We start from the raw sequence: 115,343 nt of genomic DNA on the forward strand, positions 1-115,343 counted from the left end.
GTATGCTGTCTTCCATTTCATTCGTCTGCTGCAAACGGGCGGGACGCTTGCGGGCCAGCAGATTCGGGAAGTAGCGCGGAACGGGCTGCGCATGATCAACCATTGGGACAATATGGACGGATCGGTTGAGCGCGGCTATGCAGGCGGGAGTATTTTCTACAAAGATGGAAGATTCATAGAAGATAAGAGCCGCATTCGGGATTATGCCCGCTTGCTTGCTTCTGCGGCGATCAATGCGATCTCGATCAATAACGTCAATGTGCACAGGCAGGAGTCGAAGCTCATTACCGACGAGTTTCTGCCGGATGTCGCCGAGGTTGCTGGGATCTTCCGCGAGTATGGAATTCGCCTTTATTTGAGTGTGAACTATGCGAGTACGATTGAGATTGGCGGGCTGGATACAGCGGATCCGCTTGATCCAGTTATTGCTGCATGGTGGAAGGATGCGGCTGCGAAGATATATAGGTACATCCCGGATTTCGGCGGTTTTGTCGTGAAGGCGGATTCGGAGTTCCGCCCAGGTCCGTTCACGTATGGCCGGAATCATGCGGATGGCGCTAATATGCTGGCAGATGCGATTGCACCGTTTGGTGGAGCGGTCATCTGGCGCTGCTTCGTCTACAACTGCTTACAGGATTGGCGCGATCGGAAGACGGACCGTGCCCGCGCGGCGTATGATCATTTCATTCCGCTGGACGGTGAGTTCCGGGACAATGTGATGCTGCAGATCAAGAATGGACCGATGGACTTCCAAGTTCGCGAGCCAGTGTCGCCGTTGTTCGGCGGCTTGACGAAGACGAATCAATTGCTAGAGCTGCAAATCGCTCAGGAGTACACTGGGCAGCAGCGGCATGTCTGCTACCTGATTCCGCAGTGGAAAGAAGTGTATGACTTTGACACGTATGCATGCGGAGAGAAATCTACTGTGGCGGAGATCGCCAGTGGCAGATTGTTTGGTCGTGCGCGCGGCGGCATCGCGGCTGTCTCGAACGTTGGCGATGACCTGAACTGGTGTGGTCATGTGCTGGCGCAGGCGAATTGGTACGGCTATGCACGGCTTGCGTGGAATCCGGATTTGAGCGCGGAGCAGATCGCTTCGGAGTGGATTCGGATGACTTTTGGACTGGATGAGGAATTGGAGCGCGTCGTGCTGGATATGCTGCTTGGCTCATACAACATCTACGAATCGTACACAGCGCCGCTTGGGGTAGGCTGGATGGTGAATCCGAATCATCACTATGGACCGAACGTTGACGGCTATGAATATTCCAAGTGGGGGACCTACCATTACGCTGACCGCCAAGGTATGGGCGTTGACCGTACGGTGCTTTCGGGCACAGGCTACGCAGGTCAATATCATGCGCCGGTTGCGGAACGCTATGAGTCGCTGGATGAGTGCCTGGATGAGATGCTGCTGTTCTTCCACCATGTCCCTTATTTGCACGTATTGCATAGTGGCAAAACGATCATTCAGCATATTTATGATACACATTTCAGTGGCGCGGAGCAGGCAGCCGAGCTGCTCGAGAAGTGGGATTTACTCGCTTCTAGAGTGGATAGCGGGCGATTCGAGCACGTGCGCGAACGTTTAGCTCATCAGGCGGAGCATGCGTGCGAGTGGCGCGATATGATTAACACGTACTTTTACAGAAAATCCGGTATTGCTGACGAGCAGGGCCGCGTTATCTATTAAGCTCGGGATCGGGCAGAAAGGTGGGGAAATGATATGCGTATGGTGTTTCGCTGGTATGGAACGGGCAATGATACGGTAACTTTGAGGCAGATCAAGCAAATTCCGGGCGTGGAAGGTATCGTCTGGGCGCTGCACGACATGCCGGCTGGTGAAGAGTGGCCGATGGATAAGATTCAGGCGTACAAGGAAGATGCTGATCGTTACGGCCTGCATCTAGAGGTCGTCGAGAGTGTAAACGTGCACGAGGACATTAAGCTTGGCTTACCTTCGCGTGATGTATATATCGAGAACTATAAGCGGACGATTGCGAAGCTGGCGACTGTCGGGGTTAAGACGATCTGCTACAATTTCATGCCCGTGTTCGACTGGGTTCGTACGGACTTGTTCAAGGAGATGGCGGACGGCTCTACGGCGTTGTTCTATGAGAAAGCGAAGGTCGATCAGATGGATCCGGTTGAGCTTGTGAACCGGATTGCGAATGATGTCGATGTGACGATGCCTGGCTGGGAGCCGGAGCGGCTGGGGCAGCTGGCTCCACTATTCGAGAAGTACAAGTCTGTCTCGGAGGAGGACTTGTGGGGGAATCTGCAATATTTTCTCGAGCAGATCATTCCCGTCGCGGAGCAGCATGACATACGGATGGCGATTCATCCGGACGATCCGCCGTGGCCGATCTTTGGGCTGCCGCGCATCATGACGGGGCAGGCGAGCATCCGCAGGCTGCTTTCCTTGGTGGACAGTCCGTACAACGGTGTGACACTGTGCAGCGGCTCGCTCGGTGCGAACCCGGACAATGACATCGTCGCGATGGTGCATGAGTTTAAAGGGCGTATCCCATTCGCGCATATTCGCAATGTTCGCGTGTACGACAATGGCGATTTCATCGAGACATCGCATCGCACGGAGGATGGTACGGTTAACATCGCGGGCATCGTGCGTGCCTACTACGAGAGTGGCTTCACCGGCTATGCGCGTCCGGATCATGGACGACATATTTGGGATGAGCAGTGCCGTCCAGGCTACGGGTTGTATGACCGGGCGCTCGGCATTATGTATCTGTGGGGTGTCTGGGATTCAATGCGTGCAGGTGAAAGGAGCGGGAGTGGGGTATGACGGGGATGACAGGTTCAGTGGCAGGGTTGAAAAATATTCCAGTTCATGACAACTTGCGGGGTAAGGTTGCTGTCGTTACCGGAGGGAGCGGCGTGCTCTGCTCTGCGATGGCTGTCGAGCTCGGATGCCAAGGAATGAAGGTGGCGATTCTAAACCGCACGGAGGAGAAGGGGCGTGCAGTTGCGGAAGCAATTCGCGCTGCGGGCGGCACGGCGATTGCTGTTGTGTGCGACGTCTTAGACGCTGCAAGTGTAGAGGCTGCGGCTGCAAGGGTGAAAGAGGAGCTTGGCGATTGCCATCTATTGATTAATGGTGCCGGCGGCAACCACGCGGAGGGGACAACGACGAATGAGACGTTCAAGCCAGAGGACCTCGGCCAGCCAGACATTCGGACGTTTTTTGACCTGACGCAGGCTGGCTTCGGCTACGTGTTTGATTTGAACTTCCGTGGCACGCTGCTGCCGACGCAAGTGTTCGCCAAGCAGATGCTGGGCAAGGAAGGCGCGTCAGTTATTAATATTTCATCGATGAGCGCTCCGAGTCCGATGACGAAGGTGCCAGCTTACAGCGCTGCGAAGGCGGCGATTGACAACTTCACACAGTGGCTCGCGGTGCATATGGCGGAAGCGGGCATTCGCGTGAATGCGATCGCGCCGGGCTTCTTTTTGACCGAGCAGAACCGGAAGCTGCTCATCCGTGAGGACGGCGCTTTAACCGAGCGTTCTAACAAAATCATCACGCATACGCCGATGCGCCGCTTCGGCCAGCCGAACGATTTGCTCGGAACGCTCGTATGGCTCGCGGATGACGCGGTGTCCGGGTTTGTCACCGGCATTACGGTGCCTGTCGACGGCGGGTTTATGGCTTATGCCGGTGTGTAAAATGGAATACGGCGGGACGTTTGGATATCTAGTCATTCGCATTGAAGTTGGACTGGATTGCGGAGGGCAACGATGACGGCAATTGTACGCATTCGGGATGTAATCGATGCGTTGGGTGGTCCTGTGGGCACTGACGCCTTGTGCTTCGGAGAGCCTGAGGAGATCGTGACAGGCATCGCAGTTGCGTTCACGGCATCGCAGCAAGTGTTGGAGCAGGCGCAACAGAACGGCTTGAACTTGATTATTTCGCATGAAGGGCTGTTCTATAGCCATCATCATCAGTCGTATGCGAAGCTGATCGAGGTCAAGGACCCTGTTTACGAGGCCAAGCTGCGCACAATAGCCGAGCATCGTTTGGCGGTCTACTGCTATCACGATGGCTTGCATCGGCAGAAGGTCGACGGCATTATGGAAGGGCTCTTGGCGGAGCTGGGCTGGGACGCTTATGTGCAAGAGCACGAGCGGGCAGCTTCAGTCGTCGAGCTACCGACTTGTACCGTAGGCGAGCTAGCAGAAGAGTTGAAACGCAAGCTCGGCATCAGACTCGTACGTGCTGCCGGCGACTTGACGATGACCTGCCGGCGGGTCGGCGTTCTAGTCGGATTTCGCGGAGGCGGCGAGGTGGCTATTCCACTATTCGAGCGACACCAGCTCGATGCCATCGTGTATGGCGAAGGGCAGGAGTGGGAGACACCAGAGTACGTGCGCGATGCGTACTATGGGGGCAGGAAGAAGGCGCTGCTAGTGCTGGGCCATCTCGAGAGCGAGCAGCCGGGCATGAAGCTGCTTGCCGACCGGCTCAGCGTTAGATTCCCGGATGTGCCGGTGCATTATATGCCGGTGGATTCGTTGTTTACTGTTTTGTAGTGAAAGACTGTCTAGCAAGTCACAAGGTGTGGCTTGCTAGACAGTTTTTTGTGTTGAGAGTCGGATATTCCGACTCTCGTGCAGTAATCAGGAGGAAGCTGTTGCTGAGAGTCGGATATTCGTACTCTCGTGTTTGAAATCGTGAGTTTTTACGGTTGAGAGTCGTATTTATCGATTCTCAGTTTCAAAACGCGCCGAAAGTTGGCTGAGAGAACACATATGTGCTCTTCCCGCCGCCGCCCAACAAACTAACCAACAATCTGTAGCTGAGTGAACACATATGTGCTCTCAGCAACCAAAACGCACCGGAAGTTGGCTGAGAGAACGCATATGTGCTCTTCCCGCCGCCGCCCAACAAACTAACCAACAATCTGTAGCTGAGTGAACACATATGTGCTCTCAGCAACCAAAACGCGCCGGAAATTGGCTGAGAGAACACACCATGTGCTCTCATCACGAGAAAGTAGCGCCTCACGCCGCCGATATTGGCAGCTTCCTTATCTGAGAGTGCTGAATCTGCACGCTCGGAGCAACAATCGGCCGATTTTCATGCTGAGAGTACGTATTAGGCTCTCTCAGCTCCGCCAAGTTGCCGATATCGGCAGTTTCTTTATCTGAGAGTGCGTATTCCGCACGCTCGGAGCAACAATCGGCCGATTTTCATGCTGAGAGTACGTATTAAGCTCTCTCAGCTCCGCCAAGTTGTCGATATCAACAGTTTCTTTATCTGAGAGTACTGATTCAGCACGCTCGGAGCAGCAATCGGCCAATTTTCATGCTGAGAGTACGTATTCCGCACTCTCAGCTCAATCATGCCGTCGATATCAACAGTTTCTTTATCTGAGAGTACGTATCCCGCACGCTCAGAGCAATAATCGTCTGATTTTCGCGCTGAGAGTACGTATTAGGCTCTCTCAGCTCAGCCAAGCCGCCGACATAGGCAGTTACTTTATCTGAGAGTACGTATTCCGCACTCTCAGAGCAACAATCGGCTGGTTTTCGCGCTGAGAGCTCATATACGCTCTCTCGCGAACTCCAGAACACAAAGAACCAACCGCATGCGGTTGGTTCTTTGTGTTTACTCTAGGATTTATAGCTTCCACATGCGGTACAGCATGACCGCCGCTTCGGCACGGGTGAGCGAATCGTTCGGCGAGAGCTTGCCACTATTGCCGATAACGATTCCTGCTTTCACCAAAGCTGCTGCGCTGTCTTTGGCATAAGCAGATACGCTCGATGCGTCAGAGTAAGCGTCCAGGCTTCCACTTGCCGCGACCTTCTTGCCTGCTGCCGCCAGTGCGCGTGCTGCAAGCACCATCATATCTTGACGGGTGATTGTGCTGTCAGGCTTAAATGTATTGTCTCCAAAACCGGTGGCAATTCCGAGCTCCTTCGCAATGCTCAGCTCTTTGAAGTAATAAGCGCTCTGCGAGACATCGCTGAATGCCGTCCCATCTTTGCCCGTACCTTTCAATTCAAGTGCTCTTATAAGCAGCGCGATGAAGTCTGCACGTTTAATGGAAGCTGCGGGAGAGAAGCTGTCTGCAGACGTTCCTTTGATAACATCGCGTGCTGCCATCGCTTCAATCGCTTGCATCGCCCAAGGTACGCTCGCCAGGTCACCGAAGGATTTCACCACAGAGGCTACCGCATAAGTACTAAAATGGGTCGTTTGGAACACGATCGTTCCAGTTACTGCATCATATCGGCCATTCGGTATCGCAGTTACGCTGCCATCGCCAGCAATGTACCAAACAACGAGTGAATCCGGATTGCCGAGCTCTTCCGCTGTTGGTGTGTATGGAACTGAGATCGTTACCGGTGCATCCGGGTTGTTCCATGCAATTACTTGGTCGCCTGCTGCGATACTCAGATCGATAACAGGACGGTTTCCGATCTGCTCGCGAGTAGTTGAATCCAACTTTTCCACATCAGCTTTAGCTACGCGGAAGCTTACTTGATCCGTATTTCCTGTCACATTAGACAACATGTTGCTCGGAATTTGAATAGTCGCTGTGTCCGTTTTCAATGAAAGCTCAAAGGATTCTTGACCTTTCAGGCTCTGCGAAGGCAATTGCACTTCGTAAGATGTCGCATTTGCTTGCGCAGGCACATCGATTACAATTTGTTTCTTGCCGTTTGCTGCTGGTACAGCCTGCTCGATTGCCTTTTTCAAACTATCGTCGGAAACTACGCTTGTTACTCGTCCTGCCTCACTCTTGACGGTAGGCTTAATTGTAACAACGCCGTCTTCGTTATTCATGCTTCCTGTCGAGGAAGTAGATCCGCTACCTGACCCTGATCCCGAGCCTGATCCCGACCCTGATCCCGAGCCTGATCCCGAACCGCTACCCGACCCTGACCCGGATCCCGAACCGCTACCCGACCCCGAACCCGATCCATTATCTCCGTCACCCGATCCGTCACCCGAATCCGTTTCTTTCGTAAGGTTCAGCACACCGTAAACGGAAGTGTCCATATATCCGGTACCCGTTGTATCGTTCCATGCCGCAACACTTTGACGGCTGCCGTCTTTCGCGTCATTGATCTGTACGTCAAAACCTAGCTTCGTCTTGTCGGCAGGTGTGATCGCACTGAGCGGAATCTTCACTTCAATCGTGTAGTTCGTACCGGAAACATCAGTCGCGGATTCGAAGCCCGTCGCGATGCTATCCGGATTAAAGGATGCTTGGTTATCAAAGTTAATCCGGTATTGTCCGTCGTCATCCTGATAGGAGGATGTCTTGCCATTGTTTTGATCCAAGAAAATTTCGACGGAATCCTGTTCGTACTTGTTTTCGCTCGTTTTGTCGAGCTGAGCGTCGTTAACTTGAACCAAAATGTACAGGTTCTGATCATCCCAGAGTGCTTTGGCTACTCCTGTTGCTCCTTGCCATGCCATCTGGTATTGGTTAATCGGGAGCGCAGTCGTCTCACTCCAAACGGAATCAACCGTGCCATCAATGACTGGTGTAGCGTAATGAGCAGATGCTTCCTTTGCTTCCTTCACTACAGGCTCATGTGCTGAGATGAAAGTATCTGGGTCTATAACGCCATAGTATGCTGGTTTGGCTTGCAAATCCTTGTCAAACAATAGCGGATTGGTAGAAGCCCGCCAGCTCGTGTTATCATCCATTCCCCAGAAAGTCACACGTTCAATATCGGCTGCGTGATCTTTGAAAATATTCATCAGCTGTGCGTACAAATAACCTTGAGCATTAGCAACAGAATCGGCCAGCTGATAGTTGCTTCCCGCCTGAATGTCCATCTCGGTAACGCTGACCGTGACACCTAGGGAAATAAACTTCTCCAGGGACAGCTCAACATTTTCCGGATTCGTGTTTACATTATAGTGTGCCTGCATGCCTACGCCGTCGATAAGAAGTTTACCAGGGTGCGTCTCGGCATAATTGTCATTCAATTCTTTGACCATGTTGTAAATGGCCTGTGCTTTATTCTGGTTATCCTCATTGTAATCGTTGTAATAGAGCTTAATATTCCAATCCGGATGGGCGTCCAGCACTTCTCTTGCCGCTAAGAACGCTTGTTCAATGTAGTCGGAGCCAATGGCATTATACCAAGGCGTCTGACGAAGCGAAGCTTTCCAATCTGCCGGGTTCGACGGGTTATCGTTCATCGCTTCATTAACGACATCCCAAGAGATGACCTTGTCTGCAAAATGCGTCATAACCGTCTCGATATGAGTTTTCAAGTTAACGAGCGCTTCTTCCCGGCTGAGAGGGCTGCCGCCAGAAGTATTCATCCAAGTAGGCGTCTGCTGATGCCAGACCAGTACGTGTCCATGCATTTGCAAGCCAGCATCAACCACTTTAGTAACGAGAGCATCAGCCGCCGCGAAAGTAAAGGTGCCCTTCGTAGGCTGCAATGCGTCAGGCTTCATGGCGTTGCCAGCTGTAGCGATGTTAAAATGCTTCTTCAGAAGTTCCAGTCGAACGCCATCCAAATCCTCAGCAGATATCGCGTTGCCGATGAGGAAGTCGCTTTGATAAGCATCTTTTATTGGAGTCAGGTCATTCTGAATGGTAATCGGGCCAGAGCCGGATTTCACAAAGTTAATATCGTCGATATAGTAAGAGGCTGTTTTGTTACTGGAGCTTTCTACATAGATAGTCAAATATTCGCTGCTCACATTGTTGTAACGATAGGTCCCTTGGAACTGAACCCATCCGTCGGTTGCATTAATGGTTTTCGCCGAGAGGGTCACATAGTTGGCGCTGCTTCCGCTGCCGACCTGCGTAGACAGCTGGAGCTGCGAGCTTGCAGGAGAGATCAGCTTGACCCACGCCGTTACTTGATACTCATAGCCCTTGTCTACGTTTTTCTCCACACGCAGAGTCGGACCGTGCCAAGAATCTGTTCTGCCTTCCACTTTCAACGCGTAAGAGCCGCCTTCGGTATGATTATCTGCATTGGTAACCGTCAGCGTTTCCGTGCCTGCTCGACCTACAAAACCGCTTGCTGCTTGGTTCTCAAAGGTTATAGGTGTGAAAGGAATAGCAGGGTCCCGAGTTGGTTCTACAACTGGACCTGGATCTTCGCCGCCGCCTGAGGTCGCCTGTTCGGTGATCAGAATATCTCCAATGTAGAACGGAACCGGAGCACCTTCGCCGTTGGAGGATACACGCAATCTAGTGTTGCCGCCGCTTGTGTCAACCGTATACTCCTTCGTCAACGTGAAAGCATGACCAGCCGCGAAGCTTGTAAAGAAGAGATCTGTATAGTTCTCTGCGGTTTTAAGGCCTGCTTTTGCCCCCGAAGGTATTTGTACATCTGAGTCCACATAACCCGTGACTGTAACCGTATAGGTCTTGCCGTTTTCCAAACCGATTTTGCTAAATTCGAAGTCGGCTCCATCCCAGTTGTTCGCTCTATTGGCGACATACAAAGCTTTACCGTCGGAATTGCCGTCGAAGGATTTATCGACTGCCGACAGGTTGGCTCCGCCGGATTGTACAGACAAGCCTTTACCGTCTGCAAAAGTTTCATGATAAACCGTGACCGTCGTATCTGCAGCCTTCGCGACCTGCGCGAACAAGCTTGAAGGGATGAGTAAAGCAGCTGCGAGTAAGAACGAGATGACTTTTTTTAGAGTTCTGCTCATGTAACATATTCCCCCTAAATAATTTTCTTATAATAATTAAGCGCTTACAAAACACTTTATCAGTGGTCCTCCTCTTCATGATTAATTGTATCTTGTATCCAGAAATGCTTTTACCCGAGGAACTATAGAATCTACTGTAATAACTTAATATGGATTTGTAAGTTTTGCTTGGACAAGCTCCGAATGCCAAAAAAAAAGCTAGCAGGCTACCACGCCCACTAGCGAATTACATTACCCAATCATCTCCATAAACCTCACTGCTGCACTAGACACCGGCATGCTGCGCATCGTCATGATCCCGACCTGTGAAGGCGGCAGCTGCACGTCGAGCTTAATTTCGAACAGCGATCCGTCCTCAAGCTCTTTGGACACGAACTCCCTTGTCACATAGGAGATGCCGAGTCCTTTACGCGCCAGTTCGATGAGCAGATCGACGCTGCCGACTTCTATCTCTGGCTTTATCGTATGTCCGTAGCTCTGGAACAGCTCCGATATCGCCATCCGCGCCCGGCTGTTGCGTGAGAACAGAATAACCGGATACTGCTGCAGCTTCTCTAGCGACAGCGATACATTCCTCAGCTCTGCATAATGCGGTCCAGCAACGAAACAGTCCTGCAGCTGCAAGCTCTCCCGCACCTCAAGCTGCGGATCCGTAATCGGCATTCGCACGACCCCGAGATCAATACGTCCTTCTTTCAGGAATGAAATAACCTCCGGAGTCGTCCCATGGTTCAGGTGAAGCCGAACACCAGGGTACTTCCGATGATAATCTTCTAAGTACGGGAGGATATAATGCTTGAAGAGGGAGTCGCTTCCGCCGATTCGCAGCTCGCCGCTGTCGAGATTTTTGAGCGCGGCCATTTTCTCTTCTGCGAGTGAAATGAGAATTTGCGATTGTTCGATATAAGAATATAGAACAGCTCCTTCTTGCGTCAGCGTCACACCTTTGGGATTGCGGTAAAATAACGCGATGCCGAAGCTGTCCTCCAGCTGCTTAATCGCGTGGCTAACGCTTGGCTGCGTAATGTATAACGCTTTGGCTGCTTGCGTGAGGCTTCCCGTCTTCGCTGCCCAGTAGAATACTTTGTACAGCTCGTAGTTTATGTTCATAGACATGGTCTATAGCTCCTGTGAAATATATTAATTACATGTATATGTGTTAATCGTATTATAGTGGAATTAACGAAGAGAAGCTAGCGGCAACGAGCGGCCAGGCGATCAGCAAAAGCAAGCCGCCCTGACAGTGCTGCATGGCAAGGAAGGAGAACGATTACTTATGGAGTCAATGACGCTTATTCTGTTCGGTGCCACAGGAGATTTAGCCAAACGCAAAATCTACCCGGCACTCTACAACCTATATATCGACGGCAAGCTGCCGTCGTCTTTTTCCGTATTCGGGCTTGGCAGAAGAGAGCTCACGAATGAAACGTTCCAGGCGAATGTAGAGCAATCGCTACGGACGTTCTCCAGACGAGAACCAGGCGACGAGGCAGTGGTGAAAAACTTCTCGAACGCGTTCCGCTACAGCGTGCTTAACATCGGCCATGAGGAAGATTACGTGAAGCTGCTTCGCCTTGTTGAGGAGCGGGAGGCAGCACTCGGAGCGGTGCCGAATCGGATGTTCTACCTGTCCGTCGGACCGGAGTTTTTCGAGCCAATCGCAGCGAATATCCAGTCCAGCGGGCTTGGCGGTGCTGACGGCTGGAAGCGTCTGATCATTGAGAAGCCGTTCGGTCACGATCTGCAATCGGCGAGAGAGCTGAATGAGAAGCTGAGCGGTGCTTTTGCCGAGCAGGAGATTTTCCGCATCGATCATTATTTGGGTAAGCCAATGGTTCAGAAATTAGAATATTTGCAGCGCTCGAACCCTGTCATTCAGGCACTTTGGACGAACCGCCACATTGCGAATGTGCAAATTACCGCGAATGAGACGGTCGGCGTTGAAGAGCGCGCGGGCTATTACGATCATTCTGGCGCAGTCAGAGATATGTTCCAGAACCATATGCTGCAGCTTCTCATGATGCTGGCAATTCATATTCCAAGTAACGGCACCTCTGAGGTTGTGCGGTTGCGGAAGAAACAAGTGATGGAGGCGTTGGTGCCGCTGCAGAGCGACAACATCCAATCCTCAATCGTTCGCGGTCAATATGCTGCGGGAAACATGCAAGGCAAGCCGGTTAGCGGTTATACATCCGAGCAGGGAATCCCGGAATCGTCGATGAACGATACGTTCATTGCAGCAAAGCTTGAGATTGATGATTATTTCTGGCGTGGCGTTCCGTTCTATATTCGTACCGGCAAAAGAATGCAGGAGAAATCCACGCGTATCGTAGTCGAATTCAAGGAACCGCTGAAGCAGCAAGGAACACAGCAGTCGGAGCAGCTGGAGCCGAATTTGCTGGTCATTGATATTGGTCCCCAAGAAGGCATCACACTGCAACTGAATATGAAGGACTCGCGGGAAAAGGATGCTTTTGAACCGATGAATATCGAATTCCATACGAGCTCGCAAGACGTGCCGGAAGCCTATGAGAATTTGATTCACGATGCGATGCTCGGTGATCCGACGTTCTTCGCGCATTGGGATGAGGTGGAGCTGTCCTGGCAATGGGTACAGCCGATCCTCGATGCTTATCAGGCAAACCGCATTCCGCTGCTTCCCTATCAAGCGGGATCTTATGGACCGCGCGCATCTGAGGAGTTACTCGCCAGAGATGGTCACCGCTGGTGGTTAGATAAAGAATTGGAGCATGAGCAAGAACAAATAAATGAGGTCAAAGAAGGAGAAGGAACAAATTATGCCTACAACACAAACGATTGATCAATTAGCGATTGATACGATCCGGACATTGTCCATCGACGCGATTAACAGCGCGAATTCAGGACATCCGGGATTGCCGATGGGAGCTGCGCCAATGGCGTACACGCTCTTCGCCAATCATCTTAGCCACAATCCGGCGCATGCCAAATGGTTCAACCGCGACCGTTTCGTTCTATCCGCGGGCCACGGCTCGGCTTTGCTATACAGCCTGCTGCATCTGACTGGCTATCAAGTCAGCATTGAAGATCTGAAGCAGTTCCGCAAGCTGAACAGCAAGACGCCGGGTCATCCCGAGTTCGGACATACAGACGGTGTAGATGCGACAACTGGACCGCTCGGTCAAGGTGTTGCGAATGCAGTCGGCATGGCGATGGCAGAAGCGCATCTTGCTTCGAAGTACAACCAAGAGGGTTTCCCAGTTGTTGATCATTATACTTTTGCTCTGGTCGGAGACGGCTGCTTGATGGAGGGAATCTCCTACGAAGCGATGTCGATGGCGGGCCATATGAAGCTCGGCAAGCTGGTCGTGCTGTATGATTCGAATGATATTTCGCTTGATGGCGACTTGAGCCTCTCGTTCGGCGAGCAGATGCAGAACCGCGCAGCGTCCGCGAATTGGCAGTACCTGCGTGTTGAAGACGGCAACGACATTGAACAGATTGGCGCAGCGATTGCAGCAGCGAAGCAGCATGATTCGCAGCCGACATTGATTGAAGTTCGTACCGTTATCGGCTACGGCAGTAAAAATGCAGGTACGCACAAGGTGCACGGTAATCCACTTGGCAAAGAAGAAGCTGTCGCGACAAAAGCGGTATACGGCTGGAAGTATGAAGAAGAGTTCGCGGTTCCAGCTGAAGTGCGCTCGCATTTCAGTGGGCTGAAGGAGCAAGGCGCGGCGAAGGAAGCGGCATGGAATAGCTTGGTGTCGGAATATACAGCTCAGCATCCGTCGCTGGGTAAGGAGCTTGCAGCGGTCATTGATGGATCGGTTACGATCAACGCAGCGGATATCCTGACATTTGACCCATCGAAGACGGTCTCAACTCGTGTTGCAAGCGGCAATGCGATTAACCATTATGTGAAGCTCGTGCCTTCGATCTTCGGCGGAAGCGCGGATCTGTCGCACTCGACGATGACAGATATTAACGGCGAGAAGAAGTTTGCAGTGGAATCTTATGCAGGACGTAATATTTACTTCGGCGTTCGTGAGCATGCGATGGGAGCGGCAGGTAACGGTATGGCGCTGCACGGCGGCGTGAAGCCTTTTGTCAGCACGTTCTTCGTATTCAGCGATTACTTGCGTCCGTCGATTCGTCTGGCAGCTTTGCAGAAGCTTCCGGTCACGTATGTGTTCACACATGACTCCATCGCGGTTGGCGAAGACGGTCCGACGCATGAGCCGGTTGAGCATCTTGCAGCACTGCGGACGATCCCAGGCCTGACGGTTTTCCGTCCAACGGATGCGAATGAAACGGCAAGCGCATGGGCATATTCACTGCAGCAGCAAGAAGGACCAGTCGCTCTTGTACTGAGCAGACAGAACCTGCCTATATATGAAGCGACGAGCGGGAACATCGACAGCTTGTCCAAAGGCGCATACGTGCTGACGGAAACAAACGATCAACCAGATGTAATCCTGATCGGAACAGGCTCTGAAGTATCGCTGGCGGTAAATGCGAAGGCTGAGCTAGAGAAGTCGGGCGTCTCTGTACGCGTCGTTGCGATGCCGAGCCGTGAGCTGTTCGAGCGTCAGGCTGCGAGCTATAAAGAATCGGTGCTTCCTGCAGCTGTGACGAAGCGTGTTGCGATTGAAGCGGGCATTTCGCTCGGTTGGGATCGCTATGTAGGACCAAGCGGCACTGTTCTGTCGGTTGATACATTCGGCGCTTCCGGTCCAAGCGGGGAAGTTTTGGAGTACTTCGGCTTCTCGGTAGACAATGTGGTTCGATTGGCAAAAGAATTGCTAGGTTAAAAATATAATCGTAATGGAGGCAAGAATTGCGATGAAATTTTTTATAGATACTGCGAATTTGGAAGATATTAAGAAGGCTTATAGAGTCGGGGTGCTCTCCGGCGTAACGACGAATCCGTCCCTGGTTGCAAAGGAAGGCGTAAAGTTTGAGGATCGGATCGCGGAGATTTTGCAGGAAGTGCCTGAGGTTGAATCGGTGTCGGCTGAAGTAACGCCTGACGCACTGACGGCGGAAGAGATGATCGCACAAGCGAATGAGCTGATCAAGATCAACGACTACGATAAGAACATCACGATTAAGGTGCCGATGACGCTTGCCGGTCTTGAGGCTTGTCGTTACCTGAGCAAAAAAGGCGTCAAAACGAATGTCACGCTCATCTTCACCGTGAACCAAGCGTTGCTCGCGGCTCGCGCCGGTGCGACTTACGTCTCACCGTTCCTTGGACGACTTGACGACATTTCGGAAGATGGCGTTCAGCTGGTAGCAAAAGTAGCAGAGTTGTTCCGCATTCACAACCTGGATGCTCAAATCATCGCAGCATCCGTTCGCCACCCTGACCACGTCACTCGCGTAGCGATGGCTGGCGCGCATATTGCGACGATTCCGTTCTCGGTCATCGAGCAAATATCTAAGCACCCGTTGACGGAGCAAGGTATGGAGAAGTTTGCGGCGGATTGGAAGAAGGCTGTTTTGTAAGTTTTGAGGTGAGGTGGCGGTGAGCCAGTTGAGCTTGGGGGAACCCGGTAACCTTCGGGGCACCTCGGCGGCAAACCCCGGTAAACCCCGGTTAGACTTTTTTTGTGGTCATTTCGACGCCAATAAGCGTTGTATGTTCCGTTAGAAGATCAGCATCTTTTATAAGGACCTCCTGAATGCAGATTCAGGAGGTCTTTTATTTGTGCTTAGTTAGTGAAGGGAGTGTGTTTGGAGCAGCTGCTTACCTCGTTACTCCGAAACTTTCACTTTAGTTGTTAAACTAACTAGTCACTTTGCCTCGGTTCGCAGCTTGCCGTGAAAGAGGTCCAGCAGACCAGCTTCATTCTCCAATAGTTACTCAAAAACGCCGAAGAGGTCCACCAGACCAGCTACATTCGCTGAAATTTACTCAAAACCATCGAAGAGGTCCACCAGACCAGCTACATTCACTGAAAGTTACTCAAAAACGCCGAAGAAGTCCAGCAGACAAGCTACATTCACTGAAAGTTACTCAAAACCATCGAAGAGGTCCACCAGACCAGCTGCATTCACTGAAAGTTACTCAAAAACGCCGAAGAGGTCCAGCAGACAAGCTACATTCACTGAAAGTTACTCAAAACCATCGAAGAGGTCCACCAGACCAGCTACATTCACTGAAAGTTACTCAAAAACGCCGAAGAGGTCCAGCAGACCAGCTACATTCACTGAAAGTTACTCAAAACCATCGAAGAGGTCCACCAGACCAGTTACATTCACTGAAAGTTACTCAAAAACACCGAAGAGGTCCAGCAGACCAGCTACATTCACTGAAAGTTACTCAAAAACGTCGAAGAAGTCCACCAGTCCAGCTACATTCGTATGTTCTGGCGAAGTGTGGGGGTTAGACCTAAGGGGGGATGTGGACACCAAATTGGCGGAGAACGGGAGGTTTGGCGATCAAGAAGGGTATTGAGACCCTCCATTGGCGAAGAACAGTTGCATAGCACGAGCTACCACAAAGAGAGGTGCCCAGTCGCTACCTCTCTTTCCCCTATTAACCTAAGCTTCGCTGTCGAGACGCAACAGCCGCGCTTCCGTCTCCGCCTGCTTGAAATGGTTCGCCCAGCCCGCCGGAGTAGAGTTGTACCGGCGGTCACGCTTGCCGAGGTCGGCGCCGCGGCTATGCAGGAGCTCCACCAGTGCGACGTTGCCCGACGCTGCTGCCCAGTGGAGCGCAGCTCCGCCGGTTTCGTCGAAGCCGCGCGGGATCGCGTTCACGTCCGCGCCGCGGTCAAGCATGAAAGCAGCGGCCCCCACTCTGCCGCCGATACAGGCGTAAATGAGCGCCTGCTGCAGCAGCTCATTCGCTACAGGCTCGCCGGTAATCGGCGTATTGACCGGCTCCCGGTGTACGCCGGCGCTATTAAGCAGCTGGCCGTCTTCACCGAAGAAGCCCGGCAGCAGCTCAGTCCGCCCCACAGCGGCAGCTAGCTCAAGATCAAGCGCTGCGCCTCGAGCAAGCAGCAGATCCCGCACCTGCGTGCAGCCATACCAGATCGCCTGAGCCAGCGGCCGGCGGTCGTCGTTCAATCCATTAACGGATGCGCCTGCATCCAGCAGCAGCGCAGCCATTTGCACGTCATCGTTGCTGGCAGCCCACTGCAGGCCGGTCTCGCCGCGATCTAGATCAATTGCGCGCGCATTCACATCTGCGCCTGCCGCAAGCAAAGCTTGTCCAATCTCAAGCTGGCGTGGATAATGGCCGGGCCAGTCGCAGAGATGATGCAGCAGCGTACGCCCCTGCATGGAGCGCGCCTCTGCAAGCGCGGGAAACCCCCATAGCAGCTCCGCCAAACGCTCGACTGCGCCTGATTTTACCGCACGACATGCCTCACGGAACACTTCGGCTAAATCTATGTCCCGCGCCTCGAAATCAATCTCATTGCTATAGCTCATGCAGCGAACAGCTCCATCCCTCGAAATGTCAAAACAAGCAGCTTTATCCTCACTCTATCATGAATTGGCTCCGGCGAAAATACGATGTAATAAGCACCCATAGTGAAGCAGCTCTCTGTCTTTAGCCGAAGAGGGAGGAGCGTACAAGATGGATTTTCAGCTTACGGATGAACAGCTCATGATTCGCGAAATGGCGGCCCGGTTTGCAGAAAATGAAATTGCGCGTGCAGCAAACAGTTTGGATGAAGCGGAATTGTTCGATCGGAGTTCGTTTCAAGCAATGGCGGAGCTCGGTTTCACCGGCTTGCCCTGGCCCGAAGCTGCCGGCGGAGCAGGTGGCGGCTTCGTAAGCTTCGTGCTTGTGCTGGAGGAGCTGTCCCGTGTCAGCGCATCGCTCGGAGCGGCTCTGTGGGCACATGTTTATTTGGCGGCTTGGCCGCTTTATACGTACGGCAGCGGCGAGACGAAGCGGAACTACCTGAAGGCACTCATTGACGGTAATCGCATTGGTTCAGGCGTTCTTCCGGGAACGGTGTCTGGCAGCACCTCGCTGCGCGTTGGCGTTGTCGCAAGGGTGGAAGAGGAGGCGGAAGAGGAAGGCTATGTGCTCGACGGTGTGCAAAAATATGTCCTTGGCGGCTCGACCGCCGACTTCTTCATTATCTATGCGGAAACAGGGCTGAGCAAGGCGGGCAGAAGGAAGCGCTATAGTGCGTTCATCGTGGAGCGTGATTGCCCCGGCCTCGTTATCCAGCCGGTCATGAAGAAGCTCGGGCTGCGCTCGGCGGGTATGGCGCATCTCAAATTTACGCAGAGCCGCATCCCGAAGCGGCAGCGGATCGGGCGCGAAGGGCAAGGCGGGCCGATTGCAAGACTTGCGGCGGCAAGCGTTCGCTATGGACTTGCGGCAGTAGCTGCGGGCATCGCGCAAGGGGCGGCGGATGCGGCGCTCGCTTATGCGATGGAGCGGACTCAGTTCGGCAAGCCGATTGCAAAGCATCAGGCGATAGCTTTTATGCTTGCGGATATGCGGACGGCGGCGGACGCCTCGAGGCTGCTCGTTTATCAGGCGGCAGATCGAGAAGACACCGAGGGAGTTGCTGACGACAAAAAGTCGGAGCTGGCGCTTGCTTTTGCAGCGGATGCGGCTGTGAGGTCGACTACCCAGGCCGTGCAAGTATTCGGCGGCTACGGGTATATGAAGGAGTTTGCGGTAGAGCGGTATATGCGAGACGCCAAAGCCGTGCAAATCTGCAAAGGACTTGAGCTTGCCGTGCCGAAGCTGCCGCGCAGAAAGGGGGGACGCCATCGCCATGTCCATGGCTGAGCTTGTAATTGCCGGAGGGGCGCGTACCGCCTTTGGCAAGTTTGGCGGTGCATTGAAAGGAATGAGAGCGGTCCAGCTTGGAGGCATCGCAATCCAAGGGGCGCTGCAGAAGAGCGGGGTCCAGCCGCATACGGTGGACGAAGTGATGATGGGTATGGCCGTTCAAGCGGGAGCGGGGCAGAATCCGGCGCGGCAAGCGGCGGATTATGGCGGTATTCCGCCTGCGGTGCCTGCGGAGACCATTAACAAGGTGTGCGCTTCCGGCATGCGCAGCCTGACGCTCGCTTCGCAGATCATTACAGCAGGAGATGCGGAGCTAATCGTAGCCGGCGGCATGGAAAGCATGAGCAGCGTGCCATACTCGTTGCCGGATGCACGCTTCGGTCTCCGCATGGGTGACAGCAAAGTGTTGGATTTGCTGCAGCGGGACGGCCTGCGCTGCGCCTTCGCCGATATGCACATGGGTGATTATGCAGATACCATCGCTGCTGATTACGGCATTTCAAGGCTCGAGCAGGACGAGTGGGCATTGCGCAGCCATGAACGCGCGGTGCAGGCGAGCATGCAAGGGGTGTTCCTATCGGAAATTATTCCGGTCCCGCTATCAGCTGGCACACCTGCTCAGATGAAGAGCCACGTGTTCGCCATCGATACCGACGAAGCGCCGCGCGGGGATACAAGCGCGCAGAGGCTTGCCGCACTCTCCCCTGTGTTCAAGGGCGGCAGCTCCGGCACGATAACCGCCGGCAATGCCCCCGGGCTGAACGACGGCGCGGCTGCGCTCGTCGTCGCTTCGAAAGAGAGAGCGCTGCGTGACGGCTTATCCGTGCATGCGGAGCTGCTCGGGCATGCAGCGGTCAGCGTGGAGCCGCGCAATTATCCGATTGCACCGGCTTTCGCGGTGCAGAAGCTGCTCGCGAAGCAGGGGCTGACGCTAGGCGCAATTGACCTCTTCGAGATTAACGAAGCTTTTGCGGTCGTAGTGCTGGCATGCAGTAAGCTGCTTAGCTTGGAAGCGGACAAAGTGAACGTGCATGGCGGTGCTATCGCGCTCGGGCACCCAATTGGCGCGAGCGGTGCGCGCATCGTGCTTACGCTCATTAACAGCCTGGAGCGGCGCGGCGGCGGCCTCGGCATCGCAGCGATCTGCAGCGGCGGTGGTCAGGGAGACGCAGTGCTGGTACGAGTAGGAGGCAGGGTTTGAGCAGCCAAGCAGCAGCTGATTAACTATTCTGCAGCTGCGGCTTTAGTCGGTGCAGTAGTTGTTGCAGTAGCCGTGACTTCACATGTGGCAGCGAGAACTCGGCGGGATTAGGCGTTCTTCCCAGCTACGCGCCTTTCGGAGGTGAACGAGTCAGGTGATCATAAACCAAGTTGCCGTTATTGGCGCAGGGCAGATGGGCAGCGGAATTGCCCAAGTTGCAGCGCAGGCGGGGTGCCAGGTGCGGCTGTACGATGCCGAAGCGGGGCGGGTAAGCCGCGCGCTTGCAGGCATCGAGAAGCAGCTTTCCGGCGGAACCGCTAAGGGCAAATGGACGCAAGAGCAGGCGGAGCAAGCACGCAGTCGAATCGCAGCAGCTGGCAATCTACAAGAAGCTGCTGAAGGCGCCGACCTCGTCATAGAGGCGATCATCGAGAGCATGCCCGCGAAGAAGGCGCTGCTTGCGCAGCTGGATGGTCTTTGCGACGAGCACACCATTCTCGCGAGCAATACGTCCTCGCTGCCAGTTACGGAACTGGCTTCGGTGACGAGGCGGCCGGAGCGGGTCATCGGAATGCATTTTATGAACCCGGTGCCTGTCATGAAGCTGATCGAAGTCATTCGCGGCCTGCGCACCTCGGATGAGGTTTACGCCTCAGTAGCGGAGCTCGCGGAGCGGATGGGCAAGACAGCGCTTGAAGTGCGCGATTTTCCCGGCTTTGTGTCCAACCGAATTCTAATGCCAATGATTAACGAGGCGGTCTACACGCTGTACGAAGGCGTTGCGTCCGCCCTTGCAATCGACGGTGTCATGCGGCTCGGAATGAATCATCCGATGGGGCCGCTGGCGCTTGCGGATCTGATCGGACTCGATACATGCCTCGCGATTATGGAGACGCTGCATGACGGCTTTGGCGACTCCAAGTACCGACCGTGCCCGCTGCTTCGCAGCTATGTGCATGCCGGATGGCTTGGCCGCAAAAGCGGACGGGGATTTTATACGTATGAAGGGGGCTGACTTCTTCTTGTGAAGCTGAAATTTACGAAGGAGCAGGAGCTGCTGCGGAGCAGTGTGAGGACGTTTGCGGCAAGCGCTGTCACCGCGGCGGTTCCTGCAATGGAAGAGAACGATACGTTTCCGAGGCCGCTCGTCGATGAGATGGGACGCCTTGGATTTATGGGCATACCGATTGCGAAGGAGTACGGTGGCCGCGGCCTTACGCTAACCTCTTATATTTTGGCGATTGAGGAGCTGTCTCGGGTAAGCGCGGCAGTTGGAGTCATTCTGTCCGTGCATACGTCAGTCGGGACGCTGCCGATTGTATATCATGGCACCGATGAGCAGAAGCAGACGTATTTGCCGAAGCTTGCTAGCGGTCAGTGGCTCGGCGCATTTGCGTTAACGGAGCCGCACGCGGGCTCGGATGCATCTACAATCCGGACGGCCGCCGTCCGGGATTCCGATACGTATGTGCTGTCCGGTTCAAAGCTGTTCATTACGAATGGCGGCGAAGCGGACAATTACATTTTGTTCGCTGCGGTGCAGGACGGCTACACGGGCAATCGCGGAGGGATTACCGCGTTTCTGGTGGATAAGAATACGCCGGGCTTCCGCGTCGGGAAGAAAGAGAAGAAGATGGGGCTCCACGGCTCCAACACATGCGAGCTCATTCTTGAAGAAGCGATCGTGCCAGCGGATCGGCGGCTCGGGCAGGAGGGGCAAGGCTTCGCCATTGCCAAGTCCGCTTTGAACGGCGGGCGAATTGGCATCGGCGCGCAGGCGCTCGGCATTGCGAGAGGCGCGCTTGAGCTTGCCGAGCAGCAGGCGACGGCGATGCCGCAGCGGCAGCGGAGCAGGGCGGCGTCGGAGCTTCGCGAGATGGCTGCTCAAGTCGAGGCGGCAGCGCTGCTCGTATATCGCGCGGCGGATATGCACGAGCGTGGCATCCGCTGCACGAAGGAGGCATCGATGGCGAAGATGTTCGCGAGCGACACCGCGATGAGCATTGCTACGAAGACGCTGCAATGGTGCGGTGCAGGCGGTCTTGCCGATGAGCTGCCTGCGGAGCGGTTCTTCCGCGATGCGAAGGTGACGCAAATCTACGAAGGAACGAACGAGATTCATCGGATGGTCATATCAGGCGAGCTGCTGCGGGGCTAAGGCCGGGACAGAGGCTTTCAAGTTGAAGCTACGATGAGCAGCTCGCCCCTCGAAAGGAGTAAAGCCGGCTATGAGCATGACGAACATGAATCGAAGCTCGCCGGGTCGCCGGTTCCGCGAGGCGCTGCAGCAGGAGAAGCCGTTGCAAATCGCTGGCGCTATTAACGCTTATTCGGCGATGCTCGCGCAATCGGCCGGGTTTCGCGCGCTCTATGTATCGGGGGCGGGGGTGGCGAACGCCTCCTTCGGCCTGCCCGATCTTGGCATCACGACGCAGGGCGACGTGCTGGAGGATGTGCGGCGCATTAGTGGCGCCGTAGAACTGCCGCTGCTCGTTGATGCGGACACTGGCTTCGGCTCGGCATTCAATATCGCACGGACGGTGCGGGAGATGATTCGCGCCGGAGCAGCGGGCATCCATATTGAAGATCAGGTTTCCGCCAAGCGCTGCGGGCATCGACCGAACAAAGCGATCGTGAGCACGGCTGAGATGGCGGATCGTATAAGGGCTGCGGCGGATGCGAAGAGCGACGCGGATTTTGTGCTGATGGCGCGCACGGATGCGCTAGCTTCGGAAGGGTTGGAAGGCGCTGTCGCAAGAGCGCTCGCTTATGTGGAGGCGGGGGCGGATATGATTTTTCTCGAGGCGGCGGGGAGTTTGGTAGATTATGCGGCGTTCACCTCGCAAGTGAATGTACCGGTGTTAGCGAACATTACGGAGTTCGGGCGGACGCCGCTGTTCACCGTGGAAGAGCTTGCCGGTGCAGGCGTGTCGATGGTGCTCTATCCGCTCTCGGCGTTCCGAGCGATGAATGCGGCAGCGCTGAAGGTCTACACCGCGCTTCGCTCGCAAGGGACGCAGGCAAGTGTGCTAGGCGACATGCAGACGAGGGAGGAACTGTACCGTTACTTAGGCTACTACGAGTATGAGCGCAAGCTGGATGCGCTGTTCGCACAAGTTGACGAGCCGGATGAGGGGGAGTGAACGATGGCTGTGAAGAAGCCCGGAGGCTTGGCCGGTATTGAGGCCGGTTCCACAGCAATCAGTACAGTTGGAAAAGATGGCCGAGGTCTAACATACCGAGGCTACTCCATTGAAGATTTGGCGGATCATGGAAGCTTTGAGGAAACGGCGTATTTGCTCATTCATGGCAAGCTGCCGAATGTTGATGAGCTTACGAGCTACCGGCGTAAGCTGGCGGGCGCGAGCGTCTTGCCGGAGACGCTGATGCGCATACTGGAGCTGCTTCCAGCGGATGCCCATCCGATGGAGGTGCTGCAGGTTGGCTGCACCGCACTCGGCACCATGGAGCCGGAGACCGAGGCACGGTCGGCCGCCGATCTCGCGGACCGGCTCATTGCGCTGACAGGTCCGATGCTGCTGCATTGGTATCACTATCATCGCGACGCGGAGAGCGGCAACGCTGCTCCAGCCGCCCCTCCTCCCTCAGCCGATGCCGCTGAAGCAGACGCGTTGCCTTCGGCTCTCGTCATTACCGCAGATACCGCCGAGGATGATCCGCAAGTTTGGCCGCAGCATCCGCCAATAGGCGAATCCGCATCGGCAGCTGCCGCATCAGATCCGCAAGAGTACGACTTCAACAATTACAGCGTTGCCGGTCATTTCCTCTATCTGCTTCACGGGCGTCACGCTGAGCGAGCGGCGATTCGCGTCTTCGATGTATCGCTCGTTCTCTACGCCGAGCATGAGTTCAATGCATCGACATTCGCAGCACGCGTGACCGCTTCGACACTGTCGAACTACCATTCGTGCATCGCCACGGGCATCGGTACGCTGCGCGGCAACCTGCACGGAGGCGCGAACGAAGCGGTGATGGAGCTCATAACATCCTTCGAGACACCGGAGGAAGCAGAGGCAGGCACCCGCGCGCGGCTCGCGGCGAAGCAGCTCATTATGGGCTTCGGCCACCGCGTGTACACCGTGTCTGATCCGCGCTCTGACATCATTAAGAAATGGTCGGAGACGCTCTCGCTCTGGGCGCAGGATGGCCAGCTATACGCGATTTCCGAGACAATTGAAGGCGTGATGCGGCAAGAGAAGGGGCTGTTCCCGAACCTTGATTTCTACAGTGCTTCCGCGTATCACTTTATGGGGGTCCCGACGCCGATGTTTACGCCGATCTTCGTCATCTCCCGCATCACGGGCTGGACCGCCCATATTATGGAGCAGCGGCTTAATAACCGCCTCATCCGTCCGTCAGCGGCTTATATCGGTCCTGACAACCAGCCGTGGGCCGATGTGCATGCACGATTTTAGATTTAGATAGGGGATCGAGGTGCTCTTCGTGGGAAACGGACAAGGAACCGGTCATAGCCAAGACAACAAAAGACCAGAGCCGGACCAAGTGCTCGTCGATATGGCTGATTATGTAACCAGCTCTGTTATTGACAGTGACCTCGCATACGAGACGGCTCGGTATTGCCTGATGGATACGCTCGGCTGCGGCATTCTAGCTTTAAAATATCCCGCCTGCACCAAGCTGCTAGGTCCTCTTGTTCCCGGCGCAGAGCTGACTGGCGGCGTACCTGTTCCAGGCACAAGCTACCGGCTCGATCCGGTAACGGCGGCATTCAACATCGGCTGCATGATCCGCTGGCTCGATTATAACGATACATGGCTCGCGGCGGAGTGGGGTCATCCTTCCGATAATCTTGGGGCCATACTGGCTGCGGCTGATTATACGAGCAGGCTTCGCCTTGCTGCTGGGGAACCGGCGCTTACGATGCGCGATGTGTTGACGGCGATGATTAAGGCGCATGAGCTTCAAGGCGTGATGGCGCTTGAGAACAGCTTCAACCGCGTCGGCCTCGATCACGTTGTCCTTGTCAAAGTCGCATCGACGGCAGTTGCCACTGGACTTCTCGGAGGAGGCAAGACCGACATCATCAATGCGCTTTCGCACGCTTGGCTTGACGGTCAGGCGCTGCGCACATATCGACATGCGCCGAATACCGGCTCTCGCAAGTCCTGGGCTGCGGGCGATGCGACAAGCCGCGCGCTGCGGCTTGCGCTCATTGTGCTGCGGGGGGAGATGGGGTATCCGTCGGCGTTATCGGCGAAGGGATGGGGATTCTACGATGTATCTTTCAAAAGCCAGCCGTTCAAACTTAGCCGTACATACGGCGCCTACGTCATGGAGAATGTACTATTCAAAATCTCCTTCCCTGCCGAGTTCCACGCTCAAACGGCGGTGGAGAGCGCGATCAGTCTGCATCCGGAGGTCGCAGGCCGATTAGACGATATCGCGAGCATCCGCATTCGGACGCATGAGTCTGCAATTCGCATCATCGACAAGAAGGGGCCGCTGCATAACCCGGCTGACCGCGATCATTGCCTGCAATATATGACGGCCATCGGCCTGCTCCACGGGGCGCTTACTGCCGACCATTACGAGGATGAAGCGGCTGCAGATCCGCGCATCGACGAGCTTCGCAGCTTGATGGAAGTGACGGAGCATGGACCGTATTCGGTCGATTACCTCGATCCGGAGAAACGCTCGATCGCGAGCAGTGTGCAGGTGCTCTTCAAGGACGGCAGCGCGACAGCGGAGGTTGCGACGGAATATCCAATCGGGCATAGGCGTCGCAGAAGCGAAGGCATTCCGCTTTTGATTCAGAAGTTCGAGTCGAATCTAGCGACGAGGTATTCCGTTGATCAAGAGCAACGTATTGCCGAAGTGTGCAAAAACCGTGAGATGCTGGAGGCGATGACGGTGCCTGCCTTTATGGATATGCTTGCGCTTGATGAATAACCTGCTGCGTCAACCTGCAACCTCGCCAATTAAGTGGATATTTGCATTTGTTCGAAGTCAACACAGCAGCTGACAAGCTCGCTGGTTGCCTCAACACGAAGAAAGCCGCCCCACATCAGGGCGGCTTTCACTCGATTTATTTATGCAAACGGTATGGCACCGTCGCAATTACGACGTCTTTCTGCGTGAACAGATACGCTCTTAGCAGCAAGCTGGATTGGTTGTGCAGAATATTATGCCACCAATGCTTCGTGATGAACTGAGGAATCAAGACTGTAATATGGTCAGTCTCTTGCGTCTTCCATTCCACCGTCTCGATGAAGCGGACTAGCGGACGGATAATGCTGCGGTAGCTGGAGCGCAGGACGATCAGGCGAACGCCCGGGTCCCATTCTTCCCATTTGCGCTCGAGGCGCTCGATCTCTTCTTCGTCAAAGCCGACATAGACGGCTACAACGTTGTCAGTCAGCGATTTGGCATAGCTGATCGACTGGAGAACGACTTTCGTAATGCCGGCAACTGGCACGACGATGGTGCTGCCCTTAATCGCTGGCTTCTCTTTATCAATGTTCACTCGCAGCTCGTCGGCTGTGTTTTGGTAGTGACGGTTGATTTTGAAGAAGCCCATGATAACGATCGGCAGGAAGATGAAGACCATCCAAATCTGACTAAACTTCGTGAAAATAAAGATCAGTGTAATGATTAGAGTTGTCAGCATCCCGATCGTGTTGACGCACAGGCCGACACCCCATCTAGCAGGCTTCAGTCTAATCCACCGAACCATCATGCCAAGCTGAGACAACGTGAACGGAATGAATACGCCGACTGCATAAAGCGGAATTAGGTTCTCCGTGTCACCGTGGAACAGCACGACAAGCAGTGCCGAGAAAACACCTAGAAAAATAATGCCGTTCGAGAAGCCAAGACGGTCGCCGCGCACTTTGAAGGCGTTCGGCATGTATTTGTCATTCGCCAGCATGAAGGCAAGCAGCGGGAACGCGGAGTAAGCCGTGTTTGCTGCCAGGAACAGGATGAGAGCCGTAATCGCTTGAATCGCGTAATAGATCATGCCGCGTCCGAAAGTCGCATTGGCGATTTGGGAAACGACAGTTTCCTTCTCGTTCGGCACAATGCCGTACCAGTAAGCGAGCAAGCTGATGCCGATAAACATCGCGCCGAGAATCGTACCCATCATAACGAGCGTTATGGCTGCGTTGCGTTCTTCCGGCTTCTTGAAGTTCGGAATGGCATTCGACACGGCCTCGACACCGGTGAGCGCCGAACAGCCGGAGCTGAATGCCTTTAGCAGCATGAATAGGCTTATGTTCGACACGGCTGCACCCATCTCCGGTATGTCGCTATGAACACCGTACACAATGACTTTAAAGACGCCTGCGATAATGAGGACGAAGACGGCGATGACAAACAGGTAAACGGGATAGGCGAGCACGGAAGCCGATTCCCCGATCCCCCGCAGATTCATGATCGTGAGGAATATAATCATAATCAGCGCGATGAACACCCGATGATCATGCAGTGACGGGAATGCAGACGTGATCGCATCCGTTCCTGCCGAAGAGCTTACGGCAACCGTCAGGATGTAGTCGACGAGCAGGGAGCCCCCTGCGAGCAGTCCAGTCGAGACGCCCAAATTATCCTTGGCGACGATATAAGCGCCGCCACCCTTCGGGTAGGCGTAGATCGTTTGGCGGTACGATATGATAAGTACGAGCAGCAGCCCGAGAACCGCGATTGAGATTGGAATGGAGTACCAGACGGCAGCGAAGCCTGCTGCAATCAAGACGAGCAGAATTTGCTCGGTACCGTACGCAACTGACGACAAGGCGTCAGACGACAGCACGGCGAGTGCCTTCAGCTTGCTAAGCCGTTCTCCTTCCAATTCTGCGCTCTTCATCGGACGCCCGATTAAAAACCGTTTAAATCGGCTGATCATGGAGTATTTCTCATCCTCTTTTCTTCACCGTATAAGGTAAAAGTTCACTTTCATCTCAAGGATTGTATTAGAATATCCGAAATGAACAAATTTCATTATATCAAAAATATGGTTGGTTGAAAGATACAGTTTCGTGAAGGCGCAAACATTTAGTTGAAGGCGCATAACACGGTGGTATACTTGGGGTAACAAAGGTTTACCACAATAAAGGTAATGGATAGGAGAAAAAGACGATGCCGCCGATCAAATGGGATGGACACACGCACACGAAATTTTGTTATCACGGTAATGATGCTGAAGAAGAGCAGTATGTCGATCGAGCGATCGAGCTTGGTTTCGAGCGCTATTCCATTACGGAGCATCCACCGCTGCCGCTACACTGGGTATCGGATGAGAAGTTGATGCGGGAGCTTGCGATGCCAAGCGAAGAGCTGCCGTTGTACATGGACTATGCCAAATCCATCAAGCAGAAATACGAAGGCCGTATCGACATTGGAGTCGGGCTAGAGCTTGATTATCTGCATGGCAATCTATCGTTTACGGAAGCGATCGTAGACCGCTATGAGAAGGAATTGGAGGATGTCGTCTACTCCGTTCACTATTTGCAGGGCAAGGGCGGCGGTATGAAGTGCGTCGACTTCACTGCGGATGATTTTGCCGAGAATTTGCTTTCCTATTACGGTTCGATGGAGAAGGTCGTCGACGAATATTATAACCATGTGGAGCTAGCGATTGATTTCGCATCGAAGCTGCCCATGCGCAAACGAATCGGCCACATAAATTTAATTGAGAAGTTCTCGCTGAAGCTGTCGCCTATTGACGAGGCACAGATCAAGAGCAGACTAACGGCTATTCTGCCAAAGCTAGAGCAAGGCGGAGTTGGCATTGACGTGAATACCGCTGGGCTGCGCGTGCCGACATGTGGCAAGCCTTATGTGCCGGGATGGTTCATGGCCGAATGTGCGACGCGCGGCATTGCCCTCGTGTATGGCTCGGATTCACATCGTCCCGACCATGTCGGCCTCGGCTATGAGTGGTTCGAGGCTAATTTGCTTAAGTGAATGACGCCAATCTAGTTAAAAAGGATTGATGTAACATGGCACAAACCGTCACGCAGGTGTTTGATCCGAGTATATGGCATATTAGCAATATGGAATTGACGCTTCGGCTCGTGCTCGCGCTCGTGCTTGGCGGGCTGATCGGGCTTGAACGCGAGTTCGGCGGCCATTCTGCGGGATTTCGGACTCATATTCTTGTTTGCGTAGGCTCAGCAGCAATTGTATTGCTCTCTATGTATGGCTTTTCGGAGTTCGCTGCCGATCCTAATGTGCGTCTGGACCCTTCACGCCTTGCGGCACAAGTCGTTAGCGGTATCGGCTTCCTCGGTGCAGGCACGATTTTGCGAACGGGGATCACGGTGTCAGGGCTTACGACGGCGGCTTCGCTCTGGGTTGTGGCGGCAATTGGTTTGACGGTCGGTGCAGGATTTTATTATGGTTCGGCTGTGCTTACTTTTCTCGTTGTCGTCAGTTTATTCGTGCTTAATAAGTTTGAGAAGAAGTTCTCGCGGGCGAAGAGCAAGCGGGATATTGTTCTGAAAATAACGAAGGATTCGGCTAGCCTCAGCAACGTCGTTACGAAGCTTCATCACTTCGGAATTCAGATTAGCAAAATCATCGTTGAGAACGAGGAAGCGGCCGCCGGTGACATTGCGGAAATGCTGATCGTTAGGCTGCAAGTTAAGCTGAACTATAAGAGGCGGTTCGAGGAAGTTATCGTATCGCTGACAACAATTGAGGGCGTCGTCGGCATCGAATCCGGCGGTGAATCGCTCTAGCGCACGTATCAAGGGCAGGTCATGGGGGATGATTTGGGGATGACAGAGTTGAATCAATCATTGCATTACCGCGAGGACGGCACGTTCACAATTGTACAATTTACAGACTTGCACTGGCAGAACGGGGAACCTGCCGATGTGCTGACGAAGCTGCTGATGGAGCTTGTGCTGGATCAGACGTCTCCCGATCTTGTTGTATTTACCGGCGATATTATTTATAGCAAAGATTGTACCGATCCGAAGCAGTCGCTGCGCGATGCGGTTAGTCCGGCAGAGGTGCGGGGCATCCCTTGGGCGGCGGTATACGGCAACCATGATACGGAGCATCTCGTGACGCGGGATGAGCTTATGCAGGTGCAGCTGGAGCATAAGCATTGTCTTAGCAGCGCCGGGCCAGAGGGGATACATGGTGTCGGCAATTATGTATTGCAGCTAAAGGCGCATGGCAGTGATAAGCCTGAACATGCGTTCTACATGTTCGACAGCGGCAGCTACTCCACACTGCCTCATCTGGAGGGCTATGAATGGATTCACCGTGACCAGATCGAATGGTATGTGTCGCAGTCTACGGCACTTCGCGCTGCGAACGGTGGGGAACCGCTTCCAGCGCTCGCTTTCTTCCATATTCCGCTTCCGGAATATGATGAGGTGTGGGAGAAGGAGCTGTGCTTTGGCAGTAAGTATGAAGGTGTTGCCAGTCCGCGCATCAATTCCGGGTTATTCGCGGCGATGATGGAGATGGGCGATGTGAACGGCACCTTCTGCGGGCATGATCATGTGAATGATTATTGGGGCGCACTGCATGACATCCGGCTCTGCTACGGCAGGGCGACCGGTTATCAGACGTATGGACGCGAGGGCTTCCCGCGCGGCGCACGCATCATCCGGTTGAAGCAAGGCGAGCGGGGCTTTGTGTCCGAGCTTCGTCTGGACGACGGTAGTGTCGTTCTGGAGCTGGAGGAGCATTACCCGAAGGGGATCGAGCTGTAGGATGTTGGAGTGAAGTAGAGGGGAGGGCACCATGATTTCTGCTGGACTTACGCAGGAGGCGCGGTGCCCTTTTTTCTGTGTAATCAAGGCACAAATGCTGTATTTTCGCTTGGCGTATGCTACCCTTAACTGTATCGTCTATGTAGGAGTTCGAAGTGTGATGAAAACAATATTAGTCAGTGGTTATCGGGCAACGGAGCTGGGCATTTTCTCTGCTAAGCATCCCGGCATCGCCATTATTAAGAAGGCGCTAACGAAGCAGATTTCGGCACTCGTCGAGGACGGACTCGAATGGGTCATCATCAGCGGCGGATGGGGAGTCGAGCTGTGGGCTGCGGAAGTGACAATCGAGCTGAAGAAGAGCTATGAGAGCTTGCGGCTTGCGATAATAACGCCTTTTCTCGAGCAAGAAGAGAATTGGAATGAGCAGAAAAAGACAACGTACAGCGAGATTCTCTCCGGAGCGGATTATGTGAACAGCGTCTCCAAGCAGAAGTATGCGGGACCATGGCAGTTCAAGGCGAGAGATCGCTTTTTGCTCGACAACTCCGATGGGCTGCTGCTCATCTACGATGAGGAACAGGACGGCTCGCCGCGTTACTTGCTGGAGCTTGCGCGTGCTCATGCCGAAGTGACGCCAGACTATGGGATTATTACGATCTCAGGCCATGATTTGCAAAATATCGCCGAAGAAGAGCAGTTCTACGATTATGAATAGTTGGGGATGGGGGCAAGTGTGATGCCGCAATTGACGGTTCGAGGAGTAGATAGTGAAACGCTAGCCCAGGTAAGCAGGGCGCTGATTGAGGAGCTGGCGCAAATTTGCGAGTGCGGGACAGACAACTTCACGCTGGACTGTCTGCCGGTCGTATCGGTGTTCGGCGGAGAGGTCGTGCAGACGTACCCGTTCGTTGAGGTTGCATGGTTCGACCGCGGACAGCTTGTGCAGGACAAGCTCGCCGCAGCGCTGACGCGCCATCTGCAGCAAGCAGGCGTCGCTGAGGTGGAAGTCGCGTTCAAGGTGTACAAGGATACGGCGTACTACATCAATGGCCGTCCGTGTTCGGCGGCAGAGTAGTAGGAGGGCCGATTTGCTGCTGAGAGTGCAGAATTGGCACTCTCAGCGTTGCGATCGGCTCGTCTTGAGCCGAAATCGCGTGTGAGAGATCAAACACGGATCTCTTACGCCGAGAAATCGGCGAATTCGAAGCTGGAAACGAGCTATTTTCAGTGCTGAGAGAACGTATTCGTTCTCTCGTACTCGAAAAGCAGTAAATTCCGAGCTGAGAGAGCGTATCTGTGCTCTCGGAGCAGCTGAGAACCAGAAACTAGTGATTTTTAAGGCCGAGAGAACCTATTTGTTCTCTCGTGCGCAAAAAGCAATGAAACTGAAGCTGAGAGAACGTATTTGTTCTCTCAGCTTTTATATTGGTTACAGGGTTGAACAAGTGCTTGTTGTTCTGAACTTGGTTTCAATGTGAGGTTTGATCCGAACCGTGATTCGATGTCTGTCTGCTCGTCTCCAATTCATACAAACATACAGCCGAAACGTGCAATTACACGCCGAATCGTTCGTTGTACAATATGGGTAATCAAGCACGCAGCATTCATTTTCGAGGAGGATTTGAACGTCATATGAGCGTATTTCCTGTTTTGTCTCAGCAAAAGCTGCTACAGCGTTTAGCCCATCCGCAGCGCAAAATTCGTATGGTACTGGATACGGACACGTACAACGAAATTGACGACCAATTCGCCGTTATTTATGCGATGAAATCGCCAGAGAGCATGACGGTGGTAGCGTTCTACGCAGCGCCATTCTTTAACGACTTGTCTACAGGCCCGAAGGATGGCATGGAAAAGAGCTACAACGAGCTGAAACGCATCGCTTCCATCCTGCCTGAAATGGAAGGCATACCGGTCTACCGCGGGTCGGAGAGCTACCTGCTTGAAGCGGGTGCACCTGTCGAGAGCGAAGCGGCAAGAAACCTTGTTGAGCGCGCGATGGCGGCGCCTGATGATGATCCGCTCTATGTAGTCGCAATCGGCGCGATTACGAACGTAGCTTCGGCCATTCTGATGGAGCCGCGCATCATCGAGAAGATTGTCGTCGTCTGGCTCGGCGGCCATGCGCTGCACTGGCGAGATACGACCGAGTTCAATCTTGCGCAAGATTTGCACGCGTCACGTACTGTACTTGACAGCGGCGTGCCGCTCGTACTTATTCCGTGCGGCGGCGTTGCTTCACATCTAGCTACAACGCTATCCGAGATCAACGATTACGTGCGCGATAAAGGCCCAATCGGCGAGTACTTGTACGAAACCTTCAAGAATTGTCACCCTGACCATTTCGGTTATTCGCGTGTCATCTGGGATATCTCGACGATCGCATTCCTGAACAACGAGGAATGGACGCCGAGCACACTCGTGCACAGCCCGGTGCTGTCCTCCGACTTCCGCTGGAGCGTCGACCGCAATCGCCATTTCATCCGCTGCGTCGAACATATCCACCGCGACAGCGTGTTTAAAGATCTGTTCAGCAAGCTGGATAGCAACAATAAATAAGTGCCGCTCCACATCAAAAAAGCTAACCGCCTCTCTGCCGCGAGCAGTGGAGTTGGTTAGCTTTTTCGTTTACCTCTGTCGAAGCAGCAGCGCGGCTAGCTTGTACTTCAATTAAAACCTCTGCCGAAGCAGCAGGCGCGGCTAGCTTGTATCTCAATTAAAACTTCGCCAGAAACTGCTCCAGCGTCTCATTGTCTTTCTTGACCTGCCCAGCTACGACCACGCCGACATATCGGATATGCCAAGGCTCGTACATGTAGCCGGTCAGACCCTCTTTACCCTTCTCATAACGGATGATGAAGCCGTAATCCGCAGCGTGCTCCGCCAACCATTTGCCTTCCTTGGACTCGCCGAAGCTCTCGTCAAGATTATAGTTCACGCTCGCGCTGGAGACGTCCATCGCAAGTCCAGTCTGATGCTCGCTCTGTCCAGGGTGAGCGCTGAACGTATTCGCTTCATCTTCGCCGTTCTCGCGGGCATAGTTGTCGAATATCGATTTCTGCGCCACATACGACCGATACCCGGATACTGCAGCCAGCTCAATATCCTCCTTCTTCGCGCCAGCGAACAATTTCTCCAGCGCTTGTGCAGCAATCGCGCGGAGCTGCTGCTTCGGGCTGGTACCTGAGAAGGAGAAGGTCACCTTCGCTACGACGAGATCGTTAGGCGAATAAGTCGAGGCAAGCTCGCGTTTCTTATTGACGAGGACGAGCGGGCTGTTCATATTCGTCACGATATCCTTACCACCGGCGTTCTTCGTTACCGTCAGCGCAGGTGAATTCTCGTGCATAAATGCCTGAAAAGCAGCCTGGCTGCTCGTCATCGTTGCAGATGCGGCGGCCACTTCTTTGTCATCCGTCTGTCCCGCTGTATCATTGCCCTTCGAGTCTGTTGCTTTCGTGGAGGTAGAGCTATCTTGATTCTGTTGACTGCTGCCAACGGAAGCTGGAGCTTTATTATCCAACCGGTTGAACAGATCGCCAAAGATTGTAGTTTGTGACGATAAAATAACGACTGCGGCAGCAACACCGAGTACGGCCGAGCTAATTGCAATTGATTTTTTCAAAGGCCTTGCCTCCTACATATTACGCTTCTTCTACAACAATTATAGACGCTTGACACCCTTTTACAACTGGGGACAGCTGCCAAAGAACGTCAATCGCTTGTCCTGTATAAGTGAAGACGATTAACTGACACATTTTGTTGCAATGCGCTGTCATATCGCGTGAAAAGGTGGATATTCAGTAAAATCCTGCTAAAAAATGTCTTTCCTACTCGCTGTCAATTGGTGTAAAATTTCTGCTGTAGCTGTATACCTAAAAAGAGATCATCATGGAGGAACGAGAGAGTGAAGACCAACAGTAGCACGCTGACTTTCGCAAGAAAACTAGTACTCGCAATGGTTACCATTATTATCGCTTTTACAACATTCCACACGTATGAAGCACATGCAATGAACGTATGGGGAATCTACAAGGAAGCGGTAGCGCTCGAGCAAAAAGGCAAATATGCCGAAGCGATTGCCAAGTATAAGCTAATTATTCCGGAGTTTGTGAAGAATAAGGAGTACGGTAATTCCGCGAATATGTACCGCTATGTCGGCAACGACTATGCAAAGCTGAAGCAGTACGACGATGCTGTGGCAGCCTGGGATAAGGAAGCGGAATACTCCGGCAAAGCAAATCAGACTCAGATTAGCATTGCCGCGAAGCGCAAAGCCGATATGCTGCGCAGCTCCGCGAAGCTGTTCGTAGAGACCAAAGCAGCTGATGTCGGCACATCGTATACGCATGGCGCAAAGTTTGAGCCGAAGAACGGCGCTTACATTGGCGCTTATGCAGAGCGCGATCCGGCGGTTCATAATGCAGCGACGTCGAAACCGTTCTACACAGAGAAGTTTCCTGAGCTGACTGGCAAGAAGCACGCCGCGTATTTGTTCTATTTTACATACGGTCAACCGCTGTCCTCGATTAAGAGTCACCTCGACCACGCGCGCGCTGCAGGTACGGCGATTGAGCTTGGTGTTCAGCCGCTCAAAGGGCTCAGCGAAGTGCAGGACAACGAATATTTGCACCAGCTGGCACGTGATATCGAAGATGCCGGCGTGAAGGTCTTCCTACGTTTTGCAAACGAAATGAACGGCGATTGGGTGCCATGGCACGAAGATCCGAAGGTCTACATCGAGAAGTTCAGACTCGTTGCTAAGGTGTTCCATCAGGAAGCTCCTAATAATGTTGCAATGGTATGGGCGCCGGATCGTCAGCCAGAGTACAGCATCGAGAGCTACTACCCAGGCGATGATGCAGTCGATTGGGTCGGCGTAAGCTTGTACTCGATCTTTAACCCGACGCTTGACCCGCTCAAACAAGGCCAGGACCGCTCGAGTCACCTCGAGAAGTTCGATTTTATTTATAAGAAATACTCTGCACGCAAGCCTGTCTTCATCTCAGAAGGCGGTGTTGCATACATGTATCCAGAGAAGCAGCAGGATAAGACCGATTGGGCGGTTTACAAAATGAAAGAGTTCTACTCGACCTTGCCAATGCTCTATCCTAAGGTGAAGGCGGCATTCTGGTTCGACAGCAACCACGATCAGACTGCAGCCTCGACACGGATGAAATATTATATGCTTTCGGCGAATGAGAAGCTATTAAACGCATACAAGAAGTCTGTAGCTAATCCGTTCTACCTCAGCAACGTTGGCGATGAATCTCCGGTTGCATACAAGCCAGTGAATACCGTTTCAGCTGTAGCTGCAGGAACGCAGAAGATTTCCGCTTATATGAAGACATGGTCGCCGACGCTTGCCAAGGTGACATATGAAATCGGCGGTAAGCTCGTTGCCACAGCAACCGATTCGCCATGGACAGCAAGCATCAACTTCGCGCCGTACAAAGGCAAGAAGATTGACGTTGTGCTGAAGGCTTACAGCAACAACACGCTTATTACGACGCAGAAGGTCGCTGTCAGCGTGAAATAAGCTCGTTTGAAGGAACCCGGGGCGCCTTGCTTAAGGCGCCCCGGGTTTTATTTTGCAGACGATTCGCGTTACAATAGAGCTAGTCGAGTGTAAGGCATGGGAGGGTAAGCCAAGGTGGATGATATCATAACACTTCAGGGAAAGCTGCAGCTGGCGAATGCGGAGATCGAAGCGCTGCGGAAGGACAAGCTGCGGCTTACGCAGGAGCTCGCGAAGGTGCGCGGCATGCTGCGTGCAGGCGGTGCGGACAACATGTCCACGAAGCTGAAGGATGCGCTGCGGGAATAGTTATTTTACAGGAGAAATTTACCGCCCGGGCTACTGGAAAGAAAGCGGAAAAAGAGCTACAATACAACTAGTACACACTAACGAGGTGATCTTAATGTCCGAGAACGAGACGACGCCGGAAGTGCAGGAGCCGAAGAAGGTTTCCCTTGCAGAAGCAGTGAAGCAGAAGCTGGCTCAGAAGAAGCAGGAGCAGGCGAATGGTGCAGGTAAACAGAAGCATGGTCCAGGCGGCAACCAACAAACAATGAGAAGCCAAAATCATAAAAAAGTGAACAACCAGCGCAAGAAGATGGGCGTGTAGTTCAAACAAGAAACTGAAGGTGATTATGCCTTCAGTTTTTTTGATATTAAAGGAGCGTATTGGGATTGGAAAAGCAGGGGATCGGCGCTTCAGAGCGTCATGCGAATATAATTCTGGACAGCTATCATCGGCTAATTGGCAGGCCGCTCGTGGAAAGGGAAGCAACTCATGAATCGGCGGCTGCGCTGCTGTTCGAAGCTCCAATTGTGGTGCTCTCGCACGGGACGCAGGCGGACCCCGTGCTGAACTACGGCAATCGTGCGGCACTTGGTCTGTGGGAGATGGACTGGGATGCGTTCACGAATATAGAGTCGCGGCATACGGCGGAGCCGATGATTCAAGCTGAGCGGCAGCGGTTCCTCGAAGCGGTCGCGAGCCAAGGCTACATAGACGACTACAACGGCATCCGCATCTCGAGCAGCGGACGGAGATTTCGTATCGAGCAAGCGATTGTCTGGAACCTCTATGATGAGGATGGCGTTTATTATGGACAAGCTGCGACTTTTGAAAACTATACTTTTGTGCAGGAAGGGGAATACTAGCAAATGGAAGCGTTAATCGGACACTGCTTGTCCAAGGCAGGCGCTATTAAGGAATTTCCGTTTGGCCCAGATCCGCTCGTTATGAAGGCCGGGGGCAAAATGTTCGCGCTCATTCCTGGCGATGGATCGAGCATTTCGCTCAAATGCGATCCTGTCATCGCGGAAAATTTGCGCCAGCAGTACGAGGCGATAACTCCGGGGTATCATCTGAACAAGAAGCATTGGAACTCAATTACGTTGGATGGGTCTGTTCCTGAGCAGGAGCTGCATGATATGATTGATCATTCTTATGAGCTGGTGCTGAAAGGAATGACCAAGGCGGAGCGTGCCTGTATTGCGGAAGCTGCGGCAGAGGTCTAAGCAGGTCTAAGCGCTATAAAAATCGAAACACCGAAGCATCGAAGCACGAAGCCGCCGTGATTGGCGGCTTCGCTTATTTTTGCGGACACCAGCCCGGCGGATCGGAACAGACAGCAGCTGTGAAGCCCGGGGCATCCTGCGCCAGATCGTTGAAATAGCTGCTGATGACATGGTTGCCCCCGATTGATCCGTACCGAAAGCTGCGTTTAACCTCTTCTTTGACATGTAAGTAATAGTAGCTCTTATCGGTTTTCGGTGATTGGTACACAAGCGGTGGAAGATGAGGCACGACATCGAATTCGTTCTGAATCCGGAAAGAGATGGGGACTGCTGCATTATAGGCACGGACGAATGCGGGGTCGCCCGTCCTCGGTGATCCGAACGTATACGTAATGATTGTGTCCGGTTTCCGGTTAACAGCGATATCAAGCGAAGCCAGTGTCGCAAGCGCTCCGCCCAAGCTGTGGCCTGTGACGAAGAGCGGCTTATCGCTCGGCACTTGGTCAAGCAGCCGGAAGATTTGGTCGCGAGCGGACATGTACACCTCTGTGAAGCCGCGGTGCGTCATAACGCTTTTCTTACTGAGCGGCTTGAACGTCGTTTGTTGCGCGATCATGTCCGTCACCCAATCCGTTGGAGAGCTTGTGCCGCGGAAGGCTAGAATTACCGCTTGCGGCGATTCGATGACGAAGCCGAAAGGCTCTTCATTGCCAGTGAACGAAGACGCATTAAATGGGCCAATGACGCGATAGGAATCCGGCACGAGGAAGTAGCCGTTATTGTTGTATTGCATATAGGTTTGACCACAGACTGCAGCCAAAAAGATGGCTGTGCGAATATCAACCGTACTGCCGCTGCTCATGATTGCACCCACTCTCCTTGCTCCCATTGTATGAACCGATAGGCCAATGTGCTTTAGGCCGTTGCCCTCGCCCGTGACGATTCAAACGATTGAAGTAGGGGTAACGATTAACATAGAGAAGTAGATAAGAAAAAGACAAGCTAGGGAGATGGAAAATGCGAATTGCCGTCGTTGACGATAATCCGATGAACATAACGGTGGTCAGAGAAATTTTGAAGCGTGCGGGCTACACCGACATTGAGTCGGCGGGATCGGCAGGAGAGATGTTCTTGCTCCTTGGGCTTACGATGCAAGGCGAAGAGCCGGCTGATGGGCCGGGGGATGACGGGCACGGCGTTGATCTGATTTTGCTCGATATGATGATGCCTGGCATAGATGGGATAACAGCTTGCGCGATGCTGCAGCGATCTGTGCGGCTTAAAGATATTCCGGTAATTATGGTGACGGCGATCGGCGATTCCAAGAAGCTCGCGGAGGCGCTTGACGCTGGGGCGATCGACTATGTGACGAAGCCGATTAATCGCATCGAGCTGCTTGCTCGCATTCGCGTGGCGCTGCGGCTGAAGGTGGAGAAGGATTGGCATAAGGAGCGAGACCGACGGGTGCGCGAGGAGCTGCAGCTGGCGAGGGAAGTACAGCTAGCGGCACTGCCGCATAAGCTCGATGTCGAGGGTGTCGCGATAGATGCCATCTTCCGCCCGTCCGAGGAGCTGTCCGGCGACTTGTACGCGTGGAACAGAATCGACGATCACCGTTATGGCATCGCCGTGATGGATGCGATGGGGCATGGGATCTCGTCCTCGCTTGCCTGCATGTTCATCGCCTCGGTGCTGAAAGAAGCGATGTCGAAGCAGGTGGAGCCGAAGCGGGTCATCCGGGAGCTGAACCGCCGCTCACTGCAGCTGCAGTTTGCGGATCAGCTGATTCAGTATTATTTTACGGGACTGTATATCGTCGTTGATCTCATTGAAGGCGTCGTCGAATATGTCAATGCAGGCCATCCGCCGGGCATGATTATCCGCCAAGGCGGCGAGGTGGAGACGTTTGCACAAGGCGGCGTGGCAATTGGGATGTTCGGCGATATTGTCGTCGAGAAGCATACGCTGCCGATCAGCTCAGGCGACCGGATCGTGCTGCTGACTGACGGCATCTACGATCTCGTCGGCAGCGATAGCGAGGAAGACCGGCCGGCGAGCCTTACCGCACTGCTGCAGCCGTACGGCAGCAAGACCTCGCTCGCAGAGCTCGAAGCGGCGTTATTCCATGCCGGTCAGCGAGCGGAAGAGCTTCAGTCGGACGACCGCTGTTTGGTCGTTGTGGATATTAAGTGAGAATGGGGAGCCTCTGCTATGGCGGGGCTCTTTTGTTTTGCGTGGACAACAAAAAAACCGAGACAGGAGGAGGGGCAAACAGCCCCTACCTCAATTCTCGGTTTACATCAAATCAACCTATCGACTCGACCGTGATGGCAGCGGCGCGTCTTTCTCGTCGCGGCTGGTCTCGCCGTTGCCGCTCGCGCTGCTTGCGCCTTGCGCACCACGTACGCGGTTACTGCGGCTTGGCAACGGGCGTGGCAAGTCGCCGCTAGCTGCAACGGCATCGATGCCCGTGCCGGGGCCGACGATTTCGCCTCGGTGACGGCCGTTCAGCAGATCGCCGGTCCAGCCTTTGTGCCAGAGCCACCAATAGATCAGCATGGTGACGATGACGATGATGGAGCAGACAGCAACGAAGCCCCACGGCTCGCCTGCCCAAGGAATACGCTTGAAATTCATGCCCCATACCGCACCGATAACCGTTGCAGGCATGAAAAGGGCGGTGAAGATCGTCAGCGTCTTCATAATATCGTTGCCACGGAAGTTCGAGATGGCGTCATCCATCATGAGGAGTGTATCGATCTCCATCGCATAATGGCTGAGCAGCGCTTCGATTCGCTCGAGCTTGAGCTCCATCCGTTTGTACTCTTCCTGATCAAGCAGCGTGTCCATGAATGCTTCCTTAGCTGCGCCTTGAATTTCCTTAATCGGAATGAACAAGTGGCTCCAATGCAGCAGCTCATATCGCCGTTCGAAGATGGTGTTCATCAGTCCGGTACGGTTCTGCTTGCGCATCTTATGCTCCAAGTCGCCAAGCCTCGTCTCGAAACGGTCGAGCCCAATGTGGAACGTCTCCAGAATGGACCCGAGAACGACGAAGAAGCCCTCTGGTGCGCTCTGGCAGCGGTTCAGCTTGTCCTGCCACGGGTCGACCTGCAGCCGAACGGATAAGCGCATGTCGCCGGCAAGCGTCACGAGGCGAGACCTCGTGACGCGGAAATGCAGCGGCAGCACATCGGTCTCGTCCTCTGACAATTGAAACATAAGCGTCCCCTGCAGCACAGATTCGCCGCCGGCTAGCTCGCTGACGATAATTTGGTTGTGAGTGTTGCCTTCCATATCGCTTAGCCAGCCGGCAAGCTCAGGATAAGCATGCTTCAAGGCAGCGGCGCTTGCCTGCTTCACTTCAGCCTGCTCCTCGGCATGTTCTGCGAGCGCGGCTACGACAGAACCGCCGCCGGCAGCTCGAGTGCTACTGCGGCTGAGGCCGGATGATTCTGGCCGCTGCTCGTTAAGCACGAGCCATTCCCATTTGGAAGGAAACTGCAGCAAACGATGCATCATGGTTTAGAGCCTCCTGCCGTGTCCGTTCATACGTGTTACTACCATCATAACGCGAACAATACACCGAGTACAACTCTAGCGCCGACAATTTTATCCAAAAGGGTTCCAGATAACGAAGGAAGCGCGCCATCCGCGGTTCACAGTGTTCGTGCCGCAAGGATAGCGCGCTTCTAATCATCAAGCTCTTCTTGTTCGCTTAACAGCTTCTTCAGCTTGAGCGTTGCCCTCCGTTGAATGCGGGAGATACTCATCTGCGAGATGCCGAGCATGTCGGCGATTTGCCGTTGCGGCAGTCCATCCTGATAGGCGAGCAGCAGCACGCGCTGCTCCGCAGGTTCAAGCTGCGCCATGGCGGCTTCCAGATCGAGCCGCTTATCAACGTTCTCGAAATCATCGAGCGGCGATCCGAGTAGATCGCCGAGCGTCGAGGTGCTGTCCTCCTCGGATATTGGCGTATCGAGGGAGACATAATGATACAGCTCGCGTCCGGCAAGAATTTCGGTCGTTTCTTCGACGGATAGCTCCATACGCTCCGCGATCTCATCCATTCTCGGTGAGCGTTCGAGCTTGACGGTTAATTCGTCGATCGTATGCTGAAGAGCAATGCCTTTCTCCTTAATGCGGCGGGGAACCTGGACATACCACGACTTGTCGCGCAGGAAGTTCTTCATATGGCCGATGATGCTCTTCATCGCATAAGGCTCGAATTGCACCCCAAGGGTGCTATCGAATTGGCTGAACAGGCGAAGAAGCGCCATCTGGCCGATTTGAATCAAATCCTCGTACAGGTCGGGACGGTTACGTGATATTTTACCGGCAGCCATTCGAACCATAGGCTCATAATGGACGATCAGAAGCTCAGCGGTCTCATTATTCGGGTTTTTCTGATAGGCCGTAATGAGTTCGATGCCGCCGGCGCTCCGATGATTAGCCGGTTGCGTGCTCATTAGAGATCACCGCTTCGGAGGAGCCGCTTGGTCAGCACGACCTCGGTTCCCATCTCGCTGCTCACGATCACATCATCCATTAACGCTTGCATCAAGTAGAGTCCGAGACCGCCGGCCTGCAGCTCATCAATCGTTTGCCCGTCCACAGGCTGAGCCAACTTCGCTGCCGCCGCAGCATCGAAGCTGGATCCCTCGTCCTTCACAATGATGGAGAGGGCGTCGTACTTCTTCACGAAACGCACTTCAATCTGAGGCACGCTAGCCCCTGTCAGGACCGCACGGCTCCGCATGTCGCCATATGCATGAAGCACTGCATTGTTGCATGCCTCCGATACCGCAACTTTCATATCTTCGATTTCCTCGTAGGAGAAACCGATTTTGGCAGCGAGGCCATAGAGCGTCAGCCGTACCAAGTCAATATATTCCGCCGCTGCTGGCACTTTGAGCGTGATTAAGTCTTCATTATCGTTCATAGTTGTGAATTCCTTTCTGAAGGCTGGCCCTACCTATCGCCTTTAGGCCTATTTCAGTAAAAATGGTGTAATGCCTGTCATATCAAACAGCTTACGAATGTGCGGAGGTACAGCGGTTACGGTGAATAGCGCTTCCTTCGCATGGCGGGCTTTCAGTACCGAGACAAGAATCCCGATACCCGTACTGTCGACGTAGCGCAGCTCCTGCAAGTTCAGAACCAATTCACGATCAGTCAGCTCGATGAGCGGGGTCATTGCCGCACGCATCTGCACTGCTGATTCCAGGTCAAGCTCACCGCAGACATAGACGGTGCACTTGCCCTCCTGATTTTCCGTTCGCAGCACTAATTTATCGGTGTGTTTCATCGCGCAACGCTCCCAAATCGAATAATTTCTATAAGCATATTACCCACGGAGACTTCTTTTGAATCAAATTTGAATTCCAAGTTATGTAAAATAATCCGGTGTCGCTGTCGTTCCACCTACGACAAGCCGAGGCGGCAGCACGATCTTCTTACGTTCCTGATCCGGGTTCTCGGCGAGTGAGAGGAGCAGCTTCGTCGCTTGTATCCCTATCTCTTCCTCTTGCTGAAGAATGCATGACGGACGTTTCGCCCAGCGATAGGAATGCTCCAGATCATCGAAGAAAATAACGGACAACTGCTCAGGGATCGAGAATTCCAGTCGTTCCGCCGCCAACATCACTTTCAGGCCGAGCGAGGAGTTAAGCGCGAAGATGGCAGTTACATCGGTGCTCTCACGCAGGAACCTCTCGATCTGTAAGGGATCCGTATTCGTGAAAACGAGTCTGGGGTCGCTAGAAATTCCGTGATCGGACAGTGCTCTGCGGTACCCTTCAAGCCGGTCCTCCATGCTCGATGTACCTTTGGCTGGAGCGGTCAGGAAAGCGATTCGCGTGTGGCCGGATTGAATGAGATGGTTCGTCGCTTCATAAGCACCACCGAAGTGATCAGAGCAGACGCAGTTCGTCTCAAGCCCTTTCAAATAACGATCGATGACGACGATCGGATAGCCGCGCAGCGACATTCGCAGGATATCTTCGTTATAGCTTTCTCCTTCTACGGGGTAAACAATTACACCGTCCACGCCAAATTCGTCAGCTTCTGCCAGAAGCGTGCACTCGGTATCTACAGACTCATGCGTGAGGGACACGATAACCCGGTAGCCTCCCAGCGCAGCTTCCTTCTCGACGCCTTGCACGAGATGGACCATATAGGAGGTCTTGAGACTCGGAATCATCAGGGAGATCAGCTTCATCTTGCGCGGCTTCACGAGAGCAGCAGATGCTGAGGCTGATGTGGAGGCAGGCGGGTAAAGGACCGGCTCCCTGCTCTGCGGTCCATCGGCGACATAGGAGCCTCTCCCTTGAATACGGTAGACAGCCCCTTCTTCTACGAGGGTGGACAGTGCGCCTTTTACCGTAATGCGGCTGACGCCAAAATGCTCGGCTAGCTCGTTCTCTGAGGGCAGACGCTCTCCAGGCTTTAATTTGCCTTGTGTGATTTGATCAACGATGTATGTGCGAATCTGCGTATATAAAGGCACTCGCTTCATTGGAACGGACATCGGTCTCCTACTCTCTAGCTTGATATGATATAAGGACGGAGTCAGCCGGTTTCACTTGATATATTGAATATACAACTATTTACAGTGCATTCAAATCTTTTTCTTTACAGCATAGAGGGATCGGAGTATGATGCAATTAATTGAATATTGTTAACAATACCGTTGAGCAATAGTTGTATATTTGTTATAAGCAGCTTGTTCATGTTCGTACCTTCAATGTCTTAACCCTCAGCGTTCATCTTCTTTAGCTATTTTAGCTATTTATGCACGATCCACCTCACAGAGCAATTGACTCCACGAGCAGTTTCTATTGCTAGCACGCCACTTACAACAACCACAACAAACAATCACAAGCACTAGAAACAACCACAACCACAACAAACAATCACAACAAACAATCACAAGCACAACAAACAACCGAACATCTAATCCAACAATTTAAAAATGTAAGCGCTCTATTTACGTGTCTGTCTCCATGATCAGCACGGCTTGTTTGCCGATTCCACATGAATCACATGCGAATTAGTCAGGGGGAGTAATGATGGTAATGGATGTAAAGATGCAATCAAGGCCGCAGACCTATTTCCTGCAGGAGGCGATTGAACGAGGCTTCAGTGCGATAGCGAACCGGCTGGACAGAGAACAGAATTACCGGCCGTACTTCCTGCTTCGTCTGAAGCCAGAGCCAAAGCTGGAGCATCATATTTGGGATCTTGGTGATATGTGCAGCCGGTTCACGGATGCGTATTTGCTAGGCCGTTCGGTGACGGGATCATCCGACTACAAGGAAGAAGAAGAGGCGCTTCGCGCGATGCTGGACACTTGCGATCCGTTCCTCAACCCATTCATGGCCGGCAGAATGCTGCTCGCGTATGTCGATTTGTATCTCGATGCTCCGAGCGAGGAGCGACGGGAAACCGTGGAGCGGTTAGCCGCCTCGATCCGTGACAATGTGAAGCATGAAGGAGACTATAGCTATTGGTTCAAGCACGCTGACGGCTGGAACACGATGGAGCATGCGGTATTCGGCGATTTCAACGGCTACCCGACATTCCCGCTCGGCGGAATTATGCTGGCGCTGGCTCGCTTCACGGAGAGCGTCAACGATGCACCGGATTGTGAGGATCTGCTCGATAGAATGTCCCGTTTCGTGCTGAATGTGAGCGGTACCTTTGAAGCTGACGGCCGCTATCAAGGGCATACGCACTCCGGCGGCATTCTAACTGCAGCTGTAGCCATCATGCGGCGAGCGCTGCGGACGAATGATACGGCAGTTGTACAGCAGATGAAGAGCGTGTTCGACTGGACACTTCGCTTCTCAAGCAAGTGGGGCTGGGTGCCGGACGGCGTAGGTCCAGATGATGCCTCCTGCGAATCGTGCACGATTACGGATGCCATTCACCTTGGCTTGCTCATTGCTCGCCATATCGATGAGAGCTATTACGCCATTCTGGAGCGCTTCACACGCAATCAGCTGCTTGAGAACCAATTCGTACATACGGATCCGATGCTGCCTCAAGGCGATTTCCCCGAGAAGCCGATCCTTGAGCGCGCGCTCTATGGCAGCTGGGCTTCCTGGTCGAAGCCAGGCTCGCTCGACAATTGCATCGAGAGCGTCGAAGGCTGCTGCTTGGGCGCAGGCATTCGCGCTTGCTACCTCGTCTGGGACGACATCGTGACGAAGAGGGATGGCGTCGTCAGTGTGAACATGGCGCTCAGCCGGAACAGCGAGTGGGTAGAGGTCATTAGCTATCAGCCATATGAAGGCAAGCTTGCGTTACTCATACATGACGCCCAAGCGCTACGAGTGAGAATCCCAGATTGGATCGCTCAGGAGGATGCTGTGCTTTCCGTTGATGGAGAGGCGTTGCCGATTACTGCCGACGAGAGCAGTTATATCTGCCTCGAGGGCTTGCAGCAAGGACAGCTTATCGAGCTGCTTTACCCACTGACAACGATTGAGACGATTGAACGCGTATCCGGTCACGATTACAACGTCCGCTGGCGCGGTGATACCGTATTGTCGGTGACGCCGTCCGGTCAAATTTATCCGCTCTACCAACGGAAATGGATGGAGCAAGATAACACCCCGATGACTGGGGGCATCCCTTATGCGGATCAGCGCGGAGGGAATGTGCATTGGTAGATTTGACGTAAGGGGGAGTGGAACTCGGTTCAATTGATTTGGGATGAGGGCTTGCGACTGGAACGGACAGGGCTTGGCGGGGTAGCTTCAAACTTCAAACTGATGTTTGCATGAACAACCTATCACATATTCAGGGGGAATAACTTGTGAGAATCCGTCAGAATGTAGGTATTTTGCTTACAGCAGCTTTAACGGTAGGTTTGGTCGGATGCGGCGGCAACAATGGCAACAATACGGGCAACAGCAGCAACGGTAACTCATCCAGCAATGCAACGAATTCCACGAATACAACGAACTCCACGAATACGTCCAATTCAACGAACAGCTCGAATAACGCAAACACATCCAACTCGTCGAATTCATCCACTGGGGAAGTCGGCACCGTCGATAACCTGAAGATTACCGCGTTCAACTGGGGCTGGGATAACCCTGACCCGGCGAAGGACATCGTCTTACCGGAGCTGCAGAAGCGTCTTGGTCTGACAGACCTGACGTATGACGTTATCAAGACAGGCGGCTACGACGACGTCGTACAGAAGCTGCAGCTGTGGGCATCCACCGGCGGCTCCGACTGGCCGGATATCGTTACAACCGGCGCGGATTCCAGAACGAAGCTGATCTTGAACAACTTAGGCGAGAGCGGCAAGCTCGAAGACTTAACGCCATGGCTGGAGAAATATCCGAATGTGAAGAACGCAGTAGAGAAGCTGCTCCCATTCACTTCAGATCCGCATGACGGCAAAATCTACAGCATTGCGCAAAACTTCTCCAACATGCAGGCGTACGCCATCGACCAGCCAACGATCTGGATTCGCAAGGATTGGCTCGACAAGCTGAACCTGCCGCTGCCGAAGACGGTCGACGATCTATACAACGATCTAAAGGCATTCAAGGAGCAAATTAAAGACGTGAACGGCCAGCCAGTCATTCCGTATGCGGCATTCGGCGAGAACTTCCGCAATATGATCAAGCTGTTCTTCCCACCGGACCAGAACGACGGAACAGGCGTATGGTACACCGATGCGGACGGCAAGCCGGCTCGTTCCGATGTTAGTCAGTCAGAGAACTTGATCCGCGCGCTTACGTTCTACAACAAGCTGTATAACGAAGGCTTGATCGAGAAAGAAGCGTTCACGCTCAAGCAAGGCCAGATCGACGAGAAAGGCAACCAAGGCCGCTATGGCGCTGTGCACGGCGCTTATTGGGAGCAAGCGAATCCGTTCACGGACAGCATGAAGAAGACGGATCCGAAGGCGGAGTTCGTCGGCGTTCAGCTGTATGATCCTACAATCGCTTCCGGCCCAAGCCTGCCGAAGTTCAGACTGGAAGCATGGAGCCTCTGGGCGGTGAAAGCCGGCCTGCCGAAGGAAGAAGTCAATACGTTCTTCAAGACGCTGGACTATGTCCTCTCTGAGGAAGGCACGATTCTAACGAAGTACGGCATCGAAGGTGCGCAGTGGGAGCGCAATGCAGACGGCAAGGTCGTTGATACGAAGTCGTTCTTCGACGAAACGCAAGGCGACTGGAACAAGCGCGCACACTTCGGTATCGACGTGTACTCCTTCATTCCTAATTATGATGCGCTCATTAAGAACCAAGCGCCAACCGGCTATGAGATGCGTGAAGATATGATTGAGACGTGGAAGAACCTTGGCTCCAAGTTCCCAACCGAATACATTACAGATCCGCAGCGTTATGTAGAGCCAGGCGATGTGGAGAACAAAGCGACTGTCGGTCAGAGCGAGCGCTACAAGCAACTGGTTGCGAAGGCGGTAACGGCGAAAAATCCGGACGGCATCAAGAAGCTCGTTGAGGATTGGGGCAAGAACGTCAAAGCGCTTGGCTATGACAAAATCGTTGCAGAGCGCGAAGAAGCGGCGAAGTCGATCCACCTGGAGAATTTGAAGTAAACGTTGCAACGGGGGGAGCGCTATTAAGGCGCTCTCCTTGAATCATTCCTTGGCAAGAAGGAGGGTCACTTACCGATGACAACTCTCGTAGAAAGCCAGACGAACTCCGCAGCGGAACCAAGGCGCAAGGCAATGACGAAGCGGATCTTGCGCAAAATGTGGGACCAGCGCTGGCTTTACATTTTCACCATACCGGGCATTATCTTCTTCCTCTTGTTCTCGTATTATCCGATGGTCGGCATCATTATCGCTTTCCAGGACTACAATCCGGTCAAAGGCTATTCCGGCAGTGAGTTCGTTGGACTCGATAACTTCAAGACGATCTTTAATCTGCCTGATTTCACGAATGCGCTTCGCAATACGATTATTATTAGCGGGCTCAAGCTGCTGATCGGCTTTCCAGTTACCATTCTGTTCGCGCTCCTCATTAACGAGATTCACCAGACTGTATTTAAGCGCTTCGTGCAGACGATCAGCTACTTGCCGTACTTCATCTCCTGGGTCATCGCTGCAGGATTGTGGTACAAGATGCTATCCCCGGATGGCGGACTCATTAACGATATGCTGACGCGCATCGGCTTCCTGAACGAACCGTTCTACTTCATGGGCAGTACGCAAGCTTTTCTGCCGATCGTCATCTTCACGGAACTATGGAAAAACATCGGCTTCAACGCCATTATCTATTTGGCTGCGCTGTCAGGTATCGATCCGCATCTGTACGAAGTGTCCAGCATCGACGGGGCAAGCCGTATTCGCCAAATTTGGCATATTGCGCTGCCGGGCATCCGCGGCACGATGGTGCTGCTGTTCATCCTGAGCGCCTCCGGCCTAATGAGTGCAGGCTTCGACCAATTGTGGACGATGGGGAATCTGCAAGTGCAGGAGGTCGGCCAAATTCTCGATACGCTCATCTTGAGCTATCTGCGCAACTCGGGCGGTTTCATGGGCCTCTCGCTCGGCGCAACAATGGGTGTGTTCCAAGCGACAGTCGGACTTATTCTGTTCCTCGTCTGTAACTTTGTTGCCAAGTTAATCAAGCAAGAGTCACTCATATAGGGAGGCGTGCCGGCATGCAGAGATCACGGGGAGAAAAATGGTTCAACGCCGTCAATATGCTGTTCATGCTCGCTTTTTCGTTTCTGTGCTTATATCCGTTTATTTATATTCTAGCCATCTCCTTCAACGACGCGATGGATGCGCAGAAGGGCGGCATCTATATCTGGCCCCGCATGTTCAGCTTGAAGAACTACGGCGTCATCTTTAGCGACCAAAATATTTTCATCGCTTACGGTGTAACGATAGCTCGGGTTGTCGTCGGCGTTATTACGCAGGTGCTGCTTGTGGCGATGTTTGCGTATGTGCTGACGAAGAAGAATTTTCCGCTGCGCAAGTTTCTGAACTGGTGGATTGTCATCCCGATGTTCCTCAGTGGCGGACTCATCCCGTTCTATATCACGCTGCAGCAGCTCCATCTGCTCAATAGCTTCTGGACGTACATCATTCCTGGCTTGTACGGCGCATTCAACATCATGCTCGTGCGCACATTCATGACCGAACTGCCGGAAGCGCTGGAGGAGTCGGCGAAGATAGACGGAGCGTCGGACGCTCGAATCTTTTTCAGCATTATTTTCCCGCTGTCGAAGCCAGTGCTTGCGACCATTGCGCTGTTCGTCGGCGTTAGCCATTGGAATGACTGGTTCACGGGCTTCACCTTCATCTCGAACACGAAGCTATGGACGGCGCAGAACCTGCTGCTCTTCCTCATTCAGTCGAACGAGGCGTCCAACCTTGCGGTGTTGAGCAAGATGCATCAAGGGGCGGTGACCGTCACTGCGGAATCGATCAAGATGGCGATGTTGATTGTCACGACAGCGCCGATTCTATGCATCTATCCGTTCTTGCAGAAGTATTTTGTTAAAGGCATCATGCTAGGCTCACTGAAAGGATGATCGTAGATGGAACACGGCAAACTTAGCAAGTTAGGCAAGGCGCTTGATTATCGGGAGTTGGCGGCACTTGCCATCAATCATTACGAGCAGATGCTCGATCCGGACTATCATTACTTACCGTACTTCTTCGCGAAGATTGGCAGTGACGAGTCGTTCGCATGGCATAGCGAATGGGATTTCGGCGATGCGGTGGGACGATTCTTAGACGCTTCGATTCTGTGCGGCGAGATCATCGGGAAGCGGATCGGACGCGAGGCAGAGGAGCATATGAAAGAGGCGCTCCGCTGGATGCAGAGCGAGTCCGACGGGCTGTTCTACCGGATGAGCAACGAATGGGGTGTGCCTGCGGGAGCGAATATGTTCGACCAGCGCAGCGTCTTCCTCGGACTGCTCAGCTGGCATAAGTTCGATCAGGACGTGGAAGCGCTGGTGCGTATCGAACGCATGCTGAAGGGGATGCGGAATATTGCGGTGGAGCGGGACGATTACATTTGCTATCCATTCGAGACCTATGTGCCGGGCATGGTGGTGCCGGCGGAGATCTATACCGAGCATGGCTTTATCGTGGAGCCGACCCATTACGGGGGCGGTGTGTTCATTCTGCCACTAGCGATCTATTACGAGCGCACAGGCGATCCGTTAGCTGCGGAAATGCTGGAGAAGTTGACGAATTTCGTCGTGTACCATTCGAAGGTGTTCGCTGAGGACGGCAGCTTCTGGTCGCAGGGGCGATATCCGGATGACGGTCATTTCCATTCGAAAATGGGCGCTGTCGCAGGCATTCTCCGCTATGCGACATTGAAGCAGGACCGTACGCTGATCGATTGGTGTCAGAAGGTGTATGACTGGGCTTGCTCGATGGGCAGTACATACGGCTGGTTCCCGGAAGGTACAGGCTTAAATGGCCAAGAGCCGGTTGATGAGCACTACCGGTGGCTTCCGGGTGTCATTCAACATAGCGAAACCTGCTGCACGACGGATATGATTCATACGGCCATTTATCTTGCGAAGAATGGCAATGCTGCCTGCTGGGACGATGCGGATCGGTTCGCCAATACGCTTGTCGCCTCGCAGGTACGGGACATTTCGTGGGCGAAGACGGTGACAGACAAAGAAGAGACGACGACAAGAACGTACCGTGACGTGCCTGCGCGGTACAGGGGCGGCTTCACGGGACGGATGAATCCGAACGACTTCTCGAACGAAGGCAAAGTCGATACGATGGCTTGCTGCTGTGCGGCAGGAGGACGGGGACTGCATCTGGTCTGGGATCATGCGACGACATGGGATGCGAACCAACAGCGGCTGTACGTCAACATTTGGCTGAATAAGGTGAACGAGGATGTGCGAATCGAGTATGGCGTGCCGGAGGAAGGCGTGCTCTGCGTAACGCCGATGCGCGCTGGTGATGTTTATATTCGATTGCCGGAGTGGCTGAAGGCGGATGAAGTGAAGTGCCGAGCGCCTCGCGGGCTTGCTGGTGTGATGTCGGATGAGGGGCGTTATCTCGTTGTGCTGGGCCTCCGAGCCGGCGAAACCGTGGCGCTTACGTTCGAGCCGAAGCTTGTGTCGCGTACCGAAGTAGTAGCAGGTAAGCCATATGAGGGAGCTTGGATAGGCAATCGCCTGTTCGATGTGAAGCCGCATGGCGTGATGCCGATGTACAATGCGCTCGTAATGGAGATAGAGGAGGGGGAGTAAACGGTGAGTCTGACATTGAATGAGCAAGTCGCGCAGTTTGAGCGCGATGGCTATTTGGTTGTGAAGCAAGCGCTGAGCAAGGAGCAGGTCGCGCATCTGGTTGAGCGTGTAATCAGCATATCCGAAGGGTTCACAACACGCGAAATTCCCGACATTATCGACCGGGATGAAGCGTTCGTTCCGCTGCTTGTCCATCCTCCGGTCTTTAACGTGATGCGCGCGCTGATGGGGCCGAAGCTGCAGATGGAGAGCGTCAATGCGACGCGGATTAAACCGGACAAAGGGATGCCGGTCGGCTGGCATATGGACTCGCATGTGTTTCCAGAGCCGCTGCCGCCGTATTGGTATTTTCCGATCTCGATCAATTGCGCGTATTATCTCGATGCTATTACAAGGGAGAAAGGTCCGCTTGTCGTCGTGCCAGGCTCGCATAAGAGCGGGAAGAATCCGCCGGAAGGCCTTGATCACATCGAAGGCCAAGTGGAGGTGCTCGTGGACGCTGGCGATGCGGTCATCTTTCACGGCGCACTCTGGCATGCGGCTCTGCCGAACGAGCATCCGACGGAGGAGCGCCGAGCCTTGTACTACAACCACTTGCAGTCGTTCTGCAAATACCGCGTTGACAATTTCAAGGGTGAGCGTTCGCAGCAGCTGCGCGAGAGCGGTCCTTTCTACATCCAGCAAATGCTCGGCAAATTCGATGGTTGGCATGAGATTCCTGCGGATGCTGAGGAGCAACTAGCGAACCTGTAGGTTCGAAGTGAGGAGCTGTCGCTTGCATGGAGGAACTATTGAAAATTAGAGACGTCCGCGTCATTCTGACCGCGCCAGATGGCGTTAATCTGGTCATTGTGAAAATCGAAACGAATGAGCCCGGTCTTTACGGCCTTGGCTGTGCAACGTTTACGCAGCGCCACCTCGCTGTGGCGACTGCGGTGGAGCAGTACTTGAAGCCTTTTCTAATCGGCAAGGACCCGCGCCGCATCGAAGATATTTGGCAGACGGCCATGGTTAGCGGCTATTGGCGCAATGGTCCCGTGCTGAACAACGCCGTCTCCGGCATCGATATGGCGCTATGGGACATCAAGGGAAAAATGTCGAATCAGCCTGTGTATGAAATGTTCGGCGGCAAGCTTCGTGAAGCGGCGGCGATCTACCGCCATGCGGACGGACGCGATCCTGCGGAGGTCGAAGACAATGTTCGTGCCTTCATGGAGCAAGGCTGCCGCTATGTGCGCTGCCAGCTTGGCGGCTACGGCGGTCAAGGACATAAGCTGCACCAGCCGGACCATGTGCTGCCCGGTGCTTATTTCGACCCCGATGCCTATGTCCGCAGCGTGCCGCGCATGTTCGACCATTTACGCGGTGCGCTCGGCTATGAGGTCGAACTGCTGCACGATATCCATGAGCGAATCGTGCCGATCGAAGCGGTGCGGCTCGCGAAGCAGCTCGAGGAGCATCGGCTCTTCTTCCTCGAGGATGCGCTGCCGCCGGAGCAGATCGACTGGTTCCGCCATATCCGCGGACAATGTGCGACGCCGCTTGCGATGGGCGAGCTGTTCGTCCATTCCGCGGAATGGCTGCCCCTTGTGACCGAGCGGCTGATCGACTTCATCCGCTGCCATATTAGCGCCATCGGCGGACTGACGCCTGCGAAGAAGCTTGGCACCGTCTGCGAAGCGTTCGGAATTCGCACCGCTTGGCATGGTCCGCCGGACCTGTCGCCTGTCGGTCAGGCGGCGAACCTTCACCTGGATCTATCGAGCCCGAACTTCGGCGTTCAGGAATGGAGCGCGCTGTCGGAGCGGATGCACGAGGTGTTCCCAGGCAGTCCGACAATCCGTGATGGCTATGCGTATGTGAACGACAAGCCAGGGCTTGGCGTCGACATCGACGAGCAGAAGGCAGCGCTGTATCCGTGCCATAATGTGCTGCCCGGCTGGACGTTATCGCGCATTCCGGATGGCTCGCCGTCGCGGCCTTAAAGTAATAACCAGCCGAAATCGGCAGCTTGGCGAAGCTGAGAGGGCGTAATACGTACTCTCAGCGCGAGAATCGACCGACTGAAGCTCTGAGCGTGCAGATTCAGCACTCTCAGATAAAGAAACAGCCGAAATCGGCAGCTGGCGGAGCTGAGAGAGCGTAATACGTACTCTCAGCGCGAAAATCTGCCGATTGAAGCTCTGAGCGTGCAGATTCAGCACTCTCAGATAAGGAAACAACCGAAATCGGCAGCTTGGCGAAGCTGAGAGAGCGAAATACGTACTCTCAGCGCGAGAATCGACCGATTGAAGCTCTGAGCGTGCAGATTCAGCACTCTCAGATAAGGAAACAGCCGAAATCGACAGCTTGGCGAAGCTGCCGGTTATTTCCTCCGTAAACAGGGCATACCAAGGGTGGTATAGTTTAGTGGTATGCGGAGGCGAATGAATTGACTTACAGAATAGGGATTTTTAACACGGAGAATGAAGCGATTGAAGCGGTGAATGCACTTGAGAAGGCAGGTTTTACGCGGAATGAGCTGAGGGTGATCGCGAAGGATCGGGACCATTCGAGGCGTATTGAATCGGAGACTGATGTCCATGCCGATGAGATGACGGACCTCATGCTGACCCGCGCCGCTGCTGATGATCACGACAATAACGATCTTGGCATCGCTGCTCCGGTTCCAGTCAGCGGCATGAATATGGGCGTCTTCGGCGGCGTGGCGTTCCCGAGCAACGGGATATTGGCAGCAGCAGCTGCATATGACAGTGACAGCACGCTCGAGAGTGCGCTTGTCGACATCGGCTTTGATGCAGGTGATGTCGGCGCATGCCGTGATGCGCTTGCGCGCGGAGCGATTTTGGTCGCTGCCGACATGGGCGATAACCAGCTCGCTGACGGGCCGGATTTATCGGTTGGCGGTACAGCGGAAGCGGTATTCCGCGATTGCGGAGCTGCGCGGATTTTATAATATTTTGCGGCATTTACAAGGGCATTCCTTTCCGCAAATTCGTATTCGACCAATCAAATGTCGACTTTGAAGTGACGGGTATCTCCTAGGTAATAGGCGAGTTATGGCGATTCTATTCGGTAAAGCAGGTGTTCCTGTGAAAGCGGGAGCGTCGCTTCGTGACAAGCTGATAGCAGATGAACGCATTAGGCACCAGTGGAAGGTTAAGCTAATGATCAACCGGGCGGTACGGATTGCGCTGCCCGGTTGATTTTTTTTGTGCGTAAAAATTTTTTCAAACGATGTGCTATGATTCACCCATACCCAGCGTCTTACTCTATGAAGGAGGCGAGAGCATGCCAAACGATCAGATGCCGGCCCGATATCAACAGTTATTTCGGGAGCATTATCCATCCGTGCTGCGCAAGATAATCGGTCTCATCGGAGACCGCGCGGCGGCGGAGGACTTGGCGCAGGAAGTGTTTATCAAACTGTACCGCAACCCGCCGGAAGATCTGGCGAGAACGGGACCTTGGCTGCACCGCGTATTGACGCGTATCGTATATGACCATTACCGCAAGGCGGGAAGGCTGAATGACTTGAATGAAAAGCAGCAGCATGAAGCGCTCGCAGGGGAACAGACTTATCCGTCCAATGAGGCGGTTGTCATTCAGAGCTGGGAGCGGGACGTTGTGCGCGGCGTGCTGAATAAGCTGTCAGAGCGGGACAGGCAGGCGCTGCTCTTGAAGGAGCAGGGCTACAGCCATGCTGAGATTGCTGAGGCGCTTCAAGTGAATCCGAAGATTGTCGGAACGCTGCTCATGCGAGCGGCCAGCCGATTTAAGAAAAATATGTTGTCCGAGGAGGTTATGGAGCAATGAAACAACAACCGAAACGCCTGGATGAAGAGAATCAAGGGCTGAACATAACGGAAGACGATGTAGAGCTGGCGCTGAGCCGATTGTTCATGTCCGTGAAAGAGGAAGAGGTTGCGCCCGTTTGGCTGAAAGAGGAGCAGATGCCAGCTGCAGCGCAACGTGAAGAACAAACAGACGAAGCAAAGGATGCTTTGCAAAATCAGGCTCAAGTTCCGGCTCAAGCTCCTGCTCAAGAGCTTGCAGCGACACCAGTACATTTCAATCCTATTAATGAAGAGAAAAGTTCACATAAGCCTTCGAGCCGCAAACGTTACGAGCGGAGATTGGTATCTCTCGTATCGGCAGCTGCGGTTGCCGGAGTGCTCATGTTCTCGTCTTGGGGCCAGGATGTTATGGCGTCAGTGATGAATACGTTCCGCGTGCAGCATTTCCAGACGGTTGCGATCAGTCAGTCTGATATGGACAGCTTCCGAGCTGCTTTGCAGGATGGTACGGACGGAACACGCCAGCTGAACCTGAAGCGTTACGGTGAAATCGAGCAGACAGGCGGTGGACAGGATCGTGTCGTGAGTGGAGCGGAGGCGGCTGCGCTTGCTGGAGATCGTTCATTGAAAGAGCTCCCGGTCAAAGGGAATGCGGTTATTCACTACATGCCGGAGCAGCAAATTACGTTCAAGCTGCATCCGAAGGCGATCAATCAGATGATTGCACTGCTAGGCGGCAAGACAGAGTTCCCGAAATCTGTTGATGGGTCGCCAATCAAGCTCGTTATTCCGGGCACTTTCGTCACACTAAGTACAGACGATTCTTCGTCGAAGCGGCTTACTCAGCTGCCTAACCCATCGCTTGATGTGTCAGAGGAAGTAGATGTCGAGCAGATTCGTCAAGCGGTGCTAGATCTGCCGATGCTTCCGGACGATATGCGATCGAAGCTTGCCGGCATTGGCGATTGGCGCCATACGCTGCCTGTGCCTTCGTTCTCGACGGATAGCACCCACACGACGAAGATTGAAGGCAATGAAGCCATTGTGACAGACTCAGGCACTAGCCGTTCGATTATCTGGCTGCAAGATGATTGGGTTTATCAGCTAAGCGGCTCGGTGGCGGACTATCCGACGGAAGAATCCATTATTAATGAAGCTCGAGGAATGATGAAATGATGATTTTGCAAACAGATCGTCTGTCCAAAACCTACTCATCCGGCACAGGCTGCTCGAATATCTCGCTGAGCATCAAGCAAGGGCAAATTTTCGGACTGCTCGGGCCGAACGGGGCAGGCAAGAGTACGTTTGTGAAGATGGTCGTCGGCCTCCTTCGCCCGGACAGCGGCAGTGGCACGCTGTTCGGCAAGCCAATCGGCGACCCTGAATCGCGGGTGAAGCTCGGGTATTTGCCCGAGCTGTTCCGCTTTCAGGATTGGCTGACCGGAGCGGAGGTGCTCCGGTACCATGCAGGTCTGTGCGGCATGACGAACGCACAGACGAAGTCGGCTTCCTTCGCCGCGCGGATGAAGGAAGTATTCCGCATCTGCGGCCTGAATGAACGCGGCAATGACCGGGTTCGGCAATATTCCAAAGGCATGCAGCAGCGGCTTGGACTAGCATGTGCGCTGCTTATGGACCCGGATTTCATCATTCTGGATGAGCCGTCATCGGCGCTTGATCCAATCGGTCGATATGAAGTGAGGCAGCTTCTTGAGCAGCTGCGCTCGGCAGGGAAGACGGTCTTCCTGAACACCCATTTGCTTGAAGACGTGGAGGCGGTATGCGACGAAGTCGCGTTCTTGCATAAGGGACAGCTTCGTGCCAGCGGTTCGATGCGCGACATGCTGCGAAGCGACCTCAGCTGGGAGCTTACGGTGAGCGGATGGCTGCCAGAATTGCAGGAGGAGCTGAGTGAACAGCTGCTGCCTGGGATGGCCCTCGAGATCGCGAAGCAGGCTGCGGATGGCAGCGCCGTCCTGAAGGTGTCTGCACAGGACCGCGAGCAAATCGGCTATCTGATCCGCTTATTCGTTGAGGAAGGCATAACCGTCTATGAAGTGGTGCCGGTCCGAAGCAGCTTGGAAGCTTGGTTCTTATCCATGTCAGGCGGGCAAGCGGCTGGAGGTGCGCGCACATGAGTTGGATCGTTTTTGCCGGTAAGGAGCTGCTGCGCAAACGGATTTTACCGGTGACGTTCGTGCTCTCGCTGCTTTTCGCCTCGCTCTTCACCTTCGGCGTCTATAAAATATCGACCAATTTCGAGGGACATGTCGTGACTCTCACCGGGAACGTCGCCGACAGCATCATGCTGATGACACTCGGACTGCTATTCTCCCAAATGATTATTGCGTTCTTCATCCTCTTCACGACGATGGGCGCGATCTCCGGGGAGATCGAGAATGGACTGATGCTGGCTGTACTGTCGCGGCCAATCGCAAGGTGGCGCGTATACCTTGGCAAGTATGTCGGATATGCATTCTGGCTGGTACTGTATTCGGGCATCATGTTTTTTGCGATATTGCTGCCGGTCCATTATTTGTTGCATTTTCCGATTATGCCGGTGACGTTACTTAAGACTTTCCTGCTGTTTATATGGATTCCAATGCTGCTGCTTGGCGTATCGATGCTCGGCTCAACGTATTTGCCCATGCTCGGTAATGGCGTTGCCTGCGCGATGCTGTACGGGCTGAGCATGTTTAGTGGTTTCGCCGAAAATATATTCAACCATAGCGGCGAGAATGAGCTGGCGAGCCGGTTTGCATTCCTGCTTAAGCTATTGATGCCATCCAATGCGCTGCTGAATCGGATTACGTTTGAGCTGCTGGATGGACTGGAGCTGCCGCTGCCGACGCAGGCGGTGGAGAACATGGGGCCGTTCGCTGTGTTTAACGTGCCAAGCGGTGCCTTTGCCTTGTATACATTATTTTATCTTATCGTCATTCTTGCGCTTGGCTGTCGTGCTTTTCGTAAGAAAGACATCGCTTAAAGGGGAGTTTGACAATAATGAACGATGTAATTCTGCAGGTCCGCGGACTTTGCAAGCATTATAAAGGGGTCAATGCGGTAGACGGCATTGATATGGCTTTGCAGAGAGGCGATATCTACGGCTTTCTCGGACAGAATGGCGCGGGCAAGACGACGACAATCCGCATGATGATGGGGCTCATTCAGCCGACAACCGGCTCTGTGGAGCTGTTCGGCGAGAAGATTGGGCGAGGCAAGAATCCGGTGCTGCGCAAAGTCGGCTCCGTAATCGAGTATCCTGGCTTCTATCCGAATTTGACAGCAATAGAGAATCTCGAGCTTCACCGCAAAATGATGGGTATGCGAGAGTCCGATGTGACCGAGGATGCCCTTCGTACGACAGGACTTTGGGATGCTCGAGACCGCAAAGCATCGAACTTCTCGCTTGGTATGAAGCAACGCCTTGGCATCGCTCGTGCGATTCTTCACCGGCCCGAGCTGCTTATTCTGGATGAGCCGACGAATGGTCTTGATCCGATGGGGATTAAGGAGATCCGGCTTCTCATTCAAGAGCTGGCGCAGAAGCGGAAGATTACAATTCTTGTCTCCAGCCATATCTTGAGCGAAGTGGAGCAGCTGTCAACGAAGGTCGGCATCATCCACCGCGGCCGGATGCTGGAGGAGACGCCGATGCAGCTCTTGAAGGAACGGAACCGGCAATATATCAGCTTGCAAGTTGATGAGCCAGAGCGCTCGAAGGAACTCCTCGCGAAGGAGATGGGCATTCAAGATTGCCGGCTTGATGAGGACGGCTGGCTGCGTGTCTATGGTGATGGTCATGTGCCTGGAGAGATGAATCGATTGCTTGTTCGTGAGGGGATTCTCGTGAACAGTCTCCATGCGATGAAAGATTCGCTTGAGGATTACTTTGTACGATTGGTGGAAGGCGGTGCTGTACATGCTTGATCTGATTGCTTGCGAATGGCTGAAGTGGCGCAGATCGCGCATGCTCTGGCTCGTCCTGCTTGGGGCGCTGCTGCCAGCTGCGCTGAACTTCTTCGTCGAGGTGCATAACTCGGGCACTGGCGCGGAGTTTGGGTGGAAAGGCTTCTTCGATGATAATCTCATGATGATGATGATGCTCATGTGTCCGGCCTTATTCTCGTTATTAATTGGTTATTTGTTCGCGAGGGAGTTTCAAGAGCGTACCGTCAACAATATGCTGACAGGGCCATATTCGCGCAATCTCGTGCTGGCAGCCAAATTCATCATTGCTGTCCCGGTACTCGCGTCGGTGCTGCTCCTCTCGTTCTTGCTTACGTTCGCATCTGCTTTCGTATTCACGTCACACCTACCGTCTGCGGAGATTTTCTGGCATACGCTCGGCAAATACGGGCTGCTTCTCGCTCTGGAATATGCGCTTGTCCCGATCGCTGCAGCTGTTGCGCTGCTGTGGCGCAGCTACATCCCAGCGATGGGGCTCGGCGTATTCGCGGTCATCTCGGAGCTGACGATCATGCAGTCCAAGTACATCATGTACTATCCGTGGAGCGCTCCGCTGAACATGCTCGACACGATGAACGAGCACTATAAATCGACTCCGACTGGCGTCATTACGATGTGCGTCGCTTTCATCGTACCGCTTCTCTTTATCATGACGTACTTCCGCAGAACAGATGTGCATAGTGGATAATAGCCCGCGCCTGCGCATCCCGCACAAAAACGCACTGTCCGATTGGACAGTGCGTTTTTGTGATGTCCGCCTACTAAGTTTATATCTCCGATTCGCGGAACGACTGCGGCGACTTCCCGGTATATTTGCGGAACATCCGCGAGAAATAATGAACAGAGCTGAAGTGATACTTGTCAGCGATTTGCATAATGCTGAGGTTGGAAGAACGAAGGTCCTCCTTCGCCCTGCTGATGCGGAACTGATTGATGTACTGAATCGGCGATAGGCCGGTTGTTCGCTTGAAGAGGTCGAAGAAGTAGCCTCTGCTGACACCGAGCGCCTCGGAGTAATGCTCAATGACAATATCGGCGCCGCTCAGCAGATCGACCTCGATTCGCTCCAGCAGCTTGCTGATGCGGGGGTCTGGAATATGCGACTCTTGTAGCGAGAACGTTAAGAAGTGATGGATGAATTCGGCAAAATGGCTCTGTGCTGACATGCTCCGCAGAAAGGTCCGCTCATTCGTATGCTCATTCGAAATGAAGCTTCGCTGCAGCAGGTCGGTCCAGTTCAACAGCGACGCGCTCACGTTTGCGATTTCGGGCAGCGGGAAAGGGAATTTATCGCCCAGGAACTCCGTATGCAGCAAATCGCGATCGTAGCAGATCGGGGCTGTTTCATCCTTGAACACTGCTGTGCGATCGACGTAATACCAATCGAAATAGCAGCATACTTTCGTCATCGGCTCATCCTTATCCGCGATCCAGCCATGCGGTTGTCCGGGCTCCATATAGACCATCATGCCTGGGTAGACTTCATGTTGGTCGCCCCGCAGCCGGAAGAGACCTTTTCCCTCCGTGATGATATAGATGGAGCTCGTGTAGACGTAACGATTAAGGCTGGTCTGTCCGCGATAGAACGGATATTTGGTAGCGTAGTAGACATAAGGGTGGAATTTAGAGAAATCCATCGTAGCCGTATCCCTTCTCCATGGTGTGCTTGATTAAATTGACCTGACTATTGTGCAACTGTCTGACTGTGAGCTAAATACAATTCAGGCTGCCCTCTGGTACATTTAATATAACATATCACTTATTCGAGAAGGGGCTGCGTAGGATGTCTAGCGAGTTGAAATTGCTCAATGATGAGCAGATGATTCAGTTTATTACGAAGGGTTATGTCGTTCTTCAGAATGAATTGCCGGAGGAACTGCATCGGAGCGTTATGAATCAGATCGACTTCGCCTTTCAGAATGAAGGGAATCCCGGCAATAACATATTGCCGCGAGTACCGGATATTCAGAAGTTTTTTGAGACGCCGGTAACGAAGGGCGCACTGACCAGTGTTCTGGGACCTGACTATTATATGCATCCACATCGCCATATGCACTACAACCAGCCGGGCAACGGGAAGCCGGGCGGTGGGGAGTGGCATAAAGATGGCTTCTGGTCATCCATGCGCAGCCATCGTCCGTGGTGGGTAATGATGTTCTACTACACGCAGGATATTACAGAAGATATGGGCCCGACGGCGATCATGCCAGGCTCCCAATATAATGAGAAGTTTCAGAACCAGCCGGAGCTGCTGCCGACAGGAAAGGCAGGCACTATCGCGCTCGTTCACTTCGATCTATGGCACAAGGCTTCGCTGAACACGTCGAATATTGACCGCTATATGCTCAAGTTCCAATTCGTCCGTCTAGCTGAGCCCGTGTCGCCAAGCTGGAATCATACGAATGCCGTTCCGGCGTTCACATTGGATGCACCTGATGCACATTTGAATTTGTGGCATGATGTATGGAACTGGCTCAGAGTTGAGAAGAGCCTCCAGGCGGCAGCTGACGGCGGCACCACAGAAGTGCCTGCATTAATCGAAGCATTGTCGAGTGAGAATGAAGTCATTCGCAGCGGGGCAGCCGATAAGCTCGGCTTGATCGGCCAGGCAGCGGAGGCAGCGGTTCCGAAGCTTAAAGAGCTTATTCGCGATTCGTCTGAGAATGTGGCGCTGAATGCTAGCTATGCGCTCGGACATATTGGGAATTCCGGTACTGCAGCTTTGCTGATGGAGCTAGGGGAAGGGTTCAAGTTAACCGCACAGCGTGCGGCGTATGGACTTCAAGCGGCAGGAGCTGAGGCCATTCCAGGTCTTGTTCGGTTGCTTGCACTTGGAGAAGAGAACAGCAGAGCACTCGCAGCCTTCACGCTAGGCATGCTTGGATCGGCGGCTTCTTCCGCAGTTCCTTCATTAATCGTTGCGCTGAATGATGTGAGCAAGTGGGTTCGCCGTAACGTTGTGGAAGCACTAGGCATGATCGGTGAGCCGGCGGATGAGACGATCCCGGCGCTCGTGAGAACAATCGAAGAAGCGGTTGCGAAGGAGTCTGCAGACGAAGAAAATGCCAGCACTGGTTCTTACGTATACAATCAAGAATATATTACGAACAAAATCGCCTATACGGCTGCATTATCCTTGCTGCGAATCGGTAAAATCGGCGATTCGGATCTAGTCATCAACGGGCTTGAGGCCGGCCTTCTGAGCAAGGACCGCTACACGAGAGCTTATGCATTCGAAGCGCTGACGGCTATCCGCTCGGATCGGGCGGTAGATGTGTTGATTAAGCAATACCGCGCTGCGCGCTGGTGCCCGGATACGCATAAATCAAGCACGTTTTAAGCAACAATTGGTGAATAGCCGCTGCGCTAGCTCTACTAGCCAGCGGCATCTCCCCATGTAAAGTTTCGCATGAACGCGAAGCTTCTTTGGTGCGGACTGCTCGTTCTCCTGTTGTCCTGTGCTGAAATTTTCCGAATTTTATACTTCACAAGCAAATCATACATGATATACAATTGGACATGAACGCACTCCACAACGAAGATAGGATGATCAGGGATGTCCAAGAAGCAGCTAAGTCGTTATGTACTAACTGACGAGTTATACGCCCTATTAAAGCAGCAAATCTTATCCCACGTTATGCCTGCAGGTGAGAAAATCAATATAGATAAGCTGGCGAGAGAGTTAGGGGTCAGCAACATTCCAATCCGCGAGTCGTTATTCCGATTGGCCTCTGATGGCTTCGTGACGGTTATTCCGTTTAAAGGCATGTTCGTTGCTCAGATGAGCTTGAAGGATATTGATGAGATATTCGAAATTCGTATTCAGCTGGAGGAGCTTGCTATTCGTAAATCGGCACCGCGTATTACGAAAGCGCGTCTGCAGCAAATTTTGAATGCGCTTGATGGCATCAACGAAGTCGCAGTGGATGAGCAGAACGAGGAAAAGGAAGTCCTGCAAATGAACGAGGGACTACATGGGACGCTATTGATCTATGCAGATAATTTCAATCTCCAGCAGATGGTTTCATCGCTAATTGAACGGATTCATCGCTATTTGAATTTGCATCACTACAAGATTGATCTGGAAGCAGAGAAAGAAGAGCATCGGAGCATCGTCAATTATTTGCTCGCAGACAATACGGAAGAAGCAGTGAAAGCGATGCGTTTGCACCTGCAGAACTCGTATGAGAGGCTCGTAGCAAATTTCAAATAGTGCTAAATGCCCCATCTGTTTTTTTGGGAATACATGTTTACATTATAAATCGTGTATGATATTTTATTTCTTGACAAAATAAGAGCGCTTTCATCGAAGGGGAGGGAAATGCCGGGATGGTCAAACCGGATACAGCTCGTCTGAAACGAAGAATACTCAGACACTGGCAGCTTTATCTCATTGTGCTGCTGCCGACGATCTTTCTAATCACGTTTAACTATGTTCCGATGCTCGGTGTCCAAATCGCGTTTAAAGAATTTAGTCCTGTCAAAGGCATCTGGGGAAGCCCTTGGGTAGGCGGCAAGCAGTTTAACATGTTCTTCACTTCTCCGTTCTTCTGGCCGGTCATTCGCAATACACTGCTCCTTAGTGTCTATGCGCTGCTGATTGGGACGCCTGCAGCCATTCTTCTGGCGCTTGCAATGAATGAGGTGCCGAGCCAGCGGTTTAAGAAGGTCGTTCAAATGACTACCTATGCGCCCTATTTTATCTCTACAGTTGTCCTCGTCGGTATCCTCAACATCGTTCTCTCACCTAGCACCGGCATTTACGGGCAATTCGCTCATCTTTTCGGGATTGATCAAGCTTATGATATTTTGGGCCAACCGAAGGCGTTCTCATCCCTTTATGTTTGGTCAGGTGTTTGGCAGGAAACGGGATATGGCGCCGTTATTTATCTAGCCTCGCTCGCCAACATTAACCCGGAGCAGCATGAGGCATCCAAGATTGACGGTGCATCCAGACTGCAGAGGATCTTACATATCGACTTGCCGGCTATTCGCCCGACCATCATCGTTCTTCTCATTCTCTCTGTAGGCGGTTTGCTCAGCGTAGGCTTCGAGAAAGTGTTCCTGCTGCAAAATATGATCAATATGGAAACCTCTGAAGTGATCTCGACTTACGTGTATAAGATCGGACTCGTGAACACGAACTTCAGCTTTGCGGTTGCGGTCGGCTTATTCAATTCCATTGTCGGCTTCATCCTGATCTTCACCACCAACCTGCTAGCCAAACGATATTCCGACTCCAGCTTGTTCTAGTGAAAGGGGACTCCAAGTGAACCAAGCTATTCGCATTCGAGAATCCTGGGAAGATCGACTACTCCTAACGATTGTATATGTGGTTCTGGGCCTTGTTACAATTGCCGTCGCTTACCCGATTATCTTTATCATCAGCTCTTCCTTTAGCTCCTCCTCCGCCGTCATGGGCGGTAAAGTATGGTTCTTGCCAGTGGAGCCAACGTGGTACGGTTACTCGGCGGTGTTCAAGTACAAGCAAATTTGGACCGGTTACTTGAACTCCATCTTCTATACCGGCGCCGGTTCGACACTCAGTGTCGCGCTTACCATCATGATGGCGTACCCGATCTCGCGAAAGACGTTCGTCGGCCGAAATATTTTCGTCTGGCTCCTGCTGTTTGCGATGCTGTTTAGCGGAGGACTTATCCCGTATTACTTGGTCGTTCGTAATTTGCATTTGCTTGGTACGGCATGGGCGATGATTCTCCCAGGGGCGCTAAGCATCTTCTCGGTCATTGTCGCGAAGACGTTCTTCCAGTCCTCCATTCCGAACGATCTGTACGAAGCAGCGCAAATCGACGGCTGCACGGACGCTGGATTTCTGGTAAGAGTCGTTCTGTTTCTATCAAAGCCGGTTATCGCCGTGCTGTTTCTATGGTCGGCCGTCGGCAACTGGAACTCTTACTTTAATGCGCTGATCTTCCTCAATGATGCCGGCAAGTATCCATTGCAGCTCGTGCTTCGGGAGATTCTAGTCGTCAACAATGTGGATACGAGTTCGATGTCGCTTAGCGCGGAGCAGCTGAAGCATTTTGAAGATATGAAGACGCTGTTGAAGTACTCGGTCATCGTCATTTCGAGCATTCCCGTTCTCATTCTATATCCGTTTATTCAAAAGTATTTCGTGCAGGGGGTGATGGTCGGGGCAATCAAGGAATAGTCCACCGTCTGAAAATAGAGCGTTAGCTTTAGCTTTAGCTTAGCGGCAAGTGGCTTCATCCATTCATGTAAGTGGTGTTTGAGACAATTCAGGAGGGGTGTTCATGTTGCGTATTACTAAACTAATTGTAGTTACGGCACTTATCAGCATCTTATTAATGGTTTCTGCTTGTTCTTCCAATAACAGCAACAATAATAGCGGAAACACGGCGTCGAATGACACGGCTTCAACGAATTCGAATTCAGGAAATGCCGGTGCTGCAGTCGATCAGGACAAAGTTGTAGATGTTTCCTTCTTCGCGGTACCTGGTGGCGATATCGTAGATTTGAAAACGAACTGGTTCACGAGCTATGTCAAAGAAAACTATAAGCTGGATATTTCGTTCAACATCGCGCCTTCGAGCGATGCGGCGACGAAGCAGTCCCTGCTGCTCTCAAGCGGTGATTATCCGGATGTATTCTGGAGCGCGAACTTCTCGCCTTCTGATATCTTGAAGTACTCGAAGCAAGGTATTTTCGTACCGCTTAACAAATATATCGATGAATATGCGCCGAATCTGACGAAAGCAATTGAAAGCGCTCCAGGCTTGAAGTCGGCGATTACAGCTCCAGACGGCAATATCTATGGCTTGCCTAACTACAACACATGCTGGCACTGCTTCTGGGCGAACAAGGCTTGGATCGATAAGAGCCTGCTGGACAAATTCAATTTGCAGATGCCAGCGACAACAGAAGATTTCGAGCATGTGATGCAAGTCTTCAAGGACAACGGCGTTACCGGATACTCCGGTTCTTCGGATGGCTATGATGTCATTCCGTTCCTGATGAATGCATTCACTTATGATAACGCTTCCGACTACTTTGATGTGCAAGACGGTAAGGTGTCGTATGCGCCAACGCTCGATGGCTGGAAGAAAGGTCTTGCTTACCTAAACACCTTGTATGACAAAGGATTGATTGATAAGCAGTCACTTAGCCAGAAGGGCGATATTGTGAAGCAGCTGGCTGCACAAGGCAAAGTCGGTGTTGTTCCATCACTTTACAGCGGTGCTTTCTTAGATATGAACGGCCCGAATTATAAGAACTGGGTAACAATTCCGCCTCTTAAAGGTCCAGATGGCGTGCAATACGCAGCATTCAGCGGCAACAGCCCAAGATCCCTCTCCTTCGCAATTACGAACAAAGCATCGGAAGAGTCAATCGTAAGGCTGATGAAGCTCGTGAACTTTATCTACACACCTGAAGGCACACAGATGATGAACTACGGTCCAGAAGGCAAGTATTGGACGAAAGCGGAGAATGGCGTTAAAGGTCTGGGCGGCGAACAGGCGCTGTTCATTACACAGTCTGATAAATTCTATTCCGCCGGTGCGAAGCAGAACGAAGGCTGGAACCAAATGGGCCCTGTATTCCAAGATATGACGTGGAGAAATGGCTTCGTTAAAGCAACATCTCCATTCACTGCAGATGGTCTGGAATCACTGCTGCTTCTTGAAACGATGAAGAATTACGCAGGACACCAGCCGAAAGAAGTGTACCCAGGCGCGATCTATATGGAGGATGCACAGAACCAGAAATTCGCGCTGCTCAAAACAAATATCGAGCAGTACATGAAGCAGTGGACGGCACAGTTCATTCTCGGCAACAAATCGGTAGATAAAGATTGGCAGGCATATTTGGACGGCTTTAAGAAGCTGGACCTCGACGGCTATCTGAAAGTCGCACAAGATGCGATGACGACGCCTTTCGATACATCTGCTTATCAGTCCGATTCGAAAACCGTTGAATTCTTGTCTTCGTTGAAATAAGAAGCATATACAGAGCAGTGATTGTGGAGGGAGAACCTACTTTATGAAGATTACGAGCGCAAAGAGCTTTATACTACATGTTCCGATTACGCCGCCGATTACGGACGCGATCAATGTAGCGACACACTGGGGTGTAACCGGCGTCCGTATTGAAACGGATGAAGGCATTACCGGATACGGCTATACTGGAACGACCGCCAAGGGCGATGAGATGATTGCCGATACCATTGATCGGTACTATGCCCCTGCGCTCGTTGGCAAAGATCCGACGATGATCAAGCAAATTTGGGATGATCTGCGGTTTGGCCCGATGCACTGGATTGGCCGTGCCGGCATAACGCATATGGCGCTTGCGGCTGTTGATATTGCGCTGTGGGATATCGTCTCGAAGGCTGCGAATAAGCCGCTCTGGCAATATCTTGGCGGACATAAGCCTGAGAAGATTAAAGCGTACAATACGAACGGCGGATGGCTGAATTGGAGCAAAGAGCGCTTAATCTCAGACATTACGTCCATCGTGGATCAAGGCTTCACTGCAGTAAAGATGAAAGTCGGCAAACCGGATCCGCGCGAAGATTTCGACCGTGTGCAAGCTGTGCGCAAGGCAATCGGCGATGACATCGGCCTCATGATCGACGTTAATCAGCAGTGGAATATTACAACTGCGATGACGTGGGGCAAGAAGCTGGAGCAGTTTGATCTGATGTGGCTCGAAGAGCCGCTTAACCCGGATGATATTGCGGGGCATCGCAAACTGGCGGATGCGCTGAACGTGCCGATCGCACTTGGCGAGCATGTTTACAACAAGTATGCTTTCCGGGATTACATCCATCAAGGCGCTGTTGAATATGTGCAGGTTGACGTTACACGTGTAGGCGGCGTAACCGAATGGCTGCAAGTGGCGGGACTCGCTGCGGCGTATGACTTGCCGATCTGTCCGCATGTCGGCGACATGGGTCAAATTCATCAGCATTTGGTTGCATCGACGCAGAACGCGATCATGCTGGAGTACATCCCATGGATTCGGCATATCTTCGAAGAGCCGGCTACTGTCGTTGACGGTTACTATAAGCTGCCGGAGCAGCCTGGAGCTTCGACGACCATTATTCCACGGTACTTTGATGAATATCGGATTCGGTAGTATGCATCCAGCGCTCGTCAATTGGCGCTTCAAGAAAGGACCTTCTCATAATGAAGGTCCTTTTCTCTTTATATATGGATTAAGCGCTTCTGCTGCGGCTCGCCGTCTGCGCCTTGCTCTTCTTCGGCGAAAAGCGGCGAATGAAGGCGCGGGCAATCGTTAAGAGCAGCACAGTAGCAGCGGTGACGATGTATCCGAGCCGGATGACTGGAAGCTGAGTATCCGTTCCGAGGAAGTAGCCGTGGATAAAGGCCATGACGAAGATCGGGTATGAGGATAGATGGATAAGGAACCAGAGCTTCTTTTTCAGCTTATTTCGCAGATCGGTCGTCAGTATGACAATGAGCATGCCGTATGCTGCAAGAATACCGAGCCCGTTCAGAACAGGATGATTCCGAGCGGTAAAAGGTACAAGGAGCTCGCGCCATGAGAACGGCATATAGGTATCAATGACGGTGAATACGCCGTGTAAGAGACCGACAACGGTTCCGCTAATGGTTAAAAAGCTGTGCAGCTTATAAATATCCGCCTTGCTCTCCCGCGACCACTGGGGAAAGCTATATAGAATGCCGAGGCAGATGCCGAGCGTGAGCATCACGTAAGATGCGATGCCAAGCGTACGAATTATCGGCCATGTTGGCAAGTCCACGATATATGAAATCATAGGTAGATCTCACCTCTCATCTATGTCTGTGTGCGCCAATGGGCTTGATCAATCGAGACACCGCGCCATTTGGAAGCTGACTCGAAGGAGGATCGGCTGCCGCAGTAATGGACGCGCCGGTCCACGCCGAACAACAGCGCTTCATAATGCTTCGTCTTGTTCTTGAACCGTTCAATCCCTTCGGAAGCACCAAGAATGCATATCGTTTTCGCCCAAATCTCGCAAGTGACAGCATCCGGGCCTGTCACCGTACATTGTTCGACATCGCTGCGGCTTGGCTGCAATGTTCGCGGATCCAGCAGATGATGCTTCTCATTGCCGCCGATCGTCCAGCGTCTTCCGAGCTTGCTCGATGTAGCTGCCGCGCCATCACAGAGCGCAAGTACGCCAATATCCTCTCCTTGCTGCCACGGATGCTCAATCGCCACAAGCCAGGGATCGGACTCAGGCGCACCCCAGACGGCGAGGTCCCCGCCGGCGTTGATTATCCCTTGCGTAACGGCAAGCTTCCTCATCATATAGCTCGCTAGCCGCTGAACGGACCAAGCTTTGACGATGCCGCCTAAGTCGAGCGGGGCGTGCAGCAAGACGGATTTCATGCCGGGATCAATATCCATAGCTGACTGAACTCCTGTTTGAGGGTGAGCCGCATTCGTATTCATTGTCACAGAAGCTAGCTTCGTTGTCCCTGTCGCCGCAGTGAGACGAGATGCCAATTGCTCGAATGAACGGTCATAGCCGCAAGTCTCAATCGCACCCAGCATACACGGATCGAATATCCCGCCTGTCTCGCTGCGATAAAGCTCCGCTAGCAACAGCACCTCCAGCATTGCATCCGAAAGCATGCATCGCTCTCCGATGCGCTGGTTCAATCGGCTCAGCTCGCTTACCTCGCGGAAGCGGGTGAAGCGCAGCTCCGTCTTCTGGAACCAGTCCTCTGCGAATCTGGCTATGCCGCGCACCCTGGCTCCCTGCTCTGTGGCAAACTTTAATTCAATTTGCGTATTCATCGCCGTTGTACGGAATTGATGCAGCGTCGTATTCACCCGCGATCATCCTCCTCACTCACGTATCCGTTATGAGCGCTCCGTTCGCGTATGTCTCGATTGGGACGACACGTCTCCGCCCCCAAACGAACCTGCGTCATCACTGCCTTGATTATCATTGAACCTATCATCATATCCGCCGCTGTCGGAATCGCTGTTATTGTCATCGCTGAAGTAGCTATTGATGTCATCATCATTCATGACCGTATCTGGCACATTCGCATCATCCATTACCGAAGGAGGGGATTGTGGCGCCTGCTCGGCATACGCCTCCTTGAAGGTTTGGCTCGTTCGTACCTCTTGGAACAGAAGCAAGATCCCGAGGGTGGCAACAGCGCCGATTTTCCATTTTCGCCACTTCTTCTGTTTCATAGAATGACGTACACCTACTTTCCTGTTCACTTAGCTTCATTATATAGGAGCTAGATGAAGTTAAGATGAGATTTAGTAGAACAGCCGCCAAAGAAGAGCCATGAAAAATCCGTTGACCTGCCGTTAAATGAGGGGTTATGCTTACCGATAGAATGCAGCAACCCGCAAGAGAAGACAGCAATTATAAGCAATATGAGGTGGATGAATTGATAGGTAATGGAAGTTGGCGAGACCAGTGGACGACGGATATGAGAGCGAATGTGCTGGCAGGTATGACGGCTACGCTGGCGCTTATCCCGGATTCATTGGCGTTCTCGTTTATGGCTGGCGTGCCGCCGCAGGTAGGCATTTATGCGACGATTTGTATTTTGCTCGTCATTACGTTCTTAGGCGGAAGACCGGGGATGATCTCGGCAGCAGCTGGCTCGATGTCGGTACTGATGCTTACGCTGGTGAAAGAACATGGCATTGCGTATCTGTTCGCAGCAACGGTATTGACCGGAATTATTCAATATTTGATGGGTGTGTTTAAGCTTGGCAAGCTCGTAAACTACGTGCCGCAGCCTGTTCTAACGGGCTTCGTGAATGCGCTGGCGATCATGATCTTTCTATCGCAGCTTCGCTATTTAACAGATGGCTCCTGGATGATGTATGTGCTTGTTGCGGCGGCACTGCTCATTATTTATGTATTGCCGCGGTATTTCAAAGCCGTACCTTCACCGCTCGCAGCTGTTGCAGTACTGACGCTCTTGGTCTGGGTATTCGGCCTTGGCGATGTGACGCGTATTGGCGATATTGCGGCGATTGATGCTTCGCTACCGTCATTCCTGTTGCCGGACTTACCCATCTCCTGGGACACTTTCTTCATTATATTGCCGTACTCCCTCTCGCTTGCGGTCGTCGGTTTCACCGAGACGATGCTGACACAGAATCTGCTGGATGAGATGACGGGCGAGAAGACAGATAAGAACAAAGAAATGCGCGGTCAAGGTATCGCCAACTTCATTGCCGGTTTCTTCGGGGGGATGGCAGGCTGTGCGCTTGTGGCGGAATCCGTACTCAATGTGAAGATGGGCGGTCGAAACCGGCTGTCTATGCTCGTGGCAGCGTTGTTCCTGCTACTGCTCGTCGTGGTGCTGGGCGATCTGCTGTCGCTTATTCCGATGGCGGCGCTCGTTGGCATTATGCTCATGGTATGCGTTGCGATTTTCGATTGGAAATCCGTCTTTCAGCTTCATAAAGTACCGGCTGCGGAAACAATTGTCATGCTCGTCACCGTTGCAGCGGTTGTAGTTACCCATGATCTCGCGGTCGGGGTCATCGCAGGTGTCATTGTAAGCGCCTTGTTCGTTCTGCTTCGCAGGAGAAATGTGAAGCGTGAAGGAGTGCATGAGCAGTAGGTAAGAGGGGAGTGGGCTGCCGGTGCTGGAGCGCAAATACAATTTGTACGATCCGTTATGGCGCGATGGGGGCGATTACCGCCCTCATATTGTCGCGTACTACTTTAAGCAGTGGATAGATTTTCATATGGACGTTCATTCGCATGATGCGATTGAGTTCATGTATGTCATCTCTGGCACCTGTGTCGTGGAGACGGAAGCAGGAGCGACGGCGATGCGTAAAGGCGATCTCATTCTGCTCGATGCCGGCGTTCCGCACAACTTAATCGTGGAGAAGGACAGCCCGTGCCGGATGCTCAACGTCGAGTTCACGTTTACAGCTTGCGACGGTATCTATCCCTCGATGAAGCAGCTGGCGGAGAGCAATGCACCGTTGTCCCAGTTGCTGGAACGGCATCAGAACTCCATCGTCCTGCGCGACCCGAGCGATATCCATCATATTCTAAAAAGCATCGTTATGGAGCTGGACACTAGCGGTTCAGGTTCTTACAACGACAGTATGACGCATCTCTTAATATCGCAGCTGCTTGTTCGCGTTGCGAGACTTGCAGCAGAAGAGCCGGCGGATCAGGCGGCAGCGGCTTCGCTCAATCAGCGCTATGTGCGTAAAGCAGCGGAGTATATGCATCAAAATTATGATTGCGAGATTCAAGTGAAGGATATTGCTGCGGCTGTCAGCTTGCATCCGGTATATCTTCAGCGGATATTCAAGGCGACGATGCACATGACGATAACTGAATATTTGGCTGAACTCCGGGTCGAGAAGGCGAAAATGCTCCTTGCCCGCACGGACATCCCTATTATCGATATCGCCGATTATATTGGGCTTAACAGCCGGCAATATTTCAGCATGCTGTTCAAGAAAGTAACCGGGTTGTCGCCTGCTACGTACCGCAAATCCATTGAAATTCGTCGGCATGGATAACGATTCAGGTTGCAATAGTTGACATTAGGAAAGCAAAGCGGTTGGAAATGTGGTAACGCCTTCATCCGGACTCCTGCTACAATAATGATGATGAATCAAGCTGGTTCCCCAATATTATTGATGTAGGAGGGGTTTCGATTGTCGTTTAAAGTGACCTTTATTGGAGCAGGAAGTATCGGGTTTACTCGCGGACTGCTGAGGGATTTGCTGGCTGTGCCGGAGTTCCGCAATATTGAGATTGCATTCACGGACATTAACGCGCATAACCTCGAAATGGTTACGCAGCTATGCCAACGGGATATTAATGAGAATGGGCTGAACATCACCATAGAGCCGACGACTGACCGTAGAGAAGCGCTTCGCGGTGCGAAGTATGTCCTGTGCGTCGTACGGATCGGCGGACTTGAAGCGTTCCAGCATGATGTGGACATTCCGCTCAAATACGGCGTCGATCAGTGTGTAGGCGATACGCTTTGCGCCGGCGGGATTATGTACGGACAGCGCGGCATATCAGCGATGCTCGATATTTGCAAAGACATCCGCGAGATGGCGGACCCGAATGTGCTGCTGCTCAACTATGCGAATCCGATGGCGATGCTCACATGGGCATGCAATAAGTACGGCGGCGTTCGTACGATCGGTCTGTGCCACGGCGTGCAAGGAGGCCATCATCAAATCGCGAATGCGTTCGGCCTTGAGAAGAAGGAAGTCGATATCATCTGCGCGGGCATCAACCATCAGACTTGGTATGTGTCGATCAAACACAACGGGGTCGACAAGACAGGCGAGCTGCTGGAGGCATTCGAGAAGCATCCGGAGTACAGTAAGACCGAGAAAGTACGCATCGATATGCTTCGCAGATTCGGCTACTATTCCACAGAATCCAATGGCCATCTGAGCGAATATGTACCTTGGTACCGCAAACGTGCGGATGAGATCAATGATTGGATCGATATGGGCGTCTGGATCAATGGCGAGACGGGCGGCTACTTGCGCGTATGTACAGAGGGGCGTCACTGGTTCGAAACCGACTTCCCGAACTGGATGAAAGGCGATCCATATGTGTACTCGGCGGATAAACGCTCAGAGGAACACGGCTCATATATAATAGAAGGCTTAGAAACAGGCCGTCTATATCGTGGACATTTCAACGTGGTGAACAGCGGCGTCATTACGAACCTGCCGAATGATGCAATCATAGAAGCGCCGGGTTATGTCGATGCGAATGGCATCAACATGCCGGTTGTCGGCGACCTGCCGCTCGGCCCCGCAGCGGTATGTAACGTAAGCATTTCCGTGCAGCGGCTTGCAGTCGAAGCGGCTGTTCGCGGGGATGATAAGCTGCTCCGCCAAGCGATGATGATGGATCCGCTCGTCGGCGCGGTGTGCAATCCGAAAGAAATTTGGCAGATGGTCGATGAGCTGCTCGTTGCGCAGGAGAAATGGCTGCCGCAATACAGCGCGTCAATTGAAGAGGCAAAGCAGCGGCTTGCTAGCGGCAACCTTATCCCGACGCGCGACGATTACCGTGGAGCTGCACGCCTCAAGACCAAATCGGTCGAAGAGATGATGGAGGATCGCGAAGCGGCAACTCGCAATGCAGGCGAGGCGGACAAAGCGAAAGCAGCACATTAATAGAAGAAGGGGATTGCTCCACCGCGGCATCTGCTCGCGGGGGCAATCCCCTTTGTGTTATTAACGTTTCGGATAGAGCGGATAGTCCACTGTGGACGGTACATCAATCAGGATGAGGCGAAGCGGCGTATCGCCGGTTGCGGTGATGATCGCTTCTTCGGCTTGGTCGGCTCTCGCTACGATGAAGTCTTTGTGATTGAATGTTGTGTCCTTGCCAGCTTGCGAAGCATAGGTCCACGAGCCGTCGCCTCGGATCGCAAGGGCAGTAAGCGTGCGTCCAGCTTCAATGGCTTGGTTGAATGTCGCGCCAGCCTCGAGCTCAACATCCCACATTTGTGCATCAGCTACGATGGAGATCGGTGAACCGTAGCCCATCACCGTTTTTTTCGTGAAGCCTTCTCCCTTAGCGATTGGGAACTCTTCATGCTCATATTGGTTGTACGTTGGTTTTGTTTTCACCGCTTCCTGGACGGATGGCTCGAACCAAATTTGGAAGCCTTCCATGTCAGGACCGACGAAACGCTCTTCATGGCTGACGCCAGAGCCGGTCTGCATGAGCTGTACGCCGCCTGCGCCAATGCTGCTCTTCGTTCCGAGCGTATCGCCATGCTCAGCTTTGCCTGCTACGACATATGTCATGATCTCGAACGCTTGGTGCGGGTGAAGCGGGATATAGCCTTCATTCTTCGAATGTGCCCATGCCCAGTAGAATAGGGTGCTCACACGTTTCACTACTGAGCCCTCACCAGGGAAGCCGATTGGCTTTTGCTCCGTAATTTTGCCACCGTCAAAAGCGCCTGTTGCTTGCATCGTTGGTCCGTATACGAGTGTTTGTATCATCATAAATTCCTCCTAATAATTGTAGTTTGGTATTTGCATCTATTCATTAAAGTATTAACCGATTGCATACTCGCCTGCGCCGATCAGCGCAAGCCCGATTGCCACTGCGATCAAGATAACGTTGTATTCCATACCGTTCTGTGTAACCCAGAAGCCATTCTTACGATGTACCGAAATAATTGCGCCAAGCATCGTCAGTACGAGCAGCACCGCTGCCGGGACCATCCAAAAACCGAGGACGAACAGAAGACCTCCAGCCAATTCAGCCAATCCTGCTAATAATGCGATCAATACGCCGGGCTTCAATCCGATGGAATCCATCCAGCTGCCGGTTCCCTTGAGCCCATACCCGCCTAACCATCCGAACAGCTTCTGTACCCCGTGACCTGCAAATGTTAACCCAACAACAACGCGAATAATTAATAATCCTAATGCGATACTCATGATGACATTTCTCCTTCATATATAATTAATAGTTTGATTTCTTAAAGTTAAGATATTTGATTAAAGGAAGTCAGCGCACCAGTCTGATCGACTAAGTGAAGCTGCTCTGTGCGGCAATGCCGAGCTTCTTCAGGAGATGAATCGCTTGCGTGCGTTCCTCTTCAGTTAATCCGCTCACGGCTTTGCCGATTGCTTCTTTATGAAGCGGAAAGACGGAATCGAGAAGGGCTGTGCCTTCTGCTGTAATCGCCGCGAAGATCACTCTACGGTCTGTAGGGCACGCCTTCCGCTGAGCTAATCCTTTGCCAGCAAGCTTGTCGATAACGTAGGTAATATTACCGCTAGTCATTAAGATCTTCTCGCCGATCTGCTGAAGCGGCTGCTCGCCCTTATGATAGAGAAGCTCGAGGACAGCGAACTCAGTCGGATTGAGGCCATGCTTGCGAATATCTTGATGGACGTGGGCGGTGACCCACTGACTTGCCCGGGACAGAACGACGAATAATTGAAGTTCGTTGTTTGTTTGCTGTTCGATCTGTTCACTCATCTTCCGCTCACCTCGCTTGCTGTAATCTCAATATCAAATATCTTAACTTAAAGATAAATGAATTTGAACCAATTGTCAAGCGTCAGTTATTGAAAAAGGGCAGAAGCTTTATCCACCCTTTAATGCAATGGTTAAAGTCTGCCCGAATGTGTATGAATTATTTCTCTTTGGTATAGGAAATCTTCGTCTTCGCGCTCTCAGCGAGTGCAGCTGGTTTCACGGTTACGTATACATAGCTTGCATTTGCTCCAAGCTGTTTCACGCTAATCACTGTTGACTTCTTGCCTTGTGCAACTGGTTGAGAAGTTGCAAGCAGTGAGCCTTTGCTGTTGTAAACTTTAATGATATCGCCCTTGTTAAGGCCATTCACTGTTACAGAGTCTGCTGATCCTTTACGATTAGCGATTTGAACTTGTGTCGTCTTCAGTGGCAATGCAGCAGCGATTAGCTGAAGTTTATATGGAACTCCGCTTGTAGCGTAAGTATAGGTATCCCCCGAAACTCGGACGTAGTATACCCCTGGCTGTACTACAATCGGTTGTTTCAAATCCACATTTATGGAATTGCCGCGACCATCATAAAGTTGAACATAATAACTATGTGATAGTTCAGCTGCAACAAGGAGCTGTGGCCGGATGGCTGCCTTCACTGAAACTCGGAAAGCATAGTAGTCTGAATCGCTATTTGTCTGCAATGCGCCTTCATAAGCTTTGTTCATATTAGCGTTCGTTGCTGTGGAAAGTTGATCATTCGACTCTAATTCGTTTTCAGTGCCTTGTTTGTAATTTACAGCTAAATAGTATGTCGCTTTTGCTTCTCCGTATGAGTAAGAGTCAGCATAAACCCGTAGATAATAATCACCGGCAGGAAGACCGATATAAGTAACGCTGTTGCCCTTAGCGAGTTGACTATTGTCGGTATATCCGCTCCAACTATATGCATTACCTGAACCGTCATAAAGCTGGTAATACCATCTCTTGCCGCTAATATTGCGAAGGGAGATACCAACCCGGCCGCTCTTATCCAGATGCAGCTTGTAGTAGTCTGTGTCATTATAATATTGAAGCTGTGCTGTGTAATCTTTATTTAGAGCAATCGTTGTCGCGGAGCTCAGTGTGTTGTTGTTCTCTTTCTCATAGGTGGTACCTTCATTGTAAGCTACAGTGAAATTATAAGGAACATCAACTGTGGAATAATCATAACTATCACCATAGACCTTCAAATAATACTCTCCAGCTGGTAGTCCGACTTGAGTTACAGTATCACCTTTAGCGAGCTCGCTGTTATCTGTGGAATCGTACCATGCCATTGGGTTGCCATCTGCATCCACTAACTGATAGTACCAACGGCTGCCGCTCAGGTTAGGAATTTTAATAGAAATAAGTCCGTCCTTTGGCGTAGTGAATTTATAAAAGTCAACATCTCCATAGTATTGCAGCATGCTGGAATACTTCTTATTGAGAGCTATGGATGTTGCCGCTGTCAGTTTGTTATTCCGTTCTTGTTCATACGTATCGCCAGAAACGAACTTTAGCTGGAATTCGTAGGGCTCATTTGACGAATATGAATTGCTGCTTACTTTGAGATAATATGTACCTGCTGACAATCCAACCGGTGTTTCAGAGTAACCTTTAGCAAGCTCGCTGCCTGTTGTTGACTTGTACCAATCGTAGCTGTTCCCCTCTGCGTCGAAGAGTTGATAATACCATGTAACACCACTGACATTTTTCATCGAGATCGTAACTTGGCCTGGTTTATCGAGCACGAACTTGTAGTAATCGACATCATTGTACGTGGTTAGCGTACTCGTCATAACGGAATTGGTTTGGATGGATACGGCTGTGCTCAAAGAATCGCCAATGTCCTCCATCGCCTTCACTTGAGTGGGGCTTACATTGAGTAATAGTGCAACGGCTATTACGGCTGCGAAAAAACTGCGAACAATGGATGATGATGTACTCACTAAAACACTCCTTAATATGAGGTTAATACGGACGAGGAGAATTATACTACGGAGGGAATGGCAAATCTATAAAAAACTGTGACATATTTCCTGGTTTTTACACTAACGAGTTGATATGTATTAAATGAAGAAAAAGGCTGAAGCGCCAATCTTGCGCTTCAGCCTATACTTTATGTGTGATTTTTAGCACGCTGCTGCTGAACGTTAAGTGGTTCTGGAACTTCGTCACCGCCAGCAAACTGATGTTTAACAAGCTTATTAAAGGAAGAGAACCAAGGCGTAAGGGAATGTCCGGCCCACGCTTCCTGAGCGTATTGAATGAGATGGTTGTTGAATTCTTTGTTCGCCGAGATGTGCACTTCCTGTACGGCAGGCGCCAGACGGCGGACATGAACGGCGATTGTCTGCTTCAGCTCGCCAGAGATCTGATTGTGATCATTAATGGAAAGCGCAGAGTTATATGGTGTAACCATACGCTGGTTATTCCAATACGGGCTACCATTCTCTACATTATATACGCCCTGAGTCGAGCCTGAATTGTTCTGCTCTCTTGGGCCGCCGCTCTTCCGGGTACCGGTTGCGGTCCAGTCTGTCGTAATCGCGATGTACGCATTCTTATCTGTAAGAAAAACAAGCGCGCCGGCTACTCCGTTAATGCTCGATACATCGCTTGAAATAAGCGAGCTGTACTCAAACCAGTGGTTATCATGCTGTCCGGGCAATCCGCTCATTGTGCCGTACATGCGGCTGCCAAGCATTTTCGGGTCGCCTTTCTGCTTTGTGCCATAGTCGAAGGTGCTGTTCTGGACACGGCGTTCATAATTACAGCCGCTTAAAGTGAGTCCGAGCACGGTAACTGAGGCAATCAGGATGAGAAAAGAACGATAAGCTTCACGCTTTTTCATTAAGGGTAGCTCCTTTCATAAACCTATGTTTAGAATGGGCCCGAAAGAAGCAAATATGCATGCTGTTTCAATACATAAAGAACCATGGTTTTTGCACACAATGTAGGATAGACATGGAGGCTTCAACCTATCGAATGGCAAGTGGAAAAATCGAAAAAAACGGCGAGTTTACTGGTATGAGAACAATTTGTGAACACTGCTGGGAAGATTGACAAATAGCACCTCCAACTTTATATTAAATAAAGTGATTAGATTGCGGAAGTTGTCTAACATCTTGGATTTCACGCAGCACAGCCGCTTTTTGCGCCATCATTACGGCAGCTGCGAAAACGTAAAAAGTGGGGTTGATTGATGATGAATCGGTGGCACGTTCTAAAACGGCTTATGCCGCTTCTTGTCGGAATGGTGTTGCTGCTGTCAGCATGTGGACGAGCAGACTTATCTACACTTAGACCGCAAGGGCCGGTAGCCGAAGAACAGTTTGGACTAATGAAATTAACGATCATGATCATGGTTCTGGTCGTTCTGGTTGTGTTTGCAATTGCAGTATACGTTATTATTCGTTTCCGCCGTCGTCCAGGTGATAAGACGATCCCTGTACAAGTGGAAGGAAACCACAAACTCGAGATTATTTGGACAGTTATCCCGATTGTCCTTCTGATCATTCTTGGTGTGCCAACAGTTAAGTCTGTATTCGGACTTGCGAAGGACTACACACATGACTCGAAAGCCATTCAAATTCACGTAACAGCTCACCAATATTGGTGGGAATTCGAATACCCTAATCTGGGAGTGAAGACAGCACAAGAGCTGATTATTCCGAATGATGCGGTTATCTCGGTTGCTGCGAAGACAGCAGACGTGCTTCACTCGTTCTGGATTCCTTCGCTGGCTGGTAAAACAGATACAAACCCAGGCGGCAACGTGAACACCATGTACTTCGAAGCGCCTAAGACAGGCGTATACCTCGGTAAATGTGCTGAGCTTTGTGGACCATCTCACTCCTTGATGGATTTCAAAGTTAAAGTTGTTGACCGTGCATCCTTTGACCGTTGGGTAGCGGCAATGAAGAACCCCGTTCAGCTTCCGGACAACCAACAGGTTGCTGACCTTCTCAATAAACAATGCTTGTCTTGCCACGCGATCGGCGACAAAGGCGTACAGCTGTATCCGAACCTGACAGGTATCGGTAGCCGTCAAGCTGTTGCAGGTATTCTCGTGAATACAGACAAACCGGAATATAAGAACGAAGGCTCTGTTGAGGACAACCTGAAGAGATGGATCAAGGATCCTCAAAAAGTGAAACCAGGCACGCTCATGCCGAAGGTTGACCTGACTGACGATCAGATTGATGCCATCGCGAAGTACTTGGCAGGCTTGAAGCTAGAATATTAATACTTATGGAATGAAGGAGGTACCTACTTTGGCTCACGGACATAAGGTGAAACGGTATAGCGGTCTGAAGGACTGGCTAACTACCGTAGACCATAAAAAAATCGGCATTCTGTACTTGCTGTCAGGCGGATTCTTCTTCTTGGTCGGCGGTTTGGAAGCACTCCTGATTCGGATTCAACTGTGGAAGCCGCTCAACGATTTCGTTGCGGCACATACGTTCAACGAATTGTTGACGATGCACGGTACAACAATGATCTTCCTTGCGGCGATGCCGATCATCTTCGCATTAATGAATGCGATCGTACCTTTGCAGATAGGTGCACGCGACGTAGCGTTCCCGTTCGTTAATGCGATTGGCTTCTGGACATTCTTCGCAGGCGGCGTCCTGCTGAATGTCAGCTGGTTCGCCGGCGGTGCGCCGGATGCGGGCTGGACAGCATACGCTCCGCTCTCGACATCGACGTACAGCTCGACACACGGCCTTGACTACTACGTAATTGGTCTTCAAATTGCCGGTATCGGTACGCTGGTCGGTGGTATTAACTTCTTGGCTACAATCATAAACATGCGTGCTCCTGGTATGAGCTTCATGCGTATGCCGATGTTTACTTGGTCGGCGTTTATCACATCCGCTCTGATCTTGTTCGCTTTCCCGGCACTTACTGTTGGCTTGGTAGCGATGATGTTCGACCGTGTGTTCAGCGGGAACTTCTTCGAACCGACTAATGGCGGTAACGCGGTACTATGGGAGCATATCTTCTGGATTTTCGGACATCCTGAGGTTTATATCCTCATCTTGCCGGCATTCGGTGTTATCTCCGAAGTTATTAGTACGTTCTCGCGTAAGCGGTTGTTCGGTTACAGCTCCATGGTCTTTGCAACTGTATTGATCGGTTTCCTTGGCTTCATGGTATGGGCGCATCACATGTTCACGACAGGTCTTGGACCAGTTGCGAACGCATTGTTCTCCATTGCAACGATGTTGATCGCTGTACCAACAGGTATTAAGATCTTTAACTGGCTGTTCACGATGTGGGGCGGTTCGATCCGTTTCACAACAGCGAATCTCTTCGCTGTCGGCTTCGTTCCAACGTTCGTAATGGGCGGTGTAACGGGCGTTATGCTTGCAGCAGCTCCTGCTGACTTCCAGTATCACGATTCGTACTTCGTCGTTGCTCACTTCCACTACGTAATCGTTGGTGGTCTGATTCTGGGCTTGTTCGCTGGTCTTTACTACTGGTGGCCAAAAATGTTCGGTCGCATGCTGGATGAAACACTCGGCAAAATAAGCTTCTGGACATTCTTTATCGGCTTCCACTTGACGTTCTTCGTACAGCATTTCCTTGGTTTGATGGGTATGCCGCGCCGTGTTTGGACATACCTCGACGGTATGGGCTTTAACAACCTGAATATGATCAGTACAGTCGGTGCGATGACGATGGGTATTGGTACGCTCGTATTCTTGATCAACATCGTAGTAACATCGATGAAACCGCGCAACGCTGCAGGCGATCCATGGGAAGATGGTCGTACGTTGGAGTGGTCAATTCCTTCTCCTGCACCTGAGTACAACTTTGCACAAACTCCGCTCGTTCGCGGTTATGATGCATTCTGGAAAGAAAAGATGGAAGGCAAGAAAGAAATGGTTCCAGCTGAACCGCTTGGTCCAATTCATATGCCTTCACCTTCGATTCTACCGTTCTTTATGTCGATCGGCTTGTTCATCGCAGGTCTTGGCTTCATGTATGCGAAAGGTGATTATGGCACAGGCGCATGGGCGTGGATATTGCACCATCACATCATCGCCATGCTAGGCCTTGCAATTACGCTTGCATGTATGTTCCTTCGTTCTGTATTTGACGATCATGGCTTCCATATCGAAACGGATGAAATTCTTGGGGATAAGGGGGTTAAAGCATGAGCGGACACGCACACGTAGACGGACAACTCCCTCACGAACCGGAAAAAGCAACTTTAGAGGGTCGTAATAAGGTACTTGGTTTCTGGCTGTTCCTTGGTGGTGAAACGGTATTGTTCGGAACGCTGTTCTCAGCGTTCCTCGCTCTCCGCCATCAAGTTGGCGACGGTAACCCGACGGCGAATGAGCTGTTCGAGCTTCCGACTGTAGCACTTGCAACGTTCATCCTGTTAACTTCCTCGCTCACGAGCGTATTCGCGATTCAGTCGATGCATACGAACCGCGTGAAGTCGATGATCAACTGGCTGATCATTACAGTAATCTTCGGTCTTGCGTTCCTTGGCCTGGAGATTTATGAGTTCACTAACTATGTCCATGAAGGACATAAGTTCTCCACTAGCGCATTCAGTACATCGTTCTATACACTTGTTGGCTTCCACGGCGCCCACGTATTGTTCGGGGTACTCTGGATCTCGATCTTGATCGCTCAAGTGTTCAAGAAAGGTCTGAATGTCGTTACTGCTCCTAAGATATATGTGGCTGGTATGTACTGGCACTTTATCGACGTCGTGTGGGTATTCATCTTCACCGTCGTTTACTTGATGGGAAAGGTGGGCTAACGAATGGCTGGTCAACAACATTCTGCTGCCGAAGAGAACAAACGCCATAAGCACGAAGGTCCTAAGAAACATATTATCGCGTTTATTTTCTCGATCTTGCTGACAATCATTGCGTTCGCAATGGTAGCTGCAGGTGAAATTAACACTACGTTTATCTACATCATGCTCGTTGCGATGGCGCTCATTCAAGTTTTCATTCAAATGGGCTTCTGGATGCACATGAAAGATCGCGGACATGTATTCCCGCTCATAGGTATTCTTGGTGGAGTATTCGTCGTATTCACAATTGTCATCATGGCCTCCTACTGGGCTTGGTGGTAATACAGTCTTAAATTGAAGAGAGGGAGGTCCTTGCTGGCCCCCTCTTTTGCTGTAAATGAGTGTGTTTGTGGAAAGGGGTACCATTATGCTCGGATTGCAATATTTCAGTTTTGACGCGCTATGGAGCCCATGGTTTTTCTTCTTTATGACAGCATTAGTCATACTCTATTTCTACTTAGCTGGACCTTGGAAGGAAAAGCATGCACCGGAGGCACCGCCAGTTACCGTGATTCAGAAGACGTTGTTCGTATCGGGGATGGTGCTCTACTATTTGGTGCAGGGCGGGCCTTTTGAATTGCTTGGACATCTTATGTTTGCGTTCCATATGATCGATATGTCGGTTTCATATTTAGTGGTACCGCCGATCATTATGTTCAGTATCCCTGCGTTTTTATGGAGGGCCATGTTCTCCGCGCCATTCTGGAAACGGTTCAGTTGGGCGACGCATCCGATTTTTGCGCTAATTGTATTTAATGTATTGTTCTCGCTCTATCATTTGCCAGTCGTGCATGACTACGTGATGATTCATTTTGCAGTACATCGGATTTACTATCTCGTTCTATTAGCGACAGCATTCTTGATGTGGTGGCAGATCACTTGCCCGATCCCGGAATGGAACCGACTTAGCGATGTACGCAAAATGGCTTATATCTTCGCAAGCGGCATGCTGCTCACGCCTGCTTGTGCGCTTATTATTTTCAACGATACGCCGATGTATGCTACGTATAATGACCCAGAGGTTTGGGCGAAGGCGATGGGCTACTGTGTCTCCGGTGATCCGGCTTCACTACTTGCTTCCTTTAAAGGTCCAGCTTTCTTCAATCTCATGTCTCCTGCTGAAGATCAGCAGCTTGGCGGTATCATTATGAAGCTTGTACAAGAAGTGATGTATGGTGTTATTCTCGCCTACGTCTTCTTCCATTGGTATAGGAGAGAGCATGCCGATTCTGACGATCCGTTGCCAGAGCATGGCGCGTTCAATTAGTCGGAAACGATTCATATTTATAGAGGAATGGACGGGATGATGTTTGTCACTGTATGATATTTTGCCTGCGATTAGCACCTCCTTCATTGCCATTAGCGCCATTCTCGTTGCGATTGGCTGGAGTCTCGCGATCAAGCGCAAGCTTGAAGCGCATAAGAAAGTAATGCTCGCCGGTGCGGTTGCGGCATTGCTGTTCTTCATTATTTATATGTGCCGTACGATATTCGTCGGCAACACGGATTGGGGCGGCTCTGATGAGATGAAGCCGTACTATCTGACGTTTCTATTCTTCCACATCGTGCTTGCAACGGTAGGCGCGGTGTTTGGTCTAACGACGCTGACGCTTGCATTCCGTAACCGGTTTGCAAAGCATCGCAAGTGGGGGCGTATAACTTCTGTTGTATGGTTATTCACGGCTGTTACAGGAATTACGGTTTATGTGCTGCTCTACTTGATGTATCCAGGCGGTCACACCAAGCCAGTGTTTGATGTGTTGTTCGGCGGCGCTTAAGCAGTTCGTATGATGCGAGGAAGGGCGGTTAATCTCTATGTAGAGATTGCCGCTCTTTTTTGCGTTAGAGACAAGTTTACAGATTCGCAGTGAACCAGTACAATCATGTTAAGATAGAACAAACCATGTTTGTTTCAAACAGGGGGGCAGTGGCTAATGAAGCTCTATGGGAAAAACTATGCACGCAGGGAAATTGAAGCCCGCGTCGGACGGATTGAACAGATTGGCGGCATTCGCAAGCTAACATTAGCCGATGGCAATGAGAATGGATCATCTGTGATCTCGGTTCGGACAGGAGCCGGGCTGGCATTCGATGTCATGCCGGACAAGGGACTTGATCTGTCCGCTGCGACATTCTCTGGTAATTCCGTGAGCTGGCAATCGGCAAACGGTGACGTGCATCCTTCGTATTATGACGATAAAGATATGGGCTGGCTGAGAACGGCTTCGGGCGGCTTGCTGATGACTTGCGGCTTGATCAACGTGGGGTCGCCGAGCAGCAGCGGAGGCAAGAGCTACGGTCTTCATGGCAGAGCGCATCACACGCCTGCCAAGCAGGTTGTCGCTGAAGGCTATTGGGCGGGAGACGAGTACGAGATTCGAATTGCCGGCATTATCGAAGAATCTTCGATGTTCGGCGGACATCTGCGGTTAAGACGTGAGATTCGGACAAGACTCGGAGAGAATCGGATCTCCATTCGCGACGTGGTGGAGAACGCCGGCTTTGAGGCATGTCCGCATATGTTACTGTATCATTTTAACTTTGGCTTTCCGCTGCTAACGGAGCAGACTGAGCTTGTATTCCCGAAGGGAAATGTACGAGCAATTGTAGAGGGTGTGCCGGTTGAAGGTTATGAGAAATGGACGGCACCGGCAGCGCCATATCATGAGCGCGTTTATTACCATGACCTGGAGCATGCAGCAGATGGGCGGCAATCAGTTACGATTCGCCAGCCGGAATTCCCGATTGCGGCGGGGCAGTCTGCACCTATTGCATTAACGCTTAGCTGGAATTCGGATACGCTGCCGAAGCTTTCGCAGTGGAAGATGCCAGGCGCGGGGATTCATGTATTAGGTATTGAACCGTCCAACTGCGGCGTGGAAGGCATGGAGACGGAGAAGGAGCGCGGTACTCTAGTGATGTTAGAGCCGGGCGAGTCGCGTGAATATGAATTGGATTTGACGATTGTGTAGGAGTGAGCAGCAATGACGATGAACTTGAATGAACGGCAGCAGCAGCTGATGACGATGCTGGAGAGTGCGGGGGAAGTGAAGGTTGCAGGGCTGAAGGAGACGTTCGGCGTGACGGAAATGACGATCCGGCGCGACTTAGAGAAGCTGGAGCATGCCGGTTATGTGAAGCGGACTTTCGGTGGCGCAATTCTCGCATCGAAGGATGCGACGCTGCAGGACCGCTCCGTCGTTATGACGGATGAGAAAAATCGGATCGGGCGGGCGGCAGCATCGCTTGTGGAGGAGAATGATTCGATCTTCATCGACGGCGGCACGACGACCTTGTATGTGGCACGCCATTTGAAGCCAGGTATGAATATAACCGTTGTGACGAATGCACTGAACATTGCGCTCGAGCTGCTGGAGAAGCGGATTACGACGGTTGTGACAGGTGGGATGGCACTCGAAACGACCTCGACGCTTGTTGGGCCAGGCACGATAGAGTCGATCGGGCGGATGGCTTTCGACCGGATATTCCTGGGGGCGACGGGCGTGAGCGCAAAGCATGGCTTCAGCAACTCGAACATGTATGAGGCGGAGATTAAGCGAATGGCAATTGCGCATGCTGCCGAGGTAAATGTCGTTGTCGACCATACGAAGTTCGGAGCAAAGGAGCTGTTCTCATTCGGGACGCTTGCTACGGTGCATCGCATCGTATGCGATCAGGAGCCAGAGGAGTCGCTACTCGCGGCATGTAAAGAGAGTCATGTGGAGCTGTTAGCTGCTGCGGAGTGAGAGAATGAATGATAGTGTTTGTTTGTAACATTTTATAGACAGGAGAATGAGGGTTCGATAGAATAATGTTATAAACGAACATTATTTGTTTGCATTATAGAATTTATAAGTTTCATTTGTACAAATTTCTATAATGTCTCCGTGAAACGTAAGCTTTTGCCGAAAGGACGCAACAGCCGTTTACACTTGTAACAGAACGTAAGGGGATGAATTCAAATGACAGCAGTGGCACCACGGTTAAATCGGATGTTTAGTGAGCAGGGGAAATGTTTTGATGTTGCAGTCGATCATGGATTCTTTAATGAGTATTCCTTCTTAGCCGGAATTGAGAATATGCAGAAAGCGATCGAGACAATTGTGGAAGCGAATCCCGATTGTATTCAGCTTAGCATCGGACAGGCGAAGTGGCTGCAGAGCGTTCCGGGCAAGAAGAAGCCGGGACTTGTTCTGCGTACAGATGCGGCGAATATTTATGGTACAGAGCTGCCGCGGTTTCTGTTCAGTGAGCTAATTGATCGTGCGATTGAGAAGGCGGTTGCGCTTGATGCCGTTGCGGTATGTGTGAACCTGCTGCTGGTTCCAGGACAGCCGGAGCTGCATCACCAGTGCGTTCGCAATATCTCACTGCTGAAGAGTGAATGCGAGAAGTACGGCATGCCGCTTATGGTTGAGCCGCTTGTCATGCTCCCGAATGAGGCGAAGGGCGGTTACATGGTCGATGGCGATATTAACAAAATCATGTCGCTCGTTCGTCAAGGCGTGGAGCTCGGCGCAGATGTCATTAAAGCAGATCCTTGTGATGATGTGACGGAATATCACCGTGTCATTGAAGTAGCTTCCGGCATTCCGGTGCTTGTTCGCGGCGGCGGCCGGGCAAGCGATGAAGAGATTGTGAACCGCACGGTCGAGCTGATGAACCAGGGGGCCTCAGGTATCGTGTATGGCCGCAACGTTATTCAGCATCCGAATCCAGCGGGCATGACGAATGCGCTTATGTCGATCGTGCACCATGGCGCTAAGGCTTCGGAGGCCCTGGCGATTTTGGCTGGAAAGGGCGTGGAGTAGAATGAGTGCGAGAGTCATTCGATTCGGCGTTATCGGCTGCGGCTTGATGGGCAAGGAGTTTGCGAGCGCGGCGGCGAGATGGCTGCATCTGGAGCATGTTGAGTTCGAGCCGCAGATTGTGGCGGTGTGCGATGCGAATATCGAAGCGACGAAGTGGTTCAAGCAACACGTTCCAAGCGTGGAGCGGACCTACACCGATTACCGTGAGCTGCTTGGGGACCCTGAGGTGGAGGCGGTGTATTGTGCAGTGCCTCATAACTTGCATGCGCAAATCTATGTCGACATTATTGCCTCTGGCAAGCATTTGCTAGGCGAGAAGCCATTCGGAATTGATAGGGATTCGAATGCACGAATCTCGGCCGCGCTTATTGCACATCCGGAGGTCATCGTTCGCTGCTCGTCGGAGTTCCCATTCTTCCCAGGTGCGCAAGCGTTGATTAAGATGGTGGAAGAGGGCAAATTCGGCCGAATTATTGAGGTGGAGGCGGGCTTCTGGCACTCCAGTGACTTAGACCCTACGAAACCGATTAATTGGAAGCGCCGTATTGCAACGAACGGGGAATATGGCTGTATGGGCGATCTCGGCATGCACGTGCTGCATCTGCCAATGCGGTTTGGCTGGAAGCCGAATAGCGTTCGTGCGCTGCTAAGCAAGATTGTCAAAGAGCGTCCAGACGGCAAAGGTGGTATGGCGCCTTGCGAGACATGGGATAATGCGATTCTCGCATGTGATGTAGGGACAGCAGATGGCGGTTTTCCAATGGTGCTTTCTACGAAGCGTATCGCGCCGGGCCATGCGAATACTTGGTTTATTCGCATTCAAGGTACGGAGCTATCAGCGGAATTCAGCACGAAAAATCCGAAGCAGGTCGCTACGCTTCCATATTCTCCTGGTCAGCAGCAAGCATGGCATGTTATGGACGTTCCTTATAAATCGGCATACGGAACAATTACAGGCGGTATCTTTGAATTTGGTTTCTCGGACTCGATCCTGCAAATGTGGGCGGCATTCTGCGACGAGCTCGCAAATGGCAGAGATGGGATGCAGCAGCCGTTCTATTGTGCAACGCCGGAGGAAGCGCAGGGCAGCCATCGCGTGTTCACGGCAGCGCTTGCATCCGAGCGAACAGGTCAAACGATTGCAATTGACTGGAGGGACTAGCGGTGAGTGTTGCTCGCGCAGGTGCGGAAGTCGTCGTTGCCGGGCATATCTGCCTCGATGTTATCCCGGCGATGCATGAGATGAAAGAAGGAATAGGCGCGATCCTCGTACCGGGCAAGCTTGTCGATATTGGCGCTGCTGTTATCGCTACAGGCGGCGCAGTATCCAACACGGGACTTGCGCTGCACCGGCTCGGGCTGCGCACGAAGCTGATGGGCAAGATCGGTGATGACATGTTCGGCAGAGCGATTGTCGATGTGCTGCGCAGCTACGGCGGAGAGGAACTGTCGAGCGGTATGATCGTTGCCGTAGGCGAGAGCAGCTCATATACGCTGGTCATTAATCCGCCGAATATTGACCGGATCTTCCTGCACTGTACCGGAGCCAATGATACGTTCACGGCTGCGGATATACAGGAAGAGGCGCTTGCCGGTGCGAGGCTGTTCCACTTCGGCTATCCGCCGCTAATGCGGAAGATGTATGAGGATGGCGGAGACGAGCTCGCTGCGCTGCTGGCAAAGGCGAAGAGCGCCGGCCTTACGGTGTCGCTCGATCTGGCTAAGCCGGACCCGGAATCGCCGGCAGGACGCGCGAATTGGCGTAGCATATTATTGAAAGCGCTACCGCAGGTGGATGTGTTCCTTCCGAGCTTCGAGGAAATTCTGTATATGCTGCGCCGGGAGCAATACGAGTCGTTGCTTGCGCAGCATGGAACGAACGATCTGCTGCCGTTCGCCGAAGGGCCATTGCTGCGCGAGCTGTCGCAGGAGCTGCTCGATCTCGGCGTCAGCATCGTAGTGCTCAAGCTTGGGGAGCACGGTCTGTACCTGCGGACGACAGACGATGCAGCGAAGCTTGCCACCATCGGAGCGGCTGCGCCGGAGCAGCTAGACGAATGGGTCGGCCGTGAGCTGCTCGTGCCTTGCTTCGAGGTCGTCGCCCTCGGCACAACCGGAGCGGGCGACTGCACGATCGCGGGCTTCCTCGCGGGCCTCTTGAAGGGGCTCGCGCCTGAGTTGGTCTTGAATGGCGCCGTTGCAGTCGGCGCCTGCAATGTGGAGCAGACGGACGCAACGAGCGGCGTGCCCGCCTGGGAAGCGGTGCAGCAGCGGATGGCGGCAGGCTGGCGACGCCGGGAGGTGAAGCTTGCGCTGCCGGGCTGGCGAAGCGGCTTAGGTAGTGCGGTTGGAGCTGGTGGCGGAGCAGCTAGCGGTGCGGCTGACGGCGTATGGTATGGGCCGAAAGAGCAGAGTAAGCGGCGGTAAGCGATTGTTAAAGGTTATGAAGCCGACTGGAAGAGTGCCTAAAGGGCGGAACGAAGTCAAGTCGAAGCAGCGATAGCGATCGCATTTGTATTTGGACTCCAACATCCAAGTGTCTTATAGAATCAGAAAGGAATCCAAATACAACGGCAAGCGTAGACTCGTACCGTCAGTAAGGTGCATTGTCCAGATGAGCATGATTTTTAATGGGAGGCGTTAAGGGATGAGAAGAAGCGAAGTGCGTGCGGCGCAGAAGCGAACGGCAGCGATGTTCGATCAGGTTGGCATTACATTGACACCAGATGAGCGCAGCAATATTGAGGTTGCGGAATTTGGGCTTGGCGATCTGCAGCAGCAAGGGCTTGAGCTTGTGACCTACATTAATACCGACCGCTACTGTGCGAAGGATCTCGTCTTGTTCCCAGGCCAGACCTGTCCCGAGCATCTGCATCCGCCGGTAGGCGACGATCCGGGCAAGATGGAGACTTTCCGCTGCCGGTACGGCGTCGTGTGGCTCTACGTTGAAGGCGAGAGTAACGGCACGATTCAAGCGCAGGTTCCGAGGGGCAGCGAGGAGTACTACACCGTCTTTCACGAGATCGAGCTGAAGCCGGGACAGCAATATACGATTCCTCCAGGCACTCTGCACTGGTTCCAAGCTGGGGAGAAAGGTGCGGTCGTATCGGAGTTCTCGAGTACGAGCCGCGATGAATTCGATATTTTTACAGATCCGAGAATTAAGCGGGTTCCGGAAATTGAGGAAGACGTGTAGAAGTGTAGACGTGTAGATGTATGGATGTGAACAAGGAAAAGGAAATGGAGAAAGAAAAGGACACCTCCCTAGCGGAAGGTGTCCTTCTTCGTCTAAATAGACGGATTAAGAGTTGGTGCCTGTCTTATCGCGCAGCACTTGTTCTACTTTGGAGAGATGCGCATCCATACGGGCTGCGGCTTCAACGGGATCCTGCTGCCGGATCGCGTCGATGATGCCGCTGTGCTCCTCGAGCAATCTGCGCGCCGATTGCTGCTCGGCGTAGAACCAGAGCGAGCGTGTATCCCGCATGCTCTCATGAAGGCGCTGCGAGAGCGACTTCATTAGCTCGATCAGCATCGGGTTGCGTGTGGCGCGCGCGATCTGCTCGTGCAGCTGCACGTCGGCCTGCTCGCCGAACGCTTCATCGCCCTGCCACTGTTCCATCTGCGCGAGCGTCTCTTGCATGGCAGCAAGGTCCTCCGCGCTGCGATGCTTCGCGGCAAGGGCGGCGCAGCCAGTCTCGAGCACTTTGCGCACTTCGAGCAGCTGAAGCAGCGAGTCGGCGCGGTCGAGCCAGTCTTCTCGTGCTGGGGACTCGTCTTGTGATTCCGGGGGTGCAAGGACGAAAGTGCCGCCGCCTTGACGGATGTCGAGCAGCCCCCGGGCTTTGAGCGCGCTTAATGCTTCGCGGATCGTTGAGCGTCCGACACTATATTCGGTAGCGAGGTCGACAACGGAAGGGAGCTTGTCTCCTGGCTTCAGGTCGCCTGCTGTGATGCGATCGTGGAGCTCGCGGGATACCCATTCGTAGCTTTTGAGCGGCCTTGCTTGCATGGGGAGTCCTCCTTCGGATAACGGTGGTCAGCACCTTTTATCGAATAGACAAATACGCATATCCGGTTTCTCCATCTTATGATATACTACTTCCAAAACAAAGTCATCAGATGACCTGATCTATTATCTATATATAACGCTAGGGGGAAACCGTACCATGCTAGTCGATTCGGTAAAACAGAAGCTGCGCGAAATTGTCGGCAGCCAGTGGTTTAAAGACGACATGGAATCATTGATTACGCATTCCTATGACAGTACACCAATGCTGCAATCGTTGCCTGACGGGGTGATTTACCCGGAAAATACGGCGCAAGTGTCGGCGATCTTGAAGCTGCTTAATGAGCACCGGATTCCGGTCGTTAGCCGAGGTTCGGGCACGAACCTATGCGGGGGGACGGTTCCGGTAGAGGGCGGCGTTGTCATGGTGATGCACCGGATGAACCGGATTCTTGAGGTCGATCTCGAAAATCTCACAGCTACCGTTCAGCCCGGCCTCAATACGAAGCAATTCAGCACCCATGTCGAAGGGCTGGGGCTATTTTACCCACCGGATCCAGGGAGTATGGCGATATCGACCATCGGCGGCAACATTGCGGAATGCTCAGGCGGCTTGCGCGGTCTGAAATACGGCACGACAAAAGATTACGTCATCGGGCTGGAGGCTGTTCTCGCGAATGGGGAAATTATCCGAACCGGCGGGAAGCTGATGAAGGATGTGGCCGGCTACGATCTTACGAAGCTGCTCGTTGGTTCGGAAGGAACGCTCGCAGTTGTAACTGAAGCTATTCTTAAGCTCATCCCGCCGCCGAAGACGAAGAGGACGATGCTTGCGATGTATAAGGATCTGTACGGCGCAGCCCGGACCGTTTCCAAAATCATCGAGAACCGCATCATTCCCGCAACGCTTGAGTTTCTGGATAATCCGACGATTCGGGTCGTGGATGATTTTGCGAAGCTGGGGCTGCCGCTTGATATGGACGCGATCCTGCTTATCGAACAGGACGGCGATCCGGAGATGGTGGAGCGGGATATTGCACGTATTGCGGACATTTGCCGAAGCGAAAATGCGGAGCGTGTCACCATTGCGACTGATGAGGCGGAGGCGTTGAAGCTGATGACCGCGCGGCGGAGCGCGTTCACGGCGCTGGCACGGCTGCGGCCGACGACGATTCTCGAGGATGCAACGGTGCCTCGCTCGAAGATCGCCGAGATGGTGCTCGCAATCAATGAGATTGCGGAGCGGCACAACGTGACGATCTGTACATTCGGCCATGCCGGCGATGGTAATTTGCATCCGACGGCGACGACGGACGCGCGGGATAAGGAAGAAATTCATCGCGTGGAAGAGGCTTTCGAGGAGATTTTTGAAGCGGCAATCCGACTCGGAGGCACGATTACTGGTGAGCACGGTGTCGGACTTGTGAAGGCGCCGTACTTGGAGTGGAAGGTAGGTCCGGCGGGGATTGAAGTGATGCGGGGAATTAAGATGGCTTTTGACCCGAACAATATCCTGAACCCGGGCAAAATGTTCGCAAAATCCTCGCGCAAAAAGGTGGTGCTCGGCCATGCCTAATCTGCTCGTGTCGATGCTGGAGGCAAAGGGGAGCAAGGGCAGCGACGGTTCGTGCAGCGAGCTGGCGACAACGCTGAAGAATACGCTGAACTATGATCAACTGACGAACTGTATGCGCTGCGGCTTCTGCCTGCCGGCTTGTCCGACCTTCCGCGAGACGGGAATCGAAGCAGAGTCTCCGCGCGGACGGATCGCTCTCATGAAAGCTGTTGCGGATGGCTTGATGGACCCGGATTATGCGTTCGAGACGCAGATGAACCATTGTCTCGGCTGTCGTGCTTGTGAACCGGCGTGCCCGGCGGATGTGAAGTACGGGCAGCTGCTGGAACAGGCACGGGATTCGGTGGAGCAGCATACGCAGAGCCACCGTTGGTGGGTGAAGCTGGCGCGGAAGACCGCGTTTGAAGGCATATTCCCGCACCAAGGGAGAATGCGTCTGCTTGGCGGTGCGCTGCAGGTGTATCAGAAGTCCGGCCTTCGCGGGCTTGTGCGCGGAAGCGGCATGATGAAGTTGTTTCCGAAGCATATGGAACAGATGGAGCGAATCTTGCCGGATGCATCGTACCGCGGCGTCATCGAACAGATCGGTTCCGTTCATCCCGCGAAGGGAGAGCGAGTCGGCACGGTCGGCTTGTTCCGCGGCTGCATTATGGATGTGCTGTTCACAGAGACGAATAAGCATACGGTGGAGCTGCTGAATGCAGCGGGCTTCGACGTCGTTATTCCCGAGTCGCAGAACTGCTGCGGCGCTTTGCATGCGCATAGCGGCGAGCAGGACGGCGCTCGCGAGCTGGCGAAGAGCAACATTGCCGCGTTCAAAGCGGCAGGCGTTGATTGGATCGCCTCGAACGCTGGCGGCTGTGGGGCGCTGCTTGTGGAGTATGATCATCTGCTGCATGATGATCCGCAGTATGCCAGCGATGCGAAGTGGTTCGCGAAGCGGACGCTCGATGTGAGCAAGCTGCTTGTGGAGCACGGCCGCTTGCAATCGGCGGCTGCAGCTGCGGTTGCTGCGAGCAAGGTGCAGGGAACCGCACCGAGCTGCGGCGGCGGGGCTTCGGCTTCTGCCGCGGTGGGTGCAGGTGGTGGCGCTGCGCCGGGCTTTGGCAGCCGCGGGGCTTCGGGAGCGGCGAACGCCAGTGGCGGTACGGCGGTGGCATCTGCCGCGGCAAGTGATACTGCCACTGGCTGCGGTGGCGGTTGCAGCGGAGTAGGCTTCGCAGCGGCGGATCCGGTGCGCATCACGTACCAGGATTCCTGCCATCTGCGCAACGTCATGCGCTCCTCCGAAGCGCCGCGTAAGCTAATGAAGAGCGTCGCGAACGCGGAGTTCGTCGAGCTCTACGAGTCGGACCGCTGCTGCGGCTCGGCGGGTATCTACAACTTGACTCAGCCAGAGATGGCGGGTCAAATTCTCGATCATAAGATGGACCATGTGAAACAGACTGGCGCACATTATTTGCTGACGAGCAACCCAGGCTGCTTGCTGCAGATGAAGCTTGGTATTGAGAAGCATGGGATGAGCGGGCAGATGGAGGCCGTTCATTTGGTTGATTTTCTACATGAGCGGATTTGTAAGGAATAGTGTAGTGATAGAAGGCGGCTTCGCGCTTGGTGATCAAGCGCTTGGTCGTCTTTTTTTGCATCGTTGTCAAAATAGGGATAACCCGTCGCCGCATAAATATGAGTAACAACAGGCGAAAGAGGTGCAGCCGCATGGGGAGATCGCTCGTTTCGTGGCTGATCAGGCTGCTTATTGCGACGTTTACGGTAGTGTTTATTTATCCGGCGATTGCGTTCGCATGCCTTGTAATCGGCTTTACTCCGTCTTGGAGGTCGGGGCTCTTGATGCTCGGATCTGCTTTGCTGCTGCGTGTGATTTTGAAGTGGGAAACGCGGAAGATGAGACCAATACGCCGATCGGCCGGCGAGCAGCAGCTTAGCATATTTCCTGGCATGTATGAAGATGAAGCGTCCCCTCCGCCGCTTAGCGATATTTATTACGATATTGCCTCTGATATGCGGGAGCAGGAACGGATTATGAATATTGTCAATAAACGTAACACTGATATTTGTCCGCCAGGTAGCGGACATCCTGCTAATTGCAAATGCCAATCGTGCAGCCGCGTTGCAAGTCAAAAGTGAGGAGAATGCATCGTTCGTATTTCATGCGAACCGCCGCAGTCCACGAAACTAACCAAAGTTCTGTAGCTGAGAGATCAAATACGATCTCTCGGCATCAGAATCGCGCTAAAAGTTGGGTGAGAGAGCATATATGATCTCTCAGCGCCGCAGCCCAAGTACCATGGAGGTTTAGAGAGAGCTGAGAGATCAAATACGATATCTCAGCATCAGAATCGCGCTAAAAGTTGGGTGAGAGAGCATATATGATCTCTCAGCGCCGCAGCCCAAGTAACATGGAGGTTAGAGAGAGCTGAGAGATCAAATACGATATCTCAGCATCAGAATCGCGCTAAAAGTTGGGTGAGAGAGCATATATGATCTCTCAGCGCCGCAGCCCAAGTACCATGGAGGTTAGAAAAAGCTGAGAGATCAAATACGATATCTCAGCATCAGAATCGCGCTAAAAGTTGGGTGAGAGAGCATATATGATCTCTCAGCGCCGCAGCCCAAGTAACTCGGAGGTTTGAGAGAGTGAGAGAGCAAATACGATCTCTCAGTATGCGAAAGAGGCAGTACGGCGAGTTGAGAGAGGCAATACACTCACTCGCGAGTGAAACCGCTCGAAAAGTAGATTTCAATCCGCTTAGAGAGCAAATATGCTCTCTAAGCTCAATTAAAAATTCCCAGACCGCCGGGCATAAAAATCGGCGGTCTTATTACTGCTCCTCCCCAGTGGAGGAGTGCCCGAAGGGCGGTGCGGAGGCGGAGCAGCGTTAGCGGTCGCCTTTGTAGTTGGATTCCAACATCTAAATGGTTTATATAATCAAGGGAATCCAAACTACAACAGCGAGCGTAGACCCGTACCGCCCGCAGGGCACGACCTCCACTGTCTTTCTTCCAATGGTTTACTTTCAATCCCCCTCTTGCTTATACTGTACATATCACGTTTGTGAGGGGAGTTTTGCAGGGAATGAATGCATTATCGCTCGAACAAGTTTTCAAGCAATATGGCGAGAAGACGGCTGTGAATGGGATCAGCTTCGATGTAGAGCCAGGAGAAATTTACGGACTGCTTGGTGCGAACGGGGCCGGGAAGACGACGACGATGCGGATGGTGCTCGGGCTCATTTATCCCGATTCCGGCAAAATCCGTTATAACGGCAAGGCCTATAGCAAAGAACAGCTGCGTGGACTCGGCTACTTGCCAGAGGAGCGGGGGCTGTACCCGAAGATTATTGTAAGCGACCAAATTATATATCTGGCGCAGCTGCGCGGCATGTCCAAGCGGGACGCGGACCAGAACTTGAAACGCTGGCTTGATCGATTCGGCGTGCCAGAATATTACGGCAAGAAGGTTGAAGAGCTTTCCAAAGGCAATCAGCAGAAAATCCAATTCATCGCATCCGTCATCCATAATCCGGGCATCGTCATCATGGACGAAGCGTTCAGCGGACTTGATCCGGTCAATGTGGAGCTGCTCAAGTCAACGGTGAAAGAGCTTCGCGATAGCGGCACGAGCATTCTGTTCTCGACGCACCGGATGGAGCATGTCGAGGAGCTTTGCCGCAACATTACGATTTTACATAGGTCCAATCCTGTCCTGCAGGGTAATCTCAAAGCAATCAAGAAGCAGTTTCCGCGTGAGCGAATCATCCTAGCTACTGATGGTGATGTAACAGGACTCGCCGATATTGGGGGGGTCATGAATGTGACTCGTCATGAGTACGGCTACGAGCTACTCATCAGCAATGAAGCAGCGGGACGGCCAGTGGTGGAGCTGGCACTGAGTCAAACGAATGTGACACGCTTTGAAATTATGGAACCGACGCTCAATGAAATTTTCATTAAGACGGTAGGTGAGAACCATGAATAGCAGCTTCTGGACGGTCGTTGGATTTACGGCGCGCAACAAGCTGAGAACGAAAGCTTTTATCGTCACGACTCTTATTATTGCGGTTATTATGAGTATCGGCATCAACTTGCCGTATATCATCTCCCAGTTTAGCGGTGAAGGTAAGCCAACAGCGGTCGGCTACATGGAGACCAGAGAAGATCAGCTTGGATCGCAGCTGTTCACAGCTAGTCACATCGGCTCATTGCTCACTGAATATTACAAGCAGCAGCCGAAGCCTGAGCTTGAGATTGTCTCCACAAAGCCTGCAAGTAACGAAGATCAAGACAATGAGGCTGCGCTCAAACAAGCAGTAGCCGATGGCACAATCGATGGCTACATCACTTTCACACCGAACAAAGAAGGATTCCCGACGGTCACGTATAAATCGGAGAGTCTGATGGAGAGCAAGGTGTCACAGTCACTGAAGATCGCGCTTCAAGTGGTGAAGCAGGAGGCGGTTCTGAACGGCGGAGGTCTCAGCGATGAGTTGAAGAAGCTTCTCCAATCGACGATTCAGTTCGATACGGTGCAAATCTCAACGTCTGGCGGCGCTGGCTCAATCGGCCAAGGCAAGACGGAGGACGAGCAGGGAATGGATATGCTGACGGTGTACGTCATTATTATCTTGCTCTTCATGGCCATTATGATCAGCGGTCAAATGATTGCGAGCGAGATTACAGCGGAGAAAAGCTCCCGCGTCATGGAGATTCTCATTACGAGCGTCGCGCCCCTGAAGGCGATGTTCGGCAAAATATTCGGCATGTTCCTTGTCGTCCTGCTGCAGCTGGCGATCTACGTTCTCGTGATCATCGGCAACATGTCGATGCCGCAAAATAAAGATAAGCTGAGCAGCCTCGGCATTACGCTCAGCGACATAGATCCCGTTCTCGTCCTTTATGCGCTCCTGTTCTTCTTAACAGGCTACTATCTATACGCGACACTGTTCGCTGCAATCGGCTCTATCGTCAGCCGGACGGAAGACCTCGGTCAAGCGGTGCTGCCAATAACAATGCTGTCGCTCGCAGGCTTCTACATCTGTATTCTCGGCGGCATTAACAATCCGGGCTCGACGCTTGTGAAAGTGTCGTCGTTCATCCCGTTCTTCTCGCCGTATGCGATGGTTTGTCGGCTCGGACTGAGCGATCCGCCTCTATGGCAGGTATGGCTGTCGATTGGTATTTTGCTCGCGACGATTCTTGGAGCCGGCTGGCTGTCCGCGAAGATTTACCGCGCTGGCGTGCTCATGTATGGCAAGAAGCCGACGCTTCGTGAGATTGGAAAAGCGATGCGGGCGTATAAATAAACGAAGAAAGCGACAAAAACTACACTCACATGAGACCAGTTAGATCAAACCATGATCTGACTGGTTTTTTTCGCTTTCCCTTATGAAGGAGATGGTTTTGCGGCAGCATGAGATTGGTATTTACGAATACTAAACTATTCTGTTTTATAAGAAGATAATAGACTATACATACCAGGAGAAGGAGAGGAAGAGTATTAATGACACAGAAGAAAAGTTTGAGCTTCAGGAATGACGGTACGTTTAAAATCGTTCAATTTACGGATCTTCATTGGTCAAGCGGTGCTCTGCTCGATATGCGCACCCATGCATTGATGCAGGAAGTTCTGCAAGAAGAGAAGCCGGATCTTGTCGTCTTTACGGGCGATATTGTCTATGCGAACTATAGCGAGGATCCGAAGCGTTCATTTCTTGAGGCGGTCTCCTGCGTGGAATCAGCTCAAATTCCTTGGGCGGCGGTGTACGGCAATCACGACACGGAGAAAGGGGTTACTCGCGAGGAGCTTATGGAACTGCAAATGGAATGCGACTATTGCCTCTCCGAACCGGGCCCGGAAGAAATCTTCGGTGTCGGCAATTTCGTTCTGCCCGTTCTTGGATCGGACGGCGAGACTGCCTTTGCCTTGTATTTTCTAGATTCCGGAAGCAATGCGCCTGCTTCGGTGGGGGGCTATGATTGGATTCGTCCAAGTCAAATCAGCTGGTATATGCAAAACTCTAACAGATATGCAGCCGATTACGGGGAACCGCTCCCTTCCTTGGCGTTCTTTCACATTCCAATCCCTGAATATAAGCAGGTTTGGGACGAAGAAATTTGCTGCGGGGTTAAATATGAGGATTTTATGCCTCCGCTCATAAATTCAGGGTTCGGTGCTGCTATGCTGGAACAGAAGGATATGCTGGGAACGTTCGCCGGACATGACCATATTAATGATTTTTATGGTGATTGGTATGGCATCCGCCTTTGTTATGGGCGGGGGTCTGGATATAACGCCTACGGCATGGCTGGGTTTGCACGGGGGGCCAGAATCGTTCAGCTTCGTGAAGGTGTGAGGGATTTCGAGACATGGATTCGTCTGGAAGGGAATATTGTGGAGCGCGAGCAGCCAATCCATGTTCCGGAGAAAGACCGGAATATGCAAGCTGCTTCCGTAGCATTAGAAGATGCTTCAGCTACTGAATGGTGGCTTACTAAGTATAGAAGCTATTATGACTCTTCTCCTATAGAGACAGGCCCAGTGTATAATCTGGTTTCAACGGAAATGGAAGAGCTGGCGCGTCTGCTAGCACCTGAGCTCCATCTAGCGGAGAGTGAGCCGTTTACCTTAAGAGATTGCGTAGCTGTATTTCATCCAGAGCAGCCGCTCATCGCCTATCATCTGTTTTGGGATAGGGAAATGGAACGTAATGAAGCTGATCATCAGTTAATCTGGGTCAGTTATCATCCCGAGACAAAGGAATTGTCTGAAATTAAAACCTATTTCCATGAAAATATGGTTAGCTCCCATGAAGCGCTGGAAGAAGCGAAGGCGCAACAAAACCGGCCTCAGGTTTATATACAGTGGGGGATTCATGGCGCGTTCCTGACTGGGGGCATCCGTGATGTTACGGTATCACGACTGGTTAATGGCATTCTTATTACGAATACAGGACTTGATTCGTTGACCAGTATGTTTTCCGATGCCTTAAGGGGAAGAGTGAGAGGGGTACCTCTACCGGAACATGATCCATTACAACCGTTCTCGGGACAACTCTCAGATTATATGAATTTCTCCAAAGAAGCAGATACGCGAGACTTTCTTAATAAAGAAAACCGTGTGCTGATGAGCAAACATGCGAATACCGCGATCAGACAGATAGCGCTTGACTACCGTTTTGTACCCATGCCTGAATGGCCGGAAGACTGTCTCTCATTTCAGGAAGCCTAAATTATAGTCGTTTTATATCGAGCACCCATTCGCGGCCAACTTGGCTAAAAATGGGTGCTTTGTTGTTTAACATACATGAAAAGAACAAAAAGGAACAAAAAAGTTAAATTAACAAAACAAACATGCGTAATTGATCCTTCGTTTACGTTCGCCGTGTATTCTTGGACAAGTGAGGGAAACACATCGTTGCTTACTTCATTGAAATAGGAGGAGAACATTTATGTCTGCCATACAATTCGCGAATGTGCATAAAACGTACTCGAATGGAAAAACAGTCATCGAAGGTTTGAACTTGGAAATAAGAGATCGCTCGTTTACCGTACTTGTCGGTCCATCGGGCTGCGGAAAAACGACTGCGCTTCGAATGATCGCTGGTTTAGAGGAAGTTACCGAAGGAACCATACAAATCGGAAACACAAACGTTACGAAGCTTGATCCAGGTGAGCGCGATGTCGCGATGGTTTTTCAGAACTATGCGATCTACCCGCATATGTCAGTTAAAGGAAATATTGAGTTCGGTTTGAAAAATCAAGGCATGCCAAAAGCCAGTATCATAGAGCGACTGAAGAAGGTCATCCATCTAGTTGGCTTGGCACAATATACCAATGCTAAACCTTCCATGCTTTCCGGAGGACAACGCCAAAGAATCGCGCTCGCAAGAGCCATTTCTAAAGAGCCGGGCGTATTTTTGATGGACGAGCCATTATCTAATCTAGACGCGAAGCTGCGTAATCAAATGCGAAGTGAATTGATTCAGCTCCATCAAACGCTACAATCGACATTCGTTTTCGTAACGCATGACCAAATCGAAGCCATGACGATGGCGACTGACATTGTAATCTTCAATGAAGGTAAGGTTATGCAAGTAGGTACGCCTAAGCAAGTTTACAACGATCCTGACAACATATTCGTTGCAACCTTTATTGGCGATCCAGGAATGAATATCGTTAAGCTTGGAACGGCTTGCCAAATGGGTTTCAGACCTCAGAAGGCCAAGTTTACGATGAAGGAACAATTTCAAGGTATCTCAGTTACAGGTGAAATCGTGACAAGTGAAACGCTCGGATTGGAATGTCTAAATCATGTGAAAACCAACCTAGGCAACATGATTGTAAAGTCCGAGGAAGAGCTAGATTTCGGGCAAAACGTTAGCGTGTATGTGATGGAAGAAGACTTGTATTTCTTTGATATGAACGACAACCGTATCCGTGAGCCACATCAAATCAAGCAATTATCACAAACCATTTTATTGAAAGAGGGCGTGCGCGTTGCAAGAGAACATCCTACCGCAGAAACGGCAATATAAGAAGTCCGTAAGCTCTCGCAATATACTCGTATCCATGTTTTCCCTAGTTGCGAACAAGCTGTTGAAAAACCCTTATGTGCTCATTGCACCGGCGATTATACTGGTTTCTCTATTTTCCTTGTATCCGGCTCTGTTCGCACTGAAAGTCAGCTTTCTGAAATGGGATGTAGTCACAGGCGAGAAGTCATTCGTCGGATTTGATAATTACGTGTCCGTCTTCACTGATCCTGAGTGGCTGCAAGTGATGAAGAATACATTTCTTTACACCGTTTTTACGGTAATCTTTGGCTTAATATTCGCTTTGTTAATCGGCATTTTGCTGAAGAACAGCTCCGTGTTGAATAATTTCGTTCAAAGCGTCATTTTCACACCGCAAATTGTTTCGTTCGTGTCGGTTTCGATTATGTGGATGTGGCTCTTTGATCCACAGATGGGCATGATCAATTATGCTTTGAAATTCATAGGCTTGAAGCCTCAGCTGTGGATGTTGAGTCCGAAAACTTCATTGTTATCGGTCATCATTGTATCCATATGGAAAGGCTTGGGATTCAACGCGATGATCGTAATCGCAGGCCTGCAAAGCATTCCGGTCTATATATACGAAGCTGCAAAGCTGGATCGATCAAGCAGGCTGAGTACATTGTTTCGGATTACGATTCCGTTACTGTCGCCGACATTGTTCTTTCTGCTCATTACATCCACAATAGGTGCTTTCACTTCGTTCGATGTCGTTAATTTAATGACCAAAGGCGGGCCACAGGGGTCCTCCAATGTGCTCGTTCACTGGATTTATCAAGTTGGATTTTTGAAATTCCAGCTCGGCAGGGCGATGGCGGCCTCCATCTTATTTCTTATTATGATTGGCATCATCTCTATCATTAATTTCAAGTTTTTCTCTCGGAAAGTTCACTATCAATAGAAGGGAGGAACACAACTAGCCATGAAACTGGTTATTCATCTACTACGTTACCTGCTGCTCGCAGTGCTAATAATTACATTTATCTTTCCATTCTATTGGATGATCAGTACGTCGTTGAAATCGTTTTTCGAAGCGATCCATTTTCCGCCTGCGATGTTTCCGAAATCTTTACATTTTGAAAATTATGCGGAAGCATGGGTGAAGGTCAAATTTGTTCACTATGGTACCAATTCGGTCATTATTACATTACTAACGGCAATCGGACAGCTGCTTGTTTGTGTGCCTGCATCGTATGCGTTCGCTAAGAAGAAATTTGCTTTATCGGGGTTCTTCTTCGCATTAGTACTCGTCGATTTAATGCTTCCGGCTCAAGTTACATTCGTACCTATTTATGTATTGCTCAGCGATTTTGGCTGGCTTGATACGTATGCGGCGCAAATTATTCCTTTCATCTACTCATCCTTCGCGATCTTCTTTATGACGGAGGCGTTCAAGCAAATACCGGACGAGCTGCTTGATGCGGCGAAGCTGGATCAAGCGACAGAGCTGCAGCTCATGGTTAGAATTATGCTTCCAATTACCAAACCGTTCATTCTTACGCTAATGCTCTTAGCGATTATCGGAAAATGGAATGATTATTTCTGGACCTTAATTCTGACCAACTCTGAGAATGTAAGAACACTGCCGATTGCCGTGAAAAGCTTGTTGGATGTTGGAGACGGAATCAATGAATGGAATATCTCAATGGCAGGCAATGTTTTGTTAATGGCGCCGGTACTGCTCCTTTATTTGTTCGCCAACCGGTTTATCAAAAATGCATTCGTATATGGCGGCATTAAATAGGAGCAGAAATTACTTGAAGGAGGTGGTTGCTGGAGAGGAACGTTGCAAGTGATAAAGTTCAAGTTATCGGTGGGTATAGGGTAGGAGAAAAAGAGTCATAAAATGACGGAGGAGATTTCCTAATGAAACCAACTGTAAAGAAATTATCAACTTTAGCAATTGCAGGTGCTATGACTGTCGGATTACTGGCAGGTTGCGGTAATGCAGAAACGAATGAGAATGGAACTCCGAAGGCGAACGATACTGCAGCGAACGAAACGAGCAAGCAAGAGAAAGTTGTCGTAGATTTCTGGTCGATCTGGGATCCAGGGAATGGCAACGGTAAATTGTTGGCAGACGCTGCTGCAAAATTCAATAGCGAAAATCTTGATACCGAAATCGTTGTTTCCGGCCAAGGCGGATACGATGGTGTTGCCGAGAAGCTCGAGGCTGCTTTAGTTGCTAAGAAACCTCCAGTAATCGCTCAAATCGAAGAATCATTTATTGCTCGATACAGTCCGGTTGCAGCTGATTTGAGCAAATACGTATCCAAAGCAACGATTGACAACTATATTGACGGCTTGACCGTTTCCAGCATTGTTGATGGTGTATTCAAAGCAGCTCCACTGAACCGAAGCACACCGATCCTTTACTTGAACGCTGATTTGTTGGCTAAAGCTGGATTGTCTAAAGAAGGGCCTAAAACTTGGGACGAGCTTTATGAATTCGCTAAGAAAATGGCGAAGCCAGATCAAGGTATTTACGGATTTTCAGGCCATTGGGATTCGGATGCTTGGTTCTGGGAATCAGCTCTTTATTCCTACGGCGGCGAAGTTGTAAACGAAGATGGCTCAGAAGCAGCTTTCGATAACGATAAAGGCAGCAAAATCGTTGAACTGTGGCAAAAAATGTCTAACGAAAAAGTGATGTTGAATCCTTATAGCTCACAAGGTAACGTGTCCGATATCGTTAAACAAAACTTTGTCGATGGTAAAGTCGGCATGATCCTTGATTCCGTTGGCTCAATGGGTCCTTTGCTGAAAGATCAATCTAAATTTAAGGTTCAAGTCGCTTACCAACCAGCTGGCGAGAAAAACTCGATCGTAACTGGCGGAGCTAATATGATCATCTTGGATAGCGCTACTGAAGAGCAGAAGAAAGCAGCAGGAAAGTTCTTAGAATACTTGGCTTCTGATGAATTCGTAGTTAACTTCTACAAAACATCCGGTTACTTCGCTACAACGAAATCTTCGCTCGAAACAAAAGAAGTGAAAGATCTGTTTGCTGAACACCCGCAATTTAAAGTAGCGATCGATCAACTGCAATTTGCTCACAAGCGCCCTTGGCAAAAGAACTGGCGCGCCATGTACACTTCAATCGTTGATGACTTGAATGGTGCAATGGTTGACACAAAATCAGATGCTAAAGCTATCATTCATACAGCTGATGTAAAAGCGCAAAAAATTATGGACGATAACAAATAAGGAGGCTCCTAGAGTCGTGAAAACGGTGAATGGCTTTATTGCCGAAGGCAGCTTTTATAAAGGGAATTTCCACTGTCACTCGACGCTTTCGGATGGGGCATTAACAGTTGAACAGCTGCAGGATGCGTATAAAGAAAAGGGCTATCATTTCTTATCGCATTCCGAGCACGATTTCTTCACTAATTTCGAGTCGTCGAATGAAGCGGATTTTATTACACTTCCTTCTAGTGAAGTAAGTATTCTAATGCCGCAAGGAGACTATCGCATCTACCATCTCCATGTTATTCTAGGAACCGACGAGCATATACAGAATGCGACTTTAGAACCGCTAAAGCATATGCAGCCGATCATATGGGACGCCTGGGAAGGTTATTCGACAGCGCAAGCCTTCATTGATGACATGATTTCAAGAGGAAATCTCGTCATGTTCAACCATCCTCATTGGTCGACTGTTGAGTGGGAAGATGTGTACGCGCTAAATAACCTTTTTGCACTCGAGATCTACAATCACTGTTCCGAGTGGCAGGAGAATATGGGTAATTCCCGCATTATGTGGGACACCTTGCTCCGCAAGGGTATGCGCTTGTATGGATTGGCTACCGACGATAACCACAACCGTCAACCGCTGGATTCACCTAAGAACGACTCGTTTGGAGGCTGGGTAGTGGTCAAGGCGAAGGAGCTGTCCCGAAATTCGATAATCGATGCGATGCTGAAAGGCAGCTTTTATTCCTCGACAGGTCCTGAAATTTACGATTTCCGAATCGTCGAAGATGAAGTAATCTTCGAATGTTCGCCAGTTGAGCGGATTTATATGAACGGCGATGGCCGTCAATATCAAATCGAGATCGGCGAGAACGTGACGCAATTAAGAAAGAAGCTTCAAGGTACGGAGAAATACATTCGAATTGAAGCCATTGATAAATTCGGAAAAACAGCTTTTACAAATCCAATTTACTTGGATTAATAGTTCCGACCAAGCCGGAAAATGAAGCTTCTACATCGTTTCCCGGCTTTTTTTTTCTAGAAGGAGATAAAGGTGGAGAAACAGTATGCTGCAAGTTGAGCGGATGAGCCTGATATTGGCTGAATTAAATGCAAATGGCAGAGTAATGGTCAATGGGCTTGCTGAACAGCTTGAAGTATCTAAAGTAACAATCCGTAGAGACCTGGAGTTGCTCAGTCAGGATAACAAACTCCTCATCGTGCACGGGGGTGCAATTAAACCCAACTTCAGATTATATGAGGCCCCTTTCAACCAAAGGCATGACATCAACATCGAAGAGAAGATACAAGTTGGCAAGAAAGCAGTCGACTGTATACAAGATAATGATGTAATCGCATTCGGCGTTGGAACAACAACACTTCAAATCGCAAAACATGTGCAGAACAAACATAATCTAACCATTATTGTCAGCTGTGTATCGATTCTTAATCAATTGATCGAGAGGAAGAAAGCGGGTGTTTTCAGCGAGAAAATCATCTTCCTTGGCGGCGAAATCGATACGGATCAAATGTTTGCAACAGGCAGCATGATGCTTGATATGCTGGATAGATTATACATCGACAAAGTATTCATCGGTGCGAGCGGCTATTCAATTGTCAATGGCATCACAACGTACAATATCGAAGAGGGTAACTTCTTGAAGCGTTTGATTAATCGTTCTCGCGAAGTCTATCTCGTTATCGATCACACGAAAATCGAAGCCAAATCCTTATTCAAATACACGGAATTTAATGATGTAGATTATATTATTTGCGACAGCAATCCGCCAACCGACTGGAAGAAACCATTGGAGAATGGGAAGGTTCAGTGGATTAAAGCATAATGATGGCGTCACTCATTTTATTATCAGGAAGGATTCATACATCCATGAATAGATCGCCAGCTATTGTCGACCAACATGTTCATACGAGTTATTCTCCTGATTCGACCGAACCATTAGAGAATATCGTCCGTCTCGCGCATTCGCTTGGGAAATCATTCGTTGTGACGACAGATCATTTTGATTATGATTGCAAGTATTTCAAGAAGGATGTCTTGATTGACATGCCTGCGTATGAGCGAGAAGTTGACGTATTACTCAGCAAGTACGAGATCGATATTCGAAAAGGAATAGAAGTCGGATATCGCCGAGACTATCATAACGAAATCAATGCTTATCTGCAGCAGTATTCATTCGACCTTGTTCTGCTCTCCGTTCATAATAATGGTGTTCTTGATTTTGCGGAAGATAAGTTCCAAGGCCAGCCGCTTGATCGCGTATTCACTGACTATTTCATGCATGTATTCCATTCTGTGAGTGATATGGACAATTATGACGTCGTTGCCCACCTTGATTACTTCGTCCGTTATTCCAAACGGGTTATTAACGAATCTGATTACAAACGAGTAAATGACATCCTATATGATCTATTGAAAGTTATTATCCGCAAAGAAAAGACATTGGAGCTCAACACGACTGGACTGTTCCGTCAAGGCTGGATACATCCGCACTCTTATTTACTCCGCATGTACATCGATTTGGGCGGCAAGCTGTTTTCGCTCGGATCCGACGCACATCGATTAGAGCATTACGAGAGAGGCTTCGAACAGGCAATCGAGTTATTGAAGTTCTATAAGATCCGGGAGATCGTTCAGTTCAAGAACCGGATACCGTATACGGTTTCTATTTAGAAGGAGTGCCCTTGATATCAATAATAACGCACAAGTGCGATGGCCTTTCTCAAAGGCATTGCACTTTTTTTGTTGAAATGATAGCGATACCTATATCAAAATTCGGAATGAAAATGCGATTTTCTTATATTTTAATATGCCTTTACAAGAGTAGAATAAGAGAGAAGGTAGGCAGCAGAGCTATAGCGGGAATGTCGATGCATAACGAGGAGGCGTTACGATGAAAGGGATTGTTTGCGACGAAATTGAACGGTTTCGGATGACGGATGATTTGCCGGAGCCAGAGCTGCTGGACGGTCACGCGATTGTAAGTATTCGGCGGGTTGGCATCTGCGGTACCGACTACCATGCTTTCAGAGGGAATCAGCCATTTTTTCACTATCCACGCATATTAGGGCATGAGCTGTCGGGTATCATCGAACAAATTGGCGATAATGAAGGCTCGCTTCATACCGGTGATCAAGTGTCCATTATTCCGTATTTGCATTGCGGTCATTGCGTAGCATGTCGTAGAGGGAAGACGAACTGCTGCACAGATATGCAGGTGCTTGGTGTGCATGTTGATGGAGGGATGCGCGAGAGGATCTCGATGCCAATCACTCACTTGCTTCGTACCGATGGTCTGTCTCTGGATGAAGCGGCGATTGTAGAGCCTCTCGCAATCGGCGCTCATGCTGTGCGTAGAGCGGGAATTGGTGCTGGTGACAGGGTTCTCGTCATAGGCTCCGGGCCAATTGGTCTTGGAGTGATGCTCTTTGCGAAAGATGCGGGAGCAAGCGTAATTGCGATGGATATGAACGGAGAACGGCTGGCGTTCTGCAAAGATTGGGCGAAGGTAGATCATACCGTTAACGCCTTGGAGACGGACGTGAAGCAGCGGCTCTCAGAACTGACTGAAGGTGAGTTTCCTATTGCTGTGTTCGACGCGACTGGAAATGCCGGTTCGATGAACAGATCATTTGAACTGGCGGCGCATGGCGGGACGCTCATATTCGTCGGACTTGTCAAAGGAGAGATTACCTTCTCCGATCCTGAATTCCACAAACGGGAATTAACGCTGATGGGCAGCCGAAATGCGACAAGGGAAGATTTCAATCATGTACTAGATGTTCTGCGTCATACGGAAGTCGCTATCGATAAATACATTACACATCGTTCTTCATTTGACGGAATGATAGAAGCGTTCGATCAATGGTTAATGCCGGATAGCAAGGTCATTAAGGCGATTGTAGAGCTGAAAGCGGACTAACTATTTCCACTCGGGATGGTGAAGAAGCATGGGTGATAAGATAGCAGCGAAGTTGTGGTCATGCGTAGAGCTTACTTTCGAGGCGGCGAGGAGCTACGAGAATCCGTTCATGGATGTAGAGCTTCATGCTCGGTTTACAGGCTCCAATGGGCAGGAGCTTCTGATTCCTGGTTATTGGGCTGGGGACCATCAGTGGAAAGTTCGATTCACGCCGAGTGCTGCAGGCGATTGGACATACATAACGCAATGTTCGGAGGCGACAGACAGCGGGCTACACGGTCGGCAAGGTACAGTCACGGCCGCCGCTTGGCAGCCAGGGGAGCTGCTCGCAAATCCGAATCGAAGGGGATTCATTCGTGTTCATGAATCCGGCCGCTTCTTTGAATATGCGGATGGAACGCCATTTTATTGGATGGGAGACACGCTATGGTCCGCACATACGCTGCGCTGTGATCTGGAGACGACGCTGCCTACTTACTTGGATGACCGCAAGCGCAAAGGGTTCAACGTTATTCAGATGGTAGTCGGTCATCCGACGGCAGATGAACATGGCGAGGAAACGGCGAGTTATGTGAAATATGACCCGGAATACTTCCTCAACGAGGGCGGAGCTCCTTATTTAGAGCGGTATTCCCGCATTAATCCTTCTTACTTCAATTTCTTGGATTTGCGTATTCAACGGATGCTGGAGCAAGGCTTCGTACCTTGTCTGATGGCAATGTGGGGACAGGATCTGCAAGGCATAAAGGTAGAAGGCGCCAAGCATTATCTTCGTTATATCATTGCGCGTTATGCGGCCTATAATGTCATGTGGTCGCCGACGGGCGAATATTTGTTCACGGACAACGTTGAAGGATGGCGTGAGCTGGGCCAGGAGTTTCACCGATATGATCCGTACGGTCATCCGACCTCCGTTCATTCGATCGCACCGCATAGCGCAAGCCGCCACTACCACACAGAGGAATGGTATGATTTTAACTTGATCCAAGTCGGGCATGTGCTCGCGTTCAAGAACTTCATGGCGGAGCTCCCTCTTATCGACTATCGTATGGAACCGCCGAAGCCTGCTATCATGAGCGAATCCTGGTATGAGAACCATCCGAATTGTGTGCTGGAGGATGGTCGAATTCACGATAAGTCGATTCGGTTCGCAACCTATGTGCCGCTGCTGCAGGGCTGCATTGGACAGACCTACGGCGCACATGGCATCTGGTCGTTGTATAATGATGAGCAACAGGAGAAGTGGACGGATTTCTTCCGTCCAGATGTATGGACGCATGATCTGAACCTGCCTGGCTCCGGTCAAATGCTGCATGTTCGGTCACTTATGGAGTCGGTCGATTGGCGGCATCTTGAGCCGCATCCGGAATGGGTGAGCACGACTGTCGAGAGCAATGTATACTGCGCGGCTATTCTGCAGAAGCAATATATTGTCTACTGCACAGGCGGACGGACAGCTATGCCGGTTATGGTCATGATTCTTGGGGAGAAGCGTGGCGGCGGGCAATATGCGGGCCAGTGGATGAACCCGAGGACAGGCGAGTGGAGCCCGGCAACAGGTGAATACCACGGCTATGGCAGCGGCATGATGTGGCGGGCGTTCACACCGGATCAGGAGGATTGGATCTTACGGATTGAGCGGATTTTAGAGTAAGCGGGGTGAAAAGGATCTAGCCGGGTTCTATTATTGGAAAGTGTCAAATTGTGATATACTGTTTATGTGATATACAATTTCGGTGCTTGAAGAGCATAATACCGGAGGATCTGAAATATGCGGAAAGAAAGAAATACAGATGTGACGCAAAAGGAGAATTTTGATTCAGATTCAGATGCAGCTGCGAACGCAGATATCGATGATGTACTCCAAAGCTTGCCGAGTGCCTTGGCTATAAGTTGGGGGTACGTAAAGCAGCAGAAGCGCGGACCGAAAGGCGAGCTGAGCATCAAGATGATCGTCGATGCAGCGATCGCAATCGCCGACAAGGATGGGCTATCCGCCGTTTCAATGAACCGTGTTGCACAATCGCTCGGTTACTCCGCGATGTCGTTGTACAGATATATCCAAAGCAAAGAGGACCTGATACTGCTCATGCAGGAAGCCGTCTGCGCCTATGACGTACCGCCGATATCGGAGGATGAAGACTGGCGGGAAGGCTTAAGGGACTTTGTTCGGGTAACGGCATCGGTATTCTGTGCGCACCCTTGGTTCGGTGATATACCTGTCTCTGGTGTGCCGATGACGCCCAATCATCTGCAAATCGTTGACTGGGCGTTGCGATCGCTTCGAAATATGCCGTTCAACGATTACGAGAAAATGTCGTTCGTGCTACTAGTGAGTAGCTACGCTAGAAGCGTCGGTCTCATTCAGCGTGATATGATTCTCGCGGTTCGGGCGGGTAAGACACCGGAGGCATTCAGCGGTCTCAGCTATACGGGAGCTTTGAAGCAGCTCGTTACGGCGGATGCGTACCCCGATTTGCACCCGGTTGTTGAATCCGGGGTTTATACCGGAGAGAACGAAGTTGAGAATACGGTAGGCAACGACTTCGACTTCGGCCTGGAGAGGATACTGGACGGCATCCAGGTTTACCTGGAGCGGAAACGGCTATGAAGCTCTTAGCAAAATAAAGCTCATCAAGCAAAGAACCGCAAAAGAACAGCGCCCCGGCCAACTTGGCAGGAGCGCTGTTTTTTTGAGGCAGGAGCCGATTTTACCGCCGTCCTGCCTTCCGCTTGAAGACAAGGTTGCACCAGATGAATGCGATCGCGAGCAGCCCCAGGCACCAAGCAAGCGCCAACCATCCGTTGTTATGAATCGGCGTTCCGTTCAACAGTCCGCGAATCGTCTCAATTACCGGAGTAATCGGCTGGTGCTCGGCAACTCCGCGCAGCCATGTTGGCATCGTCTCGGTTGGGACGAAGGCGCTGGAGAGATAGGGGAGGAACAGCAGCGCGAAGCCGTATCCGCTTGCCGCGCTCGGGTTGCCCGAGGAGAGTCCGATGGCGGCGAACAGCACGGTGAACGCTAGAATGAATAACGTGATGACTCCGAGCGCAGCCAGCCATTCGCCCGCAGAGGCGGAGGAGCGGTAGCCGACGAGATGACCGACCCCGATGACGATTCCGGTCGCGACCAGATTGCGCGCAAGACTTGCGACGATATGCCCCGTGATAACGGAGACGCTATGAATCGGCATCGTACGGAATCGGTCGATGATACCGTTCGTCATATCTTCGGCAACACTTACGGCAGTTGAAGAAGAGCCGAATCCGGCACATAACAGAATAATGCCAGGAACAACATAGACCACGTAGTCTCCGCCTGGGTCAATCGCCCCTCCGAACACATAGGTGAACATCAGCATGAGCATCACGGGGAGAACAATCGCCATGACCAGAGCTTCGGTATTGCGCAAGCTTAGCCGGATGCTCCGTCCGATAAATACGGCGTTTGTCGTGAGATACGTCGGTTTCACTTCTGTCATTTGTGCAGGTGTCATACAGATGCCTCCTCTTTCAGCTGTGTAGTAAGCGCAACGAATACATCGTCCATGCTCGGTTTGCGAATGGTGACGCGCGTGCCAGGGGCAATCCGATCACCAAGACCATTGAGCGTTTGCCGGACATCGTGCAGACTTCCGCTTGTCGGGATCGACATGACCACTTGCTCATCTTCGCCGATCAGTTCGATGACTTCACCACCAATACGGGATTTCAGCTGTTCCGACGTGCCGGTCGCAACGACATTCCCGCCGGATATAACGGATATCTTATCTGCAAGCTGATCAGCTTCCTCCAAATACTGAGTTGTCAGAAACACAGTAATTCCACGCGACTTCAATTTCACAATAATGTCCCATAAGGAACGTCTGCTTGTCGTATCAAGCCCAGTAGTCGGTTCATCAAGGAAGAGAACGGGGCGTTCCACGACGAGGCTAATCGCCAGATCCAGCTTGCGGCGCATGCCGCCGGAATAGGTTTTTACCCGTTTGTCCGCAGCAGCAGTCAAGTCAAAGAGCTCAAGCAGCTCAGCAGTTCTCACCTTTGTGTTAGCGGAAGTCAATCCCGACAGCCTGCCGATCATATTCAGGTTTTCCCGGCTCGTCAGCATCTCGTCAACCGCTGCAAATTGTCCCGTCAAGCTGATCGAACGCTTGACTCCGCTTTGATCTGTGGCCACATCATGTCCGGCAACCTTGGCGGTGCCTGCGTCGGCGTTCGTAAGTGTCGTTAAGATGTGGATCAGCGTCGTTTTACCGGCGCCGTTTGGACCAAGCAGCGCGTAAATGGTTCCTGTTGGCACGATCAGATCAATGCCGTTCAAGACTGTCTGCTGACCATAGCTTTTACGCAAGCCGTGAATTTCAATGGCATTAAGGTTCATTTGCATATCCTCCAATATAAAATTGATTATGTTATAAACAGTTATTTATATAAACAGTATATACATTAAACAGTTGTTTGTGCAACATGTGGACAACAAGAAAATTTTCAAAGGGCGCCGGAAAGTTTTACCCGCAACAAAAAAGCGATTGCTTCATAATGAGCAATCGCTTTTTTACATTATCCAATCTCCAGCCGATTCCGAACATTTAATGCCGCGCCTGTCACAACGGCGTCCTCGGCAAGGCTGCCCCTGGAGAAGCGGGGCGTGTAATCAGGGGCGTAATACGTATTCCCTAGTGCAGTCTCCGTCGCGATCCGATAGAAGTCGGGGCTTGAGTTCAAGAGGATGCCTCCGAGCAGGACGAGCTCTGGATGATAGAGGTTAATCAGGTTAGCCAGTCCGATGCCGAGATAAGCGGCGGCCTGCTGGAAGGACTGCTTCACGGAAGGTTCATCGTCGCCCAGCGCCTTCAATAAGACTTCGTAATTGATCCGTTCTTGGGTGACCCCGTATCGCTCGCATAGCGAAGAACTGCCCCTCTTCGCATTCGCTCGTGCCTCGCGCTCCAATGCGGGAACGGAGCAGAACGCTTCAAGCGCGCCGTAATTGCCGTTCTCATGCAGCCTCGGACCGTCGGAATGAACGATCATTTGTCCGATTGAGCCTTCGGTATCGTATTTGCCATGGACGATGCGTCCGTTCGTCATCATGGCGGCGCGTAGGTTGACTCCGGCGTGCACATAGAGCGCGTGCTCGGCGCGTGGTTCGTGCGAGGCTACGATTTCGCCCATCAGCGCGGTGTTCGCTCCATTTTCCAATATGGCAAGGTGGCCTGTCGCCTGCTCGAACATCTGGCAGATCGGAACGTTCGTCCACCCTTCGGCGGCGAAATACAGCGGACGGAGAATGATCCCTTGGCTTCGCTCAAGCGGACCAACGGCGCCGATTCCAAGGCCCAAGATTTGCTCCGCGCCGATTCCGTGATCCTTCAATAAACGCTTCATTAAACCGGAGGCATGCTCGACGAGCGCTTCCGGTTTCATGGCTTCATCCATCCACCAGCGGACGAGCGACTTCGGATTTAGCGCCATATCGAATAGGCCGAGCGTAGAAGAGAACCGGGATATTTCCAATCCGAAAATATACATGTAATCCGGATTGATCCGGTAGAGAATCGGTTTACGGCCGCCACTTGATGGCCCGAAGCCGGTCTCGGTGATCAGCCCATCGGCAACGAGGTCGTCGAGGAGCCGGGTCAATGTGCTGTTCGTCAATTGGTCAGCCGCAAGCAGCTCCGCCTTGGATATCGTGCCGCCGCTCTCAGCGATCCGCGAATAAATCCGTTCTTTGGGGGTGGAAACTCGACTTTCGATAAGGTTCACGGTGTATCCCTGCCTATCGGTTATCTTTCGTATGAATGCTCCAACTATCATTTATTATATCTCAACGAACTTTAATCCAAAATAGATTTTTCTCATCGGAATACTATTTATCAACGCCTTATATAACTGACATAAATTCATTTGATACGAAATTCCACCAAATACTTAAATCCAAAATGGAATAAAGATGATATTATAAAGGTATAAGGAGTTGAGCGGTCATGCTGAGCAATTGGCAAAAGCAATTTAGAACATGCGGCGAGC

Annotated in this window: 103 protein-coding genes (2 of these 103 cut by a window edge); 79 read left to right on the forward strand and 24 right to left on the reverse strand. The window is 51.9% G+C overall.

Annotation, left to right across the window (positions count from 1 at the left end; genetic code table 11):
* The 4 genes from BMY11_RS19755 to BMY11_RS19770 form a co-directional block, all read left to right on the forward strand.
* A protein-coding gene (locus BMY11_RS19755; protein WP_090580109.1) for an alpha-glucuronidase family glycosyl hydrolase crosses the window boundary here: on the forward strand, positions 1–1,693 show its 3' portion. Its footprint begins 467 nt before the window's first position; only the last 1,693 of its 2,160 coding nucleotides appear in the window; its start codon lies beyond the left edge, outside the window; its stop codon occupies positions 1,691–1,693.
* Between the two features lie 33 nt (positions 1,694–1,726).
* On the forward strand, positions 1,727–2,806 hold the full coding sequence (gene uxuA / locus BMY11_RS19760; protein ID WP_090580112.1) for a mannonate dehydratase: 1,080 nt from the start codon (positions 1,727–1,729) through the stop codon (positions 2,804–2,806).
* A gap of 5 nt (positions 2,807–2,811) precedes the next feature.
* Complete coding sequence (locus BMY11_RS19765; RefSeq protein WP_090580655.1) at positions 2,812–3,687, forward strand: SDR family oxidoreductase; 876 nt, start codon at positions 2,812–2,814, stop codon at positions 3,685–3,687.
* A 72-nt stretch (positions 3,688–3,759) separates the two neighbouring features.
* The gene (locus BMY11_RS19770) at positions 3,760–4,554 is read left to right on the forward strand and encodes a Nif3-like dinuclear metal center hexameric protein (RefSeq protein WP_090580115.1); all 795 of its coding nucleotides are present in this window, start codon (positions 3,760–3,762) and stop codon (positions 4,552–4,554) included.
* A 1,090-nt stretch (positions 4,555–5,644) separates the two neighbouring features.
* Here the strand turns inward: BMY11_RS19770 and BMY11_RS19775 are convergent.
* Both BMY11_RS19775 and BMY11_RS19780 read right to left on the reverse strand, forming a co-directional pair.
* The gene (locus tag BMY11_RS19775) at positions 5,645–9,676 is read right to left on the reverse strand and encodes a glycoside hydrolase family 10 protein (RefSeq protein WP_090580118.1); all 4,032 of its coding nucleotides are present in this window, start codon (positions 9,674–9,676) and stop codon (positions 5,645–5,647) included.
* Positions 9,677–9,907: 231 nt separating this feature from the next.
* The gene (locus BMY11_RS19780) at positions 9,908–10,786 is read right to left on the reverse strand and encodes a LysR family transcriptional regulator (RefSeq protein ID WP_090580658.1); all 879 of its coding nucleotides are present in this window, start codon (positions 10,784–10,786) and stop codon (positions 9,908–9,910) included.
* 166 nt (positions 10,787–10,952) lie between these two features.
* Here BMY11_RS19780 and zwf point away from each other — a divergent pair, with 166 nt between their 5' ends.
* The 3 genes from zwf to fsa are packed head-to-tail and all read left to right on the forward strand — an operon-like array spanning position 10,953 to position 15,166.
* The gene (zwf, locus tag BMY11_RS19785; protein ID WP_090580121.1) at positions 10,953–12,497 is read left to right on the forward strand and encodes a glucose-6-phosphate dehydrogenase; all 1,545 of its coding nucleotides are present in this window, start codon (positions 10,953–10,955) and stop codon (positions 12,495–12,497) included.
* The gene (gene tkt / locus BMY11_RS19790) at positions 12,475–14,469 is read left to right on the forward strand and encodes a transketolase (RefSeq protein ID WP_090580124.1); all 1,995 of its coding nucleotides are present in this window, start codon (positions 12,475–12,477) and stop codon (positions 14,467–14,469) included. The genes zwf and tkt overlap by 23 nt, the downstream gene beginning before the upstream one ends.
* 31 nt (positions 14,470–14,500) lie before the next feature.
* The gene (gene fsa / locus BMY11_RS19795; protein ID WP_090580127.1) at positions 14,501–15,166 is read left to right on the forward strand and encodes a fructose-6-phosphate aldolase; all 666 of its coding nucleotides are present in this window, start codon (positions 14,501–14,503) and stop codon (positions 15,164–15,166) included.
* A 1,038-nt stretch (positions 15,167–16,204) separates the two neighbouring features.
* Here the strand turns inward: fsa and BMY11_RS19800 are convergent.
* Entirely contained in the window at positions 16,205–17,101 is an 897-nt protein-coding gene (locus BMY11_RS19800) for an ankyrin repeat domain-containing protein (RefSeq protein ID WP_090580130.1), read from the reverse strand.
* A 148-nt stretch (positions 17,102–17,249) separates the two neighbouring features.
* Here BMY11_RS19800 and BMY11_RS19805 point away from each other — a divergent pair, with 148 nt between their 5' ends.
* From BMY11_RS19805 to BMY11_RS19835, 7 genes are all read left to right on the forward strand, one after another.
* Positions 17,250–18,428, forward strand: a complete 1,179-nt coding sequence (locus BMY11_RS19805; protein WP_090580133.1) for an acyl-CoA dehydrogenase family protein — start codon at positions 17,250–17,252, stop codon at positions 18,426–18,428.
* Entirely contained in the window at positions 18,421–19,632 is a 1,212-nt protein-coding gene (locus tag BMY11_RS19810; protein ID WP_090580661.1) for an acetyl-CoA C-acetyltransferase, read from the forward strand. The genes BMY11_RS19805 and BMY11_RS19810 overlap by 8 nt, the downstream gene beginning before the upstream one ends.
* A gap of 154 nt (positions 19,633–19,786) precedes the next feature.
* Positions 19,787–20,647, forward strand: coding sequence for a 3-hydroxybutyryl-CoA dehydrogenase (locus BMY11_RS19815; protein ID WP_090580136.1), 861 nt, complete (start codon positions 19,787–19,789; stop codon positions 20,645–20,647).
* A 9-nt stretch (positions 20,648–20,656) separates the two neighbouring features.
* Positions 20,657–21,790, forward strand: coding sequence for an acyl-CoA dehydrogenase family protein (locus tag BMY11_RS19820; RefSeq protein ID WP_090580139.1), 1,134 nt, complete (start codon positions 20,657–20,659; stop codon positions 21,788–21,790).
* A gap of 70 nt (positions 21,791–21,860) precedes the next feature.
* Positions 21,861–22,775: a methylisocitrate lyase gene (prpB, locus tag BMY11_RS19825; protein WP_090580142.1), complete on the forward strand. Its 915-nt coding sequence runs from the start codon at positions 21,861–21,863 to the stop codon at positions 22,773–22,775.
* 3 nt (positions 22,776–22,778) lie between these two features.
* Complete coding sequence (locus tag BMY11_RS19830) at positions 22,779–24,068, forward strand: citrate/2-methylcitrate synthase (RefSeq protein WP_090580145.1); 1,290 nt, start codon at positions 22,779–22,781, stop codon at positions 24,066–24,068.
* 28 nt (positions 24,069–24,096) lie between these two features.
* The gene (locus tag BMY11_RS19835; protein WP_256217657.1) at positions 24,097–25,563 is read left to right on the forward strand and encodes a bifunctional 2-methylcitrate dehydratase/aconitate hydratase; all 1,467 of its coding nucleotides are present in this window, start codon (positions 24,097–24,099) and stop codon (positions 25,561–25,563) included.
* A gap of 136 nt (positions 25,564–25,699) precedes the next feature.
* Here the strand turns inward: BMY11_RS19835 and BMY11_RS19840 are convergent, their stop codons facing one another.
* A complete protein-coding gene (locus BMY11_RS19840; protein ID WP_090580148.1) occupies positions 25,700–27,517 on the reverse strand; it encodes an APC family permease in 1,818 nt (605 codons plus the stop codon).
* A 233-nt stretch (positions 27,518–27,750) separates the two neighbouring features.
* Here BMY11_RS19840 and hisJ point away from each other — a divergent pair, with 233 nt between their 5' ends.
* The 6 genes from hisJ to BMY11_RS19870 all read left to right on the forward strand — a co-directional run bounded on the left by hisJ (position 27,751) and on the right by BMY11_RS19870 (position 32,906).
* On the forward strand, positions 27,751–28,578 hold the full coding sequence (gene hisJ / locus BMY11_RS19845; RefSeq protein WP_090580151.1) for a histidinol-phosphatase HisJ: 828 nt from the start codon (positions 27,751–27,753) through the stop codon (positions 28,576–28,578).
* A gap of 35 nt (positions 28,579–28,613) precedes the next feature.
* Positions 28,614–29,354: an MgtC/SapB family protein gene (locus BMY11_RS19850; protein WP_090580154.1), complete on the forward strand. Its 741-nt coding sequence runs from the start codon at positions 28,614–28,616 to the stop codon at positions 29,352–29,354.
* A 39-nt stretch (positions 29,355–29,393) separates the two neighbouring features.
* Positions 29,394–30,344 carry a metallophosphoesterase family protein gene (locus BMY11_RS19855; RefSeq protein ID WP_371262894.1) on the forward strand — a complete coding sequence of 317 codons (951 nt, stop codon included), beginning with the start codon at positions 29,394–29,396 and terminating at the stop codon, positions 30,342–30,344.
* A gap of 157 nt (positions 30,345–30,501) precedes the next feature.
* The gene (locus BMY11_RS19860; protein WP_177182727.1) at positions 30,502–31,062 is read left to right on the forward strand and encodes an SLOG family protein; all 561 of its coding nucleotides are present in this window, start codon (positions 30,502–30,504) and stop codon (positions 31,060–31,062) included.
* A 21-nt stretch (positions 31,063–31,083) separates the two neighbouring features.
* Complete coding sequence (locus BMY11_RS19865; protein WP_090580163.1) at positions 31,084–31,422, forward strand: DUF1904 family protein; 339 nt, start codon at positions 31,084–31,086, stop codon at positions 31,420–31,422.
* Between the two features lie 557 nt (positions 31,423–31,979).
* A complete protein-coding gene (locus BMY11_RS19870; protein ID WP_090580166.1) occupies positions 31,980–32,906 on the forward strand; it encodes a nucleoside hydrolase in 927 nt (308 codons plus the stop codon).
* A 157-nt stretch (positions 32,907–33,063) separates the two neighbouring features.
* On the opposite strand, the gene BMY11_RS19875 is transcribed toward BMY11_RS19870, so the two are convergent.
* The gene (locus tag BMY11_RS19875; RefSeq protein WP_256217658.1) at positions 33,064–33,972 is read right to left on the reverse strand and encodes a M15 family metallopeptidase; all 909 of its coding nucleotides are present in this window, start codon (positions 33,970–33,972) and stop codon (positions 33,064–33,066) included.
* 282 nt (positions 33,973–34,254) lie between these two features.
* Between BMY11_RS19875 and BMY11_RS19880 the strand changes: the two genes are divergently transcribed.
* The 5 genes from BMY11_RS19880 to BMY11_RS19895 all read left to right on the forward strand — a co-directional run bounded on the left by BMY11_RS19880 (position 34,255) and on the right by BMY11_RS19895 (position 37,377).
* Complete coding sequence (locus BMY11_RS19880) at positions 34,255–35,886, forward strand: glycoside hydrolase family 26 protein (RefSeq protein ID WP_256217659.1); 1,632 nt, start codon at positions 34,255–34,257, stop codon at positions 35,884–35,886.
* Positions 35,887–36,000: 114 nt separating this feature from the next.
* On the forward strand, positions 36,001–36,174 hold the full coding sequence (locus tag BMY11_RS28960; protein ID WP_177182728.1) for a hypothetical protein: 174 nt from the start codon (positions 36,001–36,003) through the stop codon (positions 36,172–36,174).
* A 94-nt stretch (positions 36,175–36,268) separates the two neighbouring features.
* Complete coding sequence (locus BMY11_RS19885; RefSeq protein ID WP_090580169.1) at positions 36,269–36,475, forward strand: hypothetical protein; 207 nt, start codon at positions 36,269–36,271, stop codon at positions 36,473–36,475.
* A gap of 65 nt (positions 36,476–36,540) precedes the next feature.
* Positions 36,541–37,017 (forward strand): MEKHLA domain-containing protein, encoded by a 477-nt coding sequence (locus tag BMY11_RS19890; RefSeq protein ID WP_256217660.1) that lies wholly within the window; start codon positions 36,541–36,543, stop codon positions 37,015–37,017.
* Positions 37,018–37,020: 3 nt separating this feature from the next.
* Positions 37,021–37,377: an MmcQ/YjbR family DNA-binding protein gene (locus tag BMY11_RS19895; protein WP_090580175.1), complete on the forward strand. Its 357-nt coding sequence runs from the start codon at positions 37,021–37,023 to the stop codon at positions 37,375–37,377.
* 73 nt (positions 37,378–37,450) lie between these two features.
* Here the strand turns inward: BMY11_RS19895 and BMY11_RS19900 are convergent, their stop codons facing one another.
* Complete coding sequence (locus tag BMY11_RS19900; protein WP_256217661.1) at positions 37,451–38,251, reverse strand: lipase family protein; 801 nt, start codon at positions 38,249–38,251, stop codon at positions 37,451–37,453.
* Between the two features lie 143 nt (positions 38,252–38,394).
* Here BMY11_RS19900 and BMY11_RS19905 point away from each other — a divergent pair, with 143 nt between their 5' ends.
* Positions 38,395–39,570 (forward strand): PP2C family protein-serine/threonine phosphatase, encoded by a 1,176-nt coding sequence (locus BMY11_RS19905; protein ID WP_090580181.1) that lies wholly within the window; start codon positions 38,395–38,397, stop codon positions 39,568–39,570.
* Positions 39,571–39,687: 117 nt separating this feature from the next.
* On the opposite strand, the gene BMY11_RS19910 is transcribed toward BMY11_RS19905, so the two are convergent.
* From BMY11_RS19910 to BMY11_RS19930, 5 genes are all read right to left on the reverse strand, one after another.
* Positions 39,688–40,899, reverse strand: a complete 1,212-nt coding sequence (locus tag BMY11_RS19910) for a magnesium transporter CorA family protein (RefSeq protein ID WP_090580185.1) — start codon at positions 40,897–40,899, stop codon at positions 39,688–39,690.
* Positions 40,900–41,069: 170 nt separating this feature from the next.
* Positions 41,070–41,846 carry a sigma-70 family RNA polymerase sigma factor gene (locus tag BMY11_RS19915; protein ID WP_090580188.1) on the reverse strand — a complete coding sequence of 259 codons (777 nt, stop codon included), beginning with the start codon at positions 41,844–41,846 and terminating at the stop codon, positions 41,070–41,072.
* Positions 41,846–42,319, reverse strand: coding sequence for an anti-sigma B factor RsbW (gene rsbW, locus BMY11_RS19920; protein WP_090580190.1), 474 nt, complete (start codon positions 42,317–42,319; stop codon positions 41,846–41,848). Before rsbW ends, BMY11_RS19915 begins: the two co-directional genes overlap by 1 nt.
* Before the next feature lie 48 nt (positions 42,320–42,367).
* Positions 42,368–42,685, reverse strand: coding sequence for an STAS domain-containing protein (locus BMY11_RS19925; RefSeq protein WP_090580193.1), 318 nt, complete (start codon positions 42,683–42,685; stop codon positions 42,368–42,370).
* A gap of 81 nt (positions 42,686–42,766) precedes the next feature.
* Complete coding sequence (locus BMY11_RS19930; RefSeq protein ID WP_090580195.1) at positions 42,767–43,906, reverse strand: GntR family transcriptional regulator; 1,140 nt, start codon at positions 43,904–43,906, stop codon at positions 42,767–42,769.
* Positions 43,907–44,453: 547 nt separating this feature from the next.
* Between BMY11_RS19930 and BMY11_RS19935 the strand changes: the two genes are divergently transcribed.
* The 15 genes from BMY11_RS19935 (at position 44,454) to BMY11_RS20000 (ending at position 60,066) form a co-directional block, all read left to right on the forward strand.
* Positions 44,454–46,052 carry a beta-L-arabinofuranosidase domain-containing protein gene (locus BMY11_RS19935; protein WP_143069316.1) on the forward strand — a complete coding sequence of 533 codons (1,599 nt, stop codon included), beginning with the start codon at positions 44,454–44,456 and terminating at the stop codon, positions 46,050–46,052.
* A 146-nt stretch (positions 46,053–46,198) separates the two neighbouring features.
* Entirely contained in the window at positions 46,199–47,962 is a 1,764-nt protein-coding gene (locus BMY11_RS19940) for a type 2 periplasmic-binding domain-containing protein (protein WP_090580202.1), read from the forward strand.
* A 75-nt stretch (positions 47,963–48,037) separates the two neighbouring features.
* A complete protein-coding gene (locus BMY11_RS19945; protein ID WP_090580205.1) occupies positions 48,038–49,018 on the forward strand; it encodes an ABC transporter permease in 981 nt (326 codons plus the stop codon).
* A 14-nt stretch (positions 49,019–49,032) separates the two neighbouring features.
* On the forward strand, positions 49,033–49,911 hold the full coding sequence (locus BMY11_RS19950) for a carbohydrate ABC transporter permease (protein WP_090580208.1): 879 nt from the start codon (positions 49,033–49,035) through the stop codon (positions 49,909–49,911).
* A 6-nt stretch (positions 49,912–49,917) separates the two neighbouring features.
* Positions 49,918–51,612 (forward strand): hypothetical protein, encoded by a 1,695-nt coding sequence (locus BMY11_RS19955; RefSeq protein WP_090580210.1) that lies wholly within the window; start codon positions 49,918–49,920, stop codon positions 51,610–51,612.
* 3 nt (positions 51,613–51,615) lie between these two features.
* Positions 51,616–52,365: a phytanoyl-CoA dioxygenase family protein gene (locus BMY11_RS19960; protein WP_090580213.1), complete on the forward strand. Its 750-nt coding sequence runs from the start codon at positions 51,616–51,618 to the stop codon at positions 52,363–52,365.
* 26 nt (positions 52,366–52,391) lie between these two features.
* Positions 52,392–53,597: an enolase C-terminal domain-like protein gene (locus tag BMY11_RS19965; protein ID WP_090580216.1), complete on the forward strand. Its 1,206-nt coding sequence runs from the start codon at positions 52,392–52,394 to the stop codon at positions 53,595–53,597.
* Positions 53,598–54,043: 446 nt separating this feature from the next.
* The gene (locus BMY11_RS19970; protein ID WP_090580220.1) at positions 54,044–54,568 is read left to right on the forward strand and encodes a general stress protein; all 525 of its coding nucleotides are present in this window, start codon (positions 54,044–54,046) and stop codon (positions 54,566–54,568) included.
* Between the two features lie 103 nt (positions 54,569–54,671).
* Positions 54,672–54,818, forward strand: coding sequence for a hypothetical protein (locus BMY11_RS28965; RefSeq protein WP_177182729.1), 147 nt, complete (start codon positions 54,672–54,674; stop codon positions 54,816–54,818).
* An 85-nt stretch (positions 54,819–54,903) separates the two neighbouring features.
* Positions 54,904–55,428: a sigma-70 family RNA polymerase sigma factor gene (locus BMY11_RS19975; protein WP_256217662.1), complete on the forward strand. Its 525-nt coding sequence runs from the start codon at positions 54,904–54,906 to the stop codon at positions 55,426–55,428.
* Complete coding sequence (locus BMY11_RS19980) at positions 55,425–56,585, forward strand: hypothetical protein (protein WP_090580223.1); 1,161 nt, start codon at positions 55,425–55,427, stop codon at positions 56,583–56,585. The genes BMY11_RS19975 and BMY11_RS19980 overlap by 4 nt, the downstream gene beginning before the upstream one ends.
* Entirely contained in the window at positions 56,582–57,547 is a 966-nt protein-coding gene (locus tag BMY11_RS19985; RefSeq protein WP_256217663.1) for an ABC transporter ATP-binding protein, read from the forward strand. The genes BMY11_RS19980 and BMY11_RS19985 overlap by 4 nt, the downstream gene beginning before the upstream one ends.
* Positions 57,544–58,395, forward strand: coding sequence for an ABC transporter permease (locus BMY11_RS19990; RefSeq protein WP_090580229.1), 852 nt, complete (start codon positions 57,544–57,546; stop codon positions 58,393–58,395). Before BMY11_RS19985 ends, BMY11_RS19990 begins: the two co-directional genes overlap by 4 nt.
* A 17-nt stretch (positions 58,396–58,412) precedes the next feature.
* A complete protein-coding gene (locus BMY11_RS19995) occupies positions 58,413–59,339 on the forward strand; it encodes an ABC transporter ATP-binding protein (RefSeq protein WP_090580232.1) in 927 nt (308 codons plus the stop codon).
* Complete coding sequence (locus tag BMY11_RS20000) at positions 59,332–60,066, forward strand: ABC transporter permease (protein ID WP_090580234.1); 735 nt, start codon at positions 59,332–59,334, stop codon at positions 60,064–60,066. Before BMY11_RS19995 ends, BMY11_RS20000 begins: the two co-directional genes overlap by 8 nt.
* A gap of 79 nt (positions 60,067–60,145) precedes the next feature.
* Here the strand turns inward: BMY11_RS20000 and BMY11_RS20005 are convergent, their stop codons facing one another.
* Positions 60,146–61,015: a helix-turn-helix domain-containing protein gene (locus BMY11_RS20005; protein ID WP_090580236.1), complete on the reverse strand. Its 870-nt coding sequence runs from the start codon at positions 61,013–61,015 to the stop codon at positions 60,146–60,148.
* A 146-nt stretch (positions 61,016–61,161) separates the two neighbouring features.
* On the opposite strand from BMY11_RS20005, the gene BMY11_RS20010 reads away from it, so the two are divergent.
* From BMY11_RS20010 to BMY11_RS20035, 6 genes are all read left to right on the forward strand, one after another.
* Entirely contained in the window at positions 61,162–62,718 is a 1,557-nt protein-coding gene (locus BMY11_RS20010; RefSeq protein WP_090580239.1) for a HEAT repeat domain-containing protein, read from the forward strand.
* 216 nt (positions 62,719–62,934) lie between these two features.
* Positions 62,935–63,591, forward strand: coding sequence for a GntR family transcriptional regulator (locus BMY11_RS20015; RefSeq protein WP_090580241.1), 657 nt, complete (start codon positions 62,935–62,937; stop codon positions 63,589–63,591).
* Positions 63,592–63,707: 116 nt separating this feature from the next.
* Entirely contained in the window at positions 63,708–64,631 is a 924-nt protein-coding gene (locus tag BMY11_RS20020) for an ABC transporter permease (protein ID WP_090580244.1), read from the forward strand.
* Positions 64,632–64,647: 16 nt separating this feature from the next.
* A complete protein-coding gene (locus BMY11_RS20025) occupies positions 64,648–65,550 on the forward strand; it encodes a carbohydrate ABC transporter permease (protein ID WP_090580247.1) in 903 nt (300 codons plus the stop codon).
* A 103-nt stretch (positions 65,551–65,653) separates the two neighbouring features.
* Entirely contained in the window at positions 65,654–67,357 is a 1,704-nt protein-coding gene (locus BMY11_RS20030; RefSeq protein WP_090580250.1) for a type 2 periplasmic-binding domain-containing protein, read from the forward strand.
* 43 nt (positions 67,358–67,400) lie between these two features.
* Positions 67,401–68,498 (forward strand): mandelate racemase/muconate lactonizing enzyme family protein, encoded by a 1,098-nt coding sequence (locus BMY11_RS20035; RefSeq protein ID WP_090580253.1) that lies wholly within the window; start codon positions 67,401–67,403, stop codon positions 68,496–68,498.
* 79 nt (positions 68,499–68,577) lie between these two features.
* Here the strand turns inward: BMY11_RS20035 and BMY11_RS20040 are convergent, their stop codons facing one another.
* From BMY11_RS20040 to BMY11_RS20050, 3 genes are read right to left on the reverse strand one after another with little or no spacing between them, the layout of a single operon-like run.
* Positions 68,578–69,162: a ferric reductase-like transmembrane domain-containing protein gene (locus tag BMY11_RS20040; RefSeq protein ID WP_090580256.1), complete on the reverse strand. Its 585-nt coding sequence runs from the start codon at positions 69,160–69,162 to the stop codon at positions 68,578–68,580.
* Between the two features lie 20 nt (positions 69,163–69,182).
* Positions 69,183–70,208 (reverse strand): FAD:protein FMN transferase, encoded by a 1,026-nt coding sequence (locus BMY11_RS20045; RefSeq protein WP_090580259.1) that lies wholly within the window; start codon positions 70,206–70,208, stop codon positions 69,183–69,185.
* A 30-nt stretch (positions 70,209–70,238) separates the two neighbouring features.
* Positions 70,239–70,580 (reverse strand): hypothetical protein, encoded by a 342-nt coding sequence (locus BMY11_RS20050; RefSeq protein WP_090580262.1) that lies wholly within the window; start codon positions 70,578–70,580, stop codon positions 70,239–70,241.
* 137 nt (positions 70,581–70,717) lie between these two features.
* Between BMY11_RS20050 and BMY11_RS20055 the strand changes: the two genes are divergently transcribed.
* From BMY11_RS20055 to BMY11_RS20065, 3 genes are all read left to right on the forward strand, one after another.
* Positions 70,718–71,980 carry a SulP family inorganic anion transporter gene (locus BMY11_RS20055; RefSeq protein ID WP_256217664.1) on the forward strand — a complete coding sequence of 421 codons (1,263 nt, stop codon included), beginning with the start codon at positions 70,718–70,720 and terminating at the stop codon, positions 71,978–71,980.
* A gap of 22 nt (positions 71,981–72,002) precedes the next feature.
* The gene (locus BMY11_RS20060; RefSeq protein WP_256217665.1) at positions 72,003–72,905 is read left to right on the forward strand and encodes an AraC family transcriptional regulator; all 903 of its coding nucleotides are present in this window, start codon (positions 72,003–72,005) and stop codon (positions 72,903–72,905) included.
* Between the two features lie 138 nt (positions 72,906–73,043).
* Complete coding sequence (locus BMY11_RS20065; RefSeq protein WP_090580265.1) at positions 73,044–74,540, forward strand: alpha-glucosidase/alpha-galactosidase; 1,497 nt, start codon at positions 73,044–73,046, stop codon at positions 74,538–74,540.
* A gap of 60 nt (positions 74,541–74,600) precedes the next feature.
* Here BMY11_RS20065 and BMY11_RS20070 read toward each other — a convergent pair whose 3' ends face one another.
* From BMY11_RS20070 to BMY11_RS20090, 5 genes are all read right to left on the reverse strand, one after another.
* Positions 74,601–75,377: a pirin family protein gene (locus BMY11_RS20070; protein WP_090580678.1), complete on the reverse strand. Its 777-nt coding sequence runs from the start codon at positions 75,375–75,377 to the stop codon at positions 74,601–74,603.
* Positions 75,378–75,434: 57 nt separating this feature from the next.
* Positions 75,435–75,824, reverse strand: coding sequence for a DoxX family protein (locus BMY11_RS20075; protein ID WP_090580268.1), 390 nt, complete (start codon positions 75,822–75,824; stop codon positions 75,435–75,437).
* A 91-nt stretch (positions 75,825–75,915) separates the two neighbouring features.
* Positions 75,916–76,371: a MarR family winged helix-turn-helix transcriptional regulator gene (locus BMY11_RS20080; RefSeq protein ID WP_090580271.1), complete on the reverse strand. Its 456-nt coding sequence runs from the start codon at positions 76,369–76,371 to the stop codon at positions 75,916–75,918.
* A 157-nt stretch (positions 76,372–76,528) separates the two neighbouring features.
* Complete coding sequence (locus BMY11_RS20085) at positions 76,529–78,334, reverse strand: PPC domain-containing protein (protein ID WP_143069317.1); 1,806 nt, start codon at positions 78,332–78,334, stop codon at positions 76,529–76,531.
* 170 nt (positions 78,335–78,504) lie between these two features.
* A complete protein-coding gene (locus BMY11_RS20090) occupies positions 78,505–79,239 on the reverse strand; it encodes a hypothetical protein (RefSeq protein ID WP_090580276.1) in 735 nt (244 codons plus the stop codon).
* A 351-nt stretch (positions 79,240–79,590) separates the two neighbouring features.
* Here BMY11_RS20090 and coxB point away from each other — a divergent pair, with 351 nt between their 5' ends.
* From coxB to BMY11_RS20150, 12 genes are all read left to right on the forward strand, one after another.
* Entirely contained in the window at positions 79,591–80,634 is a 1,044-nt protein-coding gene (gene coxB, locus BMY11_RS20095; protein WP_090580278.1) for a cytochrome c oxidase subunit II, read from the forward strand.
* 10 nt (positions 80,635–80,644) lie between these two features.
* Positions 80,645–82,555 carry a cytochrome c oxidase subunit I gene (gene ctaD, locus BMY11_RS20100; protein ID WP_090580281.1) on the forward strand — a complete coding sequence of 637 codons (1,911 nt, stop codon included), beginning with the start codon at positions 80,645–80,647 and terminating at the stop codon, positions 82,553–82,555.
* Positions 82,552–83,172 carry a cytochrome (ubi)quinol oxidase subunit III gene (locus BMY11_RS20105; RefSeq protein ID WP_090580284.1) on the forward strand — a complete coding sequence of 207 codons (621 nt, stop codon included), beginning with the start codon at positions 82,552–82,554 and terminating at the stop codon, positions 83,170–83,172. The genes ctaD and BMY11_RS20105 overlap by 4 nt, the downstream gene beginning before the upstream one ends.
* A 3-nt stretch (positions 83,173–83,175) precedes the next feature.
* The gene (locus BMY11_RS20110) at positions 83,176–83,493 is read left to right on the forward strand and encodes a cytochrome C oxidase subunit IV family protein (protein WP_090580286.1); all 318 of its coding nucleotides are present in this window, start codon (positions 83,176–83,178) and stop codon (positions 83,491–83,493) included.
* 85 nt (positions 83,494–83,578) lie between these two features.
* Positions 83,579–84,478, forward strand: coding sequence for a cytochrome c oxidase assembly factor CtaG (gene ctaG / locus BMY11_RS20115; RefSeq protein WP_090580289.1), 900 nt, complete (start codon positions 83,579–83,581; stop codon positions 84,476–84,478).
* A gap of 43 nt (positions 84,479–84,521) precedes the next feature.
* Positions 84,522–84,989, forward strand: coding sequence for a DUF420 domain-containing protein (locus tag BMY11_RS20120; RefSeq protein ID WP_090580292.1), 468 nt, complete (start codon positions 84,522–84,524; stop codon positions 84,987–84,989).
* Positions 84,990–85,145: 156 nt separating this feature from the next.
* Positions 85,146–86,183, forward strand: a complete 1,038-nt coding sequence (locus BMY11_RS20125) for an aldose 1-epimerase family protein (protein ID WP_090580294.1) — start codon at positions 85,146–85,148, stop codon at positions 86,181–86,183.
* A 12-nt stretch (positions 86,184–86,195) separates the two neighbouring features.
* Complete coding sequence (locus tag BMY11_RS20130; RefSeq protein ID WP_090580297.1) at positions 86,196–86,957, forward strand: DeoR/GlpR family DNA-binding transcription regulator; 762 nt, start codon at positions 86,196–86,198, stop codon at positions 86,955–86,957.
* A gap of 216 nt (positions 86,958–87,173) precedes the next feature.
* The gene (locus tag BMY11_RS20135) at positions 87,174–88,022 is read left to right on the forward strand and encodes a class I fructose-bisphosphate aldolase (protein ID WP_090580302.1); all 849 of its coding nucleotides are present in this window, start codon (positions 87,174–87,176) and stop codon (positions 88,020–88,022) included.
* Position 88,023: 1 nt separating this feature from the next.
* Positions 88,024–89,184, forward strand: coding sequence for a Gfo/Idh/MocA family protein (locus tag BMY11_RS20140; protein ID WP_090580306.1), 1,161 nt, complete (start codon positions 88,024–88,026; stop codon positions 89,182–89,184).
* A 2-nt stretch (positions 89,185–89,186) separates the two neighbouring features.
* The gene (locus BMY11_RS20145) at positions 89,187–90,449 is read left to right on the forward strand and encodes a carbohydrate kinase family protein (RefSeq protein ID WP_090580309.1); all 1,263 of its coding nucleotides are present in this window, start codon (positions 89,187–89,189) and stop codon (positions 90,447–90,449) included.
* 220 nt (positions 90,450–90,669) lie between these two features.
* Positions 90,670–91,218 carry a D-lyxose/D-mannose family sugar isomerase gene (locus BMY11_RS20150; RefSeq protein ID WP_090580312.1) on the forward strand — a complete coding sequence of 183 codons (549 nt, stop codon included), beginning with the start codon at positions 90,670–90,672 and terminating at the stop codon, positions 91,216–91,218.
* 105 nt (positions 91,219–91,323) lie between these two features.
* On the opposite strand, the gene BMY11_RS20155 is transcribed toward BMY11_RS20150, so the two are convergent.
* Positions 91,324–92,034: a FadR/GntR family transcriptional regulator gene (locus tag BMY11_RS20155; RefSeq protein ID WP_090580315.1), complete on the reverse strand. Its 711-nt coding sequence runs from the start codon at positions 92,032–92,034 to the stop codon at positions 91,324–91,326.
* Between the two features lie 157 nt (positions 92,035–92,191).
* Between BMY11_RS20155 and glcD the strand changes: the two genes are divergently transcribed.
* The 16 genes from glcD to BMY11_RS20235 all read left to right on the forward strand — a co-directional run bounded on the left by glcD (position 92,192) and on the right by BMY11_RS20235 (position 111,921).
* Positions 92,192–93,607, forward strand: a complete 1,416-nt coding sequence (gene glcD, locus BMY11_RS20160; RefSeq protein ID WP_090580317.1) for a glycolate oxidase subunit GlcD — start codon at positions 92,192–92,194, stop codon at positions 93,605–93,607.
* Positions 93,608–93,620: 13 nt separating this feature from the next.
* The gene (locus BMY11_RS20165; protein ID WP_090580680.1) at positions 93,621–95,192 is read left to right on the forward strand and encodes a (Fe-S)-binding protein; all 1,572 of its coding nucleotides are present in this window, start codon (positions 93,621–93,623) and stop codon (positions 95,190–95,192) included.
* Between the two features lie 131 nt (positions 95,193–95,323).
* A complete protein-coding gene (locus tag BMY11_RS20170; protein WP_090580320.1) occupies positions 95,324–95,752 on the forward strand; it encodes a hypothetical protein in 429 nt (142 codons plus the stop codon).
* Between the two features lie 949 nt (positions 95,753–96,701).
* Positions 96,702–97,604 carry an ABC transporter ATP-binding protein gene (locus BMY11_RS20175; protein WP_090580322.1) on the forward strand — a complete coding sequence of 301 codons (903 nt, stop codon included), beginning with the start codon at positions 96,702–96,704 and terminating at the stop codon, positions 97,602–97,604.
* Positions 97,597–98,928 carry an ABC transporter permease gene (locus BMY11_RS20180; protein WP_090580325.1) on the forward strand — a complete coding sequence of 444 codons (1,332 nt, stop codon included), beginning with the start codon at positions 97,597–97,599 and terminating at the stop codon, positions 98,926–98,928. The genes BMY11_RS20175 and BMY11_RS20180 overlap by 8 nt, the downstream gene beginning before the upstream one ends.
* A gap of 197 nt (positions 98,929–99,125) precedes the next feature.
* A complete protein-coding gene (locus tag BMY11_RS29745; protein WP_090580327.1) occupies positions 99,126–100,853 on the forward strand; it encodes a metallophosphoesterase family protein in 1,728 nt (575 codons plus the stop codon).
* Positions 100,854–101,073: 220 nt separating this feature from the next.
* Positions 101,074–102,159, forward strand: coding sequence for an ABC transporter ATP-binding protein (locus tag BMY11_RS20190; RefSeq protein WP_090580330.1), 1,086 nt, complete (start codon positions 101,074–101,076; stop codon positions 102,157–102,159).
* The gene (locus BMY11_RS20195) at positions 102,122–103,078 is read left to right on the forward strand and encodes a carbohydrate ABC transporter permease (RefSeq protein ID WP_090580334.1); all 957 of its coding nucleotides are present in this window, start codon (positions 102,122–102,124) and stop codon (positions 103,076–103,078) included. The genes BMY11_RS20190 and BMY11_RS20195 overlap by 38 nt, the downstream gene beginning before the upstream one ends.
* 21 nt (positions 103,079–103,099) lie before the next feature.
* Positions 103,100–103,921 (forward strand): carbohydrate ABC transporter permease, encoded by an 822-nt coding sequence (locus BMY11_RS20200; RefSeq protein ID WP_090580337.1) that lies wholly within the window; start codon positions 103,100–103,102, stop codon positions 103,919–103,921.
* Between the two features lie 122 nt (positions 103,922–104,043).
* Positions 104,044–105,384, forward strand: a complete 1,341-nt coding sequence (locus BMY11_RS20205) for an ABC transporter substrate-binding protein (RefSeq protein WP_090580339.1) — start codon at positions 104,044–104,046, stop codon at positions 105,382–105,384.
* Positions 105,385–105,400: 16 nt separating this feature from the next.
* A complete protein-coding gene (locus BMY11_RS20210) occupies positions 105,401–106,351 on the forward strand; it encodes a CehA/McbA family metallohydrolase domain-containing protein (protein WP_090580342.1) in 951 nt (316 codons plus the stop codon).
* Positions 106,352–106,436: 85 nt separating this feature from the next.
* The gene (locus tag BMY11_RS20215) at positions 106,437–107,213 is read left to right on the forward strand and encodes a DeoR/GlpR family DNA-binding transcription regulator (RefSeq protein WP_090580344.1); all 777 of its coding nucleotides are present in this window, start codon (positions 106,437–106,439) and stop codon (positions 107,211–107,213) included.
* Between the two features lie 44 nt (positions 107,214–107,257).
* The gene (locus tag BMY11_RS20220) at positions 107,258–108,061 is read left to right on the forward strand and encodes a histidinol-phosphatase HisJ family protein (RefSeq protein WP_177182730.1); all 804 of its coding nucleotides are present in this window, start codon (positions 107,258–107,260) and stop codon (positions 108,059–108,061) included.
* A 220-nt stretch (positions 108,062–108,281) separates the two neighbouring features.
* Positions 108,282–109,310, forward strand: coding sequence for a zinc-binding alcohol dehydrogenase family protein (locus BMY11_RS20225; protein WP_090580351.1), 1,029 nt, complete (start codon positions 108,282–108,284; stop codon positions 109,308–109,310).
* 28 nt (positions 109,311–109,338) lie between these two features.
* Positions 109,339–110,964 (forward strand): glycoside hydrolase family 140 protein, encoded by a 1,626-nt coding sequence (locus BMY11_RS20230; RefSeq protein WP_090580354.1) that lies wholly within the window; start codon positions 109,339–109,341, stop codon positions 110,962–110,964.
* A gap of 117 nt (positions 110,965–111,081) precedes the next feature.
* Complete coding sequence (locus BMY11_RS20235; protein ID WP_090580357.1) at positions 111,082–111,921, forward strand: TetR/AcrR family transcriptional regulator; 840 nt, start codon at positions 111,082–111,084, stop codon at positions 111,919–111,921.
* A gap of 100 nt (positions 111,922–112,021) precedes the next feature.
* Here the strand turns inward: BMY11_RS20235 and BMY11_RS20240 are convergent, their stop codons facing one another.
* The 3 genes from BMY11_RS20240 to BMY11_RS20250 all read right to left on the reverse strand — a co-directional run bounded on the left by BMY11_RS20240 (position 112,022) and on the right by BMY11_RS20250 (position 115,079).
* On the reverse strand, positions 112,022–112,810 hold the full coding sequence (locus BMY11_RS20240) for an ABC transporter permease (RefSeq protein WP_090580361.1): 789 nt from the start codon (positions 112,808–112,810) through the stop codon (positions 112,022–112,024).
* On the reverse strand, positions 112,807–113,694 hold the full coding sequence (locus tag BMY11_RS20245; protein ID WP_090580364.1) for an ATP-binding cassette domain-containing protein: 888 nt from the start codon (positions 113,692–113,694) through the stop codon (positions 112,807–112,809). Before BMY11_RS20245 ends, BMY11_RS20240 begins: the two co-directional genes overlap by 4 nt.
* Before the next feature lie 179 nt (positions 113,695–113,873).
* Positions 113,874–115,079: an ROK family protein gene (locus BMY11_RS20250; RefSeq protein ID WP_256217666.1), complete on the reverse strand. Its 1,206-nt coding sequence runs from the start codon at positions 115,077–115,079 to the stop codon at positions 113,874–113,876.
* Between the two features lie 221 nt (positions 115,080–115,300).
* On the opposite strand from BMY11_RS20250, the gene BMY11_RS20255 reads away from it, so the two are divergent.
* A protein-coding gene (locus tag BMY11_RS20255) for a chromate transporter (RefSeq protein WP_090580370.1) crosses the window boundary here: on the forward strand, positions 115,301–115,343 show its start. It continues 596 nt past the right edge of the window; 43 of the gene's 639 nt are visible here — the first part of the coding sequence; its start codon is at positions 115,301–115,303; the stop codon falls past the right edge of the window.

It is taken from the genome of Paenibacillus sp. OV219, assembly GCF_900110075.1.
Classification (GTDB): domain Bacteria; phylum Bacillota; class Bacilli; order Paenibacillales; family Paenibacillaceae; genus Paenibacillus_Z.

Excerpts from the sequence above, each read along its gene's own strand:
- BMY11_RS20005 (WP_090580236.1), bottom strand. The coding sequence starts at position 61,015 with ATGGATTTCTCTAAATTCCACCCTTATGTCTACTACGCTACCAAATAT.
- BMY11_RS19780 (WP_090580658.1), bottom strand. The coding sequence starts at position 10,786 with ATGAACATAAACTACGAGCTGTACAAAGTATTCTACTGGGCAGCGAAG.
- BMY11_RS20105 (WP_090580284.1), top strand. The coding sequence starts at position 82,552 with ATGAGCGGACACGCACACGTAGACGGACAACTCCCTCACGAACCGGAA.
- BMY11_RS20205 (WP_090580339.1), top strand. The coding sequence starts at position 104,044 with ATGAAACCAACTGTAAAGAAATTATCAACTTTAGCAATTGCAGGTGCT.
- BMY11_RS19925 (WP_090580193.1), bottom strand. The coding sequence starts at position 42,685 with ATGAAACACACCGATAAATTAGTGCTGCGAACGGAAAATCAGGAGGGC.
- BMY11_RS19765 (WP_090580655.1), top strand. The coding sequence starts at position 2,812 with ATGACAGGTTCAGTGGCAGGGTTGAAAAATATTCCAGTTCATGACAAC.
- BMY11_RS19995 (WP_090580232.1), top strand. The coding sequence starts at position 58,413 with ATGAACGATGTAATTCTGCAGGTCCGCGGACTTTGCAAGCATTATAAA.
- zwf (WP_090580121.1), top strand. The coding sequence starts at position 10,953 with ATGGAGTCAATGACGCTTATTCTGTTCGGTGCCACAGGAGATTTAGCC.
- glcD (WP_090580317.1), top strand. The coding sequence starts at position 92,192 with ATGCTAGTCGATTCGGTAAAACAGAAGCTGCGCGAAATTGTCGGCAGC.
- BMY11_RS19950 (WP_090580208.1), top strand. The coding sequence starts at position 49,033 with ATGCAGAGATCACGGGGAGAAAAATGGTTCAACGCCGTCAATATGCTG.
- BMY11_RS19965 (WP_090580216.1), top strand. The coding sequence starts at position 52,392 with ATGGAGGAACTATTGAAAATTAGAGACGTCCGCGTCATTCTGACCGCG.
- BMY11_RS19975 (WP_256217662.1), top strand. The coding sequence starts at position 54,904 with ATGCCAAACGATCAGATGCCGGCCCGATATCAACAGTTATTTCGGGAG.
- fsa (WP_090580127.1), top strand. The coding sequence starts at position 14,501 with ATGAAATTTTTTATAGATACTGCGAATTTGGAAGATATTAAGAAGGCT.
- BMY11_RS19980 (WP_090580223.1), top strand. The coding sequence starts at position 55,425 with ATGAAACAACAACCGAAACGCCTGGATGAAGAGAATCAAGGGCTGAAC.
- BMY11_RS20050 (WP_090580262.1), bottom strand. The coding sequence starts at position 70,580 with ATGAAACAGAAGAAGTGGCGAAAATGGAAAATCGGCGCTGTTGCCACC.
- BMY11_RS20165 (WP_090580680.1), top strand. The coding sequence starts at position 93,621 with ATGCTGGAGGCAAAGGGGAGCAAGGGCAGCGACGGTTCGTGCAGCGAG.
- BMY11_RS20225 (WP_090580351.1), top strand. The coding sequence starts at position 108,282 with ATGAAAGGGATTGTTTGCGACGAAATTGAACGGTTTCGGATGACGGAT.
- BMY11_RS20175 (WP_090580322.1), top strand. The coding sequence starts at position 96,702 with ATGAATGCATTATCGCTCGAACAAGTTTTCAAGCAATATGGCGAGAAG.
- BMY11_RS20245 (WP_090580364.1), bottom strand. The coding sequence starts at position 113,694 with ATGAACCTTAATGCCATTGAAATTCACGGCTTGCGTAAAAGCTATGGT.
- BMY11_RS20170 (WP_090580320.1), top strand. The coding sequence starts at position 95,324 with ATGGGGAGATCGCTCGTTTCGTGGCTGATCAGGCTGCTTATTGCGACG.
- BMY11_RS20010 (WP_090580239.1), top strand. The coding sequence starts at position 61,162 with ATGTCTAGCGAGTTGAAATTGCTCAATGATGAGCAGATGATTCAGTTT.
- BMY11_RS20230 (WP_090580354.1), top strand. The coding sequence starts at position 109,339 with ATGGGTGATAAGATAGCAGCGAAGTTGTGGTCATGCGTAGAGCTTACT.
- hisJ (WP_090580151.1), top strand. The coding sequence starts at position 27,751 with ATGCCGCCGATCAAATGGGATGGACACACGCACACGAAATTTTGTTAT.
- BMY11_RS19905 (WP_090580181.1), top strand. The coding sequence starts at position 38,395 with ATGCGAATTGCCGTCGTTGACGATAATCCGATGAACATAACGGTGGTC.
- BMY11_RS20090 (WP_090580276.1), bottom strand. The coding sequence starts at position 79,239 with ATGAAAAAGCGTGAAGCTTATCGTTCTTTTCTCATCCTGATTGCCTCA.
- BMY11_RS20240 (WP_090580361.1), bottom strand. The coding sequence starts at position 112,810 with ATGACACCTGCACAAATGACAGAAGTGAAACCGACGTATCTCACGACA.
- BMY11_RS19935 (WP_143069316.1), top strand. The coding sequence starts at position 44,454 with ATGGATGTAAAGATGCAATCAAGGCCGCAGACCTATTTCCTGCAGGAG.
- BMY11_RS20055 (WP_256217664.1), top strand. The coding sequence starts at position 70,718 with ATGCTTACCGATAGAATGCAGCAACCCGCAAGAGAAGACAGCAATTAT.
- BMY11_RS19885 (WP_090580169.1), top strand. The coding sequence starts at position 36,269 with ATGTCCGAGAACGAGACGACGCCGGAAGTGCAGGAGCCGAAGAAGGTT.
- BMY11_RS28965 (WP_177182729.1), top strand. The coding sequence starts at position 54,672 with ATGGCGATTCTATTCGGTAAAGCAGGTGTTCCTGTGAAAGCGGGAGCG.
- BMY11_RS19810 (WP_090580661.1), top strand. The coding sequence starts at position 18,421 with ATGGCTGAGCTTGTAATTGCCGGAGGGGCGCGTACCGCCTTTGGCAAG.
- BMY11_RS20040 (WP_090580256.1), bottom strand. The coding sequence starts at position 69,162 with ATGATTTCATATATCGTGGACTTGCCAACATGGCCGATAATTCGTACG.
- BMY11_RS20000 (WP_090580234.1), top strand. The coding sequence starts at position 59,332 with ATGCTTGATCTGATTGCTTGCGAATGGCTGAAGTGGCGCAGATCGCGC.
- BMY11_RS19985 (WP_256217663.1), top strand. The coding sequence starts at position 56,582 with ATGATGATTTTGCAAACAGATCGTCTGTCCAAAACCTACTCATCCGGC.
- BMY11_RS20080 (WP_090580271.1), bottom strand. The coding sequence starts at position 76,371 with ATGAGTGAACAGATCGAACAGCAAACAAACAACGAACTTCAATTATTC.
- BMY11_RS19800 (WP_090580130.1), bottom strand. The coding sequence starts at position 17,101 with ATGAGCTATAGCAATGAGATTGATTTCGAGGCGCGGGACATAGATTTA.
- BMY11_RS19930 (WP_090580195.1), bottom strand. The coding sequence starts at position 43,906 with ATGTCCGTTCCAATGAAGCGAGTGCCTTTATATACGCAGATTCGCACA.
- BMY11_RS19865 (WP_090580163.1), top strand. The coding sequence starts at position 31,084 with ATGCCGCAATTGACGGTTCGAGGAGTAGATAGTGAAACGCTAGCCCAG.
- BMY11_RS19840 (WP_090580148.1), bottom strand. The coding sequence starts at position 27,517 with ATGATCAGCCGATTTAAACGGTTTTTAATCGGGCGTCCGATGAAGAGC.
- BMY11_RS20215 (WP_090580344.1), top strand. The coding sequence starts at position 106,437 with ATGCTGCAAGTTGAGCGGATGAGCCTGATATTGGCTGAATTAAATGCA.
- BMY11_RS19850 (WP_090580154.1), top strand. The coding sequence starts at position 28,614 with ATGGCACAAACCGTCACGCAGGTGTTTGATCCGAGTATATGGCATATT.
- BMY11_RS19870 (WP_090580166.1), top strand. The coding sequence starts at position 31,980 with ATGAGCGTATTTCCTGTTTTGTCTCAGCAAAAGCTGCTACAGCGTTTA.
- BMY11_RS20125 (WP_090580294.1), top strand. The coding sequence starts at position 85,146 with ATGAAGCTCTATGGGAAAAACTATGCACGCAGGGAAATTGAAGCCCGC.
- BMY11_RS20220 (WP_177182730.1), top strand. The coding sequence starts at position 107,258 with ATGAATAGATCGCCAGCTATTGTCGACCAACATGTTCATACGAGTTAT.
- BMY11_RS19855 (WP_371262894.1), top strand. The coding sequence starts at position 29,394 with ATGACAGAGTTGAATCAATCATTGCATTACCGCGAGGACGGCACGTTC.
- BMY11_RS20135 (WP_090580302.1), top strand. The coding sequence starts at position 87,174 with ATGACAGCAGTGGCACCACGGTTAAATCGGATGTTTAGTGAGCAGGGG.
- rsbW (WP_090580190.1), bottom strand. The coding sequence starts at position 42,319 with ATGAACGATAATGAAGACTTAATCACGCTCAAAGTGCCAGCAGCGGCG.
- uxuA (WP_090580112.1), top strand. The coding sequence starts at position 1,727 with ATGCGTATGGTGTTTCGCTGGTATGGAACGGGCAATGATACGGTAACT.
- BMY11_RS29745 (WP_090580327.1), top strand. The coding sequence starts at position 99,126 with ATGACACAGAAGAAAAGTTTGAGCTTCAGGAATGACGGTACGTTTAAA.
- BMY11_RS19830 (WP_090580145.1), top strand. The coding sequence starts at position 22,779 with ATGGCTGTGAAGAAGCCCGGAGGCTTGGCCGGTATTGAGGCCGGTTCC.
- BMY11_RS19770 (WP_090580115.1), top strand. The coding sequence starts at position 3,760 with ATGACGGCAATTGTACGCATTCGGGATGTAATCGATGCGTTGGGTGGT.
- BMY11_RS20130 (WP_090580297.1), top strand. The coding sequence starts at position 86,196 with ATGACGATGAACTTGAATGAACGGCAGCAGCAGCTGATGACGATGCTG.
- BMY11_RS20140 (WP_090580306.1), top strand. The coding sequence starts at position 88,024 with ATGAGTGCGAGAGTCATTCGATTCGGCGTTATCGGCTGCGGCTTGATG.
- BMY11_RS20110 (WP_090580286.1), top strand. The coding sequence starts at position 83,176 with ATGGCTGGTCAACAACATTCTGCTGCCGAAGAGAACAAACGCCATAAG.
- BMY11_RS20190 (WP_090580330.1), top strand. The coding sequence starts at position 101,074 with ATGTCTGCCATACAATTCGCGAATGTGCATAAAACGTACTCGAATGGA.
- BMY11_RS20200 (WP_090580337.1), top strand. The coding sequence starts at position 103,100 with ATGAAACTGGTTATTCATCTACTACGTTACCTGCTGCTCGCAGTGCTA.
- BMY11_RS19805 (WP_090580133.1), top strand. The coding sequence starts at position 17,250 with ATGGATTTTCAGCTTACGGATGAACAGCTCATGATTCGCGAAATGGCG.
- BMY11_RS19910 (WP_090580185.1), bottom strand. The coding sequence starts at position 40,899 with ATGATGCATCGTTTGCTGCAGTTTCCTTCCAAATGGGAATGGCTCGTG.
- BMY11_RS20015 (WP_090580241.1), top strand. The coding sequence starts at position 62,935 with ATGTCCAAGAAGCAGCTAAGTCGTTATGTACTAACTGACGAGTTATAC.
- BMY11_RS19915 (WP_090580188.1), bottom strand. The coding sequence starts at position 41,846 with ATGAGCACGCAACCGGCTAATCATCGGAGCGCCGGCGGCATCGAACTC.
- tkt (WP_090580124.1), top strand. The coding sequence starts at position 12,475 with ATGCCTACAACACAAACGATTGATCAATTAGCGATTGATACGATCCGG.
- ctaD (WP_090580281.1), top strand. The coding sequence starts at position 80,645 with ATGAAGGAGGTACCTACTTTGGCTCACGGACATAAGGTGAAACGGTAT.
- BMY11_RS20180 (WP_090580325.1), top strand. The coding sequence starts at position 97,597 with ATGAATAGCAGCTTCTGGACGGTCGTTGGATTTACGGCGCGCAACAAG.
- BMY11_RS20020 (WP_090580244.1), top strand. The coding sequence starts at position 63,708 with ATGGTCAAACCGGATACAGCTCGTCTGAAACGAAGAATACTCAGACAC.
- BMY11_RS19895 (WP_090580175.1), top strand. The coding sequence starts at position 37,021 with ATGGAAGCGTTAATCGGACACTGCTTGTCCAAGGCAGGCGCTATTAAG.
- ctaG (WP_090580289.1), top strand. The coding sequence starts at position 83,579 with ATGCTCGGATTGCAATATTTCAGTTTTGACGCGCTATGGAGCCCATGG.
- BMY11_RS19775 (WP_090580118.1), bottom strand. The coding sequence starts at position 9,676 with ATGAGCAGAACTCTAAAAAAAGTCATCTCGTTCTTACTCGCAGCTGCT.
- prpB (WP_090580142.1), top strand. The coding sequence starts at position 21,861 with ATGAGCATGACGAACATGAATCGAAGCTCGCCGGGTCGCCGGTTCCGC.
- BMY11_RS19990 (WP_090580229.1), top strand. The coding sequence starts at position 57,544 with ATGAGTTGGATCGTTTTTGCCGGTAAGGAGCTGCTGCGCAAACGGATT.
- BMY11_RS20035 (WP_090580253.1), top strand. The coding sequence starts at position 67,401 with ATGAAGATTACGAGCGCAAAGAGCTTTATACTACATGTTCCGATTACG.
- BMY11_RS20155 (WP_090580315.1), bottom strand. The coding sequence starts at position 92,034 with ATGCAAGCAAGGCCGCTCAAAAGCTACGAATGGGTATCCCGCGAGCTC.
- BMY11_RS19945 (WP_090580205.1), top strand. The coding sequence starts at position 48,038 with ATGACAACTCTCGTAGAAAGCCAGACGAACTCCGCAGCGGAACCAAGG.
- BMY11_RS20235 (WP_090580357.1), top strand. The coding sequence starts at position 111,082 with ATGCGGAAAGAAAGAAATACAGATGTGACGCAAAAGGAGAATTTTGAT.
- BMY11_RS20030 (WP_090580250.1), top strand. The coding sequence starts at position 65,654 with ATGTTGCGTATTACTAAACTAATTGTAGTTACGGCACTTATCAGCATC.
- coxB (WP_090580278.1), top strand. The coding sequence starts at position 79,591 with ATGATGAATCGGTGGCACGTTCTAAAACGGCTTATGCCGCTTCTTGTC.
- BMY11_RS20150 (WP_090580312.1), top strand. The coding sequence starts at position 90,670 with ATGAGAAGAAGCGAAGTGCGTGCGGCGCAGAAGCGAACGGCAGCGATG.
- BMY11_RS19955 (WP_090580210.1), top strand. The coding sequence starts at position 49,918 with ATGGAACACGGCAAACTTAGCAAGTTAGGCAAGGCGCTTGATTATCGG.
- BMY11_RS20075 (WP_090580268.1), bottom strand. The coding sequence starts at position 75,824 with ATGAGTATCGCATTAGGATTATTAATTATTCGCGTTGTTGTTGGGTTA.